The following is a 115343-nucleotide window of genomic DNA, read 5'->3' as shown; positions in this document are numbered from 1 at the left end:
CTTCATCCACTAAAACGTATCCAGAAGGATGTCCTGCATTTACATATTCAATCGTTCTCTTTTCTGTATCCACTACTAAGTATATTGTTGTAAAATAATATGGAATATTGTCATTCTCATTATGTAAAAGAGTCATATATTTATTTAAGTCTTTAATGACGAGTTCTGGATCAATTAAACATTTAATCGTTTCACGTAATACAGACGAAATAAACATACAAACTAATGAAGCAGATATACCATGTCCCATCACATCCAATAATATAATACCGTAGCGGTTTTCATCGATTTTATACCAATAATACATATCTCCAGCTAGTTTGAATGAAGGTAAATAGCTTGCTTCAATTTTTATATGATCTTCTTTTAATGGGCTACTTAATAAGTTTCTTTGTACTTGTGTAGCTAAATCCAATTCATTACGAAGGTTTTCTTCTTGTTCTTTATGCCAATTTAATTCCGATTTCAAGCGTAATGCTACACGCATACGCGCTAACAATTCAACTTTATTTATCGGTTTCGTAATATAATCCATTGCGCCTATATCAAGCGCTTCAGCTAATTTATTCGCATCTTCTAAAGCTGTTACAAAAATAATAGGAATATCTTTACACTTCTCCTCATTTTGTAATCGCCTACAAACTTCAAGTCCATCAATTTCAGGCATCATAATATCTAATAGTATTAAATCAATTTCATTATGCCTGGAAGAATCTTTTCCAAATTGAATGTATTCGAAAAGCTCTTGTGCAGAATTAAGCGATACAAGATCCTGATATCCGGCTTGTTTTAAAATTTTTTCAATTACAAAGATGTTAACCGGATTATCATCGACAATTAAAATGGACACAAGTTATTTCCCCTTTTCTTATTTAAAATGTAAATCGATTATCATTTTCTATTTTTCTAGTATTACATACTCAGTTACAAAATGAAAATTTCCTACTCAAACATATTTATACAGCAAAAGAACAAACCCCCTAGAAATGAGAGTTTGTTCTTTCACTCTATAAATTTCCACTTTTAATTTAACACCATTGCTTTATCACTTAAAAGACGATCTAACTCTTCCATATGATTTGTTTCATCTGCGATCATATCTTCTAACTTTACAACTAACTCTGTCATATTTAATTTCGCTGCCTGTTCTTTTCTCTTTTCATAACGCTTAATTGTTTCATATTCTGACTTCCTAGCTTCTTCTAACATTTCTCTAACATCTTCTACTTGTTTCACTGGTAAAGGAATCGTAGTAGGTGTACCACCTAACGTCTTAATTTTCTCCGCTAAATATAGGGCATGTCCTTGTTCATCACTAATTTCAGATTCAAAGAAAGGTTTTAACACTTGTCTATATATACCAGAAACTGTAGCAGCATTATGGTTATACATAATAATTGCCGAGTATTCTCCTGCTAAATCTTCATTCAATCCTTCGATTAGTTCTTTCACATCGTGTGACATTTTTATATCTCCTCCTATACTTAATAACTACCCCTTTTCTCATGTTTTAAACATAATTCTTTTAAATTTTTATGTATCTAAAAACGCCGCTTGCTTCAATTTACTTATCGCTTGTCTTTTAATACGAGAAACATGCATTTGTGAAATACCTAACCGTTCCCCTGTATCCTTTTGATTTAAATTCTCTTCAAATATATAATGAATAACACTCTTTTCCGTCTCATTTAATACGTTAAAAATATCCTTTAAAACGAGACGCCTTTCTGTCTCTTCATATCCTTGCTCTACTTCACCTACAGATTCAATTCTCGCTACCGAACTGCCATCAGATGAATTTTCAACTACATCGTCTAAGGAAGATACTCGATAATTATTTTTCGCATCCATAATTTCTAGCACTTCCTCTTCGGATAGTTCTAAATGATCCGCAATCTCTATAATCTTCGGTGAACGTTGCAGTTGATCTGTTAGCTCCTCTATCGCAAGTTTAATTTTCCCGCCTAAATCTTTAATTCGCCTTGGAACATGAATACCCCAAGTTTTATCACGTAAATACTTCTTTATTTCGCCTACTATCGTAGGTATTGCAAACGGCTCAAAAGCATTCCCTATCGAGTAATCATACCTTCTTATTGCGCCTAAGAGCCCTAACATTCCTACTTGTATAATATCCTCATGCATCGGCCCACCTTTTGAATAACGATATGCAATGGAATGTACGAGGTTTTTATAGTGATTCACTAATCTTTCCTGTGCTTCATCACATTGGTTTTGTTGGAAGTCTATAATTAGTTTAATAACGTCTTCTTTAGCAAGATTTGTAGGTTGAGATTGGATTTCCATCATTCTCCACCTGCTCTCTTTGTATATATTTTGTCATTAAAACTGTCATGCCCTCATCATGCATAATTTGTATATCATCCATTAACGTATTGATTAAATATAAACCTAAACCATTTTCTGGCAAATGTTCTACTGGTTTACTAATATCATACGGACCAACTTCCCTTTTTAAGGTGCTAAAATCAAAGCTAACCCCATTATCAGCAACCATAATTTCTAATCGATCTTCATATAGCCCAAAGACAATTGCAATTTCTCCAACGTCTTCTTTGTATGCATGTTGTACAATATTTGTACATGCTTCACTAATAGCAATTTTCATATCTTCTATATCGTCATAAGCAAAGCCCATTCGATTCGCAACACCAGCCATTGTTAAACGAATAATAGCCACATATTCTGCTTTTGCAGGAATTTTCATTTCTATCTTTTCAAATCTCTCCATCATCCCTAGTCACCTTCTTTCTACTTTTTCAAAATCGGAATTCAAATTTAATATTTCTGTTAACCCTGTAATATCAAATAATCTTTTTAACCTTTTAGATACACCAATAAACTCTAGCTTTCCATCATTTTTCTTAATTGCTTTTAATAGAGCTATAAATACGCCTAAGCCTGTACTATCCATATACTCTACCTCAGTAAAATCTACTACAATATGAACCTCTTTTTCGCTTGCAATAGGCATAATCTTATTTTTTAAATCTGATGCCGTATACGCATCAATCTCACCATTAAGTTGTACCGTATAACCTACATCATTTTGCAAAATATGAATTTCCAAATTCATCATTTCCGCCCCCTTATCTCAAACTACTACTATGTTAATTACCCATAAAAATTAGTTTTAAACATATTTTTTCATTTTCATTATAAATAAATTTTCTACACCTTTCTCAGCTTAACACTTAAATCGTACTAATAAATGTTTAAAACTTATAATTTTGTGTATGTATAATGTATAAACATTATTTTTAGGGGGATCTATCTATGGAAGAGCACAACTTTAAAAGGGGAGATTTTGTTCAATTTTCTTATCGACACGATCATGCTACAAAATTAGTTGGTTCCATTATTAACATACTGACGAATACAATTGTAGTTGATATAGGTAATAGCGATGACTTATCTCATATAGAACCAAGGCAGGTCGTAAAAATAAATAATTGTGAAAAGGTAACGATGGTTTAATACATAATAGAAAGTGTAATTTTAATGAGTGGGGGGTCTTCATCCTCCACTCATTCCTATGCAGATTACATTAAAAAAGCATCCAAACTTTTAATTGGATGCTTTTTTATGTATATTTATCAGTTTATTAACTTTATAGCTACATATAATAAACTTAAGATTACTATTCATTATAATACTTACGCTTTCCGTAGCATTCTAGAAAAGAATGTAACGATTAAAATAAAGACGATTGCACCTAATAAAGCTGGAAGAATAAAGATGCCTCCCCATTCAGGACCCCAATGACCAAATAACGCACTACCTACCCAAGATCCGATTAATCCGGCAATAATATTACCAACTATACCTAAAGGAAAGTCTTTTCCTGTAATCATTCCAGCTAACGCACCAATAAGTCCACCTACAATACACGTAATAATAAGTCCCACAATTAAACCTCCTATATTCGTTTTATATTGGATTTATCAAGCTTTGGTATGTAACCAAAGCTTGATAAACATGTATTATTCTTTATTATCCAACCCATCACTTATCTTTTGTTTCACTTTTCCGACTTTTTCTTTTATCGTTCCTTTCGTCTTCTCCCACTTTCCTTCATTTTTCAACTCTCTATCTTCTGTAACTTCACCAATTCCTTCTTTTACTTGGCCCTTTTTCTTTTCAACTTTACCTTTAACTTGTTCCTTTAGCCCGTTCTCACTCATATTTACAATCTCCTTTTCGTAATAGATTTATAGATTTACAGGATACAACTTTAAATAGAATACATGCATCTTCTTTCTTGTAACCATTCACCGACTCTTTCTAAATCCTTAACGAATAACAAGATTTTTCCTTCATCCAGCTTTTCTTCGTAGAAGTTCGCTTCTTCCTCATTAAGCCCTAACTCTTGCATCTTATTTCTTAACTGATCTCCCGTGTTTTGAAAGACGTTAATAATGCTTGTCCCAAGTCCTTCCTCTTTTATCCCAATTGTATTCACGTCTGCATTGTCTGCAATTCTATCTGTCCTCTCTTTCTCATGTGTTAATACGTAAATATCTTTTTGGTCTATCCCTTTCTTCACTAGATCATTCGCCGCATTCATGACCTCTTTCTCCGTAATAAATTCATATACAAAAGGTTTACTATACTTCGTTTCCATCTTTAACTTCCTCCTTTAAAATGAATTATTTGTTATATTATATGTAGTACACCCATTTTCGAAATGTTAAACATAAAATATGAAAAAAGTTATATGAATTTTTTCTATCCTAAAACTAGTAGAATAAATCTACTTACAATAACTACCTTAAATAACAGAAAATTTTTATAATTAATCATAAGGAGGGATACTATGAAAAAAATCATATCTATATGCGCTCTAACCGCTCTATCTTTCACTTTAATAGGCTGTGCAAGTACCTCAGCTACAGACAACGCTCCACAAGCTAAGCAAGAACATACACAAAATACCTTTCAATTAAACTCCGCAAATATTACAGATATCGAAATACTTCGGACAACCGATAACACTACTTCTAAATCTCAAACAGACAACGAAGAAATGATATACTCTATCGTTTCAGCAGTTCAAAGCGGAACTCCTAAAGCAATTACACTAGATCGAAAAAGCCAGAGTCTGCGCATTCTACTATAACCGTTACATATAAAGATGACGCAAAAGAAGAGTTTTTTGTGTGGGTTGATAATAAAGAGCAAATTACGATTGCTAAAGATAAGAAGAAAGATAAGGTTGAAGGTGTAGCAGTGAACATTAGAGATGCGAAAATGATGAAGGATTTCTTTTAAAATTCTAATATAATTGATGTTAAAAAGAGTAGGATTACATCCTACTCTTTTTAACATTGTCCAATAAATAAACTTTCATAAAATCTATTTAAGATCTAATTTTGCTAAATCATGTTGTAAAACATTATTTCCTTCTTGTGGGTTAAATACTATTGCACTAAGACCAAAAACATTCGTAACAACATCTCTATCTTTCGAACGAATGATTCTTACTTCATAAGCAAAAACTCCTGAAGGAAGAGCTGCTGAACGAAAAGTAACATATCGATTAGGTGCCAATGTTTGTGTTGAAGGGTCTACTAATGGTAACAATACCGGAGAACCCGATGACCAATCAAACATTTCAACAGTTACTGTATGAGTATCATCTGGATCAACATTCATAGCTTCCACAGTAAGAAACAACGTAGCGGAATGTCTACGTAATACACCCGTTGACAAAGTTTCATTGTGATGTTTATGACATTTTTCAGGAGGATGACCATAGCCATAACTCATATCAATCCCCCCCCTTTCATTTACAATTAAGGACAAGTATTCCTTATAATATATAATGCTAGTATTATTTTAATGAAAGGTATAAAAGCGGATTTCCATCTGTATTTTTGGATATTTTGTTTTTCATTTATTCCCTCTTAAAGAATAATATAGATTCTCCTATTTTGCCCTTGAACTCCTTCTAAGAATAAATCTATTTTGGAAAGGACCTGCTCCATTCATTTGTAAAAGCATAAAGTAAATTGAATCCGTTAAAACACATGAGTGAACTCTTGGTTTTCCTCTCCTATTAAAAGGAGGAACTATTATGGGCTTTGGTGGTAGTTGTGGCGGCTGTGGCTTCGCTGGAGGATTTGCTTTATTAGTTGTATTGTTTATTTTATTAATCATCGTTGGAGCTGCTTGCTTCTGCTAAAAAACTATCGGAAAGACACTCATGTGAGTGTCTTTTCTTCATATGTAAAAAAAGCCCGCCTATTTCCGTAGGCGGGCCTTATCTTTATTACACAATAAGAAAGTATACTCTCTTTTCCCTTGATTTTTTATGTAATTATACATATTCATGAAAATAGAAGAAGTAAAATTGTCATTACAACATATTTTCCACTTTCAACCTAGTTATCAGTAGAATGTTTCTCTATAAAATCAAGAATTCTAGCATTAACTTCGTTAGAGAACTCACCATTAATTGCGTGAGATGCATTTTTCCAGTTCACTATATCTATATCTTTAACGTATTTTTTTCCAGTTTCAACTGCTTTTACCGAATTGTGCATTGTACTTTTTTCAGCCATTAAGGCAAGCACTGGAACATTGATATTTTTTAAGCCTTCTTTACTAAATAAATCAGGCGCTGGTGTTTTCAATTTATAGTTACGCATGCCCGACTCGATTAACTTAGCGATCGGCTCATCATCATTTGTTTCTGCTCCTCCAGAAACATAGCTTAACATCTTTTCTCTTAAAAACTTAGGTACAATAGGAACGGAAGCTGGAATAGATGCCAGAATCATCTTTATGGATATTTGTGCAAATACAAAGACTGGGTCCAATAAACTAGCCGTCGCAATATGCTTAGGGTTATATCTGGCCAAATTCATGGCTGTCCAACCTCCAATAGAGACACCCACGATATGCACTTTTTTTAAACCTAATCCTTCAATTACTTCATCTAACCATTCTGCTTGTTGTTTTTGGTTTTCAATCACCTTCGTTTGCACGCTCATTCCAGGTTCACCAAGTAAATCGATTGTGTAAACAGGCCTTTTCTCCCTTAACCCTTCTAAATTCGGTACCCACATTGGAGTAGATGCACCACGTCCAGGGAGTAAGAGTATTGGTTCCTTATGTTTATTTTCCTCTTTAGTAAAGTAATACGTACGAATTGTGCCAAATGTAGTTTCTATATCTTTCATATCGTTAGGTGTTGGAAGAAGTGCCATTGATTCATCGTAGGCAATTTGAAAGTCTTCTTTTCCTTTTTCAGATATAAAGTGACCAACCTTATTATCCTCTCTCTTCATTTGAATCCCTCCTTTCTACAAATATATGGATAAACTTTATTTATATATTCATGGGAATCATCCATTGAAAATTTATCTTCTTTAAGCCAAAACTGTCATTTAGAAAAAAGAAAAAGACACCCTAAGGTGCCTTTCTCTGACTTGAACCATCTTAATTTTAATAATATGTATTGGACTCCCAAGCAAATACCATATTGCAGGGTAAAAGCATTGTACTTCTTATTGGTATGCAATTCAGTTTTATTTCTATAACCCTCCATGTTTCCACTCTTTATTATGAACATCTAACCCCTCTTGACCAAAGAAATGGAGAATAAATTCTTTTTCATCACTATTCGTTTTTTTAGCTAGTTTAGCTCCCTCCATACTTTGCTTTTTTCCAGAGCGTAAATAATGAATTTCACTATAGTCTTCAACTGCAGATTCGAAATCTCCACCGTACCATTTGTTCAAAATAGATTCATATCTTTTTCTTTCATCATTATTGATAACATTTAAGTTGTTTTTTAGGTACTGAATGTTTGCTTTCGTCATTTGAAATCGCCCTACATCACGGGTACCAGAAACATGAAGATTCTTCCCATTGAATGTGAGTTTTTGGAGAGACATATGTATCATCATGTCATTTATAGTTTGCTCGTTTTTAATTTCTCCAATCATCTGTGCCGCTTTAGATAATTGCTCTTCACTTACTACGTAACTATCTTTTTGTTGCTTTTGATTAGTTTGAACTTTTTCTTCTTGTTTAGGCTTTGCTTCAGTTGCAGTCTTCTCATTTGTGCTACAAGCAGCCATGCTCACAAGTAATGTACTGCATGCTAATGATGTAAGTAATTTTCGTTTCATATTGTATGCCTCCGGTATGTACTAGTTATTTCAGCAAAAATGTAAGATTTCTCACCTCATGGTAGCAAACAAGTCATTTATACATTGTCATATTTTGTCGGATGAAAATAAAAAAAGCCCCCTCAAAACGCCAGCTTTAAGGAGATACTTTCTATCATCTTCTCTCTTCATACAACCGATTTGCTTTATACGAGCAAACTAAATACATAACAATTGCAGCAGGGATAAACAAACATGCAAAGCCTCTCATCAGTGCAAGTGGTGTTTCAAATAAGAATGACCATAGAAATGATATACCTTGCTTATCCCATAGTCCTGGCGTAAAATATAGTTCTTTTGGATTTGCAAGTGCTCCTAAATGAATCGTGTCATTAAACATAAATAGAATTAATATCGGAATAGAGCATATAGCTAATTCTAAAAATGTTTTAGATAGACGTTTATATTTCCCTGCTCGTGACATTTGATCTGAAAAAATGTCATCTTCACTTTCTTCATTTATCTTTTTAAAATAGTACGTACCTGACCACCGATTACCGGCTATATGCTCCCAGCCACTATCTTCAAATAATGTGCAGTAATTAATAAATTCACTTTTTCTACTAAATACTCTATGGTCTATTTTAATTGTCGCATCTTCCGGCTCTGTATATCTAAATGTATAACCAAATGTATTGCTTTCTAGTTGATAGCCTTTCCAAGCCATCTCTTCTAACCATTTTTCCTCTTTCTCAAAGTCTAAAAAGAATTTCAATCTCCACATCATTGTTTCCCCCTAACTATACGTGTAATAAACTCTTTGTAACCTCAATAATGTGTTGCATTCTCATAAAGTCTAAGTGCAATACTTCTTTCCCACGTTCCGTAATGACATACACTTTTCTTCGTTTATCTTCACTTTTCACCGATTCTATTAACCCTTGTTTTAATAAATTTTCAACCGCACCATACAATGTACCCGCTGCGATTTTTACTTGATGATTACTCAGTTCCTCCACCTTTTGCATAATTAAATATCCATGAGCTGGCTCTAATAAAGCTAAAAGAACGTAATATGTTGTTTCCGTTAATGGTAAATTTTTATCTCTATTCATAAAGACCTCCAATGTAACGATAAATATATAGCTAAACTATATAGTTCAACTGTATAGTTTAATTTTATACAGTTGAACTGTATATGTCAAATTAAGTTAAAAAAAAGCAACCTAGATCCAACATGGAATCTAGGTTGCTTTTTTACATAAACGTAATCGTCACTAAAGAATATCCCTCTTTCGCATTATACGGCTCAGCTTTATAAGAAACACGGTTCGCCCCTTGCGGATAACCGATTTCTCCAATTACTTTTTTCACATCTTGCAATGCGCCATCCATTGATTGTTTATAAAGGATTTCAATCTTTGGTGACTTTTCGTTATAACGTTTCTGCATTTTATTTTTGAATTCATTATAGTTATTTGCAATGTATTCATTTCCTAAATAATTTAACTTTGTATCTTTTAATATTTGCTGATATGCAGGGTTTTTCGTACTACCTGCCGCAATTTTATTTGTTAATGTACTATAATAATTTGTTGTAGCTTGCGGATAGTCACTTCTGTTCCACTCATGATTTCTTGCGATTTGCTCATCTGATAAGTTGAAATAGGAATACGTAACGCGGCCTTGTTCATCTGGCACTGGATCATCGAATGTTGTATCAAGGTGATACCATTTGTTTTCGATTTTCACTAAATTCCAAGCATGAGGCTGACCGTCCCCAGTTCCTACTACAAAATGATTCTCAATTCCAGCTTCTTTTAATAATTGATAGGTTAATAGTGCATAACCTTGGCAAACTGCAGAACGATTTACGAGTGCTTCATATGCTGTGTAAGCTTTATAAGACGTATCGTAAGAAATATGCTTTACGACATAATCATGAATCGCCTTCACTTTTTCGTGATCATCCATTCCAACTTGCGTAATAGAAGAAACAATTGCCTTTGCTTGCTTCATTACATATTCCGTTTGTTCTTTCGTTTCACGATATGTAATCTTTAACGTAAACGTATAATTTCCAGGTGATCCAGAAATTCCATATGAAACATTCGATCTATTATAATTTGTATACTCATTTTTACTTGCGACTTCTTTATAGGCGTTGAAAAGTGTCTTCATTACTTCTTCCTGATTACCATTTTTCGTTTTATATGGAAGTGTAATATTCGTTTCGTACGCATTAATACGCTTTTGCACTTCATCTTTAAATGCTGCTAATAATGCCGCATCCCCTGTATCTCGCAACGCAACTTGTTCTCTCGTCACAACATCACCAAAACCAAACTTTCCATCTCCATAGCCAGAAATAATGTTTTTACTCGCTAAATCTTTAATCGCTGGATACGACCAATGCGATGTAGGCACATCAGAAAAAATACCCGCCTCAGCAGCCTTCACATCACTGCCGTTTGTATACAATAAAGCACCACCAATAAGTGATAATGATGTAATTGATTTTAATAGTTTTGTGTACATAATTCCTTCTCCCAATACGTTCTCTATTTTATATTTTGTCGAAAAATCTAAAAATATGACAAAATATATTATACAATTAAAAGGTTTTGAGGGATATATTGAATTTTAAAATATGCAAAAATTCATATTAATATATTTTTCCGTGTTAATATTATGTTGTTTTATTTATGAATATGGATAGGTAGTAACTCGTTATAACTCCCCTCATGGTAATCTCTAATTTTATATTGAAATTCTTTAAAATAATTCTTCTTTATTTCTCAATATAAGGATCGATGGATTTCTATTAACATTCCTGTACTATTATTATCAAAGAGTAAGGTAAGAGTTACTCTTTGCCATTTTAGAAGAGGTTCTGTTGGAGACAACAGAACCTTTTTTCATATAGAGGTAGTTTTATTAAATTTTTCACCACTAACTATAAAAAAACATCTTATAATCATAATGTAACAAATTGATGCATTTAGGGTAGATCAACTGCCAGTTACACTAGAACTTATTCTTTTCATTCTTATAGTAATCAGTGCTGTTGGCTACTTAATAAAAGAATACCGACTATCATAATCTAATTTATAAAACATGAATTCCTTCGAATAAAACTCAATATTATGTCCATAATGTTGATAGGCTGTATGCCAACATTCATTTAGTTTTCTCTGTATCTCCTTGTATTGAGCAGTTAGCCATTGCTAGCTGCTCTTTTATATGTAACCTTATTAGACAAGTTTTCATATAATGTAGTCATTCCTTTCTTATAAAGTGAAACTTTAATCATTGAGGGTTTTGTTCATCCCCCAATGATTATCAGTCCTCACCAATAGGGCTTTTACGGGCAGCCCGCCCCCTACCTAACTTCTTTGCTTCCGTTGAATGTTAAGGTGGAGGTCTTACTGCCCGCAAATAGCGGGATAAATTAAACCCGTCACTTGAATTATAAAAATTGAATTATATCCTATAACATTTTCAGGAATCATCCATATTTTATTTCTAAAAAATTGCTTTGTTTCACTGAAAGGTGGTTGCGGAAACAACCGCCTTTTTATTTATGGCAACATAAGATTTCTATTAAGCCTCATTACAAAGTATGTTATTACTGGTACAAGCTGGTATAATAAATACAGATCAAACATTGAAAGGAAATATGACAATGAAAAGATATTTTAACTTCATTTCACTTTTCTTAACTGTACTCGTAATAATTAATCTTACAAATATACATACGAAGTACCAATTCTTTATAGGTGCATCTATAGCATTATGTTTAACTATTATTTCTACAAATGAAATTATAAAATTCCTTGCTACTAGTAGCTTATTAGTTTACGCATTTGCCGCTTTTACTCTTTTAAGTATTGCTTGCTAACTTTCAATGTCGCTTTTATTAAAATAGCGTTTTTATGTAATTCTAATATTGAGGCACATACGACTTTTTTGTTTATGGGTTCTTACGTAATAGTAAGAACCCTTTTTTATTCCAATCACGATTTGTTCATTTTTTTGATACATTTATGGAACATTCATACGTTACGTGGGATAAATCCTTTTGACAGAATGAATAATGAGCTATATCTTTTTCTCAATGAATTTATGTATTTAACATGATAAAATAATAGTTGGATGGGAGTCCAATACATATTATTAAAATTAAGATGGTTCAAGTCGCAGGAAGGCACCTTTGGGTGTCTTTTTTGTACATATTAAAATCCTCACCACCTTATGAAAACGGTAAGCCCTTTACAACAAACAATAATTGCAACTACATTATTTTTACATTACATTAAGGTAAAGGAATATTTCTTTACAAATAAAGTGCTAGATAGTAGGTGGAAAAATGGAATTTAACGATTTGGGTATTATCATTAAAGAACTTAGAATAAAAAAAAATATATCACAATCCGAATTATGTCATGGAATATGTTCACAAAGTCAAATTAGCAAGATTGAAAAAGGTATGATTTATCCATCTAGTATATTGTTATATCAATTATCAGAAAGACTTGGTATTGATCCAAATAATATATTTGCACTAACTCAAAACAAAAGATTAAAATATGTAGAAAACGTAAAATACGTAATAAAAGACTGCTTAAAGCAAAAACAATATAAAGAACTTTATGAAATAGTAAAAAAAGAAAAAAACTTAAATAATTTTCAAACAAAAGAAGAGAAACAGTTTCTAATATGGCACGAAGCAATTGCTATATTTATGGTGGATAGATCAATAAAAACTGCTTTAGATCTTTTAAATAATGCATTAAAACTGACTTTAACTAATTCTGATTTTTTATCAGAAAGAGAAATAGATATTATGCAAACAATGGCTATATTTTATGCAGAAAATAAAAATTATGAAAAAGGTATTAATATATTAAAAAGATGTTTAACTAATTTTAATAAGTTAGATTTTCCTAGAGATAAAGAAATTAAATTAAAAATCATGTTAAATTTAGCAAAATGTTTAGACTCCATATATCAACATGAAGAGGCAATAAAATACCTTGATAAGGGTATAAAATTAGCAATTAATTTAAATACTTTATACCTATTAGGTGAACTATTCTATTTAAAAGGTCAATATTTATTAAAGATTAAACAACATAATGTAGAAGAGGTTGTTTATAACTGGAAAAAAGCATTATTTATATTTGAACTAACAGAAAAAGAATATTATACAAAAATGCTACCAGATGAACTGATTGAAATACAAAATAAAAAACAATCATAATTTCGTAAAAGTTACTTACAAAAGTCGAAGGAAGGCACCTTTAGGTGTCTTTTTTTGTGGAGAATCAGTTTAAAAACTAAAAGAACCTCAATAAATGAGGTTCAAAGAATCTACTATTTTAAATTACCTTCGTAAAAAGCAACTCCATTTTGAACATGTTTTAAATACCACGTAATCGTCCCGCCACAAACATTTTCAGTAAAACTATTAGCATATACTCCATTTGAGTAATAAAGAGTTCTTTTGAATTTACCATTAGAATACTCATAAGGAATTGAGCATGTTGCTTGCTTCGGAGAGCTCACAGCTTTTTGCGTATCAGCTGAAGCTGCCCCAATTCCTCCTGTTAATACAATACCAGTTGCCAATAGTCCTACTACTAATTTCTTGAACATAATAAATCCCCCTTTAATAGTTTTTATAACTTACAACTTAAATGTATCACTTTTGTAATTTATGTAAATATCTTGAATATGTAGAAATATTTATTTAATTTTTGGTAATATTAGGATTTTATTTTATCAAATGAAAAATAGAGGAGTTAGAAAATTATGTAACAATGCATAATAAATCAATCAGATATTATGATATACTCACAAAGAACTGATACAAAATTTCTTTAGATTGGAAAACTAAAGTCTTATCTACCTAACAGGAAGGCGCCTAATGGCGTCTTTTCTTTATTTTCAAAAGGACCTGCTCCATTCATTCTTTAAAACATAAAGTAAAGTGAACCCATTAAGATCCATGGAATGAACCCTAGTTTTACCCTCTTATCTAAAGGAGGCACTATTGTTATGGGATATGGTGGTAGTTGCGGCGAGGGCTGCGGTTTCGCTGGAGGATTTGCTTTATTAGTTGTATTATTTATTCTATTAATCATTATCGGATGCAGTTGTTTCTGCTAAAAAACTATTAGAAAAGGTACCTATACTATATATAGGTACCTTTTCTTTATGTGCCTTATTCATTATCTGGTTCCAAACTTTTATCACGATTGGATTTGTTTTTTTCATTTTTCGCATTCGTCATACCTCAAATATGAATCGATTTCAGACATGAGCTTTTAACTAAAAGAATTTTGGGCCACTTTTTCCCACAAAGGAAATATCTTTTTTGAAAAACTCTATTATTTTTAATAAAAAATAAGTTCATATAGATGCTATTTATAAAATCCAAGAATAGATAATAGTATAAAAAAACACCATTCCTCATAACCTATAAATGGAGTACCGCCACATCACCATCAAGTTAAGAAATTCATTGTACCCCCGAAATGAAAAAAGATGAAAAAATAATAAAAAGCTTATCATTAATTGCTAAAAGATAAGCTTCTTTGTCTATACTTATTAAATTTTATTGGATTTCTTCCATGCTAATACTGTAATAAGATATTGAACACCAAATAGGACGGCGAAAAGTATAATGAACCTCGCTATTACTGATAACCATCCAACGAAATCTTCAGGTAAGTTATATTTGTATGTGGTAGCACCTATTGCGACAAAACAAAAAATAAAGGTATTACTCATTTTTTCTTTTAATTTTCCATTTAATTGTTCTTTATTATTAATATCTGTTTCATAAACACCAGTCAGAATAGATTTAATAAAAAAGAATATCATATAAAAAATTATAATGGCTAATAAGGCAGCCCATTCTAGAAATGGACGGTGTAGATATGCTCCTCTTATTATAACATCAACAAAAGCTATAAGTAGGACAACAATTCCAGATTGAGCCCAAATTTTCATTTCGATTTGTTGAATTCTTTCATCTGAGTGCGTACTGAGTGAAAACCATTTTTTTAGTTTTTCCATTTTAAAGTTCCTCTCAAAATAATTTATCTAAGATTTTATTTAATATTTTAGCTATATGAATACAAAGTTTTAAAGAAGGGTTATGTTTATTACTTTCAATAAGACTAATGGTTTGTCGTGTAACGTTTACAATATCGGCTAGCTCTTGTTGGGTCAGACCTTTTTCTACTCTTGCAATTTTCATTTTACTTACAGACATTAAATACACCTCATTTGTAAAAATAAACTTTATACCATAAATCTTATATTCTATATATTATGTTATTTTCAGGTTAGATGCAATATATATTTTACATTAAGACGCATATATATTACTAATATCTTTTCTCATTTCTGTTATTTTTTGCATCTAAAACCATCCTACAAATAACATTAAAATTATTAATTCACTAGCTTATTAGAACAAACTGGTTAACTATATAATGTTTTAATAAAATATAGATATAATTTAAGAAGGTAAAGTTAATATAGATCAACTAAATAACGCAAAGAAAATGTTTTATTGCATAAAAAAAGGCTCCATTGCTGGAGCGCTCAAAAATAAAATAAGTAAATGAATTAAAACAAATAACAGACAATTTAACTATATAGATTAAATATAAATGAATCTATATATATGCAATATTTCATATAAAAACCTTATTTTTTGATGCTATAATAAGCTTACTCGATGATTGTTATATATTTTTATGGTTTTTAAGCAATATAATACCTTCTTAACACCAAGTGTACAAGTAAAAGAAGACATCTTAATCGGTGTCTTCTTTTCTTATATAATAACACAATAAAATTAAGAAGAGGCAAGTCCGAGGAAGGCACCTTTAGGTGTCTTTTCTTTTAGGGAAAGGAATAAATTTTACCAGGATATATATGAAAATAAATCATCTGATTATAAAATAAAAAACGCTCATTTGAGCGTTTCATCTATATACCTAATAATTACTTTTTCTTCACTGATAACTCTTCTTCAGTAATAATCCCTTAATCCAACAACTCTTTATACTTCAATATTCCATCAGCCCCACGGCTCTCCATGCGTATATTGTATAACGCTTGTTGTATTAACCTTTGATTGTTCCGTTGAAACATTTACTCCATTTAATAGTATGACTGTAATTATTAATCCAATTGAGCTGCTTATGATTCTTTTCATTTTAAAGCCCCTTTCTGAAAACCTTTTTCTTTTTCTTTATATCCTAAATAGAAGTATTCACTAGATTTTATTGAATTTCCTTCTTCATGATATTTAACCGCTAACTTTTCAGCATATTCCTGGACATATTGCCATAAACCTACTTCATTAAAGAAAGAAATTCCTTTAGAAATAGCTAACTCTAATTCTTCAGCAGAAACATTCTCATTCATTCCCTTTAGAATGGTAAAATGATGTTCATATTCTTTTTGTTCTAGTTCATTACAGATTACTAATCCTTTTTCAATTAAAGAGGCTGCAAGCTTTGTTTTTCCTAACTTTAAATTCTCTCTAGCTTCCAAAAAAATCGCTCTAAAGTGATTCGGGATTTTTTGTGATACTTCTGATAAATAACGAAGTGCTAAATCAGATAGGTTTTGCTCTGCATACATAACTCCTAAACTATGTCGAACTCGTAACATTAGCTCTTCTTCATTCTGCTTTTTCAAAATATCCAGAGACGACATAAAATAAACTTCTGCCTGCTCAAATTCATTTAGCTTTACACATGCTAACCCCAGAACATTGTCACATGCTGCGACCTTCCTACTATACCCGTACAGCCCTTCAAATATATTTCTTGCTCTAGTTGCATATTGAATAACTAAAATAGGCTGGCAAACATGATAATAGTAGCTAGATAGCTTAAAGTTAAATTCTGCTTTTTCGATTGGATCCTGAATATTTTCCAACAAAGATTCTGCTATTCCATAATGCTTTTCAGCCACTTTAAAATCACCGTTTACCGTAGCATGAGAAGCCTTAAAGAAATGGTAATAATATAATAAAGATTCATCTGATGGCGCTTCATCTAACTTCATTTTTCTTAGATCATTCTTAGATATGTCAGATTGATGGGGATAAAACTCTGCACTCAACATTTTAAATCTAAAATCTAAAAGTGAATAAAACTCTGTATTCTTTTGATCTTCTTCCATACTATTAACTTTTGTATCAATACTTTGTTTTAATTCCTTTGCCTTAACGAAATTCTGTGAACGAATTTCTCGATACCACTCATGTAAAAGTAAAGTGATTTCTTCCTTTTTTATTACGTGTACACTCATATAGCCCCTTCTCCTTTGTCTATAGATTACTAACATAATAACAAAAATCAGCTGATAAAACATTTAATTTTCTGAATATTATTGTTTCAAAAAATTTCTCAATACAATTTCACCGTTTCAGCTCTTTAAACTTAAAACTTTTTCTGTTTCTTATTCATTTCTATATAAAAAATAACACTTCATTATTGGTAATGATGAAATATGAAAGTCTATCCTCTCATAAAAAAGCCCCTTTTATTTTTTCTCGATGATCGATATTACTTAACATGTAAAAAAAGATTGGGATAGGAGTTCAATACATATTATTCTACTTTTTTTCTTCTTTGTAATTCCATGCTATTTCTACTACTTCTTCGGGATTCAATTCTTCATCATTCCAAAAAATTAAATCACTTGGAGCAGGATGAGGTACACCAGAGTTATTAAATTGATGAACATAGTTACTGTGTTCATCTTCAGGTAAATCAAGATCATAAATTTTTTTTACAAGCTCAAGCAGTTCTGTTTTCGTCATTTTACATGTCATATTTTTCATCCTTCCATTCCATTTATATGATAATGAATTATTATCTATTGTTCTACCAAGGATTACAAAAGAGCACCCAAGAATTATCAAAGATTTTCCTACGTCTGTTCAACCTTTTAGAGAAAAACGGACGGAAATCTCACCGTTACGAAAAGCAAACAGTCTTTGATATCCTCGGCGTTATGTATGAATGTACGTTGTTAAAGAGTTTCAAAGTCGCATAATATTTTTCAAAACACCTTTTTGGTAGTTTTATTTGTTATGCACATTTTTAGTGTAGTCGTAGAAATTTCAAAAAAATACACTCGCATATACCCTCTTGATACCCTTAGCTTGATGGTGATGGGGTACCGCCAGTATTTTGGAAAATAACCACGCTAAGAGTATGCAAGATTTTATAAATTTTTTCGACTCATTCAGTAGCAAACAAGAACCTTAAACCCATGCCAGGATAGGAGTTTATAAAAAGGTGAATCCCTTTTGAAAGTAGGAATTCGCCTTTTTCTTGCTCCTGATAATAGGACGTTACGTTAACCAACCATGAATAAGTATTCATCACAAAAAATCAAGATCTTTCCCGTTGGTTTTTACCCTTTACTAAGGCCTCGCCCTAAACTGTTTATTACACGGTTCACTTGACTACAATCTGCCTCTATCTCATCAAACTCAAGTAACTTTCTCCACATAAACACATGGACTCAACAAATTACTTCTAAAATTTATAAAAAGAAAAGACCTTTTATTTTAATTAAAAGGTCTTTCTTTAAATGTATTTATTAAGATTTATATTTTTTGACTGTACAAGGAATAGTTACAATGTATAAATCTATAGCATAGATTGTAACCCAAATACCTTTACCTTCAGCCGCTAGCTTTTCATTTAATTGTGATAAATGCTCTGAAACTTTTCTTTTACCCCATTTTCTAGGAAACCATTGAAAAACCTTAGGAACATTATGTTTTTTGTTATACCATACGTTCAATCTCCAAAAAATCAAGAAAAACGAGACAATCACTACAATACAAAAAATATCAAAATATGAAATCCCTAAAATCATATAATATATTCTCCATTTCCATTAAAGCTCAGATAATTTTTTTCTTATACAAAATCAGAGAAAGGATTGCACCCTCCCTCCCTCACAATATACAGTTATATATAGCTTATCATACAGTTCTATTAGAGGAAATATCATCGGAATACCCTCGAATTATATCTATCTAAAAACAAAATATAGGCTTTACTCACTTTTACGATACATTTATATGTTACGTTGGGTAAATCCTTTTATAAGCCGTTCTTTTGATGTAGATGCCATTATTCTTAATACAATAGAAATAATTATTGGAATATATATAGGAATAAGAAGATCCCCTCTAGCTTAAGCTAGAGGGGATCCTTCTTACTCCTATTTCAAACTATTCACAAACTCCGCAAAGATTACTTCAAACGCATGCACATCTGCATCTGGATATCCTAAACTTGGTCATACGCCAACGATTACTTTAACAAAGGCTTTCACTAGAAACTTATAGATTATTTAACTGACTCTACTTGTTTCTCTAATTCTCTTCCAAGGAATGTAGCAAGTTCAAGCATACCAAATTGATTCGCTACAGACTCTGCGTCAGAATTATAGTTTGTGTTTGTATTAATATCATACGTATAAATTGTTCCATCCGCACTGCGAATAAATTCAATACCAGCAACGGTAATTTCATTTTCTTTCAAGAACTCTTTGTATTGTTCAATAATTGGCTCGTGGAAGTCCGATATAATTTCAAATTTTGTTGACGTTTCTTTCTTATTCTCTTCTCCTACTGGGCAGAAAGCATCTTGAATCGAGCAAGCATCTGCTGGACAAAGCTCAAATCCCTCTGATGTATCTACTTTAACTGCATATACAAACTGACCGCCTACAAATTCACAACGTGTAATATATGGTTCTGGCGCTTCAATATATTGCTGGATTAAAGTAATTTCATCAATAGGCTCTTCAAACGCCGGACTATCCAAATATTGTTCTAAAGCATCTATGGAATGAAAGAGTTGAACACCAAGGCCTTTCCCTGCACGGTTATGCTTTGTAATGAACGGTACTTCCCCTAACTCCCTTGCTGCTTTTACTATATGATCACGGCCAACAGCACCAATTGTTTTCGGCACTTGTATCCCAAATTTTCTTAATGCTGCATATTGATTCAATTTACTTACTTCAAGGCGTAACGCACGAGACCCGTTAAATACTGTGCGCCCGTATCCCTCTAGCCAAGCAAGAACCCCTTCAGTCAGCTCAGGTGCATATCGATGCCCTCTCGTATGTGAAGAGGCACTCATGCGACTATAAAAAACACCTTTTGGAGGTTCTTGTTCTAACGAAAGTGTTCCTTCATTTAAAAGCCATTCCTCATACGGTAACTCCAGTTCTTCCAACCTTTTCACTAAATGATTCGTCCATTCCTTATTTTCATGTAATATGTAAACTTTACTCATTTGTAATCAATTCCTTTCTTTTTGCTTCAACTAATGGCATCACTTTTTCAGAAAATCGTTTCATCTCTTCAAGCTGTGGTGAAAATTGTAAAAGTAATAACGTAACACCCACTTTTTCAAAAGCAAGTATTCTTTCTGCAATTTGTTCTGGTGTTCCGATTAAATTAGGACGTAACCCGCGATTCGATACGGAATAATCATTGAGCTTCACTTGCTGTTCCAACTGCGATTTACTCACAAAATCTTGGTAACCCGCGTAACCTAACGCATCATCTTTCACATCCGTTATGCGTCTCCATTCCTCTAATGCCTCTTCTTCTGTATCACGACAAATAACGTAAGCCGCGAGCCCGAATGACTGCAATGGCTCCTCTGTAACTTTCTTTCTACGATTCTTCATATCTTCTATTTTCACAGATACTTCTTCCACTGTTCCACCATGCATTACATATGCATCCGCGTAATTTACAATGACCTCTTTTCCTCGCTCACTCTCACCACCTGCATAAAGCTTAATGCCTTGTTTCTGCACAGGTTTTGGACTTAAATGCGTATGATGCAGCTCATAAAAGTTCCCCTTATAAGAAAACTCTTCTTCTTTCCAAAGGCCCTTCAAAACTGTTACAAATTCTTCTGTGCGATCATACCTTTCATCATGTGCGGTAAATACTCCGCCGTACTGTCTCGCTTCTTCTTCCCACCATGCTGAAACTACATTCAATGTAAAACGGCCATTACTTAATTGATCGATATTTGCTGCCATTTTCGCTGTAACAGCTGGATTGTGGAATCCAGGTCTGACAGCTGTCATAATCTCTAATCTATCCGTCACTGCTGCAAGTGCTGCCGCAGTTGTCCACGCTTCTAAACTTGGTGCTGACACACCTTTTATATCATTTAAGTTTAATTCTGCAATAAGCGTTGTTGAAAAACCTAATTGTTCTGCCGCTTGCGCTGTTTGTTTTGCATACTCAAACGTAGGCGGCATAGATTCATCATCTACATTTCGAAGCCATCCCCCAAAAATCGGTAACCAAAAACCATACTCCACTACCTATTCCCCCTTTATCTTTTAGCCATAAAAAAAGCTACTCTTATCGAAATAAGAGTAGCCTTCTTGACTAAGTGAACCGCTCTTATCTTTCAGGTGTTTTTTCACCTGCAGGATTTGGCACCTTTCGTCTAAAACGAGGTTGCCGAAGTTTCATAGGGCCCGTCCCTCCACTTCTCAGCATAAGAATTGTTTGATTTCCATTTATTATAATCATCAGAATAATAAAAATCAATCCTTTAATACTTATTTTTCCGATAAACATTAAATGATATATGAAATCATATTGTTATAGAGAATTATAGGATTATTATGTTGTTTTACTTACGAATATATAAAGGGCTATGTTGTATCATGTCGAAAACATCATGTATAACCAAGTTGCTTTACTTCTATCTTAAAAACACAGCAAATGAGGTGTTAGTAGCATGAAAAATAAACGATGCGAGAATTGTGGTTCTACTACATTTAAAGAAGGCAGAGTTGGCTTTGCTTATCATGCATATGTTTGTGAAGATGATTCTAGTAGGCTCTTTTCAGCGGGGAAACGTTCCAAGCTATTAACTACATTTTGTTTAGAATGTGGTGAGGTGAAATCATTTAGAGTGGAGAAGCCGGAGATATTTGAAGAATAAAATAATACTAACTACATATTATGAAGATGGTTATTAATGATGGCAACATTCAAGCATTTCGCTTACCTTTACAATTGGAATATTGGGTACTTTCATCTATAGGTGCTGCTTCACTAGGAAAAATCCGTTCCTCTGTAAAGTTGTTTTCGGAATAACAGACACGAAATTGCATGTTAAATGCAAATAAACAAGGAACCTATTAGTCGGTTCCTTGTTTATTTAGCTAAAGCAGACTCCTTTGGAAAACCCAAATAAAAGTTAAATCAACTCCTATTTAACATTTCCCTTCAAATATATGACAGTAAAGAATACATCATCACGGTGTCAGCAAGCAAAAGTGTATTCTGCATTTCTAAAAACAGTAGATGGCAGATTGTGACCTGCTGAATCTGCTAAGAAAGAATATACAAGAACATCCTTAACATCATCTTTATTTCCACTAATAATAACATCAAGAAAATCTTCTATTTGGAATTCTGGAGTAAATAACACAATCTTAGTTGTTCTGTTTGGTTCTAAAGAAACAAAAGTACGAGAGATTTCAACTAATTCATTTTGAGTTGGGAAAGAAGTGTTTGGACTTCTCTTAACAGTTACCGTTACATTACTAGTATGGCAGCGTGAATCATTGTTTAACATAATGTTGAGAGCAGTTGGAATAATCCCATTTTCAGAAACTGGAACTCGAAACACTCCCGTAGATTTATGAGCCATATAATCACATCCTTTCAAAATAAAATATACTTACAATATATTAGATGCAAAAAACGTTCATTTTGATAGAGACAAATTACTGATATGTGGTACATATGTGAAGAAATCAAATTGGCAATGGAAATAGACTTTAAACTAGACAAATAAAAGTTGATCGATATTGTCAAAAAACAAAAAAACTCTAACTAATTCGTCATGGCGATTTAGTTAGAGTTTTTTTGTTTGAAGTATTCACGAGTATCTACCCTTATCTTTTCAGGTAAAACAATATCAAGTTCTTTATCTAACCATGCAAGAGTCTTTTTACGAAGAAACTCACGCATGTGTTCTTCTGCTTCAAGCATTACTAAGTTAATTGTACAAGAAGAATTGCTAGGGTCACAAGAATTACAAGCGTCGTCTCGATATAGTAGGCCATTCTGTACAATATTTTTACATTGAAAAATAGGTTTTGGGCCTTCGACGGCTTCTATTACATCCCAAAAAGAGATATCTTCTGGAGACTTAGCTAACCTATATCCTCCCTTTACACCTGGGACAGAATTCACAATGTCAGCTTTAGATAATTTACCGAAAACTTTTGAAAGAAATGTTTCAGAAAGTCCTTGAAACTCTGCCAAATCTTTTATTCCAACACTTTCCTTGGAAGGAGTATTAATTAAATAAACTAGGCAATGCAAGGCATATTCAACCCCAACACTATATTGCATATACAAATCACCTGCTTTTTATTTTAAGGGTTATCAAATTGTATCTTAGGACCATTTAGAATTTTAGTCAAATAAAAAAAGGCTCTTTTAGAATAGTATGTATTTCATTTGACAAAAATAATTTCAGAGCTTATATTAAAGACTAATTTAATCGACGATTAACTTAGTCGGCAATTAAAACGTAAAAACTTTTAAAAAGGGGAAATACAAATGAACAAAACACTTATCATAAACGCACATCCGAAAGTGGATGATACATCATCAGTCAGCATTAAGGTTCTTAACCACTTTTTAGTATCTTATAAAGAATTAATTCCTAATAATGAAACGATTGAACAGATTAATTTATACGATGATGTAGTACCAATGATAGATAAAACTGTTTTAAGCGCATGGGAAAAGCAAGGAAATGGACAGAAGTTAACTGATGAAGAACAAAAAGTAACAGAGCGTATGTCCGAAATTTTACAACAATTTAAAAGTGCAAATACGTATGTTATCGTATTACCTTTGCACAACTTTAATATTCCATCAAAGTTAAAAGATTACATGGACAATATTATGATTGCACGTGAAACATTTAAATATACTGAAACTGGATCAGTGGGATTACTTAAAGATGGAAGAAGAATGCTTGTTATACAAGCAAGTGGAGGAATCTATACAAATGATGATTGGTATACAGAAGTGGAATACTCTCATAAATATTTAAAAGCAATGTTTAATTTCCTAGGTATTGAAGATTATCAAATAGTTCGTGCACAAGGAACAGCAGTACTAGATCCAACTGAAGTATTACAAAATGCATATAAAGAAGTTGAAGAAGCAGCTTCCAGATTGGCTAACAAATAAATTTTTTCACTGGAAGAATGATGTTTATAATTAAAGATCCCCTCCACCACAAGGCAGAGGGGACTTTCCAATTCCTATTTCAAACTACCCGCAATCTCCGTAAAGATAACTCCAAGTGCATGTGCACCTGCATCTGGGTAGCCTAAACTTCTTTCACCAACTGTACCGGCGCGGCCCATGCGAGCTACGATTTCTTTCGTGTACTCTGCTCCTTTAACCGCTGCTTCTGCACCTTTTTCAAAGGCAGTTTTCATGTCTTCTTCGTTTGAAGCGCTAGCTAACCAAGAGTCTACACATGGAGCAAGTGCATCAACAAGTGTTTTATCACCAACTACTGCTCCTCTACCGAATGATCTTTCACCGATAGATTGTATACCTTGCAGTGCCGCTTGTAACATTTCACCGAATTCTTTCACTGTTAGCTCACGTTTTTCGCCAGCTGCTTTACTAGCTGCGCGGAATGCCCCGCCCCAAATTGGACCAGATGCGCCGCCGCAATGTTCCATAATAATCATGGAACAACCGTCAAGGAATGATCCGATTGTTACGTTCTCTTGGTCTACGATAGAATGCCACTCACGTTTTAATTGCTTAAATCCTTTTGCCACACTCATTCCGAAGTCGCCATCACCAGCGTGCGTGTCTAACTCACAGAACGGTACTTCATTTTTAATAATAACGTCGCTCATTTTATCAACGAGATAAATCATGTTGTTTAATGTAATAACATTATCCTTAATAACAGCGTGCTCTTCCGCCGTTTCTATTTCAAAGGAAACTTCCTTCTCTTCTGTCTCTTCAAGAACATTCACGTACTCTACACTTTCAACTGGTCCATCTACTTTAAACGCTGGTGTATTACATTCTTTAGATAGTAATGTTTTTAACTCATCGTCTAGTTTCATTACTGTTAAAGACATACCAGCCATATCGATACTCGTCATATAGTTTCCGACAAATACTCTATTAATTTTAATGTTTCTAGCAGCTAATTCTCTCGTAACTGCGTTGTTAAATAAGTAAAGTTCTTGCAGTGGTGTTCCGCCAAAACCGTTAACTAAAAGCGCAATTTCTTCACCATCTTTTACTCCTAAATCTTTTACAAGATCGTTTGCCATACGGTTCGCTAATTCATCTGCTGACAACATTTTTTCACGTTTAATTCCTGGTTCACCGTGAATACCTACGCCGTATTCCATTTCATCTTCCGCAAGTGTGAAAGTAGGTGATCCGCTCGCTGGAACTGTACAAGAAGTTAACGCTAAACCGATTGTGCGCACGTTAGCAGCTGCTTTTTCTGCGACAGCTTTCACCGCTCCTAAATCCATACCTGCTTCCGCTGCTGCACCGGCAATTTTATGGACTAAAATAACGCCCGCAACGCCGCGTCGTCCTACTGTATATAGACTATCTTCTACCGCAATATCATCGTCCACTTTTACGTAGTCGACTTCAATTCCATCTTCCGTTGCTAAATGCGCTCCGTTTTTGAAATTCATAATATCGCCGCTGTAATTTTTAATAATTAATAACGTTCCTTTTTTACTAGCTGTCTCTTTAATCGCTTGATACACCTGAATTTGTGAAGGCGAAGCAAACACATCTCCGCACACTGCCGCATCTAACATTCCTTTTCCAACTAGTCCTGCATGCGCTGGCTCATGACCACTACCGCCGCCACTAATTAATGTTACTTTATTTTCGTTCATTTCTTTCTTCTTAATGACTTTATATTTTTTCAAAAGCTCAAGCTCTGGATGAGCCATCACCATTCCGTTGCACATTTCCATTACTAATGTTTCTGGTTTGTTTATAATCTTTTTCATTGTGATTCTCCCTCAATTCCTTTAATATATTGTGATATATTTGAAATCTTCTTCTTACTATCCATGTTAAAATGAAAGCGTTTTATAGTAAACGGACAAAATGGACAATCTGTCTAAAGACACCGCTCTCATTTCTCGGTAGGATTTTCATATTAATAACATTCTAGGGATGATTCACATGACCTCTTCTATAATTTCTAAAAAGATAATCGCAAATTCATTGAAGTATTTAATGGAAACAGAGTCGTTTCATAAAATATCAGTGAGCGATATTATGTTACACTGTCAAATGCGTAGGCAAACTTTTTATTATCATTTTAAAGATAAATTTGAACTATTAAGCTGGATTTATAGAGAAGAAACGAAAGAGAACATTATCGACTTTCTCGACTATGAAACGTGGGAAAACATTTTCGATTTATTATTTGATTACTTTTATGAAAATCAAAAATTTTACCGAAATGCTTTTAAAGTCATTGAGCAAAACTCGTTTAATCACTATTTATTTGAGCATACGAAAAACTTATATATGAAGATTATTGATGAATTATCTGTGAGCTGTGGATTCAGCCTTTCTGATGAGACAAAAAATACGATTGCCTCCTTTTATAGTCACGGCTTCGTTGGAACGATAAAAGATTGGATTGAAAGCAAATGCGAAGTAGATCCTTCCATTATGTCTTCTCTCATGAAAAATATGATAAACAATCAATTACTACTATTACTGGAACAATCAGCAAAGTAATTAAAGGGTGGCAAAAGCAATGAAAAAGATTATGAATGATGTAGAAAATGTTGTTCAAGATATGATGCATGGCTTTTATTTTGAACATAACGAAAAAGTAAATTACGATGAAACAAATAACATCATTTATGTAAAAGATATAGAAAAACTGACGCAAAACGTTGTTATCATAAGCGGCGGTGGTAGCGGACATGAACCTGCTGATATAGGTTATGTAGGAAAAGGCATGCTTACAGCGGCCGTAAACGGCAGTATTTTCACTCCGCCTACAGTGGAACAAATTATTGCGGCAACTCGCCTCATGCCAAAAAATAAAAGTATTTTATTCATCATCAAAAACTTTAAAAATGACGTAGCAAACTTTCTTGCGGCTGAACAAGTTGCTAAAGAAGAAGGAAGACAAATTGACCACATTATCGTAAATGATGACGTTTCAATTGAAGATGATGCTTCTTTTAATAAAAGAAGACGAGGCGTCGCTGGTACTGTTTTCGTTCAAAAAATACTTGGTGCGGCTGCTCTTGAAGACCATTCTTTAGAAGAATTAACAATGCTTGGGCAATCTATCATCAAAAACTTACACACATTAGGAGTCGCACTTTCACCTGCAAACGATCCAGTGAAAGGAAAAGCTTCGTTCTCATTAAACGACGATGAAGTCTTTTACGGAGTCGGCATTCACGGCGAAAAAGGTTACCGTAAAGAAGCACTATCCTCTTCTGAAATATTAGCGATCGAACTAATGAATAAATTAAAAAGCATTTACCGCTGGAGAAAAGGCGACAACTTCGCTATTCTCATTAACGGATTAGGCGCAACTCCACTAATGGAACAATACATTTTCGCAAATGATATTCGCCGTTTATGTGAGCTGGAAGGTTTACAAATTACATTCGTAAAAGTTGGTACGCTGCTTACTTCTTTAGATATGAAAGGTGTTTCGCTCAGTTTGCTTAAGGTGGAGGATTCGGATTGGGTGCAGTGGTTGAAAGAAAGTACTGAAACTGCTAGTTGGTAATACAAATAGGTTGGCTTCAATGGGCCAACCTATTTTTGTACGTAATTCAGCTATTAAAAAAATTCTGCCCTCAATATTACAGCAAATTTACATTAAAAATGTAAATCCTCATTTCCTTCGTATTTTCCTTTATTAAGTCTTTTTCTTATGAATAATTCTGCAACAATTAAATTAGGTACCCACGCTAACCAAGCAATAATAGCGTAGCTAAGTTCAAACCGCTCTATTCCAAATAGAACGATAAACAACGGTAGCCAAATTCTTAATGTAACTGCTCCAAAGGTTAAAGAATAATTTCTAACCATCCAATTCCGATGGTCTTTAATTTTTTTATTCTTAACTCTATGTAACGCTTGATATGCTGATGTTAGCCAAAATACGGATAACAAACCGAAACCTAACTTCGCTACCAACCCTCCCGTAGCATAAAAAGATAGATATAGTCCAGAAACGCCTCCTAATAATATACCAACCATATAGATTCTCCCAACTATTCGATGACGGTTGATATTCCTTTCTCTAAATTTAGTCGATAATGTAAAAGGACCAATTACTAATGCTACTATACTAGTTGTAATATGTATAAATAACATCATATACCAGAATTCACTTAATTTAGATCCAAACATAAGCTTCGCTTGTACAAGTCCTGTTTGAAATCCATCCATAATAAAATATTGGACAACAACATAACCAGATACTAAAAGAGCAAAAAAAGTAAATACAAACCAAATTTTCCTGTTCAAATTTTACTGCCTCCTTATTACATTAAGGAATTAGATTATACATTACTGTTCATTCTAGAGAAAAATAGAAAAGCCTTCTTCATATATAAAAACCCTCAAGTATATCGCTCTATACTTGAGGGTTTGCTCATCTATTTCCTCTCATCTCTCATTTTCTTACATCAATAGTTAGCTCTTCTGTAATCTGCTCAAGATGGAAAAATCTTTTTATATAATGGATATGTGACCATTTCTCTTCTCCACCAATAATAAATAATTCTTGCGCATCATACATAAATGAAAAGCTTGGGTAAAAACTGTCAGCCTTTATTTCAATCTCATCATTACGATTACTGATAATCTTACAGTCTGCTGAATAGCTTAATAACGTATAGAGCGAATCTTGTGCTGATTGGAAGAAATACGAGAATCATTTTATAAACGAGATAGCACAAGAACATAATCACCTCACTAAAGGATGACAGGTCTTCCAAATAAAGCTGGATGATAAATTAACATCGCACCTACAAATGAACACACTAAACAAAAAACGGCCTCGTATTTTATGACTAAAGAAGAGTTCGTGTCAAGCTTTTTCCCCTCTCTTTTACATATCATTTTAAATAAAACTCTATATAATACATACCCAATAATCGCCCCGAGGGTATTCGTAAATAAATCATCAATATCTGTAATTCTATTATTTAGTAATTGATTTAACTCAATTGCCAATGAAAAAAAGAATCCCGCACATACGGTGTTTTTCATTTTTCTAAACTGTGGCCAAATAGTCGGTAATAAAAAACCGAACGGCATAAACAGTACAATGTTCAAAAGATACGTAGTACTACCTGCCGTATCAAATAGAGTCAAGTTAATTTGACTGACACGAATCCACTTTTCATATCTACTTATATCCCATACAGTCGCGATTTGAGTCACCTTATACACTAGCGAAAGGTAGAACAGAAAAACATATACCCATAAAAAATGCCGAATAGATATATTTCCTTTCGCTTTAAAATAACATCCAATTTGAAACACAATACAAAAAATAATAGTAAAAAAATAAGTATACAAATAACTAATCAAAACTTCTGTATGCATGTAGAATCCCCTAACTTTACATTTTCATCTATGACTTTGTCGTTTTTAGCCTTCTTCTTGATGTAACTCATTTATAGGATAGGAAAAACTTTTAAAATAAAAAGTGGGGTAAACATAAAATTTTTCTTAAATCTTCAGTTTGGTTTTATTATTACTCTTCTTAGGAATCCCCCATTGATAGCTAGGCAACAACATGCTTAAATCTAACAATATTATCATTTTTGCACGTAATCCTCGTAGTACTTTAACCGATGAAGCATATATAAAATCATGTGAATCGTTTGTTCAGTTAACACATGAAATTAAGAAATATATGACGTACTATAATCACTCTTACTATCAATAGAATTTAAAGAAGATAACTCCTGCTTGCATACAGAAATCATCTTTTTTAGGTTGCCTAACTTTTTTTAGAATGTCCTTTACAAAGGGTACAGATCAAGAGCACCTTATTCCTATTCAAGGGGATCAACTATACCTTCTTCCCTTAAAATTACTAAAACCCATTTACAAATCTATAAAAGTAGATATAATATCCTTATGGAACCTTTATTAATTTATAAAGCATTGTCAAATGAAACAAGATGTCAAATTTTATCATGGTTGAAAAATCCAGAAAACCATTTCGATGAAAAACCTTATCTAGAACAAGACCTTAACTTTCAAGTTGGAGTATGTGTAGGAGATATCCAGCTTAAAACTGGCTTAGCCCAATCGGTTATTTCTAGTTATTTATTAACTATGAAAAAAGCAGGCTTACTAGAGTCTGACCGAATTGGAAAATGGACCTACTATCGTCGAAATGAAAAAACAATACGAGAGTTTTCTGAATACGTCCAAAACGAATTATAAAATGAAAACTAATGATCAATCAGCATACTAATTGATCATTAGTTTTCACACATTCTGCTTTTTTACAGGTATCCAATTACTTTTTTTATAAATTGCACTGCCTATAAAAGCAAGAAACATCGAAAGGAGAATTTTTTTTAACATATCATATCTAGTTATTTAGATATCTGTTATTGTATTTAGAATTACATACTCCTGATAATATTGGCATCCAATCATGCTTATAATAATGCTTCTTTGTTAATGAATTTACTTTCAAAATACTGATACGAATGGAGAGTTTAATAAATGAAAAAAGTAAATCCTTTACTTATTCTGACACTCGCAATAGGTGTGTTCGGAATTATTACTACCGAGATGGGTATTGTCGGCGTATTACCACAAATCACTGAAAAATTCGGAATTTCAACTACACAAGCTGGATTTTTAGTAAGTATATTTGCACTAGTTGTTGCTATTTCTGGTCCATTTTTAATTCTGCTCGTCTCTAGTATTAATCGCAAAATAATTTTATTAACAGCAATTTTCATATTTGTTATTTCAAATTTAATCTACGCTTATACAACGCAATTTGAAATCATGCTTATTTTTCGTATTTTACCGGCAGCGCTTCATCCACTCTTCTTTTCGATCGCTCTTGTAACAGCTGCTAAACTTGTCCCTCCAGAAAAGAGCGGTCAAGCAGTTACAAAAGTTTTCATGGGAATTACTGTTGGTTTCGCTTTAGGTGTACCACTAACCTCTTACCTTGCAGACCAATTTTCACTCGAAATGGCTTTCTTATTCGGAGCATTCGTTAACACTGTTGCATTCATTGGAATACTACTCCTACTTCCTTCTATGCCTGTTAAAGAAAAAATGTCTTTCGGCAAACAAATTCGTATACTCGGCAAACCAGGATTATGGTTAAATATTTTAACCGTCACATTCCTTTTTGCAGCCATGTTTTCCGTATACAGCTACTTCGCTGAGTACCTTGCAAAAGTAACTTCCATGAATGGATCTCTCATCAGTATCATGCTATTCATATTTGGTATAGTTATGATTTTAGGTAATCATTTATTTGGTGGTCTCCTACAAAAAAGCATAATAAACACTGTAATAGCATTCCCTATTCTATATTCTATTGTTTACATATTGGTTTATTATTTAGGTTCCTACCTTGTTCCAATGATTTTTATAGTATTCGTTTGGGGAATCGTACATGCTGGTGGATTAATTGTTGGTCAAACATGGTTAATAAGTGAAGCTAAAGAAGCACCTGAATTTGGTAACAGTCTATTCGTTTCGTTCTCAAATCTCGGAATTACTTTAGGAACCACTATTGGAGGCTGGTTCATTTCAAACTTAGGTATTCACCAACTTATTTGGAGCGGATTTATATTCACACTACTCTCATTTCTATTAATTATAATAAAACTAAAATTTTTCAATTCTAATAGCCAGGCTGCATTATCAAGCTAGTACATTTTCAGTTCCAAATTCGATAAAAAACATTATAAATTCTTCTTATAAGATTTTATTAACTAAAAAGTATAATGCTCAAAGCCTTTAGCCATAATTACGACTAAAGGCTTTTTTGTATATAAAAATAATTCTAAAAGGAGCTAATTTTATGGAACATAATCAAAATGGAGTACTTGCTTTAATTGTTTTGTTTTTAGGATTAGTGTTTTTTGTTAGTGGAATGGTTTATCATTTATGGGGTTCTTTTTAATGGTATGATTGTAATCACTCATAAAGTGAAACTTTAATCAGTGGGGGTTTTCTTCATCCCCCACCTAAATTCTTTGCTTTCGCTAAATTTTGAGGTGGGGGTCTTACTGCCCATTAAAGCGGGATAAAAACCCTCAAGTATATCGTTCCTTTATTAATTTCAACGTTTAGACAGATACATAATTCCAAAACTAAAACGTGTACTGTAATTATCGATATGGAATATTTCCAAAAACAACTTAACATGGTAAAATAATATTCGGACGGGAGTCCAATATTATTAAAATTAAGATGGTTCAAGTCGGAGAAAGGCACCTTAGGGTGTCTTTTCTTTATTTTCAAAAGGACCTGCTCAATTATTGTGTGAAAAACATAAAGTAAGTTGAATCCATTAAAATACATGAGTGACCCCTTGTTTTCCCCTCTTATTAAAGGAGGAACTATTATGGGATTTGGTGGTAGTTGTAGTAGTAATTGTGGCGGCGGCTTTGCTTTACTAGTTGTATTGTTTATTTTATTAATCATTGTTGGAGCTTCTTGCTTCTGCTAAAAAACTATCGGAAAAGACACTCTTATATGGGTGTCTTTTCTTTGTAATAAAAAGCTCTCTATAAAGGAAAGTTTTTAGGCTTTTACATTCAAATCATCCAAATTAGTTATTTACACAGCACTTTATTCCTTCGCATCCCTCATACTGTAATAACCCAAATTAATAATAATTAAGAAATACCCACCCATAATTCCAGCTGCAAATGTCCACATGTACTCACGGTGTTCAATTTCATACATAATAATCGCACCGAGTATGGCGGCTGCAAACCGATTCATCATGCCAAGCATTGGTGCTTTTTCTTTTTTTACGATGCTATCTCCGAACTTTTCGATACGCCTTCCTAAAATCCAGGCGCAGTACATACTTACTAAAAGGCCAATGCTTATCCCTACAAACTGGGCTGAGAAAGGTGTCATCAACCATCCCAATAACATCACGCCTAGCAAACAATATATTTGTATGTTGAATGATCTTAATGCGATACGAATCATGTTATTCTCCTTATCTTTCCTATTAACCCCATCTTTCGGACTTCAAGCTTTCCGATATATCCTTTTTAAAATGGGGGAATTTGATTTTGCTCACCATTAAATAAGCGAGTACGCATGTGCCAAATGCCACGGAAACTGGGTTATTTAGGAGGCATAAAATAAGAAGACACATTGCCGCAAATGGAATAGGCATCCCTATAAATGTTGGGAGTTTGCTTTGTTGCGTGTTAAATCTAGCAAGCCGAAGCATTCCGCAAATACTATACGCGAGTGCACATAGCATCCCGATAGACTGCAAATCTTTTAACGAGGCACTATATGCAAGAATAGACGGTGCCACACCAAAGGTCACTAAATCCGCAAATGAATCTAGTTCTCCGCCCATTTCCGAAACAGCATCAAGTTTCCGAGCAACCATGCCATCAAATAGATCAAATACCATCCCTGTAATAATGAACATAACTGCACCATACATATCGTGAACGAAAACAGCGTGAATAGCCAAAAGCCCACACACAAAATTTGCTATCGTAATCATATTTGGTATGTAACTCATAACACGCTTCTCCTCCTTTCTACTCATTACAATCAAGAGCCTTCTGTTTCTCTTCCAATATCACTTTATTTATTTTCGTTAACGTATCAGTCATTTGCTCTAAAGCATTTATATCGATTTTAGAAAAGTATTTCTCAATTAATACATCATCTAACTCAGACAACCGCTCTATATACTTACTACCGTTTGGGCCAAGTGTAAGGAAATACTCCCGTTTATTGTTAGGATTAACTTGTTTCGAAATCATCTTCTGCTTTTCCAACTTCGATAAAACTTGGCTCACAGCACTTTTCGATATATTAAAAGTAGTCGCAATGTGATTTGCTGTCGTGTTTTCATTTAAATTAATATGAAATAGCATACTCTCTTGCTGCCCAGTAAGACCAAACTCATCCTTTAAATCTTGAAATAGTAAAATGTAAAATTCATTATAAGCTCGATTCATTTCATTAATTACTTCTTTATACGATCTAGTCATAGCGTTCTTCCTCCATGCTGTTATTTCATTTTTAATAGTTAAGTTCACTTAACTTAACTATATTATATCGTTATGTTTGTGTAAAGGGAAATCTATCTCTATACATTCCTATAACACGGAATAAAGTATGCCCTTTGCCTTTTCCACTGCTTTTAATAGATCAAATTCAGAATGATACATCTATCATTCTGAATAAATAAACATAATCATTACAAAAATTCCATATAGACCCATTACTGGTTAAAATGTTATAATGAAATTACCCTACATAGTTACTCATATTCCGATTGAGGAACTAGCGTCTTATTAAGCAATGCGCATAACTCAAATAAAAAAGACACTTTTTACAGTGTCTTTTTTATTTATATTCTATTCGTAAGGATTCTCTCTTTTACACACAAAATCTATTACATGACAAAGGAGACCATCAAATGGAACATCCTGTTGCAAAAGAACTACGTTTCATACGTATATGCCTCATCATCTTGATCATTGTCATCGCGTTTTGGGATCGTGAGAAAACTGTGGAAATCACTGACCACGGTAGCGATCCTAACGTAAACACGAGCAATATGACCCCAGTTGGCGATAATACATTTGCCTATAAAGACGAATCGAATCAAATTAAAATATTTAAGTTTGACCCGGATACAAATGAAATAAAATTAATAAAAGAATTTTATGCTAACGAATATTAATTACATAAAGTGAAACTTTAATCAGTGGGGGTTTTCTTCATCCCCCACTGATTATTAGTTGAACCAATCGGACTTTTATGGGCAGCCCGACCCCCACCTAAATTCTTTGCTTTCGCTGAATTTTGAGGTGGGGGTCTTACTGCCCATTAAAGCGGGATAAAGGCACCTTAAGATGTCTTTTTTATTTTCAAAAGGACCTGCTCACGTTTATGCGTCAAAACATAAAGTAAATAGAATCCGTTAAAAAACACGAGTGACCCTTTGTTTTCCCCTCTTATTAAAGGAGGAACTATTATGGGATTTGGTGGTAGTTGCGGCGGAAGCTGCGGTTTTTCTGGAGGATTTGCACTATTAGTTGTATTGTTTATTTTATTAATCATCGTTGGAGCTTCTTGCTTCTGCTAAACAAACTATCGGAAAAGACACTCTTATACGGGTGTCTTTTCTTTGTAAACTAAAAAAGTATGAGAATCCGATCCTTTAGCCATAATTACGACTAAAGGCTTTTTGTATATAACTCAAAAAGGAGCTGACTGTATGGAACATAATAAAAATGGAATGCTTGCTTTAATTGTTTTGTTTGTAGGACTAGCATTTTTTGTTTTCGGTATGGTTTATCATTTATGGGGAACGGTGTGAACTACCCACCACTTAGTATCTCTTACGAGCCTACTTGAAGTGGGGGCTTCTCGGTTCATCGCTACTTTTGACAGCTAACGAATTTGTCCTAGGACAGCCGAGCTAACTCCCTTGTTCCAAAGGTTATTTTGTTACTATTTATACCAACACTAATAAGCGGATGGCTTCCTTTTTGATATTGATCGCTGCATTATAATCACGGCCAATTATGAGTCCACACAAACACGCATACGTGCGTTCACATAATGGCATTTCTTTTTTATTTCCACAATTACTACACATCTTTGTAGAAGGAAACCATTTATCTATTTTTACAATCTGTTTTCCTTGTTCTTGTAGCTTATATGCTAAAAATGTCGTAAACATCCTCCAACCGTTGTCCGCTACACTTTTACCAAAGCGAAGTGCTCGTGACATACCTTTCATATGTAAGTCTTCGATTGCTACAACGTCAAAACTCGTAGCTAATTCTTTAGACTTATGATGAAGAAAATTTTTACGTTGATTGGTGACCTTTTCATGCAACTTCGCTACACGAATGCGTTGTTTATTCCAGCGTTCTGAACCTTTCACACATCTTGCTAACACTCGCTGTGCCTTTGCTAATCTATCTAACATCTGACGATAAAAGCGAGGATAATTGGCTTTCTCATCTTCGCTACTCACGTACAATTCAGCCATTGCGAAGTCTAATCCAACTACACGTTCTACTTCTTTTGGTGTGATTTCTTTTTCATATTCGGTCAAAATAGACACGTAATACTTACCAGTTGGTGTCCTCGAAATTGTGCACGATTTGATGATATGGTTTTGCGGTATCTCTCTATGTTGCTTCAGTTTCACCATTTTCAATTTCGGTAATTTGATATAACCATGAAATAACATAATATTTCCATTTACTCGATTCATTGTATAGGATTTTCTACTCTTTTTGCTTTTGAATGTTGGAAAATCATTTTGACCACTAAAAAAATTCTTATACGCAGTTTGCAAATTTAATTGCGCGTTGGCCAACGCTAAGGAATCGACTTCTTTCAACCATTCATACTCCATTTTGTATTTCGCAGGAGTAGGGAATTTTTGTTTCTTCAGTTCTTCCTTATTCGCTTTGTGTTTTTCATATGCTTCTTTTCGTTCAGCCAGCATTTTATTATATACAAATCGTACGCAGCCGAATGTTTTACGTATGAGATGTGCTTGTTCTTCTGTTGGATACAGACGAAATTTGTAAGCCTTATTCTGCTTTGCCATATCCATTCACCCCATTTTCCGCTTCATTTCCCATAAGCTATGACGGTGATCACACAACCTGAACACTACAAAATTATTATCTACTTTCATTGTTATACCAAACTTTACCTCTTATAAGAATAATTATATCAAAGGCGAAATAAATAGGAAAACCAAATGTTTGGCTACGCCAAACCGAAATTCATCTCCCACCTGCCGCTAGACTATCGTCTTTCACACGCCTGAGGAAGGAGACTTCTTTCGGATAATACGTTAAAAATAAATAGTAATCCATTTAGAAGAAATTCAGACGCAATATCCTGAACTTCTTCTCATTAAGCACCAATAATCATTTACCTAGTTATGAAACCCCTCATTATGCTTCAGGGGTTTCCGCTTTAAAACAATTATAAAAAAAGGCCCCATCAATGGGGCGCTCAAAAAATAATATAAGTAAATGAATGAAAACAAATAACAGACAACTAAAATATATAAGATTAACATCATAAAATCTGTATATATGCAAAGTTACATGAAATTATTTATTATTACATGCTATACTAAAACAGGAGTCGACAATCGTTATTTTCTTCTTATTTTTAAAGCAATATGGATATACCTTCTTAACTCATTTGGATTGTACAAGTAAAAGAAGACATCTTACTAGATGTCTTCTTTTCTTATATTTTTATGAATTCCTTTGAGCAGATGCTCTCCAAGCACGAAAAGATGTTGGGTGTCCAGAATGAGCTCTTTGCTTTGCAGCAGCAACAGCTGGTTTTTCTTCAATAGTCGTTGGTTTCTCTTCCACAATCGCTGATTTTTCTTCAAGAGTAGTCACAGCAGTTTGTATTTTTTCCAACTGCTCTTTTAAAGCTTGCTGTTCAATCTTTAAATCCGTAAGTAATCGTAAAATCATTTCAGAATTGGCCATAAAGATCCTCCTTCCCCCAATACACAGAATAAAATACAATATGTCATCAGCATACTACCGGTGACAAAAATAAGGTCGTCAACTCTTTTAAAATCTAAGCACTTTTTATTTTTCAAAAGGACCTGCTCAAGTTTATCCGTAAAAACATAAAGTAAATTAAATCCATTAATTAAATGGTCTTTATGGAAGGAGGAGTTAATATGGGATATGGCGGTAGTTGTGGTGGAGGCTGTGGTTTCGGCGGCGGATTCGCTTTACTTGTTGTGCTCTTTATCTTATTAATCATCGTAGGAGCTAGTTGTTGGGGCGGCGGATTCGGCTGCTAATAAGAGGCACTCTTGAGAGTGTCTTTTTTTTGTGTTTTTGGATGTACAACCCTTCTCATTGGTAGTTTATCAACGTTACTAGTTACTGTCATAAAGAAATCGTATCCTTGTAATTCCCCCTCGAAATTCGCACATTTTAAAATTGACATAGCACTTTATGCACCATATACTGTTAACAACAGTATACTGTCAATAACAGTATAAATTCTAATTCATTCAAGGAGGTATATCCATGAAACATACAGGAAGACATACAGGTGCATTTCTTTTGTTATTTTTGGCAGAAGGTGATAACTATGGCGGGCAATTATTGCAAAAGTGCGAGGAAGAACTTCCAGTCAATCCAATCGATAGCGCCATTTTATATCGTACGCTAAAGAAATTAGAAAACGAAGGTGCGATTGAATCTTACGTAAGTACAGATCATCAAGACAAACCGAGAAAGATGTACAAAATTACACCTGCTGGAGAGGAACAATTGACAGATTTCCAAATGGATATTGAAGAAAAAATGAAGAACTTATCCTTTTTCATAGACAAATATAAAGACTTAAAGGAATCCGATCATGATTAACGGCGTGATTCTTTACACTTTAGCCATTATTTTTACGGGGCTTTCTTTTATGAAGGATCGTACGAAAACGAAAAATGCTCTAATGAAATCATGGAAAATGTTTCGCAATCTTCTACCTGCAATGCTTTCCATCATGCTTTTCGTTGGCTTATCGCTTTCTATATTAACGCCGTCTTTCATCTCTTCCATCATTGGAGAACAGTCTGGATTGTTAGGTATTATGTATTCAGCAATACTCGGCTCTGTTGCACTTATTCCAAGCTTCGTCGTATTTCCACTCGGCAATACATTAGTCCAACACGGCGCAGGCCTTCCTCAAGTTGCGACACTTATGTCTACACTCATGTCAGTAGGGCTTACAACATTACCGATGGAACAAAAGATATTCGGGCGAAGCTTTGCTTACGCACGTAATGCATCTGCATTACTCATGTCCCTCTTATTCTCTTATATCATTTGGGTGGTGATGGTATGAAGGAACTAAAAAAATATCGCTTCTTTTTCATTTTATTACTGGGGCTCTTTGTATTAACTTTTATTAATCAATCTTTAGGATGGAACGCATTACAATTAACAGGGAATAGCATTTTAGATATGTTGTTTCTACTCCCCCCTGTCCTAATATTTGTAGGATTACTTGATCAATGGGTGAAGAAAGAAACGCTCATGAAATATATGGGCGAAAAATCCGGTATATACGGAATCTTATTCTCTCTATTATTAGGCGGCATTGCAGCTGGTCCTCTCTACGTTGCCTTCCCAATTGCAGCACTACTCTTACAAAAAGGCGCAAGCATTCGGTACATCGTATTTTTCTTAGGCGTTTGGACAACTGCGAAATTGCCAATTCTCGTGTATGAATTCTCTTCATTTGGAGCTACTTTTACACTCATTCATATTGGTTTCGGGCTAGTATTCTTCTATATTATGGGGCTTCTTTTTGAGAGGTTTTATAATCAGGGGCAGTTGCTTCGGTATGATGTTACGGAGGAAATGTAATCAAATTGACCATAAAATAGGAATATGATATATTTTCGGTAGAGTGCTATATAAGTATGACATCAAATAAAATGGCATATAATAAAAGAAGAGATGCGCTAACATCTCTTCCCTAACTGCTACCGTATAGGGTGGTAGTTATTATAAGTTATTTCTTTTTACGAAACCCACCCTTCTGCTTCCTACGGCGCGGAGTGGGTTTTTTGTTGTCCTTATCTAGAAGTTGCTTCCGCAAAAAATACGCTGAAACTTCGCGCACAGTCGCTTTGACAAACTCTTTTACAAGGTCAAACAAAAAGTCCATATTATCACCTCCTTTCCTTCCAAATAGAAAGAAGGGATAACCACCCACCCTCACAATACGCAGTTGAATTTATTTTATCAAATAATTGTAAAGATATTATGTAAACAAATGAAATTTCTTCGTTTGGAACTACTTTTACACTTATTCATATTTGTTTGGTTTAGTATTCTTCTATGTAATGGAGCTTACTTTTGAGAGGTTTTATAATCAGGGAGAGTTGCTTCAGTATGATGTTACGGAGGAAATGTAAGATTAACAAACATTTGATAACAGATGCAGAAGATCGAACTGTCATTGTAGAAAAAGATAAAACAACATGTTCCCCCTTTAACTACATCGGTGACGCCCCAGATCGCTATATTATTGAAGCGTCTTTAATTTCTACTAACTAAAAAGAAGATGTCACCTTATAACTATGTGACACCTCCTTTTTATTTTAGAAACATTACCATCACCTTACTTCGATACAGTATGATAAATGTACAATACAGAAAATTCCATATTTTGTATCATGCTATTTTTCGGAGGTGATTACCTTGAGTAAAAACGTGAATTTACTTCTTCAAATAGTAATTGGAATTATCATTATGATCGCACCTATTCTCATTACAGGGACTATGTATGATGTCACTAAAACGATGGGTGACTTATTAGTTGCAGAACTTATTATAAGAACACTTTCCCTCATTATTGGACTTTTAGTTATTAGTAAGGCTTTGCATCGTTATTCTCAATAGTTCTTCTTACTAAAAAACAGACAACACATACACCACATTTTCCTCGGCTGTTTAAACTATTATTACGAAAGAAATATAAAAAGACATCTTTAATCGTAAAGATGTCTTTTTATATAAACCTTAATTTTCGTTCTGTAAAACCCCCTTTACTTCTACTCCCTTTTTCTCTTCTTTTAAGAATAGCGATACGATAAAAGCAACAACAATAAAGATTAACCCTAGTGTAAATGCACTTTGGAATCCTGAAGTTAAACCGTTTAACTTCTCCACTGGATCCATTGGATTTGCGGAGCTTTCCATATACTGAGTTGTTCCTGAAGACATTTTTGAAATAAAGATAGCCGTACCAATTGCGCCAGCTACTTGTTGCAACGTACTAAATAGTGCTGTTCCGTGCGGATATAAATCTGTTGTTAATTGATTTAACCCATATGTTTGTGCTGTCATGACAAACATGAGTCCAACCATTAATACGCTATGCATAACAATAATTTGTACCATTGATGTATCAGGAGTAATGCCTTTAAATAAGAACATTGCTATCCCTACTAACACAATACCAGGAACGATAATAACTTTCGGACTAAATTTATCAAATAGTTTACCTGCGATTGGTCCCATTATGGCGCTAATAATACTTCCCGGAAGCATGATGATTCCTGATTTAAAAGCTGTAACGAGTAAAACTGTTTGCAGGAACATCGGTAATAAAGTCATCGTTGAAAATAGCGACATCATCACAATCACGATTAATCCAACCGATATTGTAAACATCGGAACTTTAAACGCGCGTAATTCTAAAATTGGATTCTCAATTTTCAATTGTCGAACGACAAAAATACATAATGAGATAAGCCCAACAATTAAAGTGCCATACACTTTCGCATCAGACCATCCTAAATCACCTGATGCACTAAAGCTATACACAAACCCGCCAAATCCTAATGTCGATAAAAGGATAGATGGATAATCTACTTTTGGCCTTGTTAACTCTGAAACATTTTGAATGTACTTCATCCCAATCATAATGGAAATGATCACGATAGGAATAACAATATAGAATAACCATCGCCAATTTAATGAATCCACAATTACTCCAGATAATGTAGGGCCAATTGCTGGAGCGGACATCATCACAAGTGCGATTAATCCCATTGTGGCACCACGTTTTTCTGGCGGACAAATAAGTAAAATCGTATTCATTAATAACGGTGAAATTAACCCCGTCGCTACAGCTTGGACGATACGGCCAACTAATAAAATAGAAAATGTCGGTGCAAATCCCGCAATTAATGTACCGACTAAAAACGTTACCATAGCGATCAAAAACATTTGTCTCGTTGTGAGCCATTGCTGAAGTAACGCTGTAATCGGGACTAAAACACCAACCACTAACATGTAAGCTGTAGAAAGCCATTGAATCGTTGAAGCCGTTACGCCAAATTCTTTCATTAATACAGTTAACGCATTACCAAGTAACGTTTCGTTTAATAATGCAACCATTGCCCCTAAAAGTAATGCAATTAAAATCGGGGTATGTTTCATATTAGAAGTATCAACTTTGCCACTTACAGGGCTCTTAGTTGTCATATCCATTTGCAAATTCTCCTCCTATTTCTTACTTAAAAAGCTTTAAATAAACCCAAACACATGTAATATAATATACATATGTAGATTAAAAAGGGAGAATCAATTTTCAGCCATTGTATATTTAATCTACAAAAAAGGAGAATTGTAGATGAATGATAATGAAAAACAACTTGATTTACGTATTAGACGTACACATAAATTATTGTGGGATTCCTTATTTGAATTAATGACGCAATCAAAACAGAAATATAGTTCCATCACGATTAACCAAATTTGTGACCTTGCGATGGTACACCGAACAACCTTTTATAAACATTTTGAAGATAAAGATGCTTTATTAGCATTTGGATTTAAACGATACAGCAAGATAATTGCTGAAATACCGGTTTCAGATCGATTAAGCAAACCATTTCAAGTAATGGAACAATTTCTACATCATGAAGAAATCGGTAAAATATTAGAGACGCAAATGTCTGATGAACAATTTATTAGCCGTACACAGTATTTAAGTCACGAAACGAGAAAACAAGAAATAGAAGCGTTAAATCAACTTTGCAAAGACCATACGATGCCAAATGATTTAATCATTGAATTTTATTCAGGGGCAATCACCTCATTAAGCACGTGGTGGTTTAAAAATGAAAGAAAAGTTTCTGCTGCTGAAATGGATAGGTATCTCCACCAACTTATTAACCGGGATATTTTTCAGTTTGAAGAGGAATAACTTCCCCATCAAAAAAAGGCTGTTTTATAACCAGCCTTTTTTTTGATGAAATAAAACGTCGATAAATTTAAGTTACAAATATTCAGAATTAATATTAAAATATAAAAATGGGGATAGGGGTATGGGATTATAAAGTGAAACTTTAATCAGTGGGGTTTTGTTCATCCCCCACTGATTATCAGCCCTCACCAATCGGGCTTTTACGGGCAGTTAATCTCCCACCTAACTTCTTTGCTCCAGCCGAATTTTGAGGTGGGAGTCTTACTGCCCGTTAATGCGGGGTAAAATTTATACATAACGAGGGAATAGAAATGAAACTACAATTAAAAGCGGATTTAGGGCTACTACTAGTTACATTCTTTTGGGGTGCATCCATCTTACTGACAAAGGTTGGACTCGAAGGCATAGAAGAATATAATTTAATCGCATTACGATTTATTATCGCCTTTCTTTTATCAGGTTTAATATTTTACAAACATTTATTCAAAATCGATTTTAAAACTGTAAAATATGCATTTATACTCGCTTCTGTTTTATTCATCGTTTACATTTTTGCGACTTTCGGCACAAAGTATACGAGTGTTTCTAACGCCGGTTTCTTACTATGTCTCACAGTCATTTTCATTCCGATCTTATCAGCTATATTTTTAAAACACATTCCAGAAAAGAAAGTTATAGTAGGAATCATTTTAACGATAATAGGAATCGGCTTATTAACATTAACGAGCGAATTCAAGATCAGTAACGGCGATATATTTTGCATACTGTCTGCCTTATTTTATGCCATTCACGTCATCATTACTGGCAGCGTAACAAAACATGTGAACTCCATTGCACTTGGAGTCATCCAGCTCGGTTTCGTCGGCCTATTTAGTCTTATTTTTTCATTCATTATCGAAACGCCAAAACTACCTAGCACAACCAACTCATGGCTAATCATCCTAGCCTTAAGCATATTTTGCACCGCAGTTGCATTCATCGTGCAAGTTATCGCCCAGCAGTACACAACGCCTACACATACAGGCCTTATCTTCTCATTAGAACCTGTCTTTTCCGCAGGCTTCGCCTTCGTCTTCACAGGTGAAACACTCACAGGAAAAGGATACTTAGGCGCGACACTTATATTAGTGAGTGTGTTGATTGCTGAGGTGGATTTTAAGGGGGCGTTGCGAGTTAATTATAAGAAGAATATGGAATAGTTATTTCACTAAAGTACATAAACATACCCCGAAAATATTCGTTTATATTATTTTCACCCTCTTACCTTAATTTTTTTAGATGCTACCTTCAAATAAAGTAGCATCTAAAATATTTATGTAGTCTGCATAGTTAACCTTTTCTACATTACTTACTGCACATAGTCATACAGATTTTTCGCTAACAATAAACAAGTTACTGTAATGAAAAGAGCACGAACATACCCGCTTCCTTTTTTTATAGCAAATTTGGAGCCAACAATCCCTCCAGCAATTTGAGCAATCCCCATTATAAAACCATACGCATAGTTTACTTGCCCTACACACATAAACATCAACAACGCACCAACATTACTTCCTAAATTAAGAAGCTTCGCATTACCTGCTGCTTTTAAAAAATCATACCCAATAAATAAAAGAGCAAACATTAAAAACGAACCTGTGCCAGGTCCTAGAAATCCATCATAAAAACCAATAGCAAAAATAAAAAAGGTAAAAATAATGACGTGTCGACCAGATAATTTCTTATGAGTAGAAATACTACCCCAATCCTTTTTGAATATCGTATAAATAGCAACCGCACCAAGCATAATCAGCATCAATGGCTTCAGTACTTCTGGGTTCATTAAATGAACGGTCCATGCCCCTATTATGGAACCTATGAAAGTGAGTGGAACTAATTTAAACGCCGATTTCAAATCAAGATTACCAGAACGATAAAACACAATATTACTAGTTGCACACCCCATTGTCGACGCTAGTTTATTCGTAGCTACCGCACTTGCTGGATTCAGCCCTGTAAATAATAAAGCGGGTAAGGCGATCAGTCCACCGCCACCTACAACTGAATCAATAAATGCAGCTAAAAATCCAAAAGCAATCAAAATAATTAATACTGATGGGTCTAAAGAAAACTCCATACTATTACCCCCCTTTTAGTCACTATCAGAATAGTAACTAATAATTTGCTAAATGTAAACAGTTATTGTAACGTTGAAATATAAAAGCAAACATCGGAGGACAAAAAAAGTGGACTACATAGTACAACAGCTTAAAAAAATTGGTTTTAATGAATATGAAGCTAAATCTTATGTATCTCTTGTTAAACAGGGGCCTGTCACAGCCTATCAAGTGAGTAAGGATTCAGGTATCCCAAGAGCACGAATTTATGAGATTTTAGGTAACCTTGTAGAAAAAGGCATTGTCATGAAGGAAGAAATAAATGACACCACTCGCTATTCACCTCTACCTGTTGAAATCTTTTTACAGAAGGCTCAATCAGAATGGCAGTCTACTTATGAAGGAATCAGTGACTCATTAAAAAAACTAGAAACTTCCGAGGAAAAAACGGATAATCGAGTGATTACTTTAAAAGACAACAAAACAATCATTAGCTATTGTCAGGCATTAATAAAAAAAGCAGAACAACGTATTGTCATTTCAATGTGGGATGAGATGTATGAAGCGTTAAAAGAGGAACTATCTGAGGTAGCTGATAAAGTTTCAGTACAAGGTATTACCTTACATGTTGAAAATCCAATTAAAAATCTAGAAGCCCATCGTATCACACCCTATACAGAAACTCTGTCTACAGAACATTGGTTTATTTTATCGATAGATTCTAAAGAGATGATTTATGGACCATCACTTGAAGAGCGTAATGTTGCTTTTTATACAGATGATCCGGTTCATATATACTTACTAGAGGATTATGTATGGCATGATGTTTTAGTAAATCGACTTGTCCGACGTAGCCAAGACGACTTGGAGCAATGGATTACTACAGAGAGACGATCCTTTTTTATGGGAAAATAATTTTCCAATCCCTACACCAGTATTTATCTAAACGATACTGGTGTTTTAATTTCGAAAAACTCCCCCCTCCAACTCTCTCACCATATTTTTTGTCTTGGATATTAGCCGGAGTGAATTTGACGAATACAATTATACGTTATATGGTAGAAAAGGAAATAACAGAGAAAAAGAGGGGTATTTATGAAAAAGATTAAAGTCATATTCACACTCGCCACATCACTACTACTTTTACAAGGTTATAATAACACTCCGAGTAAAGCAAATGAAAACACGAATTCTACTACTGAATTACAGACTGTACAAAAGGAAAAAGACTCTCTAGAAAAAGCAAATAAAGAATTAACAAAAAAAACTTGCTGATTTAGAATCGAAAGCAGATAAAGAGCAAAAGACATATGAGTTAGATAAAAAATTAGCACAAAAAATCTATAGCATTTACACAGGTTCTCCTTGGGACAATAGTCTTGAAGATGCAGGGTGGGAATTTAAGAAAAACTCCAACACAAAAGGTACAATCTCCACAAATCGCGGCGGCGGACAAGTCATACAAATACTTTCAAATTACGCCATTATGTTTGAAGTTGGCGGTTTAGATACACCAACTATAAGTAACCTTAAAATTATTGATTTGAATACTGAAAAAGTAATGAATGAATATCCGGTTCAAAATGCGAATGATAGTAAAGAAAATAATAAAGAAGAAACTACAAAATCATCCTCAAAGGTTGATAAAGAGAAATTGAAGAAGCAGTTGACTGATAAAACTTTTGTTGCTCCTTCAACAATGGAAGAAGGCGCTTTTAGATTTTCAGAAATCGAAGCTGGAATGAAAACTTACTTGATTTCAAGTAAAGAAAACCCACAGGATTTTGAATTAGAGCATCTGGATGATCCTACAGATGAAGGAATGAGTTTATTTCTTTTAAGAAAAGATAGCCATAATGGAAATATGTTTGTTGCTGGTTACTACGCTGTAGATAAAAATGGTTATGTTTATGAATATGATTTCGCTAAAGAAAAAGCGAAAGATACTCCTTTAACAAATTTATATATTGAAGCGCAATTAAGTTAAGAGGACTAGGAAACTAGTCTTTTTGGCTATTTCTAAGCATTATTCAGGATTAAATTGTTTTGATTTAATTCTAAATAATAAGAAAAATAACACCCACCCCCTTCAAAATCAATTATAATTATATAGATAAATAGATTGAAGTATGTATTAACGATAGAAGGAAAGTGGGTATCATATTGGTAAATAAAAAATTTTATCTTTTAGATCCAAAAGGTGTCGAGTTAAAAAAGAACTCCATAGATTTCCGCTATAATATTCAAACAACATTATCTTCTATCCATAACTTAAGAAAAGCAGAGAGAAAAATCTATAATAAAGGCAATGTTGCAGTAGCCCAATTTATTTTCAATGACTTTATCCAAACATTATACTCCCACAGTCAAATTGACTACCTTACAGATCCTTATTTACACTATGCAAAAGAAGATAATTTATTTGCCTCATCATGTGCTATTTTACGTAAAGACAAAATATTTACCACCTTGGAACTTAGCTCTAAGGACTCCTTACTTCCATATGATAGATATGTGGATACAGAAGCGAAACTTTTGGAACAAATACGTTTTCTTGCAGATACTTTTAAGCCAACTAAAGGAATTGTAAATTTATTTACTGAGCTACATCCTTGCACAAGCTGTAAAAATGTTATAGATCAATTCGAAAAGAGATATAATGGAAATATAACATTGAACTTATTCCACGAAAAATAACATAAAAGGTGGTGTTCCAAATAATGAATGAAAATGAAAATAAGTATACAGAGTTAGTTGAATTCACCAACATACTATTCCATAAATTCCATGAAGTTCAGGGCGCCAAACTACGAGATACTTTTGGCAGAATCCTTCAAGAATTACGCGAAGATACAAATGCAGATCCACTTGCGAAATTCGTTGTATATAACCGTTTATATGAACTAGCCATAGATAAAACAAACTTTGAATTAGTAAAAGTTTTAACAGAAGAATTAGCACTACTTCAAACCGAGCTTCAAAGAGTTCCACCAGTTAATAAACATTTACAAGAACAAATCAAAAAATTTGCGTATTTAACCTAATAAAAATAGCCGACTTTAGTCGGCTATTTTTATTACATGAATCTATGCAGACACTACCACTTTTTCTTTACGAAAGATTCCCATTAACCCACCGATTAATAGCAGAACTGAAGGTAAAATATAAATGAAAGAAATACAAATAAATCCTCCAATTGCAGCGATTGTCATCATAGCCCCGCCAACTTTTGCTTTGCTTTTTACCATAACTGATCCAACGATACCCACAACCGATAAAGCAACTGCTGCCCAGCCTAAACCTATAACATCACTTGCTCCTTCTGCCTCCATAGCAGAAGCGACTCCTCCAATAAATAAAGCAATAAATGCACATAAAATACCGAAAATACCACCAATAAGTCCTAATACAAATTCTGTTGTACGTTTCATTTTGAATCCCCTATCCTTCCTTTATTTCATTCCCATTTGTGCTTTACTCGTAGCAAGTTTTTGTCCATCTTTTTCAGTAAATGTAACATTAAAGTTCGCTCCAAGGTCACCATTAATATTTTTTGTCCAGCTAGCAATAATCATTTTAACATCCCCAGCTTGAGACTCCGCTTTATTATCCGGCTCTCCAAACTTTGCGACCACATCTTCATATTTCTCACCACCCGCACCAGTTAAAGAATCACCTACTTTAATAGCTTCTACGTCAGCTGCTGTAATTTTCTTTTTACTTTCTGTATTCTCTTTCTTTGCCTCTTGCTTCGGCACGTCTTTTTTCTCATTAGAAGCTTCCTTAGTAGAATCGTCACATGCCACTAAACTTAATGCTACAGCACTACCCAAAACCAATCCCCCGATTTTTTTTAACATTTTCATTGCCTCCTATTAAGTATGATGTAAGATTACCAAGCCCATCTTAGCAAAGGACTCATCCAGAATTTGTCATATTCTGTCGTAGATAATAAAAAAGAGCAATGCTGAGCATTACTCCATTAACTGCTTATCTTATCTATTCCACATCCGCATCATCCAAACGAATATGCGCTACCTCTCCCTCTCCACAAACCGCCCAAACTCCTTCAAAAACCTCAATTTTAAACTCCCCACAGGCCCATTCCGATGCTTCGCCACATGAATTTCCGTCATCTCTTTCTGCACCGTTTCCTTATCATAATAATCCTCTCGATACATAAGCATAATGACATCCGCATCTTGCTCAATTTGTCCTGTCTCTCTTAAATCAGATAAAAGAGGGCGCTTATCTTGCCTTGCTTCTACCGAACGAGACAATTGCGACAACGCTACTACACAAACATTTAATTCACGTGCTAATACTTTAAGCTTACGAGAAATTTCACTAATCTCTTGAAATCGATTGCCCTTATGCTTCGGATCACCCGTAATAAGCTGCAAGTAATCTACAATAACTAAAACCTTCTTATCACCGTGCTTCCTCTTTAACTTACGAGTTTGCATCCAAATATCTTGCACCGAAATGCCTGCGTTATCGTAAATCTCAAATGGTAATTCCCCGATCTCCGCAAACGCCTTACTCACCTTTTCCCAGTCCTCTATCGCAAAACGGTGCTTCGGATTTTTCAGCCTACCTCCTGATACTTCCCCTACGCAAGACGCCATCCTTTTCAACAATTGCTTACTACTCATCTCTAACGAAAACAATCCAACCGCCGCTCCAGACTTCGCCGCATGCAGTCCTACATTTAACGCAAACGCAGTCTTCCCCATAGAAGGACGCGCACCAAGAACGACAAAATCACCCTCCTGCAATCCGCACGTCATTTTATTTAACGATGTATAACCAGTCTCAATACCCGTAATCTCTTTCGCATCTTGATGCAGCTCTTCATATAAATCAACTAACGCATCCTTCAAATCAAACTCACATACACAGTCCTTCTCCTCTAACTCACAAAGTGCCGTAATCGTCTCACCAATAATTTTCTCACTCTTCTCCGCAATAAGACGCTCTCCCATCTTGTGCCCGAGAACACCCGCCTGATACATTTTCCAGGCACCTCGAACAAGCCCCTCATAATAAGAGAAATTGGCAGTTGTAGGCACCCCATCCATTAACCCTATAAAATACTCCATTCCCCCGATCCCCTCTAAAAACTTCGGATCTACCCTAGAAATGAACGTCACAAGATCAATCGGTTGCCCCTCTTCTTCCATTTTTCGCATTAACTGAAATATAGACTTATGCACTGACAGAGAAAAATACTGCTCCGTCAAACGGCACTCCTTAATAAGCTCTCCATCAAGTAATAGAGAACCTAACACCGTCTTTTCCGCCTCCACATTTTGAATACTCATGGACGCCACCCGCGCTCCGCTAAAAAGCGCTGCAACTCTTCCTCAGACGGCGCATTCTTCTCCCACTCCTCACACCTCGCCAAAAACTCCTCCGTCTCCCCCGTACTAACAGACGACTCCTTCTTCCTAAAGCTCGCCGTATCCGCCTCAACCTCAGAAACTTTCGTAAATCCTTTCCCGTGCCACCCTCTCAAAATGCCCTTCACATAAGCAACCGTCCGCTTATTATTCTCAAACGCAATTTGGAGAGCCTTCAGCACAAGCTCCTCTGACAAATCTTCCATCCACGCACTCAGTTCCTCTACAGTATGCGGGGACAAACTACCGAAATGTTGCTCATAAAAAGAAAACACGCGACTCCCCGTTTCTTCCTCTATAACCTCTTCTTCCTCTGTCTCCTCGCAAACTGGCTCAACATCATCCACAGCCAAATCACTCGGCATACCGAAATGCGCTAAAAGCATCGGAACATTCAGCTCCTCCTCTACGCACTTCTGAAGAAACATATGTACAAACTCCTTATTCTTCACACCCTTAAGCTCCCGAAGCACACACTTCTCCACATTTGTATTCGTCACCGGATTATAACGAAGCCAATTCAAAACGAATAACTCCCGTGTATCCGCATCATAAAGAATCTTCCCATAATCAATAAAGCGCTGCACAAGCTTATCAACAGTCTCCCGATTATAACCCGTCTCCATCTCAGCTAACCGCTTCGGAAAAGGAAAAATCCCACACTGCGTCGTCTTCGAACAAGTCAACAAATACACATAAAAATACCGCTCCTCCGGCGTCAAATCCAAAACAAAATCATCCTGCCAAAAATTTACCTGCACAGTACGATACACCGCCATCCTAATTCCTCCCGTCCTAATTCAAAAATGAAAATTTCCTCTTTGTACTATATATAGGAAGGAGGGCTGGGTTTTTGGCGTGTTATTTCAAATTTTTTTCGACTCCTACTACGGTGTTTGTTGGTGTTTTTGTTTTGTTATGTTTTTTCTTAGTGATTTATTACTTGGTAGGGGCTTGCAAGGGGCTTATGAGGGGCTAGTTGTCGGTTACTTCGATTAGGAAGACTCGATTTGAAAAGCCGCCTCGTTCTTCTGCTTTCTTTTTACGGATGTTGTTTATTTCTTCTAGTGTTGTGCCTTCGTGTTCGGCTAGGGCGTTGATTAGTTCTAGGAGGTCGGATAGTTCTTCGAGTTTATGTTCTTTTGTGTCTGCTTCTAGATATTCGGTTAGTTCTTCTTGTGTTTTTTTGCAGAGTTCTTTTATGTATTCTTCTTCGGGTAGGATTCTAGTTGTGGGTGTTTTTCCGTTGGATTTTATTATTTGTGGGATTTTGTTTCGGATTAGTTTGTTGTAGGTTGGCATGGAATTTCCCTCCGTTGGTTTTTCTTCTATTATAATGGAAAAGCAGTTTAACTAGTTGTTAAACTGCTGGATTGCTTCTTTTATATAGTTTTCTTCTTCGGTTGTGAAGAGGGTTGGGAATTCAGATAGTGGGAGGTTTGATTTTTGGATTATATCCTCTATATCACTTTGAGGTGTATCAAGATAGTTCATCACCTCTTCTATTAAATTGAAAAATTCCTTCAAGGTAACTTGAACGGCATGGTGACAAGGGGTCCTCTCTTCTTCCTTATACTTTTTCAACTTCCCTATCACATCCATAAATCGCCGATCAAACTCTTCTTTTAATTCCTTATTATTATAAAAACCTTGAACACTCTCTTTTGAAAAATGTTCCTCTAACCATTCCTTATTTTCTTTCTCCCATATGAAAGTTTGCAAAAAAGAAGAAAACAAAGCAACATCCACTCGTTCTTCCTTTTGAAACTTCTTCGTCATCTCATCCATATGCGTAAGCACCCTTCGCAATTCTTTCTTGCTCTGCCAAAAGCAATTCCCTTTGAAAATGCATTTGCCTTAAAAATTCTTCTGTCTCTATATCACGCTGCAATATAATATTTTGAATTTCCCCAAGCGAAAAACCGAGATGCTTAAACGATTGAATTTGCTGCAGCACATACAAATCATCTTTCGTATATAACCGATGTCTGCCTTCAGTATAATCACTCGGCTTTAATAAATTAATCTTGTCATAATAACGAAGCGTCCGCACCGTAACATCCCCAACACTTGCAAACTCACTAATCATCCAAGCCATATCATCACCTACCCCGCTAACTTCTCTTTCACATACTGAAGCATATGAGAAAAACTCATCTCATTCTGCCTACAATATTGAAACAAACCTACAACAAGTAACAAAAAAGGAACATTCCCTCTATAACGATTTTCATACTCGATAATACCATCATAGAAGTACTCATACTTTCTTTTTCGTAAAACGATATAAATCGCAATAAACAACACGGCAATCATAATAAAAATTCGCTTTCCCCTTATCTCCACTTCTTTTTTCACCACCTATTCTCCTTCCACAGCGTACTTATCCTCTTTAAATAACGGAATTCGAATGAAATAACGATATGGCGCGTCGCGTATTACTTTCCACGCAATAATGATCACTTGAACGACCTCAAAAGCAAACACAATCCAAAACAAAACATCACTAATACGCGAACTAATATTAAATAGAAGAAAAATTAACAAATGAAAATTGAACGCCTTTCGGCAATGATATTTGTACACCTCATTTTTACGTACCAGTGTGATGTACATGAGTAGTGGTGAAAAGATTCCTATTGTGGCTGAGAGTAATAGCATGATGATGGTGTTTCTTTTTTCTTTTATGGTGGTTTTCATGAGTTGTTTGGTCCCCCTTTTGATTTGTCTTCTTTAGGTTAGGGGATGACGTTGGGGGAGGTGCAAGGGGATTTTATAGAAAAAATTAGAGCTTTATCTTGACAGTTTTTTCATCGTAGGCTCTTAATCTGTCTAGTCTGCTATCTCAATGGTATCAATACTTGAGAGACTATTTCCAAAAGCTGAAACTGTGGGGGGCTATATAAACTCACAACTCGTAAAGAGGACTACTTAAAATTAGCCTATGAAGGTTAGCTAGGTAGTCCTCTTTTTTTGTATGCAACTACATAGAAAGGATTGGTGAGTTATGCTATTAAGTTTTGCTATGAAAGAGTTCCAGGAAGAGAAAGAATACAACAACCTATCGTTTTTTTTATGTAATCTTAGGATAGACTCACAGATTACTTCCCATTTCTTCTGATTAATTTGTAAAGTATTTACATAAATTTGCGACTCGGGTAATGTATTATCTATAGGGGGCATACAAAGTGATTAAGAAACTATTTAGAAAACTGGCAGATGACTTCAAGAGTGATTGGGGTGCCTTAAAGGAACACAAAGAAGCAATGGACCATTTGCCTACTAAAGCCGTTCTCGTGTATAGCGGTAATAGAGAGTTCGTCTTTACAGGCACAGACATGTCGCTGTTCCTAGGGAGTGGACGTAATAAGACGTTGTACTTGAAGAATCAGCTAACTGGGAGAAACGTGAACTTTTATAAGAACAGCAGAATATCTTACGAGACAGTAGGTTACATAAAAGCTACTAAGGAAATACTTTAGTATGTTAACAATGAATAAAACTAGTGAGGTAGGACTATAAAGGTTCTACCTCTTTTGTTTGTGTTGGTGAGGTGGAATAATACGAGTAGTACCTAACAGGGGAATTCTCCAAGGGGATTTTACCTTCTCAGGTAGAGCTCAATAGTTATATTTTTATACCCTTTATAGTTCCTATGTTGATGTACTGAAAAGTGACCACATCGAGGGAGAGGTTTTACCTCTCAGGGTAATTAAAAACGCGAGGAGAAAATCATGTAATAAGCAACTTACAAGTAAAAAGCCAACTAGAATAACTCCTAGTCCACTTTATAGGTGATCTAAAGGTATTCTAATTAGCTTTTCTTATTTAAGACATAGGTCTGATTCGGTTATACTCAAAGGTGAATCTATCGAGTAGGAAGTTAAACAACCTAAAGTCTCCTTGCTTATATGTATCCCACTCACTCCAACATCCTCAAAGTCTACATTTTTATTTAATGTACTCGTTATATTTAACTCACTTAAGATTTCTCATATATTTTTATCAACAATCAACCTATGTAGAAATTTATTTTAATCCAATATTGAAAACACCCTTACAATGCGGACATTGAATTCTTGAATAACTCTGTAGCTCAATTCGATCAGCTACAACTACTTTATTACACTTAGGATTAGGACAATTTCCCCTTACTTCATTTGGGTTACCAAAAATTAATGCAGAGCCATCCCCAAAGCCTACCGAGTTGCCTGTAACCTGTATATTTCCTTGTTGCGTAATTCCATCCATACCAACAGTACCTATAGAATCCTTAAAACTTGTCCCCTGCAAATAATTGGATGAATGATTTGTAGCCCTTAAATGAGTTCGTTTAGAGTTAATATCAACATTTTCCAAACGATTATGGCTATTATTAGTAGCTGAAACTGATGTAAAGTCTGCATTAATAATTTGATCAATTATAGTTTGCGTACTCCATTCGTCTGTTTCAACAACAAATTCAGAAGGTAATTCCTGCTGAGCTTGCTCCATAATTAAATTAACTTTATCATCTAAATCTGAGACAACCGAAACAATATTAGCCATTGATTGGATTTTTTCTACATCACTTTCGATTGTAGATATCCGTGTATTAGTTTGGTAAATACCCTCTCGTAATTCTGTGATTAATAGGTTTAAATTATGATTAGCAACTAATTTATTAACTAATAGAGCAGCTTGTTGGTATCCAGGAACAGGAATTAATGTAGCTAAGAAGGTATAGAAATCTAAATCCTCAGCAACTTGTTGATTCTTTGGTAACGCTTTTAAGCAAGTTTTAATTTTAGTAATTTTTTCTTTAATCACCTTTTAACCATCTCCTCATCGTCTACTTTCTAGCAATTTTTCTTAATACTATATTAAATAGATTAAACTAGCTCATTTACAATATCAAACAATACTCCCCTTAAATTGTTATTCTTAAAGATTACTTGAGAACGTTAACTCAAAAGCCAAATCTGTGGAGGTCGTTATAAAAAGTACTTGACCAATGAATATAACTCCTTTAGTATTTTCCGTAAGAAACTCTAACTGAAGTGGTTCTCAATGAGGATAATAACTTGAGGGCCTTGATACATATAAGTTTTACTGATCCCAAACCTCTACAGTTCACTGGGAAGTTCCCTTGACAGGGTGGAGGTCGCTGGTTCGAGGCCAGTCGGGATCATAATTGTAGAAACTGTGTCAAATTAACGTTTGATGCGGTTTTTATTTGTTTACTTTCATCCTCAAAAACACCAGTGGTCACAGAATTGGTCACATTCCCTACAAAATCTCTTCTATTTTGTTAACTGCATCTTCTTGCATCGTTGGCAATACATGCGAATAAGTGTCTAATTTAATTTTGATGTTACTATGTCCTAACCGTTCAGAAATTACCTTTATATTTACACCTTTAGCTAGTAGTAAAGTCGCATGTGTATGACGTAAATCATGGAATCGAATCTTTGGCACAGCTGCTTTCTGAATCAAAGCGTTTAAACTTCTTCTAACATTAGCAGGATTAATTGGTGTTCCAGAAGGCGTACACATCACCAAGTCATTTTCTTGGTATTCCTCACCTTGACTCAGCTTCTCTTTTATTACGACCGCTCTGTGTTTCTTTAGCTTCACTATTGTTGATGCAGGTAATAGTATCTTTCTTAAACTTGACTTTGTCTTGCCTCCAAGCAAAAACGTCTTTCCATCATGACTTAACGTTTGGCTAATGGTTAAATGTCTTTTTTCTAAATCAATATCTTTCCACCGCAAGCCTAACAATTCACCCTGTCTCATTCCAGTTACAAGAGCCATATGAAAGACAATAGAATATCTGCTATCCTGCGCAGCTTTTAAGAACCACTGTACTTCATGTTTATTCCACACAGTTAACCCTTCCTTATCAGCTTTAGGAAACTTGGTTTTAGCTACAACATTTTTGGTGATTAACTCCAAATCTATTGCATGTTCAAGAGAGTTCCGTATGAGTTTTATTATCTTCTCAATTGTTCCTCGCTTTAAACCTTCATCTCGCAGCGAATTGACGTAGTTTTGCATATGCAGTGTGTTAACTTGGCTAGTTTGATATTACCTAGAGAAGGAATGATGCGAGTGTTTAAATACCCTTTCAGCACCTTTGCTGTTTGAATACCGACACCATGCTTCTTTGTATTAAACCAGCTTTCCAGATATTCACCATAAGTAAGTTTACTAGGTTCTACATATATTCCAGTATGAACTTCTGCGAGTAGTGTTGTTAAAGCATTTTCTGCTTCTTGTTTACTAGCAAATCCCCTCTTCTTCTTTTGTTTTCTTCTACCCATTAAAGGGTCAATACCAATATCTACAATATAAAAATACTTTCCTGTTTTCTTATCTTTTTTGACGCTTCCTTTCATTGTTAAGAGCCTCCTTGGAGTCCTTAACTGTGCTGTATATGGTAATTTTATTATAGCGTATTATCTTGGGGTATTGATTAGAATTTCACCTTATACTAATGTAAAAGCTGCTGAACCTTATTTACACATATTCTCTCACAAATAAAAGTATCGCGAACCTTTAGCACTTTACAAGCTATGCTAAATATCAGCTGGTAACCACCCTTATATCTTAAAATATATATTAGTAATACTACACTTATCATAAATCTTAACTTTGGAAACTATTATCAAAAATATTCCATCAGCCCGTGAATGAAGTTTTCCTACGTTAACAAAGATACTATTAAATAAAAAATCCTATCTCGTATAAAAGAAATAGGATTTTTTAAGAGTCATATACTTATAAACCGCAGCCAATGTAGGACACCTTAAGCTCTAACAGCTCAAGGTGTTATAATTAAAAATTAAACCACAAGAAATAACCGCATCGCACTAATAAAAGTATGTAAATTCATCCTTAAATTCTTCTATTGAATAATTACAATTAATATTATTCAATCATTCATTGGTTTTAGTTTTAAACAAAAGAAATTTAATGGCGCTTTTTAATTTTCCCACAATATTATTTAATTTACCATCCTACACTTGATATCGGAATACTCTCATTCATAGTTTGTCCTGTTACGGAACAAGTTATAGATACATCAATTTTTTTACTTGATGCTTTAAATGTTTCCTCTTCACCGACTTTCAAGTGAATAGAACGAATTGCAATAAACTCACTATCCTTTCCTATAGGGATTTCAAAACTACAGGTATTATTAGTGTTTTCTATCTGTTTTATTAAATGATTCCGATAATAAAACTTCATGCGCAATTGTGAGGGGAATTGAATTTGCACTAATGCTACGGGTTTTTCAAGTAAAGTATCTGGTGTCAATGCAGACTGAATCACAAAAAATATATCGGCATTAGAAACATAGCTTCCCTCTTCATTCTCTTCCAATTCTACCTTTGATTCAAACACATTAAAATTAATAACGTCCATTTTCCCTAGAACCATACTTGAATGGTTTAGCATTTTATTATTAAGATTAATTAAATATAATAACTGTAGAAAAATAATGACAATCAAAGTAAATATTAGCCAATAAAAAATTTTATCATTATTATAAGAAATAATTAACCCGATAACAGAAGCTACGCCTGCTAAAAATGTAAAGAACGGACTATTTGAAATTGATTGATAAAACGACTTCATTAATAGTCCCCCCTTAATGATTGTGATTCAATCATTATTCTCCCCAACATTTGAATGAACTCATCTACTTGTCGTCTATGAGGCGTATTATAGAGCGCAACTCTTCCTGTATAATGCAGCTTTGCTCTTATACCAACAGCAGGTGCTTCAATTTGTAATTCTGTTATATATCCATCAGTTAATGAGTAATTACTCCTGTCTAAATAACCTGAGATTGAAAATTCCTGCTCCGTACTTTCTGATTTCATTGTTGTTTGTAAACTATAAATTTGATTACTAGAATTTAATAGCAAGTTAAAAAATCTATCTTTAAATATTACACGTGAAAGTTTACATTCAGGGAAATAGTCATTAAGTAAATGAATTACTTTATTAGCTGTAGTTCCCTTTATAAATACAATCCAAATTGGCAAATCCCTATAGATCCAAACAGAAATTTGTGCAACCTTATTTATATAATTCTTTTCATAGTAAATTTCCCCACTGTGCGCATCTAAAACTTCAGAAACTATCTCTCTTTTTGTTTCCCATAAAAACTCATAATCTAAAAAATCGTTCCCCTTATCTTCTGAATGGCTTTTAACAATTACTTTTTCACCTTCGAAATCCAGCGGTTCTTTTGGTACACAAAACTCATTTGACCATCCTGTATATGATAAGTTCTCCAATACCAGAAATGACCTAAACTCTCTCTCGTCCTTCATCCTAACCCTCCATTTTAAAAAACATGTATATACTTCTATAATACTCATTTTAACAGTTTTTGTGTATACAATTATTAATACTACAAGTGGTCAAGTAATCTCTTAAGCTACGTCCTGTCAATTCTTAAATATGGAAACTTCTTTTCAAAAACATGTGAACACCTTAAATGACAGATTAACAATTTATCACAACTAAAAAAAAGAATACTATTTCATCACCTCACCTATCCCTTATACTCGAATATCAATCATATACTTACTATCACTTATTAAATCCTTTATTATTCAATACACACTTACATTCTCAAATCGAATTTTTTAGCAAAACTTCTAATTTCCATTTCTAAGATGTTTATTTTTTCCATCTGCGAACGATATTTTTTAATTCGAACGTGCTATTTTCCATATGATATCTTTTAAAATCTATTTTTCGTCTACATATAACACTTTCTTTAATAATAAAACAGACATATATCTCCTATGCCTGTTTAGATATTTTTATAACCATTATTGAATTTAATCTACAGTAGGTGAAACTAAAATTTGCAAACCTCTTTCTTTTCCATAATCCCACATTTTCACCCAAGGATATGCCCCTTCTGGTAAAATAAGTAATCTTTCTTCCAATGGCTTAATTGGGGTTTCGTCTCCTTTACAACCATGAATAAATGTCGCAGGATGAATATATACTGTTCTTCCAGTGTCATTATAATATTTAAATTTCATTTAAATCCACCCTTTCTTCTTTACCTATTATTATCAGTATAAAAATTATAACACGGCAGAAGATGCTAATTGCGCATACGATTTCCAATTACTTATTTTCCTGTTTTCTTATCTTTATTGACGCTTCCTTTCATTATTAAGAGCACCCTTAGAATCCTTAACTGCCCTACATATTGTTTACATGCATTCCTAATGCATTGAAGGCAAATAATCATAATTACATTATTTTAATTAATTTATAAATAATTATAGAAACTATAACCCAACTATGCATATGGAACTTTACTGATTATGATACTTACGTAGTGTATCGCCAACAAAATATATCTAATCACACGTATCCAAATATAAAGGGAATTTGTTTCATATCATAAATGTGGTATCGCTTTATACCATTAACTTCTATTTTTTTATATTCTTCATTTTAGAAATTTACAATTAGAAGCCCTTTCTATAAACTATTTTGATATAATTATATAAGTTGTTATTTTCCATTTAATGATAATAATACCATGAAAGGTGATGATTTGAATGAGTCTAGAATGGATAATAAAAAATAGTATCTTAATACTGTTTCCACTATCAATAATTGTATTTTTAATCTCTCTTGTTTCTATTCTTTATCTAAAATTTATTAAAAAGAAAAAAGCTGGTAAAAAAATATTTATAACTATGGTAACTTCCAGTATCTTAGTTCTTATTGCAATCGTTTTAACTGTATATATGATTGATTGGGATAAAAAACAAGAAAAAAAGCAGTATGAAATGTGTCAAAAGGGAAATATATCGTATTGTAATAAATATAATACCAAAGTAGTCTTAGACAATCTGAAGAACGCAGAAGATATAATGTATATCACTAATTTTACAAAATAATACAATATGTACCGTGAAATATATACTCCTGATGAATCGAAAATTCAGCAGCTTGGAATAGAGCATTACTTTGAATATATACTTGGGGATATACTGTACACTGATGATAAAAAAATCGGTATAACATATAAACAGGACGGTACTGGTACTATGTACGCAAAAATTATTGATAAAAAAATATTAAATACTAAGCAAGATGTTAAGGATTTCAAAGAAAGTATAGATAAATTATCTTTTAAAGTTAATAAAGAAAAGGAAGATACTAGAAAAGAGGAAAAACGTCAACAACAAGAGCAAGCAATCGTAGAAAACGAAAGAAAGGCAGAAGAATTACGCCAAAGTTATGAGAGACTACAGAAACTCCAAGATGCTTATATTACATTAGATGAATTTCAACAACTACAATTGGGCATGACATATGAGGAATGTATAAAACTTATTGGTGGTGAGGGGAAATTAACCTCCCAAAGTTATAATTATAAAATATATGAATTTGAATCTTTATCTGGTAAAGGTATCGCACTACTAAGCTTTTATAACAATAAATTGGAATCTAAAATACAAAATGGTTTAAATTAAACAGTAATTCTCCTTAAGATTTAATGTCTTCCCACCTACAAATACAATTTCACAAAAAGTCCCTTCTTTATTATTAAGAGGGGACTTTTACACTTATATATCAATATCTAAGAGACTATCTTATCATTCAATTAGCTCACAGAATTTAAAATAAAAATACTGTTACATTAATAATTTTTCGTTACTCAATATAAAAATAGCACTACTCCACACCCCAAAACACAAAACTAATGTACATACGGTATCTTTTCGGCTACTATTTTCTATTTGATGTGTCATCAAATTTAAAAAATTCAGTTTGGAGTTCCATCCAATAGTTAATGTCTTTAACATCTTTAACAGTACTCACCAATTTCTTTTTAGTAAAATCTATTACATAAAAAGCATCTATCCATTCATTTACACCTTTCTTCCTCATATTATTAATCTTCTGTTCAATTAACACCCCATAATCTTTTTCTCTATATTTAGAAAAAGAATTTAGTTCCTGATAATTTATCTTGCACTTTTTATAAACCAGTTTTTTCCAGCTATATAAAAAGCCTCCTCGCCCATAACAGTATATTGTTTAAAAGCAAAATTATCTTTAAAAGGATTAGCTAGATAATTCAAAAAATCTTCTAAACTAGGTACCTTAGAAAAGTCCCACCAATGCTTTATTATAAAATTAACCCCTGTCTTGCTTAATCTATTTATATCCTGGATTAAAACAACAGGATAAGCAAAAAATCTCCAGAAATCTTCTCGAGTTAAAATGGGAACATTTTTATTTAAATGTACTCCAGAAAACTTCCCTTCATTTGTTAATAAAAATCCCTTTACCTCTTCAAAATCAGGTACATCAATATTCTTTTCTTTTTTTAATTTAGCAATAAATAAATCTTTATTTCTTTCAATAAATTTACAAATATAATCCACTTGTATAATGCCATCATATGTATAATTTAATTTTCTTAAATTACTTATACTTTCAAATTTCTTCATAGTGTGTTTGACATCAGCAATAAATAATGTTTTTTCATACATAAACATCAAATCAATCTCTATTGATAAATCTTTAAACTCTATATTCTTTGGATAGACTAAAAATTCGTTATTGTTCTTAAACAGTAACTCTTTTACTACCTTTAAATCATCTATAAGTTCAGCTTCATAAAACTTCTTATCTATGACTTTAGGAACAATATTATTTAGCAAATATGTAAATTCAATATCTGTGCCCCAATTTAAAATCAAATATTGAGATTTATACTTTTGAACAGGATACAAGTACAAATCAACTTTCTCTATATTCGATACAAAATAGTTCTCAAGAACTTTGTAAAACTGTTCCTTTGAAATAATTTTTTTAAAATCCTTTTTGATAATTCCCTCATAATTTATCCTTAACCAAGTTGATTTAGATGTATTAATATTATCAACAAATTCGCAAATACTATCCCAGACATTATAAATATCTTGAATAGTAATACCATTTTCTATTTCATCATCTACTTTATATCCAAAATCTTTATACAGAAATTCTAAACTTGTTCTTCTAAATAATGACCGGGTAAATCGCTCACCTCTTCTATCTAAAGATATCATTCTTCGCTGTTGTCTGTTAGCCTCATATAAAATCGACACTAAGTCGAGATTATTATCGGAGGATTCAAAAGTATAACAATTTTCATTTAATGAAAAATTGTATCTTCTACTTAATAAATCAAAAAAGTTATTCTTAAACTCTATTATCAAGCCGTATTCCATTATTAGCCTTTTTACAAACTCTTCATTATTATTTCCACACCTAATTTCCTGGTTTTTCTCTAATTCTATGCTATCAGCTAATAAATTAGTGTCATATAAAAATTGACTATATATTTCTAAACACTTTTCATTCGAATGCCTTTTATATTCTTGGAAAATCAATTGTTCAAAATAATATAGTACATTTTTTATGTCCTTTTTATTTTTACTAAGTAACTCATTTATCATTTGATTCTTATTTTCTCTTGACTTTTGATAAGCTGGTAAAAAATCCCCGTATATTTTTTTTATATTTTGACAGAAATTCAACGCTTCATTAGAAAAATTAGAACAAATATACTCATCCTTTTCTATTAACTCCAAAAATTCATAGACTCTTTTATAATCTTCTCCGAACATATCATATACGTTACTTTTTAGTACGACAAAAAAAGTTGAACCACTAATTTCGCATCCCTGTTTCAGATATGTACTTACCTTATCTATATCGGATTGTTTCAGGCCTTTTTTTAATTTTTTTAATAATTTTTCCATATTTCTAGTTAGCTGATTCTTTGACATATCTATACTCCTTCCATGTTCTTTTTTTAAATTTACTCCTTAATAATACACATTAAATTACTTTAATAAGATATAACAATTAATTTTATATTTGGTAATGTTTTACCAACCGTTTAGAATCTTATTATACCAAAAATCACATAACAAATTAGAATAATTTGGCTATCCTTGTATAGGAAGTTCCTATATTTATATCAATATTTTAATCTTATAAAACAATATATTATAATCGACATTTCAATAACTGTTACAAATAAACAAACTCATATACAGACAGCTAAGCACATAATTTTGTGGTCACAAATGGTCACAGAATTTACAATAACCATTGCTTTTTTAATAGAATTTCATTTATACAAACTTGTAAGAATGCCTTTAAATCAATGTTTCCCCCGTAGCTCAGCAGAGAGAGCGCCACCTTGACAGGATGGAGGTTATTATTTAAAGCTCTATAAATACTTTACTTGCAAATAAAAAGAAGAGCATATACCTCATATGCTCTTCTTCCATTACTAACTATACACTTTATCCAACTACTATTTATCTATTATATTTAAAAATTTCTCCACTTCCCCTAAACTAACTTGTTCCATGCGAAAATAAACTTGATTCCTTATCCAGAATCTAACTCCCTTTGTATCTAAACGTTATTCCCACTTAATCATATATGGCACAAAAAATCCCTTTAAACTCTTAGATTTCTCAGCCATTTAAGTTAATTTGGTGAGGCTTTCGGTGGGAAGTCAAATTTTTCATAATGGTTATGTGGCCAAAAGCCTCATACCTTATTTAATGAAGTTTGCAAAAGATTATGATAAGCCCCTGAAAATACGAGCTGAAAGTTGTAAAAAATTTGAGCTTGCAAAGTTTCAGGCACTTATTTAATCTCCAATATTTCCTTCATATACTTTTTAAATGCATCATTTTTCCAAAATCCCAACCGAATCCCGTCAATACCTCTAGTCATTAAAATATAGTAAATATTCAATACAAATAAGGTAAACTCTTTTGCATTTTCCGGGCTTTCATCGCCTTTGGAGAACTTGCCGTTTACATTATGGAAATTTTCTGGATTGCCGAATAATCGGCCCTTTTCGTCGACTTGAAGATCATTGCCGACTAAAACACCGACTTTATTCAAATCGATTCCTTGAACTGCAAAGACGGAGCCAATTTGATCTTCAGCATCGGCATCCCCTGAACAAACCCAATTTTCTTGAGTGGAATTCCATCTTCGTTTGATATTTCCTTCATGCCAATGAGTGATTGACGGGTCTTTGCCATCAGCCTGCTTCCAAGGTTCAACTAATCCACCTAGCACGCGGTTTATATGTTCAGGACTGTAATTTCTGTCTTCTTCTATCCAATCAATCAAATTCTTTAAAGGTTCTGTTTCGAAATACCTAAAGTAAGCATCAACATCACTATCTTGGAACACAGCTCTGTCAAATTTCGGATTAAAATTCGTTTGTTCTAATAGACCGGTATCCTTATACAAAAGATATTTTATACCATTCACAAAATCTTCTGATGTATAGTTCTTTCCCACTGGAGCTTGGATTCTAAATTGAGTTGTTAAGTATCTCTGTTTAAAACCTTTCGTTGCTTCATTGAATTGCGCACGTGTCATATTGGCAGGGCGAATAGCTTGTAATACGTCATACATTAACACCATTTGGTCCCCTAATTTTTTTAAAGCCTCCAAATGATTCTCGTCCTGAGCAAATCTTCCTTTATACACTTCGTTAAAAGATGCCATTTGCTTGGAAAATTTTCTAGAAAGCTTATGAGATTCGTCAACAATTACAATATCATAATTTTCATTGGCATTAATGAGCTGTGTCGAGGTAGCAATTGTCAAATTGCTGTTGTTCATTCCATATACTCTAAAGATCTCCTTTGCCGTTTTAATCCAATTAGGCTGCAAAACAACCGCTATTCGATGCTTAGGTTTTTCTTTCAACAGCTTAGCGACCAAATGAGTCAGCAATACGGTTTTTCCAGTCCCTGCATCTCCATTAATTACAAAGCTTTTATCAGGATTTGATTCAATCTCCTTAAGAAACTCTATTTGCTGATCTGTTAATTCTTTGATTGGGCTGTATTTGATCAGTGCTCCATTACGTAGCTCATCTAAAGTCGGTGTACTTACCCATCCTTTAGGGTATAACACTTCTTCCCAAAAAGGCAAAATGATTTCTAGAGCAATACTTTCTCGTTCTCTGTAGTCATTCACCCTGTTTCCATTGTTCCGATTAATAACCTCATCATTATCATATTGCACCAGCTGCTTTTTAGATTTTGGATTATCGGCCATAAAGTAGGTAATCAACTGGCTTTCGACATCATCTAAGGCTGAACCGTTAAAATAGGATGAAGTAAGAATAATTACTTGGTCGAAGTCTGCTATATTAAATTTTTCCTCTTTACCATTGTAGTGATCCTTATTTCTCTTAGTAAAGTGTATCGTTTGTCCAATGTAAATCTTTTTCGACTTCGTTCCTTTGTAGATATAAACGACATTGCGATTTCTAAGAATATTTTTTTCAGGCTGGCGAAGTTCATCAAAACCTTCCAGTTCTCCATTCTTCACTTTCAATGTTATATATTTGTACTTAACCATTGTTCAATCCACCTCATCCAATTCATTATATTTCTTTTTTTGACCAAAGCTTTTTGGAACTGGATATTTTTGGTCATTCTTAATTAGTTTTTCAGCGATGATTTCATCGATATCAAAGCCTAGATTATCAGCCATCATATAAGAGTATATCAGCACATCAGCCAGTTCTTCTTTGAGTCGCTCGGGATTTCCTTTGGCTTCCTCTGGTGTTTTCCATTGGAATAATTCTAATAATTCATTTGCTTCTAAAGAGATGGAAATGGCTAGATCTTTTTCATTATGAAATTGCCTCCAGTTACGTTCATCTCTAAATTGATTAATTCGCTTCATTGATTCGCTCATATTCATTTCCTTTCATAACTTCCAGAAAATGTTTCCTTATCTCTTAATTACTAAACAAGATATAGGTTTATTTTCTAGCTCGTGAGTGCATATTGCCAATTTAATAACATGGAAAATTTTTCTTGTAATCTTATTGTTATTTTACCATAAATATTATTTGGCTTGTTTAATAAAGGTATAATCCTTCATCTTTTCTAATTCAAATTATCAGCATTGATTTTTCTTTTCCCAAAATTCTTTTTGTTATATAAAACATTAATACTATCGCCATCAAACTAATCCTAATAAAAAAATATCCCCATCAGAATTTGACAGGAATATTTAATTTCACGAGGAATAGTACGTATGCTCCATAAACATTCCATTTTTCTCAATAGCGATCCGCGTATCTGGTTTTTGTATAACTATTAGTGTCCAACGTTTCTTTTCTGGAAATAAAGTTCTATTACTTCATCTGTCTCCGGAGGTTTAAACGCTATTTTTACCTAGCGTTATGTATAAGCCATCTTGCTTCACTTGAATAACACCTTAACTGAGAACAAACTACCCGCAACCCATCACTAGCAAACTGACTAATCATATGCACCTTATCATCACCTACTCTGATAACCTCTATTTACATACTGCAGCATATAAAAAAATCGCTCTCCACATTCTGCTTACACCACTGAAATGAACCCATAAATCTAAAACACACATTAAACACCAATAAATAAGGCCATATCAAAAGCATACTCCGATGTCATTCTGATACAGCCTCATCTATATTCTCTTAATGACTTTAGAAACATATAGTTATTAAAAATTAAACCTACCTACAAAGCATTACCTTCCTTTAAATAATCATAAAGCTTATTATCCACCGATTTCTCCATAATCATATTCATCGTAACAACCGGTAGTTCTTTTCCATTTTTATCTTGCATTTCGGTTTGTTCTACACTTGCTTTATCAGGTTTCGCTTTTCCTAAATAGTAAAAGTCGCTTCCCTCATCATCATCTTTTTTCACAAAAATATGAACATCAATATTATTTTCTTTAGCGTCAATAATTGTCTGAACTTCCTTTGACTTTAACGTTCTATTACTTCTTGTATACCATTTAAGAACATCTTGATTAAGGAATTCATCACCGTAGTCCACACTGGATTCTACTTCATCATTTTTATGGTATGTGATAAATATTGGACAAGTATAGTATTTTGTCTTATAACCATACATAGTTGAGCTCTCATCATTATGCCAATTTAAAAGTTTACAAACATCTTTTCTTGAGTATTTTTTATATGCAGTAAGGTTACTATCACACTCATAGTTTTTGCTCTTTTCCCTTGCACTTTTAATAATGTCCATAACCATACGCTTAAAGTATTCATTTTGTTCTAAGCTTTTTCGGATAGAATCATTAAACATATACGTCTTATCGTCTTGTAAAGAGAGAATCGGCTTTTCTCCATATTTCTTTTGGCTGTTTTGTAAGAAAAAGTCCAATTCAAAAATTCGTTGCACAGAAGTAATCGTGTCATCATCTGTTAAGCAATTAAATTTTTCAAGTTGCTTTATATACTCATCTTTATCAACTTTTTCTTGCTTTAGTAACAATTCTAATAAAACAATTTCGTTTTTACGTTTTCCATTCAATACTTCCAATGAAAACATCGTTAAAACTTTATTTTCGTACTCTGTTAATGCAGGGACATCTTCTTTCATTTTCAATAAGAACTGATAATAGTTCGAATATCCTTCTGCAAGTACAACTGGATCAATAGAATGGTTTACTATAAAGTCATATAGATATGGAGTTCTTCCTATTCTATTTTTCAACTCAGCAAAAGCTTCCTTCAATACTTTCATTGCTGTTAAATTACTATTATTAATCGCTTTAAAAATTTGCTTTTTCGCTATCTCTTCAAAGTTAACTGTTGAAATACCTTTAATATAACTCGTATCATTTGTATATCTACGTATATTATCTTTATTTTGTGATCTATCTCCTGAAAGAGCGATTGGAATTAAATAGTTATTTTTATAGTTTCCAATAAAATCAATAATCGTAACAAAATCTTTCGAATCGTGTTTTCGAAGTCCACGCCCCAGCTGCTGTATAAAGATAATACTTGATTGAGTTTGTCTTAACATGACAACTTGATTAACACTTGGAATATCAATTCCTTCATTAAAAATATCTACTGTTAAAATATAATCCAGTATGCCATTTTCTAATTGATTCACCCGCAGTTCTCTTTCCTCTTGGGAATGATCGCCGGTTAATGCAAATGTGCGAAAACCTCTATTATTTAAGGCATATGATAATTGTTCTGCCTCATCTTTTCGGCTGCAAAACATTAATCCTGTTACTTTCTCACCAGAATAACCATAGTATTTTACTTTTTCAACTACATGATCCACTCGCTCTTCCGTAACAAGTTTAGATAAAGCAGTAGTGTCATCTATCTTTTCACCATTATATTCAAAATCAGTAACTCCGAAATAATGAAAAGGACAAAGCATATCTTCTTCAAGTGCTTCTTGCAAACGAATTTCATAAGCAATATTGTAGTCAAATAGCTCATAAATATTAAAGTTGTCTGTACGTTCAGGTGTAGCGGTCATCCCCATTAAAAATTTCGGCTTAAAATAGTCAATAACCCTATGATAAGAACTAGCACCCGCTTTATGAACTTCATCTATTAAAATATAATCGAATAGCCCAGGATCAAATTGTTTTAAATTTTCTTCTTTTGAAATGGTTTGGATCGTCGCAAATAAGTATTTAGCATTTATTTGTTTATTTGATCCTGATAAAATTCCAAAGTCCTCATCTATTCCACCAAGAACTTTTTGAAAATCGGATTTCGCTTTATTTAATATTTGCTCTCTATGAACAATAAATAACATCCGTTTAGGTGCAAAATTTCTGACATCAAATGCTGAAAGATATGTCTTCCCCGTTCCTGTTGCAGAGATAACTAAGCCCTTTTCTTTTCCAGCGTCTCGAATAGCTTGTATTTCTTTTAGCGCAGCTTGTTGCATTTTATTTGGCGTAATTTTCAACGCTTCTTCAATTGCATTATGATATTGACCCGGTAATTCTATAACTCGATCTAGCAACTTATTTTCTGCAGCTTGTTCATATATTGTTTCGTAATTTGCAATCAACTCTTCAGTTAATACTTGAGAATGCTCCCAGACTTCTTCAAATTGATTTTTAAAATGTTGAACAATCTCTCCATCTTCATGCGATGTTAACTTGACGTTCCATTCATAGTTTACCTTCAAAGCATGTGCAGTCAGATTTGAACTACCAACTATTAATGAACAATGTGTTTTGTTATCAAATATGTATCCCTTTGAATGAAAACCAGATAAGTTTGTTAATCTTACTTCTACATTTTCAAGTTTCATTAATTCTCTAAACACTTTTGGTGTATTAAAATTTAAGAATGTAGATGTTAATATACGTCCTTTAACCCCTCTTTCTTTAAGATCAAGGAAATGCGATTTTAAAGTCGCCAGTCCACTTTCCGTAATAAAAGCCACTGAGAAAATAAAGGATGTACTATTTTCTAGCTCCTCCAACAATGAACTTAAAACATTTTCATTTTTCTTCGTATTGTTTACTAATAATTTAGGCTTATATATTCCAGGATGATTATGTTTTTGATTAATAAATCCTTTATATAAAGACCCTTCTAACTTTTGAATGAAATTCTCCATATGATCACCATTTATGACAAATTTTTATACTAATTGTATTACTCACTGATTTAAAGTGCAAATTTATTACAATAAAAAAACTATCCGCATAAAACGAATAGTTTTTAATCAAATTACTTTACAATCGATTCTTTTGATAATTTCTCAATAGTTGGGATATCCGCAGGTGCCCACTCTAAAGCTGCTAGTTCATCCGGATATAACCATTTAATTGCTACGTGCTCAGTTAGAACCGGACTTCCTTCAACAAGTTTACAATAGAAAGTTTTCAAATGAACAATACCAAAATCATACTCATAGGCTGTATAATCAATTTGCTCACCAATCTGCACGCTACAATGCATTTCTTCATCAATTTCACGCTTTAACGCCTCTTGAGATGTTTCTCCCTCTTCTATTTTTCCACCTGGAAATTCCCACATAAGAGGTAGCGATTTAGATGGCCCTCTTTGCGCACATAAAATTTTCTCATCTTGAACAATTACCGCTCCAACAACATAAATATTTTTTTTCATAATGTCCTCCTTAAATCTCACAGAAACTCTATAATATACGTTTCGAATCTTATAGAGTGAAAAATGCCTTCTATATATTTTTAATCGGCGAGATAGATTTTTACAGATTCCCTCTCATCCACCGTCTTTAATTTAGTTAGCCTGACATTTCCGTCTCTATCATATTAATAGAAGTAACTACAAAAGAAAAGAGTAGCTTGATACCTCACCAACTTATCACAACTAAAACCATGTATTCTACACACTACACCGCCATACAAAAAAGAGAGCGCCTATTTAAAGTGCATCCTAAAATCTAGACACGTATTTTTTGTATATCACTGAGTTGACAAAAGCAGCCAATATGTACCGTGAAATATATAGATCTGTTGAATCTGACATATTCGAACTTGGATTAGAGCTAGAGCATTATTTTGAATATACACTAGGCGATATAATATATACTGGAAATAAAAAATTGGTATGACATATACACAGACTGGTACTCTTCACACAAAAATTATTGATAAGAAATTTTTAAAAACTTAGCAAGATATTAAAAATTTTAAAGACAGTATAAACAATTTATCTTTTAAAATTAATACAGAAAAAAACGATATCAAAAAAGAGAAGGGGAAATACATAAAAGTGATGCAAGACTAAACAACTCCGAAATGCTTGTATTACATTAGAAAAATTTCACCAGTTACCATTGGGTATAACAGATGAGGAATGTTTAAAACTTATTGAAAGATTTGATAAAAGAGAACGAAGAGTTTGAAACGGATTACGTTTTTGTTAAGAACGATGGAGAGCAAATCGATCGTAATCATTTTCGGAAACGACTGAGGAAGTATGTAGAAGAAACAGGAATTATAAAGCGAGTACATCCCCACCTATTCCGGCATACTTGTACTACGATGTTTTTAGAGGCTGGTGGAGATATACGTCATTTGCAGATATTGCTTGGGTACACTGATTTGCGTATATTGTTGATACGATATACGCATTTATCGAAACAGGCGTTGCTTAATCAACACGATAAATTTTCACCATTGAATCCCTTGATAGATAAGCTAAATAAGGAACGAAAAATATTACGTTAAATTATACTATTTAGAGGGTTTAAAGAGCGAAATGTAGATTTACATTTTTCTTTTTCTTAATTAAAAACCTAAATTAAATTCACTACAATACATTTAAAACAAATTACTCTTCATTATTCAAATGTTTAGTAATTGATACTAATAAATTTTCTATTCCTTCTTTTCTAAGCTTATTCTCTTCTATATTTTTTCTGTGTTCTATAATAACCTGTTCAGATTTTTTAATTTTTTCATTTATTAATCCTAATTCTTTTTCTATAATTACTTTTATTTCATGTGAATAGGAATGCATATCCATCTGGATTCTATTTTCATCTGGCACTTTATATTCAATATTTAAACTTTCATTAACATTTATAGAAGGAAATAACATTTCCAATTCTTGTTTAGCATAACGTCTATGTCCCCTATCAGTTTTCTCAAACTTATGTCCTCTTTCTTCAGCCTCAATCGCTTTTTTTCTCAAAGTATTTACACTTACACTAAGTTTTTTTGCAATTTCACCTGGAGTATACATTCTTTCCATCCTAAACTTCACTCCTATATTACTTATTTTTTATAACATAGAGAGTATAAAACCTATCTTCACGAAAGTACATATGAAAAACATTCCATCTTCCCTTTGTACATGTATCTTTATATAAAATTATTATAGTGATAATTTTAATGTAGCCTTACCTCTAGCTCCAAGCTTATTATGCACATGGATACGTTTTACCCTTACACTAAGGATGATAGTCCTTGAATTTCACAAAATAAAAAACCTATTCTATTTAATTAGATTTTACGCATGCATATTCTTAATTATTCAATAAAACGTTACAACTTATTACTAACATTGTCCTACTCAACTATTTCCCTCTAATTTCGCCATCCCATTCACTCTACATACAGATTCTACAAATGCAGTCTCTTAACACCTAAATCATGACCCTCAACTATGTGTAGAAGTGTTTAATTAACTTTAGGCTTACGCACATAGTCTGCTTCATTTTCAACTATAAAATGGTTAAGATTCATCAAACATTTCTAAAAACAAAAAATATCAAGTTTGTGTTTTTGAAGACCCATCAACTTTAAGACCAGATATTGCACATCTCAAAGACCAAGAATACAGTGAAAATCAAGAACAAGAAAAGGTTAAAAACTATTCATAATATTAAAAAATTAAATTCTGAGCAAAATAAAAAATTACCATTATTTTTATGTATAATTAAAGTGAAAATTCCATACATAGGAAGGAGATTTTATGACTGATATAGTTAAAGATTCAATTAACCAGGTTATTGAACAACTTACAATTAATCAATTACACTCAATAGTTGAGGTGATAGATAACAAAGGTTTCATTACCGATGAATGTGCTACTGCTGATGATAAACTCCTATTAAGTAAAATGATGATTAAATATGGTTCTAAGAAGATTATCAATAGATTGCAACAAGAAGCTGGTTATCTTTACAAATTGGGCTCCGCTGGTTCATATGATAGTAACTACGGTGAAGTATTAGCTATATTTAGTTATGACTTTTTTAAAGATGCTCTTGATTTTGAAAGACAAGCACTTGTTCCTTTTATTGAAAAAGAAAAAAATAATATGTACTCCTAAGCACCTGAAACGGATTCCTTTAGATTTTACCGAAGATAGTCGCATTGTGACTATCCTTTACGATATGGCAAAAGGGGCCTCAAATTGGTCCTACTTTAAATTAAAAAGGGAGCTCACATTATGAGCCCTCTTTATTGGTGTTGAAAGGGTTGAATGTTTCGTTTCTCCCTTTTTGATAATAGGTGCCTTACAAAACACCAGATGCCTAATTCATAAGTAATCCTTGAAATGGGAGTACCTATTTTTTCATTACAAGGCTAATGGGCTGAAGTCTGGTTTAGTTGCTTCAGTAGTAGAAATCCACTCTCCCAGTTTGTCAAAATACCCCTTCACTTCTTCTTCACTTTTTGTTTGAGAAGCCTCCCAAATATCAGACAGGAAATATCCTAAGTCAGCTGGATATGAAATCCCTTCACCTGTAAAAGCTTTTTCTAAGCCAGGGCTTGCGTATGTGTCAGATTCAACTTTTCCTTTTGCTGTTCCAACTACCCAGCCCTTTTCAGTTTTCGTCAAATTGTAAGTGTCTTTATGTCCCCAACGTTTGCTATGTACTTTTAGTTTAAATTCCACGCCAATATTTTGCATGTTCATTCCTCCTTTGATAATACTTTTATTCTATATCAAAAAAGGTAAATTTAGCAATCTGTCATAATGATAAACTCCTACTTGTTAGTCACCCTCTCCATTATGACGAATTTCTACATTGTCTCATACTTCTAATAATTCTGGTTGTTCTGCTTTAATCTATTCAATTAAATCAAATTTATTTCCCAAACAAAAAATTTGTCTATATGATTGAACAGTCTGTAAGTAATTATAAAAACCAATATTCTCCACATTGTCTAATACAAAGAATTGATTTTCGATAGGTAACCAATACGAATAATAACTTCTTTCCGCCGTTGCAACAAATTACAATTAATACCATTTCACTAAACTATGTATAAAAGAAAAATCATACAATATGATGTATGATTTTCTACTCTATTATTTAAAATACTTCTGATAATCCTCTTCATTTTTAAATTCAATCGGTCCGACATCCATTCGAAACTTCCCGTTCTCGTACAACAGTGGTGAAGCCTCTGAATGGTCTTTTGAGTAACTTTCTACATGTGAAATTTTCAACTCATTTGAATTAGTGAAATCAATATGAGCAATACACACCCAATAAGCATGGTCATTTATTTCTAATAACGGTGCTGTCACAACGCTTCCCATATGATTATCGACAACAGCTTTAGCTTTCATAGAATAGAAACTACCTACCCCATTTCCGACAGCACTATACGCAGCAAATAAAACATATTTTAAAGCTTCTGGTCGGTAAATACGAATTGTTTCTTTTCCTGGCTCTTGCGAATCACCATCTAACACAATATATGGCGAGACTTTAGACGAACCTAGATTTTTATAATAAACCTTTCCTATTTCTCCATTAGTTGTTACGTAAAAACAGTATAAGTCTAAATCTTTATTTGTTTCCCATTCTAAAGTAGCTGTTACCATTTTAGATTTTTGTATATTTATAGATTGTTTTTTCTTCAATTCAACCTTCACTGCATTAATAGTTTTTTGTACTGGAGGTGGAGTAGGAACTATTTTCTTCTCTACAGGAGGAGCAAATTGTTTTTCATCTTCTGCGATTTCTATTCCAAAATTTGTACACAATGCAGCTAATCCACCAAAATATCCAGCTCCAATAGGATTGAACTTCCATCCTCCTCCATGTCGATATAGCTCTCCAACAATAATGGCACTTTCATCTGTAAATGGATACGTGATAGGAAAATGAATAATTTCTAATCCTGATTGTGCGTTGTTTATTTTCAATTGAATATGGGAAACATCTCGTAGCGCCTGTTTCTTCTCTTCAGCATTATGAATTGTAATCGAAAATACAATCTTTTGTACGTCATCTTTTATATGAGTAAAATCTACCGAAAATCTTTGTTTATTTCCATTTGTTTCATTTTGATCCAATTGAACAGATTGACAACTAGAATAAGGTTGTCCATAGAAAACGAAATCTTCTTCTTTAGTAATTTTCCCATTAAAACCTACTAAAAAAGCTGATGCATCTACATCCATATTCATCGGGGCATCCCAAGTTAAATCTACCCGTACTCCTCTAATCCCCGGATGATTCTTTGTAACATCTATCTTTTGTCCCCTTACTAAAGTATGTATCATCATAATTCCCCCGTCCTACACCTTTAATGTTTTAACATTCAGTTCAATTATACTCCTCTTTAGATTTTCAAGGATATCCTCAAGATATTTCGTTCCTTAATACTTGTCCAAAGGAAGGTTTATCATAACTTCCAGCATGAATGTATAAATGCTCAGATGATCTTGTCATGCCTACATATAATAGCTTACGTAGTTTAATATCATTTTGTTCAAGCTCCATTCTTTCAAACTTGTCCACATCAACTAAAAAGACAATTGGTGCCTCAAGACCTTTTGATGAATGATATGTTGTTATAATTAAATGTCCTTCAGTAATATTTTTTGTAACTTTTACTTTTTGACGTATCTCACAATTTAATTTCTTTTGTATATTCTCACAATCTTTTCCTTCTCTACACAAAATTAATATATCTTCTGGCTTATAGCCCTTGCGCTTAATAAGCTCGTAGACTTTATTACTAATATCTTCATACGATCCTTCAATAAAACTAACTCCATCTTTCATTTCATTCTCAAAAGATAGTTCGCTCATTGGACAATAAAATTTATTTACTTCCTCTTCCAATTTCTTTTCTTGTTTCAAGAAATTAAGGGCTAAATCTATATGTTGACTACCGGCACGATAAGATTTCTTTAATAAAGAACTTCTCCCGCGCATATCAATACCTAAGCTCTTCCAACTATGATCTGAGTTGTTATAGATGCTCTGTAGTCTATCTCCTGCTAAAAATAAATTTATCCCCGTAACAGTTTCCTTTTGATTATTAACATACGTATGTTCTTTACAAGACTTCACACATAATCGAATCCAATCATCTAGAAAGTCTTGGTATTCGTCCACTAAAACAGCATCATATGATGATTGAGCTCGCTGTATAGCTACTTCCGGCAATTCTTCATTCCACCACTTCACTGTATTTTTTTTGGGTACACATATACTTGCTGTATCTAGCGCAAATTTATGAAAAGTGCTAACATCTATATTCTCCAAGCGCACATTCATAAAGACAAGATCAGCTGCTAAAGAATTCAATTTGTTTTCAATTTTTGTTTTTAACGACCTATTATACGTTAATATTTTTATTTTCCATTCTGGATGTTCACGTACTAGATGAATTGCACGAGCTAGCAATAAAACCGTTTTCCCACTACCCGGAACTCCAGTTACCATATAGTGACCGTATGGTACACGCTTCGCGAAACGCTCTTGCTCTGCATCTAGTGCTGTAATTAATTCTTTTGTACTGATTTGATTATCGCTACAACTAACCTTAATTTCTGGAAATAATAGTGTTCGTATTGCAATAATTTCATCTTCTTCTACGAAACTAAATTCATTTTTAAATAATTGATTTATATTTACTGTGCTTAACATGTCAGATGAAATACATTGCGCTGGTGGCTGATTAAATACTTGATCTAATCCACTCTCTTCAATCTTATTAGAATGAAGATATGGAAATATAACATTAGTATGTAATTTAAACTTTAATTCGTTCCGTTCATTTTTTAAAATATCGTGCAACCTAAATAACCTCTGTGCTGCAGTATGGTATAAGTTAGCTTTACAAAATGGATTATCTACCTGTTTTCCATCTGCTAAATCTATTTTTCTTCTATCTGCTCTATTAATATAAGAAAGTTCCCAATCTTTCACTTCAAAGATTGTTACACCTCTTTGTGAATCAATTAAAATAAAATCAGGTTCTAAATGTCTAATTCTTGGCTGAATATATAAGTACACTTCTCGCTCCACGTCTTTATATAAAGAGCGAATCTTTTCAAGTACTCTTCTTTCACCTGGAGTCAAGCTTGGCAAATCATTCGGTATAATGTGTAAACCCACAAGAATCCCCTCTTTTTTCATATTATGCGTGTATTTCATTTATATAAATTAAATATAAATATATACAAATAAATGAGTTACAATAATAAAAAATGATCAAAAGTTCTCTTTTATTATTAAAAATATTATTACACGCCATTCTCATTTTAAATTATATACTCAAATATAAGTTTTCTGGATTATTTTTCTATATCCAAAACAAAAAGACACTTTTCATAGTGCCTTTTCCATAAGTCTATACCTGACCTTTTGTATCACTAATTTCTCTTTTCTCGTTTGCCCTGACTAATTAACTTAATAAGTTTCTCTCTATTAATTAATACAACTCAATTCACTTTAGCGAGTTTGTATGCTGCAGCTGTAAATTCACTATTTGTAACAACCCTTGTTTCATCAGCTTTATAAAATTCTTTTGCACCAACAATCTCCTGAACAGATTTAATTCCAACGTTATTCTTATAGCGTTTTGCCTGTACAATAATTCTTTTATCATTTTTTCTCAAAATTAAATCTGCACCAAAATCGTTAGATGCTTTAGTAATCTCTGTTTTATAACCCAAAGCAGGAAATAGACTTCCTAAATATTTTTCAAACTGGTGTCCGCTCATCTTATCAATATCATAAATTCCTGATTGTCGAAGTTCTCTTAGCTTTTTTACATTCACATACATATATAATAATATAATTGCTGCCGATACCATTACTATCGGTACTAAAAATTCCGGTTTCCACAGCACCCCGAAAAACGTAATAACTAGTAAAGATCCCAATATTGATTCATCTTGCTTTTTCTTTCGCTTAGCCATCTTAACTCCTTTTCACTCATAAACTATAATAATTATTTTAATAACCTAGATAAAATATCCCGCCTAAAATAACTAATGCTATAGCACCTTTAATGATAGGTAGCATATCATCTGGTATATAAGATCTAATAATTACAAGCAGAGTACATATAATAAATATGACACCAAGGAGTATCCACCCGTCCCAAAGTACTTCTTTTAGTGACTCTGGTAACTCTATATTATTAACATCCATTTTATTTCCCTTTCTATCTTAATTTATAAAATCATAATAACCCATTATTCTTATAAAAGGAAATATTTATATAAATGTATATACTAAGAATGATATCGATATTTTATAAGTACAAAGCACTAAAATTACTTATCTCCTCTATCTCCACCAACCATCTCTCCATACCACTCATAACTCTCCTCCAAAAACCCCCTACTCTCCTCACTATCCTTATAATAAGAATTCCACCCTCTCTCCCTCAAAATCCCCTTCCAACTATCACTCTCAACCATCTGCTTAATCACACCATCCCAATAAGCAACCTCTTCCTCCGTCATATCTTTTGGGCCCATAATTCCTTTCCAGTGCTGGAAGATGACGTTGATTCCTTGTTCTTTCCATGTTGGGATTTCTGGTAGTCGGTCTAGGCGTTTTGGTGCGGATACGGCTAGTATTTTTATTTTGCCGGCTTTGTATTGTTTTTCGGCTTCGGATAGGGTCATGGTTGCGGCACCTATTTGTTTGTTCGTTAGGGCGTTGATGATTTTTTCTTTGTTTTCGTAGACGAAGAATTGTAGTTCGGCTGGGTTTATGCCGAATGCTTTGCTTACTTGTACGAAGGATAGGTGATCATCGTTTCCTAGGCCAGGGGCAACACCTATTTTGAAGTTTTTCTTGTCTTGTTTTAGTTGTTTCATTAGTTCGTTTGCGTTATCTATGGTGCTGTCTTTTGATACAACAACGACTTCCCAGTCCGATGCGAGTGTTGCGAGCGGCGTGAAGTCTTTATATGTTAGTTTACTGTGGCCTAGTAGGTTGTTCGTTATGAGTAAGCTTGAGTTGATCGCCAGTACGTGACCGCCTTTTTGTTTCGTATATTTCCATCCGACGTCACCGCTGCCACCTACTTTGTTTGTGACAGTGATTGGTTTTGTGAAGATTTTTTCTTCTGTCAGTGTTTTTTGCATCGCTCGTGCCGTTAAGTCCCATCCTGCTCCTTGAACGTTTGGTGCAACGATTTCTACTTCTTCTATGTTCACTTTATTCGTGTGCGTTTTTTCTACGGAACAACCAGCTACTACTCCTATCATGATCCATATACATAGTAATAATCGTTTTTTCATAGTCCTTGTCCTATGCGATATTTTCGTTCTGGTCGTCCGATAATGCCGTATGTGTACTCTACTGTGCATTCGTTTGTCGCTACTAAGTATTCTAAATATCTTCTTGCGGTTGTTCGGGAGGCCCCCATTTGTTCTCCCATTTCTTCTATTGTAATGCCCTCTTCGAATCCTTTTATAATCCCTTTCACTTTTTGCAGTGTTAACGGATCTACACCTGTCGGTAAGTTTTTTATATCTTGTGTTTGCGAAATGCCGAAGAAGTTATCGATGAGTGCTTGATTTACTTCATTGTTACTATGTAATAGTTGTTTCTTTCTTTTATAGTCTTCAATTGTGCGAACGAATTTTTCTAACGTGACCGGTTTTATAAGATAATTGCTTACGCCGTTTCGAATTGCTTTTTCTAACATATGGTTTTCATTTGCCGCAGTAACCATAATGACGTCAACGTTTGGAAAGTCTACATGAATTTTCGGCAATAAGTCTGTTCCGATTCCGTCTGGTAAATAGTTATCTAATAGAAGTAAATCGATTTCTTCCCTTTGTAGTAGTTCCATCGTTTCTTTCGCGTTCAATGCTTTTCCAATCACTTTTACGTCTTTTATTTTTGATAAAAACTCTTCCTGAATTTGTGCGACGCGGAAATCATCTTCTGCAATTGCAACCTTCAACATATGACCATCCCCCTGTTTGTCATGTACTTTCTCTCAATGTTTTCGGAAGGTAAATTGTAAAAATCGCTCCCCCATTTTTCTCGTTTTGAATTTCAATTGTGCCCTCTAGGACATCTACCATTTCTTTCACGTTTGCTAGTCCGTAACCACGATTATTCCCTTTCGTTGAAAATCCTTTTTGAAAAATGGTCGTCATTTTTTCTGCCGGTATCCCTGTTCCACTATCTATTACTTCAAATACAATGTCATGTCCAATATCCGTAACAAAGAAAGAAACTCTCTTCTCCTCTTGCCCACTCACCGCATCAAACGCATTGTCGATTATGTTTCCAAGGATCGTAATAAGGTGTGAAACTTTTATATGGTCTGGTAACGGACGAAGCGTACTATCTCCTTCAATATGAAAATCAATTTTCTTTTCAGACGCTGTTCCGATTTTCCCTAATAAAATAGCTTGCACTTTCGCATCGTGAATTTGATGGAATAAAATATGGTTTTGGCTTTGATGAATGTTAGATTCTTGTTGGATAAATTCAATCGCTTCTTTGTAATGTCCTAACTGAAGTAATCCTGATAAGACGAACAGTTTATTTGTGAATTCATGTGTTTGAGCGCGTAAGTCCTCTGAATACTTTCTTACCTCAGATATCGTATTCACTAAGTTTTGCAGTTCTGTTTTATCTCTAAAACTACATACAACGCCTACCGTACTGTTATTTTCGAGTATCGGTGTCCTATTTAAAATAAACACTTTATTTTGAAACGCAATTTCTTGATCGTTTTCTAGCACTCTTTCCATATTAAATTCCGGTAAAACTTTTGAAATGTGCTGCTGCATATAATCATCATTTACATGTAGCATCTCTTCTGCCGACGTGTTCATCATCGTAATAAAACCGTTTTGATCAATAGCGATAATTCCTTCTTTTATAGATAGTAATATTGCACTTCGTTCCCGGTATAGCGCTGCGATTTCATTCGGCTCTAAACCGAGTGTATCTTTACGAATGCTACGTGCTAAAAGAATGCCACCAACAATTCCGGCTACTAATACAGCTAAAGAAAAGAGTATAATTTCTTTCGTTCTGCTCAGTATGTTAGATTCAATACCTTTTATTAAAAACTCTACTGTCACAACGCCTACGACTTGATCGTAGTCTCCGTTATGAACAATAATGGGTGCCTTTGCCATCAAAGCCGGACCACTTTCCCCATTTCCTTCGAGCGTATAGTATCCTCCAAAAGTGAGTGCTTCATAGTTATATGGATTGTTACTCTTTGTGCCAATCAACCCCGAATTAGAATGGGAATATATAACCCCAAATCGATCTTCTATAATGACATAATCTGCGCCAGCTTGCTCACGAACTTGTTCCGCAATGGATTGGATCATACTTTTATGCTCGTTATTTTGAAAAGCATCTTTTATAGCTGGCATAAAAGAAAGCGACTTCGCTGTTTGCAGTGCTAGCTGCTCCACTTGGCGCTTCGTATCAACGGACTGAATGTAAACAAATATTCCCGCTAATAGGAGAACGACAAATAAAATTAACGTAATAATTAAGCTTACTATTTTCGTTTGTAATGACACTTTGCGTGATTTCTTCATACTTCATATCCTTTGATAAAATATTCAAAACTATCAATCTCCTTTTTCTATTATTATGACAAAACTAATAATGAAGCAACTATTAAAACTCTCCGTGTACATAAAGTACAAAAAGAATAAAATTGTCATAATATTGAGATTTAATCCCGAAGACAGTACAATTCAACTACAATGAACACGCTTTCATAATTATCTTTTTATTTATAAGCAAGAGGAGGAATTAGTATGGCTCAAGCAAAACCTAACCGAGTCGCCGGCAATATTTTCAAAGGTTCCGTCGGCAATTTAATTGAATGGTACGACTGGTACGTTTACTCTGCTTTCGCTGTTTACTTCTCAGCAGAGTTCTTTCCTAAAGGAGATCCAACGAGTCAGTTACTGAACACTGCGGCTATTTTCGCAGTTGGATTTCTAATGCGCCCTATCGGCAGTTTATTAATGGGACGCTATGCAGATCGGCACGGACGCCGGGCAGCATTAACGCTTTCGATTACGGTTATGGCCGGTGGTTCTTTAATTATCGCCTGTACACCTAGTTACGAAAGTATCGGCATTATGGCGCCAATTATTTTAGTTCTTGCTCGTTTACTACAAGGATTATCACTTGGCGGAGAGTACGGAACTTCCGCAACATATTTATCTGAAATGGCTAGTAGTGGTCGCCGGGGCTTTTATTCAAGTTTCCAATATGTAACGCTCGTTGCTGGACAAATGGTTGCGTTAGGCGTTCAAATTGTTCTTCAGCAATTGCTAAGCGAACCAGATATGAAAGCTTGGGGCTGGCGCATTCCGTTCATCATTGGAGCGATGGGTGCAGTAGCTGTATTATGGCTTCGCCGCACGATGGATGAGTCGGAGCAATTCGCAAACATAAAATCACAAAAACGCGAAAGCGCAGGAACTGTTCGCGCTCTTATGAAACACCCGAAAGCAGTATTAACAGTAGTCGGCCTCACATTAGGGGGCACTGTCGCATTTTATACGTACACAACATATTTACAAAAATTCATGGTAAACACAGTCGGTCTTCCGAAAGAGGTTGTAAGCTGGATTAACTTTGCCGCACTACTTATTTTCGTCGTACTTCAGCCAATTGCGGGGCTACTATCCGATAAAATTGGACGCCGCCCACTATTAATGGCATTCGGTATTCTCGGAACATTACTAACAGCACCAATCTTCTTCTTCATGGAAAAAACGACAGAACCAATGGTAGCATTTTTACTCATGATGGTCGGACTCATTATCGTTACTGGCTACACTTCCATTAACGCGATTGTAAAAGCAGAACTCTTCCCAACTGAAATCCGTGCACTTGGCGTAGGTTTACCATATGCACTAACCGTTGCGATATTCGGTGGAACAGCTGAGTTCATCGCACTATGGCTAAAGAGCATCGGAATGGAGTCACTATTCTACTTCTACGTAGCTGGATGTATCGCGATAAGCTTCATTACGTATTGGCGTATGGATGAGTCATCGAAGACTTCGCAAATTGAGGCGGAGCTTGGTGGTGGGGATAAATTAGTTAATAATAAGTCTAGTTAAAATTATGTATTCTATGTTCTTCGTTTATCTGAAAAAGCATAATTCATTAATATGCAATTTAAAAACCTCTACTTATAAGTAGAGGTTTTTAAACTTTATAGCAGAAAAGAATAGCATCCTTGTACTAGAAGTATCTTTATAGCTTGGGATGATGTTTTCCTACTTTCTATTTTTAATAAATATAAAATAAAAACCATTTTAACAGTTCAAAGAAAAATTCCCTATACAAATCTTTAATTGATACAATAATCTATAAATAAAATTAACATTTTATTGATATTAAAACATCGAAAAGAGGTGGTACTTTGAACAAATGGGCTATATTATCTTTATCCTGTGTACCTTATGCTCTTTTAACTATAATAAATGGGCATACATTAGAAATAGGTGGATCAGCAAATATCTTTTGGAAAGTTGGTTTGTTTGCACCACTTATAGGCGTTTTATTTTCAGCTGGAGCCAGTAAAACTTACCAACGTGTTATGCTTGCAATATTTAATTTAGGCTACTATTTTGGACTTTACATCTATATGATATATACTTTTTAAAATACTCTTATATTCGTTTTATGAACATATATTTTTGGGAGAAAATCATGAAAAATAAAACCTACTATTTATCAATAATTTTCACAAGTCTTGTTTGTTTATTTTTATTTACAAAAGCTTTAGGATTTATCTTCTGGATAAATGGTGCACCAATAGACAAATGGGTAGCTTGGGCTGGTTTATTTGCTATTCCGATTTTCATCTACTACTCTTTTCCAGGACAAAATTTTAAAAAAGCACAAAAAACGGTAACCATAGTTATAATAATAGTTCAAATCATATGGCTAAAATGGGCCATTAATCAATCTAAATATTATGTATATGTTAACAGTAATAACATTCTCCCATCTCCATATATAATTCAGGAGACTCCAAATTCAGATACTCCTATTTCTCTTGGTCAAAGGCTTTTAACTAACTATACATTTTATAAATCAATTCATTCATATCTATATGTAAGAGAAAATGTCACAGAAAGTGATCGAGGCATTGTTGATTGGATAAAACATTTTGATAGCAAAATAAAAGAAGAAGACGACGGGCGCATATATATCGAAACTTATAAGGGGAAATTATTTTTCAAGTAAATTGTAAAAGGGAGAAGTCAATTTGAAATCTCCCTTTTACTATCTACTCTCCAAATATAAAAATATCAATAGAATAGATACAATAATTTTTGAAGCTTACAGCATAAGATACAATTCCATTAGGAATCTATACGCTTTATTACCTTTTATTCTATTTTTGTACTAGAATCTTCTTTTTTGCTTTGTTCTTTGAGATATGCTTTTTCTTCTTTTGGAGTAGCTAATCTTTTTGCTTTTCCAGTACTTTCTCCTCCTGCTTGCTCCCACATATAATTATGTTCTTCAACCGCTTGAGAAAAATCACCTTTTTCCCAACGATTTAAAATCTCAACATATTTTTCTTTTTCCATTATTTTATCGCTTTGATCTAACAAGTGACGAAGCTTTTTAATATTCTCAGGAGACATTACGATAAAACCAACCTTTTTATCAGCTATTACTTTTTGATGCAACATTTTGTGCATAGAGTCGATTATAACACCCTCAGAGTTGACCAAATCGTCAATTTCCTCACCTTTGGCATCAACTGTTCTCTCTTGTATTTGCTTATTGTCACTTCCGGGATTGAAAAACATTCCTACCATATATCCTATAAATATACCAAATACCACGATACTAACTACAATCATCGAAAACTTTTTCCATCTATCCATTTGTTGATCCCCCTCTTTTTTCAAGAACATTACAATAATTTCACATCTTTTTCTCTTCTACCGATAAACAACTTGTGTTTTAAACATTTAAACATTTTACTATACGATACCTTCATTTACTATTAGTGATTACATTTATATTAATCTCCTCATTCTCTTGCAAGAGGTTTCCCATACACATTAATCATACTGGATAATCAATTATTCCGCTTGATTGTGCAGCACTCAATTTTACAATAAAAGAGGGAGAGCCTCGTTTATTTTTATCGGTAAATCATGACGATATCTATACGATTTTTAGAGCTACTCCCACTGTATCCTATACTCGTAAACCCTCTTCTGCCCATGAATACCACCCCCCCAAAAATATATCAACGATTATCCAATTATATCTACCGTAACTCCGAATATATCGACGATTCGACACAACATATCGACTTACCGACAAATTTCGCGCGCACTACCACCGAAACCACCAATCAATCCCACACCAGCACCCACGCCCTCTACAAAACAAAAAAGCACCAGGTCCCCCCAGTGCTTTTCCCCCACTCTAAAACAAATGACAAGCCACCTGATGCCCCTTCGCAATCTCAACCATCTTCGGTACTTCCTGTGCGCATTTTTCAGTGGCGAATTTGCAGCGCGTTCTGAATTTGCAGCCGGATGGTGAGTTGAGTGGGCTTGGTACTTCTCCCTCTAGGATGATCCGTTCTTTGCCTATGTTTGTTGGATCTGGTTCTGGCATGGATGAGAGTAGTGCTTGTGTGTATGGATGTGCCGGTTTTGTGTATAGGTCTTCACTGTCGGCAATTTCTACTATGTTTCCTAAGTACATGACTCCGATTCGGTCTGATATGTGTCTTACCATGGATAAGTCATGTGCGATGAATAAGTATGTGACTCCTGTTTCTTCTTGGATGTCTTGCAGCATGTTTACGACTTGCGCTTGGACGGAGACATCTAGTGCTGAGATTGGTTCGTCACATAGGATGAAATCTGGTTTTACAGATAGTGCGCGCGCGATGCTGATGCGCTGTCTTTGTCCTCCGCTAAATTCGTGCGGATAGCGATATAAGTGTTCTTCTTTTAAACCTACCTTTTTTAGAAGATCTAATATGATTTCTTTTTGTTCTTCTTTTTCGTAAGAGCCGTGAATGTTCATTGGTTCGCTAATAATTTGGAATACATTCATTGCCGGGTTTAATGATGCGTATGGATCTTGGAAAATGATTTGCATTCGTTTTCTATATTCTTTTAGTTCACTTTCCTTTAAACTTGCGATGTCTGTTCCGTCGAATAAAACGTTACCTGAAGTGACATCGTGTAAACGAATGATGCTTCTTCCTGTCGTTGATTTTCCGCAGCCCGATTCTCCTACTAACCCGAATGTTTCACCCTTTTTAATAGTAAAGCTTAAGTCATCGACTGCTTTTAATTGTTCCGTTTTTCTGCCGAATAGTCCCTTTTTAATAGGAAAGTATTTTTTTAAGTTCCGAACTTCAATTAAGTTGTCTTCATGCATGTGATTCACCTACTGTCTTATCGTTTAACCAGCACATGGAACGTCTTTCGTTTCCGATTTCAAAATATGGTGGACGTTCTTTTTCACAAATGTCCATCGCATGCGGGCAACGCTCTGCGAATGGGCAACCTTGTGGTGGGTTTAATAAGTTTGGTGTTACACCTTGAATAGGAGCGAGTCTTTCTTTTACGCCGTTCGCTATTTTTGGCAGAGAGTTTAATAGGCCTTTCGTATATGGATGATTCGGCGATTGGAAAATATCAAGTACAGGTCCTTCTTCCATAATAAGCCCGCCGTACATAACGATGACACGCGTACAGTTTTGCGCGACAATTCCTAAGTCATGCGTAATAAGAAGTAACGCCATATTCGTTTCGTTCTTTAAGTTTTTCATTAAATCTAGTATTTGTGCTTGTATCGTTACATCAAGCGCTGTCGTCGGTTCATCCGCAATGAGAAGGTCTGGGTTACAAGACATCGCCATTGCGATCATAACTCGCTGCTTCATACCGCCGCTTAGTTCATGCGGATATTGTTTTACCCTTTCTTCTGGTGAAGAAAGACCGACTTGTTTTAACAAGTTGACTGCGATTTTCTCTGCTTCTTTCTTTTTCACTTTTTGATGCCGTATAATTACTTCCGTCATTTGCTTTCCAATTTTCACGACCGGATTTAGCGCAGACATTGGATCTTGGGAGATAAGTGAAATTTGATTTCCTCTAATAGAACGTAATTCTTTCTCGGATTTAGAAAGGATATTTTCATTATGAAAAAGGATCTCCCCTTCCTTCACTTTCCCTGGTGATGTAACGAGAGACATAACAGACTTCGCCATCACACTCTTTCCGCTTCCAGACTCCCCAACGATACCGACTACTTCTCCTTTATTTAAACGAAATGTAACGCCGCGAACCGCTTCTACTTCTCCGCTTTCTATGAAAAAAGAAGTCTTTAAATTATTCACTTCTAATAGTTTTTCAGACACGTTTCTCACTCCTTTCACGTAACACTTTAGTTTTCATTTCCAGCTCCTTTTGGCGCGAAAGCTTTCTTCAATGCTTCACCAATTACGTTAAAACTAAGTACCGTTAAAAGGATAAGGAATCCTGGGAAGAGCGTTAAATACCAAGCTTCGCCAATATATCCTTGCGCATTGTTTAGCATGCTGCCCCAAGAAGAATCTGGTTCTCTAATACCTAAACCTAAAAAGCTAAGTGATGATTCCATTAAAATCGATGTCGCAATTGTTAATGTCGCAGCGATAATAATGGTTGATAAAATGTTTGGAATGATATGTCTTACAATAATTGCGAGTGATTTTTGTCCTGATACTTTTGCATATAAAACGTACTCACGCTCTTTTACGGATAGCGTTTCTGCCCTTACAATACGAGCGGTGTCCATCCATGTCAGTAATCCAATAATAAGAACTAACGTCGTAATTCCTGGTTTTAAATAAGCATTTAATAACAGCATTAAGAAAAATGATGGAATTGACATAAGTACTTCCACAATTCGCATTAAGAAGTTGTCTAACTTTCCGCCAAAATATCCGCTAATTGTTCCAACTGCGGTTCCGATTGTAATAGATACAACCATCGCAAGGAAACCGACCGCAAGTGAAACTCGTCCGCCATATAACGCTCTCGTTAAGTAATCTCTTCCGTAATCATCCGTTCCGAAAGGATGACTCATACTTGGTTCTTGTAAACGATCTGGAATCGACATTTTGCTAGGATCGTATGGCGATACGAATGCAAAAATGGATGCGATCGTTAAAACCGCAAGTATAATAACTCCCATTAGTACAAACTTATTTTTCGTAAAACTACTTTTTATCGTTTGAAATCTCCTATTATTCATTCCAAATCACCCCCTCATTCGAATGCGCGGATCTACTACGCCATATAAAATATCAGCAATTAAGTTACCGAGAATTAACATGAATGATGATAATAATGTAATTGCCATGATAATCGGATAATCAAATCTAAAAATAGCATTTACCCCGAGCGAACCAAGTCCTGGCCATGAGAATACTGTTTCCGTAATAAACGCCCCGCCTACTAAACTTGGAATCGATAATCCGAAAATTGTAATGATCGGTATTAATACATTTCGAAGTACGTGATTAAATAAAACTGTTTTCTTCGAAGCACCGTACGCATATTGAATTTGCACATAGTCTTCTTCTAATTGCTGAATTGTGCTAGAACGAATATATCTCATATAAACAGAGATGTTTTGGAACGCAAGCACCATGCAAGGTAAAATACCATGTTGCACAATATCCCAGACGTAATCTTGACCGACTGTACGCATACCCATACTCGGAAGAAGGTTCAACTTTAAAGAGAATAAGTAGATTAATAGTAAAGCAAACCAAAAGACTGGCATTGAGATCCCCACATAAGAGATAAAGTTTACAATGCGATCAAAGATAGAATTCTTTTTCACACCTGTAAGTAGTCCTAGTGGTATTGCGATTACAAATGAGACGAGTAAAGACGATCCCATTAAGCCGATTGTCGCAGGTAACCTTTCTACAATAAGATCTAAAACAGGACGATGATTTTGAAGTGAGTAACCAAAGTTCCCTGTTAAAATATTTTTTAACCATAAAATATACTGCATATAAATTGGTTGATCGAGCCCTAAACTTGTGCGAATACGCTCAACATCAATTGGGCTCATATTCGGCGTGACAAAGTTTCGAACGGGATCCCCCGGTGCTAGTTTTATTAATAAAAAAGAAATAATGGAAATAACAAATAAAAGCGGAATTGCATTTAAAAGCCTCTTCGCAATTACTTTATACACAAACTTCCCCCCTCAAGATAAAGTGAAACTTTAATCAGTGGGGGTTTTCTTCATCCCCCACTGATTATTAGTTGAACCAATCGGACTTTTATGGGCAGTTGATCCCCCACCTAACTTCTTTGCTTTCGCTGAATTTTTAGGTGGGGGTCTTACTGCCCATTAAAGCGGGATAAAGAAGCTGATTTCCACCAGCTTCTTTACAGTTTCTTATTTCACTTCATAAATCTTAGATAAATCTTCAAACATTGTGACAGGAATTGCTTTTGCTTCTTTCAATCCATCAAACTTTTTATCTACTGCAATAACTGCTTTCGGATATGCGATTGGTAGATAAGGTAAGTCTTCTCTAGCTGTCTCTTGAATTTTATGGTATAGTTCTGCGCGTTTCGTTTTATCTGTTTCAACTGCAGCTTCTTCCCATAACTTATCGAAATCAGCGTTTTTATAACGTGCATAATTGTATTCAGCATTACTTAAGAATAAGCTCTTATATGAATCTGGCTCTGGTCCCATTATGTAACCACCGAATGTAATGTCATATTCTTTATTCTCTTTATCTAAACCTTTTTCACTTGCTGCACTAGCATCTAATGCATTTAGTTCAACTTGTAAGCCAACTTCTTGTAATTTTTGTTGTGTATAAAGCGCTAAGCTTTCCATAATTTTATTATTCGTTACATACATAACGCGTACTTTTTCTTTATCTTTCACGCCAGCTTTTGCTAATAACTCTTTCGCTTCTTTTTTATCATACTTATAATCTTTAATGTCTTTTGCATAATACATAGCGTCTGGCGTTAAGATTGAATTTGCTGGTTCTGCAAATTGACTCGAAACGAATGCAGAGTTAATCATTTCTTTCTTATCTAACGCATGCGCGATTGCTTGGCGCACTTCTTTTTTCTTCATTAGATCTGTATTTTGGTTATAAGATAAGTAGAATAATCTACCTTCAGGGAATGTCACCATTGAGAAGTTCCCAGTGCTATCTAATTTCTTAAAGTCTTGCGGCTCAATCATCTTCATGTTGATTTGACCATTTTGTAGTGAAACATTGGCTGTATTACGGTCTTTTACAACGCGATATACGATAGAGTCTAATTTAGCTTTACCTCCGACATAATCATCGAATCGATCTAATGCAACGTACTCATCTGATTTATACTCTTTAAACTTAAATGGACCTGATCCTACAGGCTCTAAGTTTTTCTTACTCTTCGCTAAATCTGCTTCCCCTTCAAATACATGTTTCGGAATTGGGAAGAAATCATTCATAACCCCTTCAAAAGATGCACTTACTTGTGGTAACACGAATTGAGTCGTTAGCTCATCCACTTTTTTCACCTCAAGCGGCTTTCCTTTAAAAATAAAGTTTTCACGACTTGAACTATTTTGCTTCTCATCTAAAATAGACTGGAATGTAAATGCAATATCGTCTGATGTAATCTTCTTGCCGTCATGCCATTTCAAATTATCCTTTAGTTTTAAAGTCCATGTTAATTGATCCTCTGAAGGCGTAAAACTTTCAGCAAGAACAAATTTTTTCTTACCGTCTTCCATATGATACAGCGGTGCATATAAAGCTTGCTGTATCGTTAATGACACACGATCATTCGCATAAAGCGGATTCATCGTATCCGGGTTATCGCTAACACCAATCGTTAACGTTCCTCCATCTTTCGGAGTCCCTGATTTACTAGTTCCTGCTTGCTTCGAATCTTTTTCCCCTGAACAAGCAGCTAATGCAATAAATAATAGTAGGACAAATGGTAATACAAACAACTTCTTCTTCATATTTCGACCCCTCTCGACTATTTACACCTATAAGAAAACTCGGAATTAATACCGAGTTTTCTTATGGGTTTTAAATTACCACTACCCATATGTATTGTCAAACTTTTTCCCAAAGATAGAAAGTTTTTAATCTATTCATGCATTCTTGCGATAAACTATATTTATGCGGAGGGGAAAATAAAAAGACCACGAATAAGTAGCCTCATAAAATGAGTTAAAAAACTATCAACTTATAGAAAATCCCTCTAAAATGATTGTTATATATGATCGAAAATGTAGAATGGGATTAAAGACAAAAAACACTTTTAGGAGGTTATCATGACATTTGATGAATTGAAAAAAAACAAACCAACAAACTCATGGGTTGAGTATGATGAAGATGGAGAATTTTTCACTGAAGAAAATATAAGTGCAACAAATAAGGCTCTTGACACTTACATTAACCATTTACAGAAATTAGGTGAGAATCCAACCGAAGTCGAAGTCATGCAAGTTGTTAAAGAGGTAGTTATTAAAATAAATGAACTAAATATCGAACATGACCATTTTATCGAAACAATGGAAAGAGAAGATCTCTATGAATTTATCGATGCAGCTGCACGAATAGCTGGCTTAGAATCTGAGGAAGATATAACAGAAGAATGGCGGGAATGGTAACAAAAGCTGCATTTACTCCTTCATAAAAATTCATCCCTTATTCTCCGATTGGAAAATAAGAGACGAACAAAGACAATCTACTCAGCTCCCTTAAGGTTTTAATAGTTTAATATTTGATTTTCAAGTTTGCCTTCACAAATTCCTGTTAACACTGATAATAAGAAAAACAGGCCGTAAAACGGGCGATCAATTTGATCATAAAGGTCATACGCTTCGCCAAGTAGAAAACGTTTGGATAAATAAGAAGCAAATAAATTATTAAAGGGTTGTAACCCCTACTATAAGAAATACTATTATTACCAAAGGAAGAATGATAATCATAAAGGACACTATTATTGTTAATAATGCTTTCCATGCTGAAAATTGGTGTGCTTCTCCTAAACATTTTAAGGAAATAATGATTGTCCAAATTCCAATAACTATATCAATTATGGCAAAAATAAGAAACAAAATCGTTAAAGTTATGCTACTATCCATTTCCGGTGTCTCACTCGTAAAGTTTTCTATCCCAAACAAGAAAAATGAAGGCACCCAAACTAATATAAGAGAGTAAACGTAAGGGATATAAGAATAGGCAACTGCGTAACGTGTTTTTTCAAAGGTACCTTGTCCACCAAGTTTTTTTGCCACCCAATTAAATAACGCTGGTAGCAAAAAATAATAAATTAAGAAAGCAACGAAGGTACCGAATATAACTATTGAGATTATTGAAAATGGACTACTTATTGAATCCGCTACATTTTTAGAAGATGCTCGATCTAAAGTCTGTACGAATGAGCCTAATAAAATGAGTAAAAACACATTCTTAGGTTTGGATATAAAAATTTCTTTCATTGTATCACGTGGTTTTGTCCAAATGGAGAACCAAGGATTAAGTGCACGTTTAAATTGATTTTCTGGAGTTTCCATAAAAAAACATTCCCCTTTCTTAAAACATATTAAATATAATTTCCTAATCATCCCAATTATGTACCTAGAAATATTAAAGCATAAATAGTCGGTTATTTAAATATAAATATTCAATCATTTAATTTCATCTGAAACTTAGGGGGAGTGATTCTTAGCAATTACCTCTATATTGTCTTGCATTTTTAACTATGGGCTGAGTAGTTACTTTCATTTTTGAGTACCTCACATTCTTTAATACATTGGATAAACAGTTATAATCTTATCATTAATAAGAACAAACCTAATTTCCATTCCTTCAGATGTTTTACCAGAATATACTCTTCCACTTATACATCTTTTATTACTATAAGCCTCGTGAATGGCTTCCATAAGAAGAATGCGATTATATACTTGAAATGCAACAAATCCTCTTTAAAATCCTATACGTATTTTCCCTCCATCTTCTATATGCTTCCGTAAATAATAGTACTTATGGAGTTCTATAATCATATAAAACAAAACAAACGAAATCACTGTGCATGCACACATAAACACAAGTGCCCCCATCTGTTGTGTTGCAATGCTAAGAATTATATTAGCAATTAACTGCCCCAATCCCGCTGCAATAGCTGCTACTTTTACACCACCAGTTCCTTTCGATGATTTTGATTTTTTTCTTGGTTCCTGAAGTTTTTCAATATGATTTTTATAAAAATAATACAAAGCAAAACCATACAAACCAAATGAAAGAATAAAATAGATGGGAGTTTGTAATTGTAACACTTCATAAGCATATTTTTGCGTTATAACCAATAATCCTACTGAACATATGGTGCCATATACTCCTCGAAATAGAGTGTATTGTAATTGTCGTTTCCGAGGATTGATAGCAATCCATATCGCCCACAAATTTAAAAAAATAACTGGAGGAGTTACTATATATACATAGAGTAATCGAAAAGGATTCGCAAAAGCAGGCAAAAGAACAAACACATCTGCCCCCAAAAGGACAAGACCAATTACGTGGACTCTTATTTCATTTACAGGATAAAGAGCCATATAATGTGCAAAAGCTTTCTTATTAAAATCTATACTTTTTTTCATGTTAATTAAACCACCCCGCTATTATTCCAATCGTCAAAAGTTTCATAGCTATTTATTCTCTTTCCCCTTAAATTTATCTATAATATTATGAGCAACTATATTCCATAGTAAAGAAAGTGCGGTAACAAAAAGTACAGCTAAGGAAAAATAAATCCTATCCTTCCATGCATCATGTACAATCATTATTAACGCACCAACACATATAACTATTTTTGAAAATTTTTGCATTCTATTATCTCGCTTCCTTCTCAAACTCAAATGAAAATCCCCCGCCATAACCGTTAGGTAAGGTTGCGGAACACCTGATTCTTCACCTGCATGGAATCTATAGCCATGCCCGCCTATTATAATCTCACCTTTAATACATAATGAGCAAAATAAATATTGGTTAATTTCACCAAATGTATTATATTTCATTATTCCGAACTTTTAAATGTTTTATCTTTCTATTGAATATTAGAATATGAATATTCAATTCCAATCATTAAATATTCTACTTTTTCTTGCTTTACAAGATTTTATGCAAAAAAAGACCACCAAAAGGCAGTCTCAAAACTCAATCCTATTCCCCATCCCGCACTTCACCGCTTTCTCATACAAATACTTCGCAACGATAATATCTACTACTGCCAAACCAACTGATTTGAAAATAGTAATCTCTTCATCATTCTCGCGTCCGGTTTTTTCCCCGCTTATGATTTGTCCAAGTTCGGCGTGGAGATTGCTAGTTTTATCGGAATTTGAAGGTCACCTGTTTCTAAATCACATTCAATTAAGCAATCCTACAAATGCCTCTTCTTCCTCATCTATAAAACCTACAAATATAATTTCTTCGATATCCTCATGATTAAATACAAATGTATACTCAGGATTAATGTATCCTTCTGGATAAAAACAGCCAATATAGTCATACATCACAGGTTCTTTAACCATAAGTTTTTGTTTTCTTCCATAAATCACAATTTTCTTCGTCCCACCTTTTAATAGAACAATAGAACCATTTGGTAAAAACTTTCCTTTAGAAAATGGCATAATTCCCCATCCTTTCTTTATCTAAATGTAATTCTATATTCATGATGTTGCTTCTCCCTTTTCTTTTCCATAGTCTTTACTGACTATAGGAGAACCGCGATTATATACTTAATATTCAATACAGACTCTTTAAAAGGTTTCATGTGTTCTACCTCCATCTTCTATATGCTTCCTTAAATAATAATACCTATGGAGTTCCATAATGAAATGAAACAGAATAAATGAAAGCATGGAGTATACACACATTAATACAATTGCTACCATCTTTTGTGTTGCAAAACCAAGACTGATATTAGCAACGAGTTGACCCAATCCTACAAAAGCCACTACTCCGAAACCAGAGTTTTTTTTCGATGATTTTGATTTTTTGATTGGTTCCTGAAGTTTTTTAATATGATTTTTATAATAATGATTCAAAGCAAAAATATACAAACCAACTGAAAAAACAAAATAGATGGGAGTTTGTAATCCTAACATTTCATATGCAAACTTTTGGGTTATAACTAATAATCCTACTGAACATACGATGCCAAATACCCCACGAAATAGAGTGTATTGTAATTGCCGCTTCCTAGGATTTATAACAATCCATATTGCCCATACATTTAAAAAAGCAATTGGTGGAACTATTATGTACATATATATCGGTTGAACAGGATTCGCAAAAGCAGGCAAAAGCACAAATATATCTGCTATCCCAATCACAAGAGTAATTATAGTCGATCTTATATCATTTACAGCATAAAGAGCCATATAATATTCAAAAACTTTTTTATTAAAATCTGTATTTTTTTTCATGTTAATTAAACCACCCTGCTACTGTTGACCAAGTTTTTTTCGCACCCGTTTTCACCATATCCTTAATACTATCATCTTCACCATCACCATCTAAATCAACATCCCATTTTACACCTTCTGTTAAGTATGTTAATCCTACTGAAATACCGAATCCTGCTGCTGCAACTGCCAAAACTGGCGCAGCAGCAGGAAGAACTGCAACAGTCAGAACCGCAGCCCCTACAGTTGTTGCTCCTCCCACTACAACATTACCAATAATATCTCCTGCAATTTTATCATTCGAGGCATTATTTTTGATATTCTCACTCGTATCCGTATATGAATCTATAGCTACACTAGCCCATCCAAGCTTATCCTTTAAGGCCATTTTGGCTGCGCTTCCTTTTTTTATCATAGCTTCTATTTCTTTTATCTTAGGAGTAGCTGTTCCATTTTCGATTTTCTTTTCGATATCATTTACATAGTAAATCTTATGATCTCTATGCCGTCCATTAACTTTTTTATTATCTTTAACAGAATCATAACTCTCTCTTATAAGAACTCGTTTGTTTTTTCTATCAAATTCTTTTTTTACCTCATAACCATTCCTTACTTTATAAACTGTATTCCCTACTGCAGCTGCACCTGTAAGTGTTCCGAATGTATTCCCCACTCCATCCAATGGTACCATCGGATCAAAGCCAGTCATACCTAAAAATGAATCTTTTTTATCTACTTCACCAGATTCAGAATCCTTATTTAACCTTTCAACTTCACGAGCTCTATCTTCTGTAATTTTTTGAATAGACCCCGTCCAATCCATATTCAATCCTTGTGTACTAAATGTACCGCTGACAACACTAAACCCTTTCCCACTTTGAACTTCCGCAAGACCTGCAGCAATACTAGCTGCTAATTGAAGTGCTGTACTATAATTATTACTAGAGTTCTGATTGAATTGATACAAATGATCCAGCTTTTCTTGCAGTTTTTGCCTCATAACAATAAAAAGATTTACCATAGCATCCATACCCGGCATTGGCATAGCTTGATTGACAGCTTCCATACTTGTTTTCATTCGGTCAATTTCTCGAATTTGTTCTAATATCTCGTGTTCAATTACATCTGTCGAAGCTACTTGTGATTGAAATTGACTTGGAAAAGCATCATTCTGACGAATCAATTCTTCACATAAATAAATGATCCCTTGCGCTAAAGGCCGAAAGGTTTGAACAAAAAATGCTTTTGCACTACTATATGTTTGCCCTTGTAACACAGTATCAATTGCAAAAGCGTCAATCGACTGAATGGCTTGTTCCATACCTTGAATGGTGGCCGTACATACAGCATTCATACTTTGAGTTTGGTTCTGTACTTCTCCCAAATACATATTTAAACTCATGAATTAGCCTCCTTTACTAATTGTTGTTGCTGATATGAAAGGGCGTTTTCTAAATCACTAAGATCTCGTTTCTCTTTAAACAATGTTTCTTTTTTGTTTTCCAATTCAAATGTGACTTTGCGTTCAATATGTTGTGCATCTTGATACGTATTCATAAAAAACTGGGACATTTCTCTATCACCATGCCAAGTTCCTAAAATTCGATCGAACAAACGACGATTTCGACTTCTACATTCATAAAAATCTGCTTCCGCTTGTTCCTGAGCTCGAATCGCGAACTGATTTCGTTCCTGTTCTTCAAATACATTTCGTAACTTTAGATTTAACTCTTTAATTTGTTTTTCAATATCTTGACTCATCATATTCCTCCTACTATTTTACTTTACGTAGGTTGTCACATTAGCGAAAAGTATTGTGAAGTTCGTTATCCATTCTCTCAAATTCATTAGATACCAAATGAATATTATCAACCGCTTGTTGAAAGGCAGCGGAAAATTGTTTCGTCAAGTCTAAAACTTGCTGATTCGCTTCTTGTACTTTGAAGTTAACAGACAACGTTGTACGCGTCGCCTTTGTTATAGAACGACTGGTTGCACTTTGAATTCTATCAGAGGCTGTTCCCATTTTCGTAGCAATTTGCGTTGCTGTTTGTAAATTACTTTGAAATTGTCCCATTCTTTCAAACCCTTTCTATAAGTTTTCCAAATGCATTAAAGAAATCTCATTAAATATATATCCCTATCAATATCACTCGCTCTAGGCATGCAATCAAATGAGCCATACAATATAAGCTGTATGGCTCAATTAAAATGCTTGTTATATAGAGTATGACACTTTTTATTTCAAACCGAAATTACGTGATAATTCTTCATCATGAGAAGCAACAGCCTCTGCAGTTTTATTCAGCTGCATATTGATTTCTTGTAATAGCTGTGCGAAGTTTTGTACTTTTGGCTTTAATTCATTGAACTGTTGATCAAAACCTTCGAAAGCACGACCTTCCCATTCTCCTCTTAATTCATTTTGTAAGTTTTGTAGTTGACTTAAAATATCCTCAATTTGATTTGCACCTTGTCCATATCGAGTCGCTTTCGATTTAAGCTCCTCTGGTGACATACGAATTTGTCCAGCCATTTTCATTTCCCCTTTAATACATAATGAGCAAAATATATATTGGTTAATTTTACTAAACATATTATAATCTATTATTCTGAACTTTTAAACGTTTTATCTTTCTATTGAATATTAGAATATGAATCTTCTATTTTTCTTACTTTACAAAATTTCATGCAAAAAAAGAGGAGCCATCTCCTCTTAATAAATAAACACTATTTAATTTGTTCCTTATACTCACGGTTAACAACTACATACCATTTTCCTGTATCAAATTTTTCTTTATTAATCACGTAAACTTTATTTTCTCTCCTTACCTCCCCTGGTTTTAATTCCTTAGTAATACTAGAGGTCTCGCCTTTTTCAACCTCATAACTACTAGCTGCCCACACATCATTTTGGTAAGCATTATCATTTTCATCCACTAAATCCACTGATGGTAAAACGGCTAATTTCATCGATTCGTTTGTGATATTTTTCCCTTCTGCTTCTACAACAATAAAGACATGTCCATCTTCAGGTTTTTGGAATCCTATACTTTCTTTACCAACCTTATCTCTTTCTACAACTCTTTTTACAGTTACATCAAATTTAGGTGTATGAAAATCCTTGTTTACAGCATACTCTTTTTCTTTTATTTTTGATTTCTCTTTTGTTTGTTCTGTATTTTTCTGCTTTGTATTCTCTTTCGTTTTCGCCTCATCAGTTGTTTGCACTTTCTTTTCTTCTTGTTTAGAATTGGTTTCTTTAGATTCTGAAGAAGTTTTGTCAGATGTATTGCCGCAACCAGATAAATTGAATACTAAAGCGCCACCTAAAATACATGTAGTAAATTTTTTCAACATCTCTTTTTATCCCCCAATAACACAATATGTAAATTTCTTACTTATCATAGCAAAAAACACGATCTTAAATTGTTGCATTGTGTCGAATGATTAAGAATAATCAATTGTTTTTACATGAAATGAGTTAAAAAACTAGCAACCAAACCCCAAACAAAAAAAGACCACCAAAAGGCAGTCTCTCAAAACTCAATCCTATTCCCCACTCCGCACTCCACCGCTTTCTCATACAAATACTTCGCAACGATAATATCCACTACTGCCAAACCAACCGATTTAAAAACAGTAATCTCTTCATCGTTCTCTCTACCAGCTCTTTCACCACTTATAATTTGACCAAGCTCGGCGTAAATGTTGCTTGCCTCAAATAAACCTTCTTTTATCGGAACTAGAAGATCCCCTGTCTCTTCTAATGCTGCTTCTTTTGATTCGACTACTACTTTGTTTGCGCCCGTGATAGCGTGGGATGGTAGTTCTTGCATGTTTGGCCGGAATGAACCGACGGCGTTTATGTGGACGCCTTTTTGTAGTTTTTCTGAGAAGACTGGTGTGGATGCGTTCGTAGTTGTGACGATGATGTCTGCTTCGTTTATTGCTTCATTTGCATTTGTGTAAACATAAGCAGGTTTACCAAATTTCTCTTGTATATATTGCGCAAATGCATACGCTTTTTCTTCTGTTCGATTGTATAAAATGACTTTTTCGATATCTCTTACCGCAAATACTGCTTCGGCAATTCCCTTCGCCTGTTCACCGGTCCCGATTATACATAACGATTTCGCGTTATGACGAGCTAAATGTTTTGTCGCTACTCCTGATAGAGCCCCCGTTCGAATCATCGTTAAGTAGGATCCTTCTAAAAGTGCGAGCGGTTCTCCCGTTTGAAAGTCTGATAGCATCACAATTCCGTTTATCGTTTTCTTTCCTATCTTTTTGTTCTCGGGGACTACTGTTACTACTTTTAAGCCAAGTGCCTCAAGTCCCTCCGCTACTGAAGGCATAATTAATGCCGTATTTTTCTCGTTCGCAAACGGTAATGAGCCGCGAATTGGTGTGATCGTTCTTTCTGCGGAAAATTCTTTTAAAGCAAGCGCCGCGTATTCAATGACTTCGTTCATATTTACTAAGTTTCGTTGTTCATTCGCGCTTATGACTAGCATATCTTTCCACCTCCTCCTTCTATCCTAACAAAAATCCCCGATTCAAATCATCTCTCGGGTCTACAACGAACTGATGAAATCCTGTAATAAATGCATGACCCGTTACTTTCGGAACGACAGCTTCATATGTATCTACTGCGGTTACCGACAATACTTCCCCCTCGAATTTCCCGTCAGTAATGCATTCGTGGACGAAAATTTCTCCCTTTTGTAAAGCATCTTTTTCAAAAAGAGTTGCGATTCTTGCGGAAGTTCCTGTGCCGCAAGGAGAACGATCTACTTGCCCATCAGCAAAGATCGTTACATTTCGTAAAGTTGCATCTTTTTCTTTCGGTTCATCTGAGAAAATAACGCCATATATTCCTTTTAACCCTTCTTCAAGTGGATGCTTTACTTCCATTTTGCTCTCGATGTAGTGCTTAATTTTACCGCCCCACGTTTGAATAGCAGCTAAGTCTTTGAAATCAACCTTCAAACCAAGTTCTTTACTATCTACTACCGCGTAGAATGCTCCACCAAATGCGATATCTACTTGAAATTCATAGTTATCTATTTTAATAGGAACATCTTTTTTGTATACAAATGAAGGGACATTTTCAAATGATACAGACTCTACTTCGCTCCCATTATATTTTGCGTACGCAATCACTTCCCCAGCAGGGCTATCAATAATGAACTTTTGTTCCTCACCTGTCACTTCAAACATACCTGTTTCAATTCCGACTGTAATAACAGCGATAATGCCGTGCCCACACATCGTACTCCAGCCTTCATTGTGCATAAATAATACACCAAAATCAGCGTGAGCACTTGCAGGTGGAGTAATGATACAACCGTACATACCGTGATGTCCTCTCGGTTCATACATAAGAACCTCGCGAAGATGGTCCAAATTCTCCATACAGTATGCGCGTCTTTCTAGCTGCGTTTCTCCTTTTATTTCTGGCACGCCGCCTGTAATAATTCGAAGCGGCTCCCCAGCTACGTGAGCATCAATTGTCGTGTACACTTTACTAACCTTCATTTCTATCTCTCCCCTATATGTTGATACTCTTTTTATTGCAAATATCATGCCAACGCATAGGGTATAAATTTGTATACATTGTGTAAAAAAGCATACACTACTGTCTATTTTTTTATACAGTAGACAGTGAATGATTATTAGCCCGCACAAAACAAAAAAGCCATAACGTCACTACTTGAGCAACATTATGGTTCCTTTTTTAATTATTTCGCGGGATTTGTGCCAAAATCAAATTTATATGTCACTCGGCAATTTTTCCCACTCACTTAAATGCATGACATCTTGTTTTACGTTTTTCTTTTCAGGAAGTAAACATAGAAATTCTAAAGAATTACCGTCCGGATCATAAAAATAAAGATTTGCAGTAGGTGTCCACGTATGGACCATAGGCTCAGACGGTTCAAGACCGAAAGCGGCCCTTGGGTTTATTCCTTTATTCAGCAGCCATTCCCTTGCATAAATGATTTCTTCATAGTTAACCTTGAATGCAAAGTGACTTGTATGGAATGCTTCTTCTGATACCTCCCAAATGCCCAGCATTTGTTCCTTCTTATTATCTTTATCAAACCAAAAGAATGCTACACGGCGTTCTTCAATTGTGAGAGCATGAAATAATCCAAGTTTCGTATAAAACTCCTTTGCTACTTCTAAATTTTTTGTTTTAACATGCGTTTCATATAAAGTACCTGGAAACAAAACATATTCCCCCTTTATATTTTTAGAAATTCTTACTATAAAGCCTATTTTTATAAACTAAAAATAGAAGTGATATCATATTCTTCTTACATTTTTTTCAAATTTGTAGCACTAATGCTGAATAAAATAGAAAATTCTCTCCCCCCGCCACATATACTGTTCAAAAGCAAAAAGGAAGTGATCCCATGTATTACGGAACAAAAGGCTGGTACGTAGCTGAATTAAAAAAATTAGGTGTGCGCTATCATGAAGGACGAAAACTAGAAAGTTACCGCGGACACGTTTTACGCAATTTATTACTTGCACAGCAAGAGAAATTAAAAGAACAGTAATATGCTAATGTAGCGATATCGGCGATTCTCGGAATATATCAACGATTTTTCAAATATATCAGCGATTCAGCACAATATATCAACGATTTTTTAAATATATCGACGATTCGATATGGAATATCGACTTACCGACAAATTCCGTCAAATCACTCCTCCATTCTACCAACCAATCACACATCAATACAAACAAAAAAGGTCACCCAAACGGGTGACCTTCTTTTCTTATTCACAAACAAGAATTTGTCTAGTAAATGATCCTTTTCTTGTAATACAGCGATCTGTAATTTCAAATCCTGCTTCATGGATCATGTCGTCCATTGTTTCCATCGTGACAACGACTACCTTTTTAGCGATGCGGCGCGCACTTGAAAGAATAGAGAACTGGTCTTCTGGTGTTGCATGCGTAAATAAGTCGTACGGCATATCGATAATTGCAACATCGTAGTTCTCAGTAATTTCCTCGATTGGACCTTTTGTTACTGTTCCTTCAAACCCGAAATGTGCAATGTTTTTTCTCGTTCCAAGCACCACAAGTGGATTTATATCTCTACCAACGATGTTAATTCCCATAGAAAGTGCTTCTACTACTACTGTTCCAATACCACAGCACGGGTCAATTGCTCGTACTCCCTCTGGATTTGGTACAGCGATATTGGCAACTGATCTCGCAACACGTGTACTAAGAGATGTCGAATAACTATGCGGTTTTTTTATGTGATGATACCAAACTGGCTCACTTTCTACATAGTGTCCGAAGTACCAACGTCCTCCAAGAGGAACAATTCCGAATACACGCTCTGGATTACGAACATCCGCTTCTCCTTCAATATGCATGCCCAGGTCTCGTTCAATGAGACGTCTTTCCCCATATTCAATTTTATTTTCTCCAACCAGGTCATTGATTTTAACGAAGATAACTTTAAACGACGCTCCCGCCAAATCAATTTGTTCCACTTGTTTTAAAATACTTTCTAAGTCGTCTCCTTCATACATAACCTCAACGCGCTCTTTAATAAATGCACTTCTACTCGGGTCAATTTTGACATCACTTTTCAAAATATTAACGTGAGACTCCATTCCAAAGAACGAGCGCATTTCCAAATAACATAAAGCACGCTCCTCCTCACGAAATGCATACGTATATATACATGCAGGTGTTGTACTATGATTACTCAATCTATTATCATCCTTTATCGTTTAAAATTATTATGATTACAATTATTCGAATATCTTTTTTACGTAAAATTAAATGATATCACATGCCGGAAATAAAGAGAAACGTTAATAAATAAAAGAGACTGCCTATTGGCAATCTCTTTTGATTTATTAACGGAAAGAAGATACGTTATTCCCCTTTGCTTCATAGTAATCTAAAATACCTTGATAAATTGCTTCTGCTGCAGCTTGTCTCTGTTTTGGTGTAGCAATTTTATCTGCATCACTTTTATTATCTACAAATGCTAATTCTGTTAATACAGCTGGCATTGTATTGTATTTTACTACGTACCAAATATCCTTTTTCACACCACGGTCAAATGTCCCAAGTGCTGCTACAAGGCGTTTTTGAATTTTGTCTGCTAATAAGCGACTGTCTTCCGTATACGGGTTCGTTGATTTTGTCGGTGCTGCTGCATAATAGAATGTTTCTGTACCGTGTCCATCTTTACCTGTAGAACCGTTACCGTGAATACTTACGAAGATATCACCCTTATTTTCATTAGCAAATTCTACTCTTTTTCTTAAAGAATCGCCAGAATCTACTCCTGGGCGTGTATCGTTCGTACGTGTTAACTTAACAGTAAATGGTGTCTTTTTCTCAAATATTTTTTGTAATCGTAAAGATGTGTCTAATACAATTTTACTTTCTTCCTCATAATAACCAACATTACCCGAGTCAATTCCACCGTGACCTGGATCAATAATAATTGCTTTACCTTCTAAGAAGTTTTCTTGTTTTACTGGGTTTAATTGATTTTTATCCACCCATTGGAAGCCACTATTTGTACGGATACGAATCCAGCTATCTTTTTCTTCAATAACTACTACTTTTGGCGCAAACGTATCACTTGTCATACCGCTAATTACATCTCGATCTACTAAATAGTAAATTGCGTCTTTTGCAAATGAGTCGTCTCGAACATCTGAAAACTTCTTCGTTTCTGCTAAACTACTAACTGGATAAGCTAGTAAACTTGCTGCTAACATACCAGCAGCTATTGCCTTGTACTTCATAAAAATAATATTAAAAATATTAACTGGTAAATAACTCCTATAATAGTTTATAACATTCAATCACTGTAGTAAATACGTTTCCTATCTATATTATTAAAATAAATATATAAGGAATAATAAATATAAATACATTTCAAAAAGCGATTAATTACCCACCAAATGAAAAGCTGATTAAAAATAATATTTTTAATCAGCCCTCTCTATTTTCTATGAAATTATTCTTCAATTAAATGAGACATTACATATGCATATACTAACGCTTCTGTATGTGCAATCGAACTTTCATGTGTACGCTCAAATGCATGAGAAGAATCAATACCCGCTCCAATTAATGCATGTTTCACATCAAATCCAGCGTGAATCGCAGCTGATGCATCCGATCCATAGTATGGATAAATATCTACTTTATATTCAATATTGTTCGTTTTCGCAAGCTCTACTAAATGTTTACGCAGTGCATAATGATACGGACCGCTAGAGTCTTTTGCACAAATAGATACTGTATATTCGTCAGATGCTTGACCATCACCTAACGCTCCCATATCAACCGCTAAATACTCAACCGTTTCTTCTGGAATGTTAGAGTTACCACCGTATCCAATCTCTTCATTATTAGAAATTAAGAAATGCGTTGTATATGGTAATGTTACGTTTTCGTCTTGTAATCTCTTAATTAATTTTAATAAAATCGCAACACTTACTTTGTCATCTAAATGACGTGATTTTATGTATCCACTCTCTGTAATTTGAACGCGCGGATCGAATGAAACGAAGTCTCCTACTTCAATTCCTAATTCACGTACTTCATCAGCTGAAAAGACACGCTCATCAATACGAACCTCAATATTTTTCTCGTCGCGTTTCGCTTCACCTGCATCTTTATATACATGCACAGATGTTTGATGCATTAAAATCGTTCCTGTATAAGTCTTACCGCTTGATGTTTCAATTTCGCAATATTCCCCCTCTACAGAGTTCCAGCGAAATCCGCCAATCATAGAAAGACTTAGACGACCGTCAGGCTTAATTTCTTTCACCATCGCCCCTAACGTATCAACGTGTGCCGTTAATAAACGGTGCTGTGCATCATTTTTCCCTTTTACCGTTAAAATAAGAGCGCCTTTATTGTTACGCTTCGTTTCTACGTTCCACTCACTTACATAGTTTTCAATAAAACGAATGATTTTCTCTGTATTTCCAGACGGACTCGGAATAGAGACAAGCTCCTTAATAAGTTCCATCGTTTCTTTCGTATGATGTGCCATTGTCGTTTCCTCCTCATTTTCTCTACTATTCAGTATACCGAATTTACTATAAATCCTCTACTCATATAGCTTAATTTTCTAAATTGTATTAAAATTCGCTTTAACAAAAAAACATAGCGTTATTCATAAACACTATGCTTTCTATCAAACTATTCTTCTGAAACATCCAACAAATAAATGCCTCTTTCAAATCCACCGCGCTCTATTTCTTTTTGCTTACGAAGACGTTCTACATCTTCAATTGTTGCACCTTCTGCACGCGCTAATGAAATGATCACTTCCAGTGCATCCGCAAGAGAATCTAGCGCATGTTCACGTTCTTTCATAGAAGCAAATTCACGAATTTCTTCCGTTCCAATTTTCGCTAAAGCTTGTATGTATGCTTGTCCTGTTAATTTTTGTGCTGTATATGTTTTTCCAGACACTAAAATCTTCTCTGGAACACGATCTCTTACTAACTTGTTATATGCTGACATCATTCAACCTCCTATATTTAATAACATCCGAGCTCTGCTTTATAGAAAAACCATTTTTTCTTCACGCACACACTAAGCATATCAATTCCTGATCCATGTGCCCTTACGTGCGGAAAGAAATAGTGCTCTGATTCTTCTTCCTTACTATATAAAGTTTGGTACTCAGCTGGAATTGCTTCTTTTTTCACATCTTTTTCTTTCGTCACCTCGCCAGAAAACGCAACGCTTGGATGTCCTTCAAAAAACAAAGCAGTTCGCACCGCCATAGATGGTGTACTATGTAAAGCATAATATGCTATTACAATCATGCCGATCACACCGATAATTTTCTTCATACATTACTCCTAAAAAAAAGTGCTAACACAATTATACTAAAATGTGTTAGCACTTTCTCCCCTTTACCTTAAATTAACCGGCAGTAAAACTACCATTAATTCAAATTTCACTTTATTCCCCTTTAAATGCAGGCAAACGTTTTTCTAAAAATGCAGCAATGCCTTCTTTATGATCCGCTGTTTGTCTCATCGCATATTGGCCGCGCTTTTCAAGTTGCAATGTTTGTTCTAAATTAGAACGATTTACTTCACATAAAATTTGCTTCGTTTGAATCATCGCTTTAATCGGCTTTTGTGACCATTCGCTAATTTTTTGCTTCACAGCCGTTTGGAAATCCTCACCGATTACTTCATCAATTAAACCGATATCAAGCGCTTCTGTTGCTGATAATTTCTTTCCTTCCCAAATAATTTGCTTCGTCATATTTTCACCGACGCGCTTTTGAAGGAAGAAATGGCCGCCACCATCTGGAATTAAAGCGATTCCAATAAAGTTCATCGCAATAACGGATGATATATCTGCCATCACATAGTCAGCTGTTAACGCAATACTTAACCCAAGACCAGCAGTAGGTCCATGAATCGCACTAATCACAAGCTTCGGCATCGTATATAAAGTTACAACAACTTCAGAAATAGTATTCATAATACCATCAAACTTGCTTTCATCATTACTTGAAAGCATCGATTTAATATCTCCACCCGCAGAAAAACCGCGGCCGTTCCCGCATAGCACCACAATATGCGCTGAACTCTCCGCAACTTCTTTCAGTTTTTGTAATAGCTCTTTTAACGTTGGTTCATCTAATGCATTTAACACCTCTGGGCGATTGACCATAACCGTTGCAACGTGCCCTTCATATTTCACAATGACAGATTCTGTTTTACTTGTTACTTCCATTATATATACCCCTCTTTTCTACATAAAGATTATACTTATATAATTATAGAAAGCAGGTGAAAAACCCTTCTTTTTTCTTAATTTTCTGTCTAATAATCTCATAATTTGTATATAGCCTCGTATAAAACATACCATTCCGTTAAAAAATATAGCAATTAAAGTCGGTTTATCCATACTTTCCATCTATTTACCATTACAATGAAATGGTGTATTCTTAAGTTTGATATAAAAAATCAAATATAGAAATTCATTTTTCTTCCTTCTGAAAAAAGGAATTCTCAAAATTCATATACATTTTTATAATATCACGTTCCTAATCTAGAATGTTACTATAATGCTAAGATTAACAAACTTCAATGACCACAAAACATTGTGATATAAAGATGTTGAATACAATAAAAAAACACTCTCATACGAGGGTGTTTTTTTATATAGCCTCAGCTTTTACAAACTGTAATTTATCTTTCTGCTCATTACTCGCCATCGTTACTAACGTATTTTCAATATGAGCAGGCACTTGTTCTAGCGTCACACTCGCACCTACTTTATCCGATTGCTCAACAAAGTTTAACAATGCCATCGCTCCTGATACATCCATATAGCGCACATCTTTCATACGTAAAACAACTGGAGACTTTACGTCTTGTAAAGTATGAAAAACACGATCCACTGTTAGGAAAGAAAGTGGACCTTTAATTTTATACGTCGCTTCCTTTTCTTTTACAATAGAAGCTTTACGTTCTTTACATTTCACCATGTATATCATGAACGAAAGAATAATACCGAATGCAACAGCGATCATTAAATCAAACTTCACTGTGACAACCATCGTTACAAGCATAACAATGACATCACCTTTTGGTGCTACATGCATTTTCTTCATGCTTTCCCAATCAAACATGCCAATACCAGTTAAAATTAAAATACCTGATAATACAGCAAGCGGAATGTATTGTACGACCGATCCAAGTCCCATAATGAAAATAAATAATATAACACTATGCATACATGCCGAAAGCGCTGTTTTACCACCGCTTCTTATATTAACGATAGATCGTACAGTCGCCCCTGCCCCTGCTAATCCGCCAAACAATCCGCTCATCATATTACCGATACCTTGTCCGACCAGTTCTTTATTACTTTTATGACGTGTACCCGTCACATTATCCATTACAACCGATGTTAACAACGAGTCAATCGATCCTAATAAAGCAATACTAAGCGCTGGTAAAATAAGTTCTGCGATGCCTGTTCCACTTAAAGATGGAATATGAAGCGTCGGCATTGCTTCTGGAATCGTTCCAATCTTCTCAATCACCTTATTTAATGACAAGTTTCCGATAAACGGTAACTTCACTGTAAGCCCTTCTAACGCCGAAGAAATGAAAGGAAGCATAACTGTCACACCTACTAATGCAACTAAACTAGATGGAATCGCTTTAATCCATTTTCCAGAAACAATCATTACAATAATCGTTAATACTACGAGTAGAAAACTATTTTGCACATGCTTTATTTCACCTAAAATAATAATTAATGCGATACCGTTCATAAATCCTGAAACGACAGGATACGGAATATATCGCACGTAAGAGCCAAGCTTACATACACCGAATAAAATTTGAAACAGTCCCGCCATCATAAATGCTATAAAACTCGCCTCTAACCCGTGCGTCGCAATTACCCCTGTCGCAATTACCGTAATCGGTCCAGTTGGCCCGGTAACCTGCCCCGGTGTCCCGCCAAATAAAGCCGCAAATAAACCTGCAAAAATCGCACCATACAATCCGACTAGTGCTCCTTCAGACGTTCCCGTTGCAGCAATACCAAATGCAATGGCAAGTGGCAACGCAACAATCGCAACAGTAAAACCTGCTAAACATTCCTTTGCTATTCTTTGAAACATATAATAACCACCTTCATATAAAGTGAAACTTTAATCAGTGGGTGTGTTCCTCCCCCACTGATTATTAGTTGAACCAATCGGGCTTTTACGGGCAGTTGATCTCCCACCTAACTTTCTCGCATTCGTCGAAATTTGAGGTGGGGATCTTACTGCCCGTTAATGCGGGATTAAGTCCACGTTCCATTGTACACCTAAAAGAATATATTCGTTAGTCCACTTTTTACAGTCTCGTGACGTAAACGTATTCAATTGCAAGCTCACACCGCATCTTTGGAAACTATTATAACTATGCTATAATAGATAAATTAAATCTTTTATTATATATTTGGAGGCACTATGCTAACTTTTGAAGAAAAATTATCGATTATTGAATCTTTCCCTGAATTAGAAAGAAAGAACGTATCATTAAAACGCGTGAACTTTCACTTTGAAGAAAGTCGTTTAGATAAAAAGAACGTTGTATATCATTTACATCCAAATGGAAACGGCTTTGTATATGCAAACTTCATTAAAGGTTATAAAACAGATGATAAAGGCATGATTAACATCCGTGAGTTTTCAGAAGAAGAACTGCGTTCATTAATTGAAAAAGTAATTGAACGTCTATCACAGGAGCCAGAAGAAATTGTTACACCAATGGAACCTGCTGCAGAAGAAGAATGGAAGAACGAAGACGGCCACATCCTAACTCTTATTCAAGAGGATGATATGTGGAACGTGTACGCTGGTGTAAACTTAGACGGTACATTCAACTCTTACCCAGAAGCTGCGGAATACCTTGATGAAGAAGGATTTTCACGTAAATAAAAGTAGAAAATGGGCATCCCAACATGACCATCAAACAATGTTGCGAACCCCATTTAATTCAACGATTTTTATAACAGTAAAAACCCCTCAAGCATTCATATGCTTGAGGGGTTTTCAATTAAAAGGTAGAACAGCTAAAATTCCTTATATTAAGAACAAAGTGGAATTATTCCTAGACCAATTAATAGAGCTGCAGCAGCCGCTGGAATTGGTACAGGAATCTGGATACCTTCTACAAATAAGAAATATTGACCACTTACTATTTTAAAACAAACTAATTGTATGGCTATTCCTCCCTTCTGTTAGATTAATACATTATATTAATTAACCTTATTATTAATATAATTAAATTATTTGTTTTTAAAAAAAGTTACTATGTTACAATCTCTCCAATCAAAGAAAGCATCTTAAAGTTTCTTTTTTGGCTATATAAACTCCTTCCTCACACTATCTCTAGTAATTTTCATAAAATGATTTAGAGGAGGATTAAAAATGAATACAACTGCTAGATTAGTAAATTGGAAAGAACATGGGGATATGATTATTTTGGAATGTGAATCCAATGGAAAACGCTTCGAGATATCAACATATAAACAACGAATATATAATGCCCACCTTTTGTCAGATGACGTATATGTTCGTTTAGATTCATCTGATAATATAATTGGAATAGATATCTATAAGAAGTAAGAAAAGCCCTCTATTTTTTGTAGGCGGGCTTTATCTTTATTACAAAACACCAAAGTATACTCTCTTTTTCTCATGAAGTTTATGTAATTATACATATTCACAAAAAATAAACTAAATGAATATTACATGTAGTAAAATATAACTTGTGGACACGTTCTATAAAGCAGATTCTTTTAAAAGGCGTAACATATCAATCATTATAGGGGATGTGGCGTTACTCCGATACTGATCTCAGATCTCTTATATTTTGTGAACTAACAATCTAGTGTATATAGACGATTCTGTTTTATAGTATGTGTTTACACTTATAACAAAGGGGTAATACGGATAGATTCGTATGAAATGAAAATGGTTCAAGTCGGAGAGAGGCACCTTAGGGTGTCTTTTCTTTTATACATTACATCCCTTTTGTTCTTTCACCTTACTTCAAATACACGAATCACTCTTCATTAAGAAAAAACGAGAATTAAGTGAAGATCAATTGACCTTCACTTAATTCCCCCCTCTACAAAAGAGCAAAGATATTGCTTCGTCTATTTAATCGCTTACAGACAAACAGGCGAAAATCACGTAGGCATCCCACACTTTCTATTTTTTCGCACCTTTCAAAGACTCTCTAAGCACAAACTTCTGTAATTTCCCACTCGCATTACGAGGCAGTTCATCCACAAATAAGTAATGACGTGGACGTTTATAATCTGCTAATTCATCACTTTCTTTACAATATACTTCTAAATCTTCTTCTGTAATCGCTTCATCTTTCTTTACAACAACAGCCACAACACGTTCTCCCCATAATTCATCTGGCTCACCAAGCACCGCAACATCTAATACACCAGGATGACTATGAAGGAAATCTTCAATCTCACGTGGATAAATATTAACGCCTCCGCTAATTACCATATCATCCACACGATCTGCGACGAATAAATAGCCATCTTTATCGAAATAACCTAAATCACCAGAGTGATACCATCCTTTATACATCGATTTTGCATTTGCTTCTTCTCGGTTATGATAACCAGCCATCATAGTTGGGCCGCGCAAAATAATCTCCCCAACTTCATAAGGAGGCAATACATCATCTGGCTCTGCTGGTGCATCATCGCTTGGTTTTACAATGCGAATTTCATGACTAAAGCATGGTGTTCCCGCTGAACCTGCTTTCGTAATTTGATCTTCTTCTACGAGAAACGCAACAACTGGTCCCATTTCTGTCATTCCGTAAATTTGTACAAGATCAATATAAAGACGTTCTTTACATTCCTTCACTAATGCTGGCGCCATCGCCGCTCCACCATATATACCAATCTTCATCGACGTTAAATCGTACTGTGTTAAATCTTTTTGCAGTAACATATTCCACATCGTCGGTGCTGCAAAAAACGTCGTAATCTTCTCTTCTTGAATCGTATGTAATACTCTATCCGTATCAAAATGATGTAAAATGACATTCTTTCCGCCAACTTGAATGCGTGGAATGATTCCAGCATTTAACTCACCACAATGATATAAAGGTGCTACAACAAGTCCGGCACTATCTCTATTATATTTTAAGAAATACGTACAAATCATGCTATGCTCAGTCATTTCACGATGACGATGCAATACGCCTTTCGGATGACCTGTCGTACCGCTCGTATACAGCATCGAACAATAATCCATTTCATCAATTTCGATATGTACTTTGTCAGAAGATGCCGCATTAACTTTTTCATGGTAGGAACTAGCAAAGGAAGGTGTATCGTCTTCTACATACCAAAAAGACGAATTTGGAAAATCTCGTTCAATGATAGCGACAGTTGATTCAACTGCTTTTTCAAAGACAACGACTTTGGAGGATGCGTCCTGGAGAATATAAGATACTTCTTTTGCTTTTAAACGGAAGTTAATCGGGTTAAAGATCGCCCCAATTTTCGCACAAGCTAAGTAAACGTTTACAAATTCACGGCAATTATATAAGTAAACAGATACAGTATCTCCCTTTCTTACCCCTTCTTTCAACAGAGCTTGCGCCGTTTTATTTATTTGCTCATCCCACTGTTTATATGTCCAGCGAATATTTTTTTCCGGCTCTACTAACGCCTCTTTATTCGGATACTTACCAACCGCTAGATCAAATATTCTCCCTATCGTCATGTACATGCCAACAATTTCCCCCTTTTCTCTTTCATAAATCTATCATTTCGTCCATAAGTAGACATTGTCCTCTAATGATTTGACTAATTTTTCTGATTATTATCGACATAGTTTTACAAACAGTGTAGTTTTTTGGTAAATGAAATTATAGCAACTTACTCACAACAATATAAAAAAGAGGCTGTTCCAAATGGAACAACCTCTTTCTTCTTATACAAATAGCTCTTCTAAAATTTTCAGTTTGTCTTCTGTATACTTTACGAAGCCATCGTTATATGATTTTGGATCTTTCGGATTTGCGAAGTGCGTAATTGCACCTGTCTTCGGATGAACAAATTTACTTGATGCACCACAACCAAGTCCGATAATCGATTGAACTTCTTCCATAATAACAATGTTATAAATACTTTCTTGCGTCGGCATTGCATAACCAACGTTCTCTAAGTTACCTAAAATATTTTTTTGACGATATAGGTAATATGGTACGTAATTATGCTTTTGCGTCCACTCTTCTGCTTCATGCATCATCGCTGTAATTTCTTCGCGACCTGCTACTTTATATTTACGTTTGTTTTGCGTCATTTCAGAAGCACGTTTGAATGATAACGTATGAACTGTTAACGATTCTGGCATTAACTTTTCTGTCTCATCTAACGTGTGCTTGAAAATATCTAACCCTTCACCAGGAAGACCAATAATTAAGTCCATATTAATATTGTTCATTCCCATTTCACGAGCTAAGTGATACTTCTCAATTGTTTCTTCTACAGTATGATGACGCCCAATTGCTTTTAATGTCTCTTGATGGTATGACTGCGGATTAATACTAATACGGTCAATGTTCCATTTATTTAACACTTCTAGTTTTGCTGGCGTAATTGTATCTGGGCGACCTGCCTCAACTGTTACTTCACGCACATTTTTCACATCTGGGAACGCTTCATACATTTCTTCATACAGCATATCCATCTCTTCTGCTGTAATACTTGTCGGTGTACCGCCGCCGTAATAAATCGTCGTAACTGTTACACCTTTTTCTTTTAAAAACTTACCAATTTCACGAACTTCATAATGTAAACCACCTAAGAATGAATCAACAGAGCCTTGGCGTCCGTTAATTGCATACGCCGGGAATGTACAATATGCACATTTTGTTGGGCAGAATGGAATACCGATATAAATACTTACTTCCTCTTTCAAACGGTATAAATCCGGAACTACCGCTAATTGGCAATCAACAATACGCTGAAGAAGTTCAATTTTCTCTTCATGAATTAAATAGCTTTCACGAAGTTCTTGGTGTGCTTCTTCTTTTGACATACCACTTTGAAGCATTTTATGAAGGAGTTTCGTCGGACGAACTCCTGTTAAAATGCCCCAACTTTGTTCAAGACCAGTTAACTGCTGAAGAACAGAAAGATATACATAAGAAACAACGTGCTTCACTTGCTTCATACGCTCTTTTTCATCTGTGAAAGCAGATAAATCTTTTGCGAAAGTTTCTTCATACACATTTCCAGTAGCAACATCTGTTAAACGAGCAGATGCTTTCACATTCTCTTCAATGTGTATATCAACAATAAGATTTGCTTCCTCTTGTTCAAATCCAATCGTACTATCTTCAAAAAATAAGCCGCCAATATTTTGCAGCGGACGTAAAAAACGATCATCTTGTAGCGTTTTAATTGAAATTAACAACATTATCACCTTTTCATTTGCAAACTCTCTTTAGTTTACTTGAAGGGCGTTTGCAGGTCAATACAGAAGGTTTTACCTTATTTCTTCTATTTAAAAACTTAAAGGCAGAAGAGATGACATTTCTCTTCTGCCTTTTATAAATCTATTAGCTATTTTTAGTCATAAATCTTAAACGCATTCCTAATAACACAAGAATTACACCTATAAATGGCAGGTAATTTGTATTATGCCCTGTAGCTGGAAGTTTTTGATCATTGGAACTGCCTTGCTCTTTTTCTGGTCAGTTAGGCTTTCCTGTTTCTTCACCTGGCTTCTCTGTTTCTTCACCTGGTTTTTCTGTTTCTTCACCTGGCTTCTCTGTTTCTTCACCTGGTTTCTCTGTTTCTTCACCTGGCTTTTCTGTTTCTTCACCTGGTTTTTCTGTTTCTTCACCTGG

At 34.3% G+C, this 115343-nt stretch carries 124 protein-coding genes, 15 pseudogenes and 1 riboswitch (1 of these 140 running past the window's edge); of the genes and pseudogenes, 43 read left to right on the top strand and 96 right to left on the bottom strand.

Translation table 11 applies throughout. From position 1 onward, the window contains the following. From DN389_RS21750 to DN389_RS21730, 5 genes are all read right to left on the bottom strand, one after another. Positions 1 to 850 carry the 5' portion of a fused response regulator/phosphatase gene (locus tag DN389_RS21750; RefSeq protein ID WP_098802187.1) on the bottom strand. 293 nt of this gene lie to the left of the window's left edge, so only the first 850 of its 1143 coding nucleotides appear in the window; the start codon lies at positions 848 to 850; the stop codon falls past the left edge of the window. A gap of 173 nt (positions 851 to 1023) precedes the next feature. Then, positions 1024 to 1464: a ferritin-like domain-containing protein gene (locus tag DN389_RS21745; RefSeq protein WP_000017748.1), complete on the bottom strand. Its 441-nt coding sequence runs from the start codon at positions 1462 to 1464 to the stop codon at positions 1024 to 1026. Between the two features lie 69 nt (positions 1465 to 1533). Further along, the gene (gene sigB / locus DN389_RS21740) at positions 1534 to 2310 is read right to left on the bottom strand and encodes an RNA polymerase sigma factor SigB (protein WP_098802186.1); all 777 of its coding nucleotides are present in this window, start codon (positions 2308 to 2310) and stop codon (positions 1534 to 1536) included. Further along, on the bottom strand, positions 2273 to 2755 hold the full coding sequence (rsbW, locus tag DN389_RS21735) for an anti-sigma B factor RsbW (protein ID WP_098802185.1): 483 nt from the start codon (positions 2753 to 2755) through the stop codon (positions 2273 to 2275). Before rsbW ends, sigB begins: the two co-directional genes overlap by 38 nt. A gap of 6 nt (positions 2756 to 2761) precedes the next feature. Then, positions 2762 to 3100, bottom strand: coding sequence for an STAS domain-containing protein (locus tag DN389_RS21730; protein ID WP_140160348.1), 339 nt, complete (start codon positions 3098 to 3100; stop codon positions 2762 to 2764). Between the two features lie 197 nt (positions 3101 to 3297). On the opposite strand from DN389_RS21730, the gene DN389_RS21725 reads away from it, so the two are divergent. After that, the gene (locus tag DN389_RS21725) at positions 3298 to 3498 is read left to right on the top strand and encodes a methyltransferase (protein ID WP_098802184.1); all 201 of its coding nucleotides are present in this window, start codon (positions 3298 to 3300) and stop codon (positions 3496 to 3498) included. Between the two features lie 179 nt (positions 3499 to 3677). Here the strand turns inward: DN389_RS21725 and DN389_RS21720 are convergent, their stop codons facing one another. The 3 genes from DN389_RS21720 to DN389_RS21710 all read right to left on the bottom strand — a co-directional run bounded on the left by DN389_RS21720 (position 3678) and on the right by DN389_RS21710 (position 4645). Then, a complete protein-coding gene (locus tag DN389_RS21720; RefSeq protein ID WP_000522901.1) occupies positions 3678 to 3929 on the bottom strand; it encodes a GlsB/YeaQ/YmgE family stress response membrane protein in 252 nt (83 codons plus the stop codon). Positions 3930 to 4004: 75 nt separating this feature from the next. Beyond that, positions 4005 to 4205, bottom strand: a complete 201-nt coding sequence (locus tag DN389_RS21715) for a CsbD family protein (protein WP_001293469.1) — start codon at positions 4203 to 4205, stop codon at positions 4005 to 4007. A gap of 50 nt (positions 4206 to 4255) precedes the next feature. Then, positions 4256 to 4645, bottom strand: coding sequence for a YflT domain-containing protein (locus DN389_RS21710; protein WP_000448812.1), 390 nt, complete (start codon positions 4643 to 4645; stop codon positions 4256 to 4258). A 192-nt stretch (positions 4646 to 4837) separates the two neighbouring features. Here DN389_RS21710 and DN389_RS21705 point away from each other — a divergent pair. Continuing rightward, positions 4838 to 5292 (top strand): annotated as a pseudogene (locus DN389_RS21705) (hypothetical protein). A gap of 84 nt (positions 5293 to 5376) precedes the next feature. On the opposite strand, the gene DN389_RS21700 reads toward DN389_RS21705, so the two are convergent. Then, positions 5377 to 5790 (bottom strand): hypothetical protein, encoded by a 414-nt coding sequence (locus DN389_RS21700; protein ID WP_088610001.1) that lies wholly within the window; start codon positions 5788 to 5790, stop codon positions 5377 to 5379. 307 nt (positions 5791 to 6097) lie between these two features. Between DN389_RS21700 and DN389_RS21695 the strand changes: the two genes are divergently transcribed. Further along, positions 6098 to 6205, top strand: a complete 108-nt coding sequence (locus DN389_RS21695) for a YjcZ family sporulation protein (RefSeq protein ID WP_000505670.1) — start codon at positions 6098 to 6100, stop codon at positions 6203 to 6205. A gap of 199 nt (positions 6206 to 6404) precedes the next feature. Here DN389_RS21695 and DN389_RS21690 read toward each other — a convergent pair whose 3' ends face one another. The 5 genes from DN389_RS21690 to DN389_RS21670 all read right to left on the bottom strand — a co-directional run bounded on the left by DN389_RS21690 (position 6405) and on the right by DN389_RS21670 (position 10676). Beyond that, positions 6405 to 7313 carry an alpha/beta fold hydrolase gene (locus tag DN389_RS21690; protein WP_149237613.1) on the bottom strand — a complete coding sequence of 303 codons (909 nt, stop codon included), beginning with the start codon at positions 7311 to 7313 and terminating at the stop codon, positions 6405 to 6407. 246 nt (positions 7314 to 7559) lie between these two features. Further along, on the bottom strand, positions 7560 to 8159 hold the full coding sequence (locus tag DN389_RS21685; RefSeq protein WP_149237612.1) for a DUF6241 domain-containing protein: 600 nt from the start codon (positions 8157 to 8159) through the stop codon (positions 7560 to 7562). Positions 8160 to 8313: 154 nt separating this feature from the next. Next, positions 8314 to 8925: a DUF2812 domain-containing protein gene (locus DN389_RS21680; RefSeq protein WP_088121478.1), complete on the bottom strand. Its 612-nt coding sequence runs from the start codon at positions 8923 to 8925 to the stop codon at positions 8314 to 8316. 13 nt (positions 8926 to 8938) lie between these two features. Next, positions 8939 to 9253, bottom strand: coding sequence for a PadR family transcriptional regulator (locus tag DN389_RS21675; protein ID WP_001078066.1), 315 nt, complete (start codon positions 9251 to 9253; stop codon positions 8939 to 8941). A gap of 142 nt (positions 9254 to 9395) precedes the next feature. After that, the gene (locus DN389_RS21670; protein ID WP_149237611.1) at positions 9396 to 10676 is read right to left on the bottom strand and encodes a transglutaminase domain-containing protein; all 1281 of its coding nucleotides are present in this window, start codon (positions 10674 to 10676) and stop codon (positions 9396 to 9398) included. A 1147-nt stretch (positions 10677 to 11823) separates the two neighbouring features. On the opposite strand from DN389_RS21670, the gene DN389_RS29225 reads away from it, so the two are divergent. Further along, on the top strand, positions 11824 to 12039 hold the full coding sequence (locus tag DN389_RS29225; protein WP_137014997.1) for a hypothetical protein: 216 nt from the start codon (positions 11824 to 11826) through the stop codon (positions 12037 to 12039). 468 nt (positions 12040 to 12507) lie between these two features. Beyond that, the gene (locus DN389_RS21660; protein WP_098802183.1) at positions 12508 to 13401 is read left to right on the top strand and encodes a helix-turn-helix domain-containing protein; all 894 of its coding nucleotides are present in this window, start codon (positions 12508 to 12510) and stop codon (positions 13399 to 13401) included. Positions 13402 to 13514: 113 nt separating this feature from the next. Here DN389_RS21660 and DN389_RS21655 read toward each other — a convergent pair whose 3' ends face one another. Beyond that, a complete protein-coding gene (locus tag DN389_RS21655; RefSeq protein ID WP_098802182.1) occupies positions 13515 to 13796 on the bottom strand; it encodes an LCI fold-containing protein in 282 nt (93 codons plus the stop codon). Between the two features lie 402 nt (positions 13797 to 14198). Here DN389_RS21655 and DN389_RS21650 point away from each other — a divergent pair, with 402 nt between their 5' ends. Next, positions 14199 to 14309 carry a YjcZ family sporulation protein gene (locus DN389_RS21650; RefSeq protein ID WP_000540371.1) on the top strand — a complete coding sequence of 37 codons (111 nt, stop codon included), beginning with the start codon at positions 14199 to 14201 and terminating at the stop codon, positions 14307 to 14309. Positions 14310 to 14750: 441 nt separating this feature from the next. Here DN389_RS21650 and DN389_RS21645 read toward each other — a convergent pair whose 3' ends face one another. The 5 genes from DN389_RS21645 to DN389_RS21630 all read right to left on the bottom strand — a co-directional run bounded on the left by DN389_RS21645 (position 14751) and on the right by DN389_RS21630 (position 18006). After that, entirely contained in the window at positions 14751 to 15221 is a 471-nt protein-coding gene (locus tag DN389_RS21645) for a DUF6773 family protein (RefSeq protein ID WP_254981433.1), read from the bottom strand. A gap of 13 nt (positions 15222 to 15234) precedes the next feature. After that, the gene (locus DN389_RS28920) at positions 15235 to 15420 is read right to left on the bottom strand and encodes a helix-turn-helix transcriptional regulator (RefSeq protein ID WP_254981434.1); all 186 of its coding nucleotides are present in this window, start codon (positions 15418 to 15420) and stop codon (positions 15235 to 15237) included. Positions 15421 to 16236: 816 nt separating this feature from the next. Beyond that, positions 16237 to 16374 (bottom strand): Phr family secreted Rap phosphatase inhibitor, encoded by a 138-nt coding sequence (locus tag DN389_RS21640; protein ID WP_088121473.1) that lies wholly within the window; start codon positions 16372 to 16374, stop codon positions 16237 to 16239. Beyond that, the gene (locus tag DN389_RS21635; RefSeq protein WP_098189583.1) at positions 16371 to 17480 is read right to left on the bottom strand and encodes a response regulator aspartate phosphatase; all 1110 of its coding nucleotides are present in this window, start codon (positions 17478 to 17480) and stop codon (positions 16371 to 16373) included. Before DN389_RS21635 ends, DN389_RS21640 begins: the two co-directional genes overlap by 4 nt. Before the next feature lie 307 nt (positions 17481 to 17787). Then, complete coding sequence (locus DN389_RS21630) at positions 17788 to 18006, bottom strand: bacteriocin immunity protein (protein ID WP_098189582.1); 219 nt, start codon at positions 18004 to 18006, stop codon at positions 17788 to 17790. A 5-nt stretch (positions 18007 to 18011) separates the two neighbouring features. On the opposite strand from DN389_RS21630, the pseudogene DN389_RS21625 reads away from it, so the two are divergent. Beyond that, positions 18012 to 18230: pseudogene (locus DN389_RS21625) on the top strand (IS4 family transposase); the annotation flags it as partial. A gap of 552 nt (positions 18231 to 18782) precedes the next feature. On the opposite strand, the gene DN389_RS21620 reads toward DN389_RS21625, so the two are convergent. The 3 genes from DN389_RS21620 to DN389_RS21610 form a co-directional block, all read right to left on the bottom strand. Then, the gene (locus DN389_RS21620; RefSeq protein ID WP_048551443.1) at positions 18783 to 19064 is read right to left on the bottom strand and encodes a hypothetical protein; all 282 of its coding nucleotides are present in this window, start codon (positions 19062 to 19064) and stop codon (positions 18783 to 18785) included. A gap of 479 nt (positions 19065 to 19543) precedes the next feature. Beyond that, entirely contained in the window at positions 19544 to 20500 is a 957-nt protein-coding gene (locus tag DN389_RS21615) for an ATP-grasp domain-containing protein (RefSeq protein ID WP_149237610.1), read from the bottom strand. Next, positions 20493 to 21551, bottom strand: a complete 1059-nt coding sequence (locus tag DN389_RS21610; protein ID WP_098189580.1) for an LLM class flavin-dependent oxidoreductase — start codon at positions 21549 to 21551, stop codon at positions 20493 to 20495. The genes DN389_RS21615 and DN389_RS21610 overlap by 8 nt, the downstream gene beginning before the upstream one ends. A gap of 82 nt (positions 21552 to 21633) precedes the next feature. Continuing rightward, positions 21634 to 21740: riboswitch (SAM riboswitch) on the bottom strand. A gap of 239 nt (positions 21741 to 21979) precedes the next feature. Here DN389_RS21610 and DN389_RS21605 point away from each other — a divergent pair. Next, on the top strand, positions 21980 to 22186 hold the full coding sequence (locus DN389_RS21605) for a hypothetical protein (protein WP_088121469.1): 207 nt from the start codon (positions 21980 to 21982) through the stop codon (positions 22184 to 22186). Positions 22187 to 22510: 324 nt separating this feature from the next. Here the strand turns inward: DN389_RS21605 and DN389_RS21600 are convergent, their stop codons facing one another. Then, positions 22511 to 22900, bottom strand: coding sequence for a hypothetical protein (locus DN389_RS21600; protein ID WP_029437700.1), 390 nt, complete (start codon positions 22898 to 22900; stop codon positions 22511 to 22513). Positions 22901 to 23103: 203 nt separating this feature from the next. Next, the gene (locus DN389_RS21595; RefSeq protein ID WP_063222022.1) at positions 23104 to 23610 is read right to left on the bottom strand and encodes an RrF2 family transcriptional regulator; all 507 of its coding nucleotides are present in this window, start codon (positions 23608 to 23610) and stop codon (positions 23104 to 23106) included. Positions 23611 to 23820: 210 nt separating this feature from the next. On the opposite strand from DN389_RS21595, the gene DN389_RS21590 reads away from it, so the two are divergent. After that, positions 23821 to 24462 carry an FMN-dependent NADH-azoreductase gene (locus DN389_RS21590; protein ID WP_060489122.1) on the top strand — a complete coding sequence of 214 codons (642 nt, stop codon included), beginning with the start codon at positions 23821 to 23823 and terminating at the stop codon, positions 24460 to 24462. Between the two features lie 74 nt (positions 24463 to 24536). Here DN389_RS21590 and dhaK read toward each other — a convergent pair whose 3' ends face one another. Further along, positions 24537 to 26288, bottom strand: coding sequence for a dihydroxyacetone kinase subunit DhaK (gene dhaK, locus DN389_RS21585; RefSeq protein WP_098189578.1), 1752 nt, complete (start codon positions 26286 to 26288; stop codon positions 24537 to 24539). 178 nt (positions 26289 to 26466) lie between these two features. Here dhaK and dhaS point away from each other — a divergent pair, with 178 nt between their 5' ends. Together dhaS and dhaQ are read left to right on the top strand one after the other, a co-directional pair. After that, positions 26467 to 27033, top strand: coding sequence for a dihydroxyacetone kinase transcriptional activator DhaS (gene dhaS, locus DN389_RS21575; RefSeq protein ID WP_000204220.1), 567 nt, complete (start codon positions 26467 to 26469; stop codon positions 27031 to 27033). Positions 27034 to 27052: 19 nt separating this feature from the next. Further along, complete coding sequence (dhaQ, locus tag DN389_RS21570) at positions 27053 to 28051, top strand: DhaKLM operon coactivator DhaQ (protein ID WP_098189577.1); 999 nt, start codon at positions 27053 to 27055, stop codon at positions 28049 to 28051. A gap of 92 nt (positions 28052 to 28143) precedes the next feature. On the opposite strand, the gene DN389_RS21565 is transcribed toward dhaQ, so the two are convergent. The 3 genes and pseudogenes from DN389_RS21565 to DN389_RS21555 form a co-directional block, all read right to left on the bottom strand. Beyond that, positions 28144 to 28797, bottom strand: coding sequence for a DUF2306 domain-containing protein (locus tag DN389_RS21565; protein WP_149237609.1), 654 nt, complete (start codon positions 28795 to 28797; stop codon positions 28144 to 28146). A 148-nt stretch (positions 28798 to 28945) separates the two neighbouring features. Continuing rightward, positions 28946 to 29200, bottom strand: a pseudogene (locus DN389_RS21560) (hypothetical protein); the annotation flags it as partial. Between the two features lie 47 nt (positions 29201 to 29247). Then, complete coding sequence (locus tag DN389_RS21555; RefSeq protein WP_149237608.1) at positions 29248 to 29883, bottom strand: VanZ family protein; 636 nt, start codon at positions 29881 to 29883, stop codon at positions 29248 to 29250. A 244-nt stretch (positions 29884 to 30127) separates the two neighbouring features. On the opposite strand from DN389_RS21555, the pseudogene DN389_RS28915 reads away from it, so the two are divergent. The 4 genes and pseudogenes from DN389_RS28915 to DN389_RS21535 form a co-directional block, all read left to right on the top strand. Next, positions 30128 to 30229 (top strand): annotated as a pseudogene (locus tag DN389_RS28915) (TetR family transcriptional regulator); the annotation flags it as partial. Positions 30230 to 30423: 194 nt separating this feature from the next. After that, positions 30424 to 30735, top strand: a complete 312-nt coding sequence (locus DN389_RS21545; protein WP_000433539.1) for an ArsR/SmtB family transcription factor — start codon at positions 30424 to 30426, stop codon at positions 30733 to 30735. 288 nt (positions 30736 to 31023) lie between these two features. Then, the gene (locus DN389_RS21540) at positions 31024 to 32199 is read left to right on the top strand and encodes an MFS transporter (protein ID WP_149237606.1); all 1176 of its coding nucleotides are present in this window, start codon (positions 31024 to 31026) and stop codon (positions 32197 to 32199) included. A 697-nt stretch (positions 32200 to 32896) separates the two neighbouring features. Then, positions 32897 to 33001, top strand: coding sequence for a YjcZ family sporulation protein (locus tag DN389_RS21535; RefSeq protein WP_075310385.1), 105 nt, complete (start codon positions 32897 to 32899; stop codon positions 32999 to 33001). Positions 33002 to 33123: 122 nt separating this feature from the next. Here DN389_RS21535 and DN389_RS21530 read toward each other — a convergent pair whose 3' ends face one another. Genes DN389_RS21530 through DN389_RS21520 form a run of 3 tightly spaced genes read right to left on the bottom strand, consistent with a single transcriptional unit; the run spans position 33124 to position 34529 of the window. Further along, positions 33124 to 33495 carry an ATP synthase subunit I gene (locus DN389_RS21530; protein WP_149237605.1) on the bottom strand — a complete coding sequence of 124 codons (372 nt, stop codon included), beginning with the start codon at positions 33493 to 33495 and terminating at the stop codon, positions 33124 to 33126. A 22-nt stretch (positions 33496 to 33517) separates the two neighbouring features. Further along, complete coding sequence (gene pssA, locus DN389_RS21525; protein ID WP_149237604.1) at positions 33518 to 34051, bottom strand: CDP-diacylglycerol--serine O-phosphatidyltransferase; 534 nt, start codon at positions 34049 to 34051, stop codon at positions 33518 to 33520. Positions 34052 to 34070: 19 nt separating this feature from the next. Continuing rightward, positions 34071 to 34529 (bottom strand): MarR family winged helix-turn-helix transcriptional regulator, encoded by a 459-nt coding sequence (locus DN389_RS21520; RefSeq protein ID WP_097858062.1) that lies wholly within the window; start codon positions 34527 to 34529, stop codon positions 34071 to 34073. 431 nt (positions 34530 to 34960) lie between these two features. Here DN389_RS21520 and DN389_RS21515 point away from each other — a divergent pair, with 431 nt between their 5' ends. Both DN389_RS21515 and DN389_RS21510 read left to right on the top strand, forming a co-directional pair. Further along, positions 34961 to 35227 (top strand): YmzC family protein, encoded by a 267-nt coding sequence (locus DN389_RS21515; protein WP_097858061.1) that lies wholly within the window; start codon positions 34961 to 34963, stop codon positions 35225 to 35227. 294 nt (positions 35228 to 35521) lie between these two features. Further along, positions 35522 to 35632, top strand: coding sequence for a YjcZ family sporulation protein (locus DN389_RS21510; protein ID WP_000505686.1), 111 nt, complete (start codon positions 35522 to 35524; stop codon positions 35630 to 35632). Positions 35633 to 36004: 372 nt separating this feature from the next. Here the strand turns inward: DN389_RS21510 and DN389_RS21505 are convergent, their stop codons facing one another. Then, complete coding sequence (locus DN389_RS21505) at positions 36005 to 37117, bottom strand: RNA-guided endonuclease TnpB family protein (protein WP_149237603.1); 1113 nt, start codon at positions 37115 to 37117, stop codon at positions 36005 to 36007. A 667-nt stretch (positions 37118 to 37784) separates the two neighbouring features. Continuing rightward, positions 37785 to 38030, bottom strand: coding sequence for a hypothetical protein (locus DN389_RS21500; RefSeq protein ID WP_046957167.1), 246 nt, complete (start codon positions 38028 to 38030; stop codon positions 37785 to 37787). A 200-nt stretch (positions 38031 to 38230) separates the two neighbouring features. Here DN389_RS21500 and DN389_RS21495 point away from each other — a divergent pair, with 200 nt between their 5' ends. The 4 genes from DN389_RS21495 to DN389_RS21480 all read left to right on the top strand — a co-directional run bounded on the left by DN389_RS21495 (position 38231) and on the right by DN389_RS21480 (position 39929). Then, positions 38231 to 38356, top strand: a complete 126-nt coding sequence (locus DN389_RS21495; protein WP_000540377.1) for a YjcZ family sporulation protein — start codon at positions 38231 to 38233, stop codon at positions 38354 to 38356. A 232-nt stretch (positions 38357 to 38588) separates the two neighbouring features. After that, complete coding sequence (locus DN389_RS21490) at positions 38589 to 38930, top strand: PadR family transcriptional regulator (protein ID WP_149237602.1); 342 nt, start codon at positions 38589 to 38591, stop codon at positions 38928 to 38930. Beyond that, positions 38923 to 39405: a hypothetical protein gene (locus DN389_RS21485; RefSeq protein WP_088080499.1), complete on the top strand. Its 483-nt coding sequence runs from the start codon at positions 38923 to 38925 to the stop codon at positions 39403 to 39405. Before DN389_RS21490 ends, DN389_RS21485 begins: the two co-directional genes overlap by 8 nt. Then, entirely contained in the window at positions 39402 to 39929 is a 528-nt protein-coding gene (locus DN389_RS21480; protein ID WP_142343645.1) for a permease, read from the top strand. The genes DN389_RS21485 and DN389_RS21480 overlap by 4 nt, the downstream gene beginning before the upstream one ends. A 148-nt stretch (positions 39930 to 40077) precedes the next feature. Here DN389_RS21480 and DN389_RS28515 read toward each other — a convergent pair whose 3' ends face one another. Next, a complete protein-coding gene (locus DN389_RS28515; protein ID WP_000346676.1) occupies positions 40078 to 40233 on the bottom strand; it encodes a hypothetical protein in 156 nt (51 codons plus the stop codon). A gap of 110 nt (positions 40234 to 40343) precedes the next feature. On the opposite strand from DN389_RS28515, the pseudogene DN389_RS29350 reads away from it, so the two are divergent. The 3 genes and pseudogenes from DN389_RS29350 to DN389_RS21470 all read left to right on the top strand — a co-directional run. Then, positions 40344 to 40483: pseudogene (locus tag DN389_RS29350) on the top strand (permease); the annotation flags it as partial. After that, positions 40482 to 40625 (top strand): annotated as a pseudogene (locus DN389_RS21475) (class D sortase); the annotation flags it as partial. The pseudogenes DN389_RS29350 and DN389_RS21475, both read left to right, overlap by 2 nt. A gap of 144 nt (positions 40626 to 40769) precedes the next feature. Beyond that, the gene (locus DN389_RS21470) at positions 40770 to 40970 is read left to right on the top strand and encodes a hypothetical protein (protein WP_000042278.1); all 201 of its coding nucleotides are present in this window, start codon (positions 40770 to 40772) and stop codon (positions 40968 to 40970) included. Between the two features lie 120 nt (positions 40971 to 41090). Here the strand turns inward: DN389_RS21470 and DN389_RS21465 are convergent, their stop codons facing one another. Further along, positions 41091 to 42566, bottom strand: coding sequence for an MDR family MFS transporter (locus tag DN389_RS21465; RefSeq protein ID WP_149237601.1), 1476 nt, complete (start codon positions 42564 to 42566; stop codon positions 41091 to 41093). Between the two features lie 142 nt (positions 42567 to 42708). Between DN389_RS21465 and DN389_RS21460 the strand changes: the two genes are divergently transcribed. After that, positions 42709 to 43284, top strand: a complete 576-nt coding sequence (locus DN389_RS21460; RefSeq protein WP_149237600.1) for a TetR/AcrR family transcriptional regulator — start codon at positions 42709 to 42711, stop codon at positions 43282 to 43284. 311 nt (positions 43285 to 43595) lie between these two features. Then, on the top strand, positions 43596 to 44483 hold the full coding sequence (locus DN389_RS21450) for a DMT family transporter (protein WP_098189566.1): 888 nt from the start codon (positions 43596 to 43598) through the stop codon (positions 44481 to 44483). A gap of 149 nt (positions 44484 to 44632) precedes the next feature. Here DN389_RS21450 and DN389_RS21445 read toward each other — a convergent pair whose 3' ends face one another. After that, positions 44633 to 45400 carry a TSUP family transporter gene (locus DN389_RS21445; RefSeq protein ID WP_088080504.1) on the bottom strand — a complete coding sequence of 256 codons (768 nt, stop codon included), beginning with the start codon at positions 45398 to 45400 and terminating at the stop codon, positions 44633 to 44635. A 109-nt stretch (positions 45401 to 45509) separates the two neighbouring features. Between DN389_RS21445 and DN389_RS21440 the strand changes: the two genes are divergently transcribed. The 5 genes from DN389_RS21440 to DN389_RS21425 all read left to right on the top strand — a co-directional run bounded on the left by DN389_RS21440 (position 45510) and on the right by DN389_RS21425 (position 48424). Continuing rightward, positions 45510 to 46295 (top strand): TrmB family transcriptional regulator, encoded by a 786-nt coding sequence (locus DN389_RS21440; protein WP_098189565.1) that lies wholly within the window; start codon positions 45510 to 45512, stop codon positions 46293 to 46295. Between the two features lie 180 nt (positions 46296 to 46475). Further along, positions 46476 to 46655, top strand: a complete 180-nt coding sequence (locus DN389_RS28910) for a hypothetical protein (protein ID WP_255450828.1) — start codon at positions 46476 to 46478, stop codon at positions 46653 to 46655. Positions 46656 to 46866: 211 nt separating this feature from the next. Then, positions 46867 to 47367, top strand: a complete 501-nt coding sequence (locus DN389_RS28905) for a hypothetical protein (RefSeq protein ID WP_255450827.1) — start codon at positions 46867 to 46869, stop codon at positions 47365 to 47367. Positions 47368 to 47543: 176 nt separating this feature from the next. After that, a complete protein-coding gene (locus DN389_RS21430) occupies positions 47544 to 48077 on the top strand; it encodes a deaminase domain-containing protein (protein WP_223261345.1) in 534 nt (177 codons plus the stop codon). Between the two features lie 23 nt (positions 48078 to 48100). Beyond that, positions 48101 to 48424, top strand: a complete 324-nt coding sequence (locus DN389_RS21425) for a hypothetical protein (protein WP_001004763.1) — start codon at positions 48101 to 48103, stop codon at positions 48422 to 48424. Between the two features lie 42 nt (positions 48425 to 48466). Here the strand turns inward: DN389_RS21425 and DN389_RS21420 are convergent, their stop codons facing one another. From DN389_RS21420 to DN389_RS21385, 8 genes and pseudogenes are all read right to left on the bottom strand, one after another. After that, positions 48467 to 48811: a DUF4064 domain-containing protein gene (locus DN389_RS21420; protein WP_149237599.1), complete on the bottom strand. Its 345-nt coding sequence runs from the start codon at positions 48809 to 48811 to the stop codon at positions 48467 to 48469. 21 nt (positions 48812 to 48832) lie between these two features. After that, positions 48833 to 49240 carry a DUF3862 domain-containing protein gene (locus DN389_RS21415; RefSeq protein ID WP_097858049.1) on the bottom strand — a complete coding sequence of 136 codons (408 nt, stop codon included), beginning with the start codon at positions 49238 to 49240 and terminating at the stop codon, positions 48833 to 48835. Between the two features lie 174 nt (positions 49241 to 49414). Further along, positions 49415 to 50704: a replicative DNA helicase gene (gene dnaB, locus DN389_RS21410; RefSeq protein ID WP_149237598.1), complete on the bottom strand. Its 1290-nt coding sequence runs from the start codon at positions 50702 to 50704 to the stop codon at positions 49415 to 49417. Further along, positions 50701 to 51561, bottom strand: coding sequence for a DnaD domain-containing protein (locus DN389_RS21405; RefSeq protein WP_149237597.1), 861 nt, complete (start codon positions 51559 to 51561; stop codon positions 50701 to 50703). The genes dnaB and DN389_RS21405 overlap by 4 nt, the downstream gene beginning before the upstream one ends. A 196-nt stretch (positions 51562 to 51757) precedes the next feature. Next, a complete protein-coding gene (locus tag DN389_RS21400; RefSeq protein ID WP_149237596.1) occupies positions 51758 to 52084 on the bottom strand; it encodes a nucleoside triphosphate pyrophosphohydrolase in 327 nt (108 codons plus the stop codon). Between the two features lie 51 nt (positions 52085 to 52135). Then, positions 52136 to 52880, bottom strand: a pseudogene (locus DN389_RS21395) (MerR family transcriptional regulator). 8 nt (positions 52881 to 52888) lie between these two features. Further along, complete coding sequence (locus tag DN389_RS21390) at positions 52889 to 53140, bottom strand: hypothetical protein (protein ID WP_149237595.1); 252 nt, start codon at positions 53138 to 53140, stop codon at positions 52889 to 52891. A 3-nt stretch (positions 53141 to 53143) separates the two neighbouring features. Then, a complete protein-coding gene (locus DN389_RS21385; protein WP_149237594.1) occupies positions 53144 to 53482 on the bottom strand; it encodes a magnetosome magnetite crystal formation protein family in 339 nt (112 codons plus the stop codon). Between the two features lie 488 nt (positions 53483 to 53970). Here DN389_RS21385 and DN389_RS28900 point away from each other — a divergent pair, with 488 nt between their 5' ends. Continuing rightward, positions 53971 to 54264, top strand: a complete 294-nt coding sequence (locus DN389_RS28900; RefSeq protein WP_255450825.1) for a hypothetical protein — start codon at positions 53971 to 53973, stop codon at positions 54262 to 54264. A 547-nt stretch (positions 54265 to 54811) separates the two neighbouring features. Here the strand turns inward: DN389_RS28900 and DN389_RS21375 are convergent. The 5 genes and pseudogenes from DN389_RS21375 to DN389_RS21350 form a co-directional block, all read right to left on the bottom strand. Continuing rightward, a complete protein-coding gene (locus DN389_RS21375) occupies positions 54812 to 55591 on the bottom strand; it encodes a BRcat domain-containing protein (RefSeq protein ID WP_149237593.1) in 780 nt (259 codons plus the stop codon). 459 nt (positions 55592 to 56050) lie between these two features. Then, positions 56051 to 57162: pseudogene (locus DN389_RS29085) on the bottom strand (site-specific integrase). A 613-nt stretch (positions 57163 to 57775) separates the two neighbouring features. After that, positions 57776 to 58405: a hypothetical protein gene (locus tag DN389_RS21360; RefSeq protein WP_149237590.1), complete on the bottom strand. Its 630-nt coding sequence runs from the start codon at positions 58403 to 58405 to the stop codon at positions 57776 to 57778. Next, complete coding sequence (locus DN389_RS21355) at positions 58405 to 59109, bottom strand: hypothetical protein (RefSeq protein ID WP_149237589.1); 705 nt, start codon at positions 59107 to 59109, stop codon at positions 58405 to 58407. Before DN389_RS21355 ends, DN389_RS21360 begins: the two co-directional genes overlap by 1 nt. 516 nt (positions 59110 to 59625) lie before the next feature. Continuing rightward, positions 59626 to 59835, bottom strand: coding sequence for a hypothetical protein (locus tag DN389_RS21350; protein ID WP_149237588.1), 210 nt, complete (start codon positions 59833 to 59835; stop codon positions 59626 to 59628). Positions 59836 to 60366: 531 nt separating this feature from the next. On the opposite strand from DN389_RS21350, the gene DN389_RS21345 reads away from it, so the two are divergent. Both DN389_RS21345 and DN389_RS21340 read left to right on the top strand, forming a co-directional pair. After that, positions 60367 to 60711 carry a hypothetical protein gene (locus DN389_RS21345; protein ID WP_149237587.1) on the top strand — a complete coding sequence of 115 codons (345 nt, stop codon included), beginning with the start codon at positions 60367 to 60369 and terminating at the stop codon, positions 60709 to 60711. 6 nt (positions 60712 to 60717) lie between these two features. Beyond that, complete coding sequence (locus tag DN389_RS21340) at positions 60718 to 61290, top strand: hypothetical protein (protein ID WP_149237586.1); 573 nt, start codon at positions 60718 to 60720, stop codon at positions 61288 to 61290. Between the two features lie 256 nt (positions 61291 to 61546). Here DN389_RS21340 and DN389_RS28510 read toward each other — a convergent pair whose 3' ends face one another. The 7 genes and pseudogenes from DN389_RS28510 to DN389_RS21310 form a co-directional block, all read right to left on the bottom strand. After that, entirely contained in the window at positions 61547 to 61708 is a 162-nt protein-coding gene (locus DN389_RS28510; RefSeq protein WP_179955903.1) for a hypothetical protein, read from the bottom strand. Between the two features lie 77 nt (positions 61709 to 61785). Then, complete coding sequence (locus tag DN389_RS21335; protein WP_149237585.1) at positions 61786 to 63600, bottom strand: hypothetical protein; 1815 nt, start codon at positions 63598 to 63600, stop codon at positions 61786 to 61788. A gap of 877 nt (positions 63601 to 64477) precedes the next feature. Further along, positions 64478 to 66223, bottom strand: coding sequence for a DUF2075 domain-containing protein (locus DN389_RS21330; protein WP_149237584.1), 1746 nt, complete (start codon positions 66221 to 66223; stop codon positions 64478 to 64480). A 3-nt stretch (positions 66224 to 66226) separates the two neighbouring features. Next, positions 66227 to 66565, bottom strand: coding sequence for a nucleotide pyrophosphohydrolase (locus DN389_RS21325; RefSeq protein ID WP_046198893.1), 339 nt, complete (start codon positions 66563 to 66565; stop codon positions 66227 to 66229). Between the two features lie 339 nt (positions 66566 to 66904). Then, a pseudogene (locus DN389_RS29220) lies at positions 66905 to 67090 on the bottom strand (nuclease domain-containing protein); the annotation flags it as partial. 290 nt (positions 67091 to 67380) lie between these two features. After that, a complete protein-coding gene (locus tag DN389_RS21315) occupies positions 67381 to 70281 on the bottom strand; it encodes a DEAD/DEAH box helicase (RefSeq protein ID WP_149237583.1) in 2901 nt (966 codons plus the stop codon). A 113-nt stretch (positions 70282 to 70394) separates the two neighbouring features. After that, positions 70395 to 70796 (bottom strand): (deoxy)nucleoside triphosphate pyrophosphohydrolase, encoded by a 402-nt coding sequence (locus tag DN389_RS21310; RefSeq protein WP_149237582.1) that lies wholly within the window; start codon positions 70794 to 70796, stop codon positions 70395 to 70397. Positions 70797 to 71521: 725 nt separating this feature from the next. On the opposite strand from DN389_RS21310, the gene DN389_RS21305 reads away from it, so the two are divergent. Further along, positions 71522 to 71881, top strand: coding sequence for a tyrosine-type recombinase/integrase (locus DN389_RS21305; protein ID WP_149237581.1), 360 nt, complete (start codon positions 71522 to 71524; stop codon positions 71879 to 71881). Between the two features lie 103 nt (positions 71882 to 71984). Here the strand turns inward: DN389_RS21305 and DN389_RS21300 are convergent, their stop codons facing one another. Next, on the bottom strand, positions 71985 to 72407 hold the full coding sequence (locus tag DN389_RS21300; RefSeq protein WP_087985720.1) for a MerR family transcriptional regulator: 423 nt from the start codon (positions 72405 to 72407) through the stop codon (positions 71985 to 71987). Positions 72408 to 73130: 723 nt separating this feature from the next. Between DN389_RS21300 and DN389_RS21295 the strand changes: the two genes are divergently transcribed. Then, positions 73131 to 73490 carry a hypothetical protein gene (locus DN389_RS21295; RefSeq protein ID WP_087985721.1) on the top strand — a complete coding sequence of 120 codons (360 nt, stop codon included), beginning with the start codon at positions 73131 to 73133 and terminating at the stop codon, positions 73488 to 73490. A 249-nt stretch (positions 73491 to 73739) separates the two neighbouring features. On the opposite strand, the gene DN389_RS21290 is transcribed toward DN389_RS21295, so the two are convergent. From DN389_RS21290 to DN389_RS21255, 7 genes and pseudogenes are all read right to left on the bottom strand, one after another. Then, positions 73740 to 74075, bottom strand: coding sequence for a hypothetical protein (locus DN389_RS21290; RefSeq protein ID WP_087985722.1), 336 nt, complete (start codon positions 74073 to 74075; stop codon positions 73740 to 73742). A 402-nt stretch (positions 74076 to 74477) separates the two neighbouring features. After that, on the bottom strand, positions 74478 to 75683 hold the full coding sequence (locus DN389_RS21285) for a TerD family protein (RefSeq protein WP_149237580.1): 1206 nt from the start codon (positions 75681 to 75683) through the stop codon (positions 74478 to 74480). 79 nt (positions 75684 to 75762) lie between these two features. Then, positions 75763 to 77529, bottom strand: a complete 1767-nt coding sequence (locus tag DN389_RS21280) for a UvrD-helicase domain-containing protein (RefSeq protein WP_149237579.1) — start codon at positions 77527 to 77529, stop codon at positions 75763 to 75765. A gap of 257 nt (positions 77530 to 77786) precedes the next feature. After that, positions 77787 to 78335, bottom strand: a pseudogene (locus tag DN389_RS21275) (restriction endonuclease). Positions 78336 to 78695: 360 nt separating this feature from the next. Next, positions 78696 to 79673 (bottom strand): tripartite tricarboxylate transporter substrate binding protein, encoded by a 978-nt coding sequence (locus DN389_RS21265; protein WP_149237578.1) that lies wholly within the window; start codon positions 79671 to 79673, stop codon positions 78696 to 78698. Next, positions 79670 to 80347, bottom strand: a complete 678-nt coding sequence (locus DN389_RS21260; protein WP_149237577.1) for a response regulator — start codon at positions 80345 to 80347, stop codon at positions 79670 to 79672. Before DN389_RS21260 ends, DN389_RS21265 begins: the two co-directional genes overlap by 4 nt. A 19-nt stretch (positions 80348 to 80366) precedes the next feature. Then, positions 80367 to 81956 (bottom strand): ATP-binding protein, encoded by a 1590-nt coding sequence (locus DN389_RS21255; protein ID WP_149237576.1) that lies wholly within the window; start codon positions 81954 to 81956, stop codon positions 80367 to 80369. Between the two features lie 225 nt (positions 81957 to 82181). Between DN389_RS21255 and DN389_RS21250 the strand changes: the two genes are divergently transcribed. From DN389_RS21250 to DN389_RS21240, 3 genes are all read left to right on the top strand, one after another. Next, complete coding sequence (locus tag DN389_RS21250) at positions 82182 to 83504, top strand: MFS transporter (RefSeq protein WP_106074424.1); 1323 nt, start codon at positions 82182 to 82184, stop codon at positions 83502 to 83504. 305 nt (positions 83505 to 83809) lie between these two features. Next, on the top strand, positions 83810 to 84052 hold the full coding sequence (locus DN389_RS21245) for a hypothetical protein (RefSeq protein ID WP_098204399.1): 243 nt from the start codon (positions 83810 to 83812) through the stop codon (positions 84050 to 84052). 47 nt (positions 84053 to 84099) lie between these two features. Then, entirely contained in the window at positions 84100 to 84639 is a 540-nt protein-coding gene (locus DN389_RS21240; protein ID WP_149237575.1) for a hypothetical protein, read from the top strand. Positions 84640 to 84785: 146 nt separating this feature from the next. On the opposite strand, the gene DN389_RS21235 is transcribed toward DN389_RS21240, so the two are convergent. The 6 genes from DN389_RS21235 to DN389_RS21210 form a co-directional block, all read right to left on the bottom strand. Continuing rightward, positions 84786 to 85292, bottom strand: a complete 507-nt coding sequence (locus DN389_RS21235; RefSeq protein ID WP_098204397.1) for a PRK06770 family protein — start codon at positions 85290 to 85292, stop codon at positions 84786 to 84788. Positions 85293 to 85845: 553 nt separating this feature from the next. Beyond that, a complete protein-coding gene (locus DN389_RS21230; RefSeq protein WP_149237574.1) occupies positions 85846 to 86817 on the bottom strand; it encodes an ABC transporter ATP-binding protein in 972 nt (323 codons plus the stop codon). After that, positions 86810 to 87802, bottom strand: coding sequence for an ABC transporter ATP-binding protein (locus DN389_RS21225; RefSeq protein WP_048566941.1), 993 nt, complete (start codon positions 87800 to 87802; stop codon positions 86810 to 86812). The genes DN389_RS21230 and DN389_RS21225 overlap by 8 nt, the downstream gene beginning before the upstream one ends. Before the next feature lie 26 nt (positions 87803 to 87828). Continuing rightward, positions 87829 to 88680: an ABC transporter permease gene (locus tag DN389_RS21220; protein WP_001065304.1), complete on the bottom strand. Its 852-nt coding sequence runs from the start codon at positions 88678 to 88680 to the stop codon at positions 87829 to 87831. 6 nt (positions 88681 to 88686) lie between these two features. Next, a complete protein-coding gene (locus tag DN389_RS21215; protein ID WP_149237573.1) occupies positions 88687 to 89637 on the bottom strand; it encodes an ABC transporter permease in 951 nt (316 codons plus the stop codon). A 207-nt stretch (positions 89638 to 89844) separates the two neighbouring features. Beyond that, the gene (locus tag DN389_RS21210; RefSeq protein ID WP_149237572.1) at positions 89845 to 91431 is read right to left on the bottom strand and encodes an ABC transporter substrate-binding protein; all 1587 of its coding nucleotides are present in this window, start codon (positions 91429 to 91431) and stop codon (positions 89845 to 89847) included. Positions 91432 to 91749: 318 nt separating this feature from the next. Between DN389_RS21210 and DN389_RS21205 the strand changes: the two genes are divergently transcribed. Beyond that, positions 91750 to 92088, top strand: coding sequence for a hypothetical protein (locus DN389_RS21205; protein ID WP_149237571.1), 339 nt, complete (start codon positions 91750 to 91752; stop codon positions 92086 to 92088). Between the two features lie 258 nt (positions 92089 to 92346). On the opposite strand, the gene DN389_RS21200 is transcribed toward DN389_RS21205, so the two are convergent. The 14 genes and pseudogenes from DN389_RS21200 to DN389_RS21125 all read right to left on the bottom strand — a co-directional run bounded on the left by DN389_RS21200 (position 92347) and on the right by DN389_RS21125 (position 102126). Further along, positions 92347 to 92997 (bottom strand): Yip1 family protein, encoded by a 651-nt coding sequence (locus DN389_RS21200; protein ID WP_098209282.1) that lies wholly within the window; start codon positions 92995 to 92997, stop codon positions 92347 to 92349. Positions 92998 to 93408: 411 nt separating this feature from the next. Next, positions 93409 to 94080, bottom strand: coding sequence for a hypothetical protein (locus DN389_RS21190; protein WP_149237570.1), 672 nt, complete (start codon positions 94078 to 94080; stop codon positions 93409 to 93411). 48 nt (positions 94081 to 94128) lie between these two features. Continuing rightward, positions 94129 to 94497: a hypothetical protein gene (locus tag DN389_RS28895; RefSeq protein WP_254981501.1), complete on the bottom strand. Its 369-nt coding sequence runs from the start codon at positions 94495 to 94497 to the stop codon at positions 94129 to 94131. A 132-nt stretch (positions 94498 to 94629) separates the two neighbouring features. Then, positions 94630 to 94838 (bottom strand): annotated as a pseudogene (locus DN389_RS21175) (ornithine cyclodeaminase family protein); the annotation flags it as partial. A gap of 10 nt (positions 94839 to 94848) precedes the next feature. Next, positions 94849 to 95112: a DUF4176 domain-containing protein gene (locus DN389_RS21170; protein WP_149237569.1), complete on the bottom strand. Its 264-nt coding sequence runs from the start codon at positions 95110 to 95112 to the stop codon at positions 94849 to 94851. Between the two features lie 129 nt (positions 95113 to 95241). Next, positions 95242 to 95910 carry a hypothetical protein gene (locus tag DN389_RS21165; RefSeq protein ID WP_048545574.1) on the bottom strand — a complete coding sequence of 223 codons (669 nt, stop codon included), beginning with the start codon at positions 95908 to 95910 and terminating at the stop codon, positions 95242 to 95244. Position 95911: 1 nt separating this feature from the next. After that, the gene (locus DN389_RS21160; protein ID WP_149237568.1) at positions 95912 to 97291 is read right to left on the bottom strand and encodes a T7SS effector LXG polymorphic toxin; all 1380 of its coding nucleotides are present in this window, start codon (positions 97289 to 97291) and stop codon (positions 95912 to 95914) included. Then, positions 97288 to 97650 (bottom strand): DUF3958 family protein, encoded by a 363-nt coding sequence (locus DN389_RS21155; protein WP_149237567.1) that lies wholly within the window; start codon positions 97648 to 97650, stop codon positions 97288 to 97290. Before DN389_RS21155 ends, DN389_RS21160 begins: the two co-directional genes overlap by 4 nt. A gap of 40 nt (positions 97651 to 97690) precedes the next feature. Continuing rightward, positions 97691 to 97966, bottom strand: a complete 276-nt coding sequence (locus DN389_RS21150) for a TIGR04197 family type VII secretion effector (protein WP_149237566.1) — start codon at positions 97964 to 97966, stop codon at positions 97691 to 97693. Between the two features lie 162 nt (positions 97967 to 98128). Continuing rightward, on the bottom strand, positions 98129 to 98425 hold the full coding sequence (locus tag DN389_RS21145) for a WXG100 family type VII secretion target (protein WP_000918602.1): 297 nt from the start codon (positions 98423 to 98425) through the stop codon (positions 98129 to 98131). A gap of 194 nt (positions 98426 to 98619) precedes the next feature. After that, positions 98620 to 99249, bottom strand: coding sequence for a hypothetical protein (locus DN389_RS21140; protein WP_060487653.1), 630 nt, complete (start codon positions 99247 to 99249; stop codon positions 98620 to 98622). A 179-nt stretch (positions 99250 to 99428) separates the two neighbouring features. Further along, the gene (locus DN389_RS21135; protein ID WP_149237565.1) at positions 99429 to 100406 is read right to left on the bottom strand and encodes an ornithine cyclodeaminase family protein; all 978 of its coding nucleotides are present in this window, start codon (positions 100404 to 100406) and stop codon (positions 99429 to 99431) included. A gap of 19 nt (positions 100407 to 100425) precedes the next feature. Continuing rightward, positions 100426 to 101478 (bottom strand): proline racemase family protein, encoded by a 1053-nt coding sequence (locus tag DN389_RS21130; RefSeq protein WP_149237564.1) that lies wholly within the window; start codon positions 101476 to 101478, stop codon positions 100426 to 100428. A gap of 186 nt (positions 101479 to 101664) precedes the next feature. Continuing rightward, positions 101665 to 102126 carry a VOC family protein gene (locus DN389_RS21125; protein ID WP_097858009.1) on the bottom strand — a complete coding sequence of 154 codons (462 nt, stop codon included), beginning with the start codon at positions 102124 to 102126 and terminating at the stop codon, positions 101665 to 101667. A 131-nt stretch (positions 102127 to 102257) separates the two neighbouring features. Between DN389_RS21125 and DN389_RS21120 the strand changes: the two are divergent. After that, positions 102258 to 102458 (top strand): annotated as a pseudogene (locus DN389_RS21120) (YflJ family protein); the annotation flags it as partial. Between the two features lie 222 nt (positions 102459 to 102680). On the opposite strand, the gene DN389_RS21115 reads toward DN389_RS21120, so the two are convergent. The 8 genes and pseudogenes from DN389_RS21115 to DN389_RS21085 form a co-directional block, all read right to left on the bottom strand. After that, positions 102681 to 103634, bottom strand: coding sequence for a TRM11 family SAM-dependent methyltransferase (locus DN389_RS21115; RefSeq protein WP_048566935.1), 954 nt, complete (start codon positions 103632 to 103634; stop codon positions 102681 to 102683). 150 nt (positions 103635 to 103784) lie between these two features. After that, positions 103785 to 104492 (bottom strand): annotated as a pseudogene (locus tag DN389_RS21110) (N-acetylmuramoyl-L-alanine amidase family protein); the annotation flags it as partial. 24 nt (positions 104493 to 104516) lie between these two features. Continuing rightward, positions 104517 to 104663, bottom strand: a pseudogene (locus DN389_RS29210) (hypothetical protein); the annotation flags it as partial. Between the two features lie 242 nt (positions 104664 to 104905). Continuing rightward, a complete protein-coding gene (locus DN389_RS21105; RefSeq protein WP_048545609.1) occupies positions 104906 to 105955 on the bottom strand; it encodes a M42 family metallopeptidase in 1050 nt (349 codons plus the stop codon). Between the two features lie 149 nt (positions 105956 to 106104). Beyond that, positions 106105 to 106431 carry a nucleoside triphosphate pyrophosphohydrolase gene (locus DN389_RS21100; RefSeq protein ID WP_064470977.1) on the bottom strand — a complete coding sequence of 109 codons (327 nt, stop codon included), beginning with the start codon at positions 106429 to 106431 and terminating at the stop codon, positions 106105 to 106107. 17 nt (positions 106432 to 106448) lie between these two features. Further along, positions 106449 to 106766, bottom strand: a complete 318-nt coding sequence (locus tag DN389_RS21095) for a hypothetical protein (protein WP_088091196.1) — start codon at positions 106764 to 106766, stop codon at positions 106449 to 106451. A 112-nt stretch (positions 106767 to 106878) separates the two neighbouring features. After that, positions 106879 to 107667, bottom strand: coding sequence for an enoyl-CoA hydratase (locus DN389_RS21090; RefSeq protein WP_000454176.1), 789 nt, complete (start codon positions 107665 to 107667; stop codon positions 106879 to 106881). 427 nt (positions 107668 to 108094) lie between these two features. Continuing rightward, a complete protein-coding gene (locus DN389_RS21085; RefSeq protein ID WP_149237562.1) occupies positions 108095 to 109573 on the bottom strand; it encodes a SulP family inorganic anion transporter in 1479 nt (492 codons plus the stop codon). 336 nt (positions 109574 to 109909) lie between these two features. Between DN389_RS21085 and DN389_RS21080 the strand changes: the two genes are divergently transcribed. Both DN389_RS21080 and DN389_RS21075 read left to right on the top strand, forming a co-directional pair. Next, positions 109910 to 110380, top strand: a complete 471-nt coding sequence (locus DN389_RS21080) for a hypothetical protein (RefSeq protein WP_000955002.1) — start codon at positions 109910 to 109912, stop codon at positions 110378 to 110380. Between the two features lie 492 nt (positions 110381 to 110872). Continuing rightward, on the top strand, positions 110873 to 111070 hold the full coding sequence (locus DN389_RS21075) for a hypothetical protein (RefSeq protein ID WP_001098286.1): 198 nt from the start codon (positions 110873 to 110875) through the stop codon (positions 111068 to 111070). Positions 111071 to 111658: 588 nt separating this feature from the next. Here DN389_RS21075 and DN389_RS21070 read toward each other — a convergent pair. The 3 genes and pseudogenes from DN389_RS21070 to DN389_RS21060 form a co-directional block, all read right to left on the bottom strand. Next, positions 111659 to 113215, bottom strand: a complete 1557-nt coding sequence (locus tag DN389_RS21070; protein ID WP_149237561.1) for a fatty acid--CoA ligase — start codon at positions 113213 to 113215, stop codon at positions 111659 to 111661. Between the two features lie 204 nt (positions 113216 to 113419). Further along, positions 113420 to 114910 (bottom strand): coproporphyrinogen III oxidase, encoded by a 1491-nt coding sequence (locus tag DN389_RS21065; protein ID WP_002007015.1) that lies wholly within the window; start codon positions 114908 to 114910, stop codon positions 113420 to 113422. A 142-nt stretch (positions 114911 to 115052) separates the two neighbouring features. Further along, positions 115053 to 115343: pseudogene (locus DN389_RS21060) on the bottom strand (LPXTG cell wall anchor domain-containing protein); the annotation flags it as partial.

It is taken from the genome of Bacillus sp. AY3-1 (assembly GCF_008368785.1).
In the GTDB taxonomy this organism is placed as follows: Bacteria; Bacillota; Bacilli; order Bacillales; family Bacillaceae_G; genus Bacillus_A; species Bacillus_A wiedmannii.
The sequence above is the reverse complement of the archived record's forward strand: the minus strand, read 5'-3'. Positions and strand labels throughout refer to the sequence as shown.

What these genes read in the sequence shown, in the direction of transcription:
- dhaS (WP_000204220.1), top strand. Translation starts at nt 26,467, where the DNA reads ATGACCTCTTCTATAATTTCTAAAAAGATAATCGCAAATTCATTGAAG.
- DN389_RS21620 (WP_048551443.1), bottom strand. Translation starts at nt 19,064, where the DNA reads ATGATTTTAGGGATTTCATATTTTGATATTTTTTGTATTGTAGTGATT.
- DN389_RS21140 (WP_060487653.1), bottom strand. Translation starts at nt 99,249, where the DNA reads ATGTTGAAAAAATTTACTACATGTATTTTAGGTGGCGCTTTAGTATTC.
- DN389_RS21350 (WP_149237588.1), bottom strand. Translation starts at nt 59,835, where the DNA reads ATGAAATTTAAATATTATAATGACACTGGAAGAACAGTATATATTCAT.
- DN389_RS21490 (WP_149237602.1), top strand. Translation starts at nt 38,589, where the DNA reads ATGAAACATACAGGAAGACATACAGGTGCATTTCTTTTGTTATTTTTG.
- DN389_RS21545 (WP_000433539.1), top strand. Translation starts at nt 30,424, where the DNA reads ATGGAACCTTTATTAATTTATAAAGCATTGTCAAATGAAACAAGATGT.
- DN389_RS21695 (WP_000505670.1), top strand. Translation starts at nt 6,098, where the DNA reads ATGGGCTTTGGTGGTAGTTGTGGCGGCTGTGGCTTCGCTGGAGGATTT.
- DN389_RS21330 (WP_149237584.1), bottom strand. Translation starts at nt 66,223, where the DNA reads ATGGTTAAGTACAAATATATAACATTGAAAGTGAAGAATGGAGAACTG.
- DN389_RS21220 (WP_001065304.1), bottom strand. Translation starts at nt 88,680, where the DNA reads ATGAATAATAGGAGATTTCAAACGATAAAAAGTAGTTTTACGAAAAAT.
- DN389_RS21165 (WP_048545574.1), bottom strand. Translation starts at nt 95,910, where the DNA reads ATGAAAAAAAATACAGATTTTAATAAAAAAGTTTTTGAATATTATATG.
- DN389_RS21700 (WP_088610001.1), bottom strand. Translation starts at nt 5,790, where the DNA reads ATGAGTTATGGCTATGGTCATCCTCCTGAAAAATGTCATAAACATCAC.
- DN389_RS21505 (WP_149237603.1), bottom strand. Translation starts at nt 37,117, where the DNA reads ATGGCAAAGCAGAATAAGGCTTACAAATTTCGTCTGTATCCAACAGAA.
- DN389_RS21600 (WP_029437700.1), bottom strand. Translation starts at nt 22,900, where the DNA reads ATGGCTCATAAATCTACGGGAGTGTTTCGAGTTCCAGTTTCTGAAAAT.
- DN389_RS28510 (WP_179955903.1), bottom strand. Translation starts at nt 61,708, where the DNA reads ATGAGGAAGAAAGGTGTAAATGAATGGATAGATGCTTTTTATGTAATA.
- DN389_RS21540 (WP_149237606.1), top strand. Translation starts at nt 31,024, where the DNA reads ATGAAAAAAGTAAATCCTTTACTTATTCTGACACTCGCAATAGGTGTG.
- DN389_RS21255 (WP_149237576.1), bottom strand. Translation starts at nt 81,956, where the DNA reads ATGAAGAAATCACGCAAAGTGTCATTACAAACGAAAATAGTAAGCTTA.
- DN389_RS21480 (WP_142343645.1), top strand. Translation starts at nt 39,402, where the DNA reads ATGAAGGAACTAAAAAAATATCGCTTCTTTTTCATTTTATTACTGGGG.
- DN389_RS21295 (WP_087985721.1), top strand. Translation starts at nt 73,131, where the DNA reads ATGACTGATATAGTTAAAGATTCAATTAACCAGGTTATTGAACAACTT.
- DN389_RS21495 (WP_000540377.1), top strand. Translation starts at nt 38,231, where the DNA reads ATGGGATATGGCGGTAGTTGTGGTGGAGGCTGTGGTTTCGGCGGCGGA.
- DN389_RS21315 (WP_149237583.1), bottom strand. Translation starts at nt 70,281, where the DNA reads ATGGAGAATTTCATTCAAAAGTTAGAAGGGTCTTTATATAAAGGATTT.
- DN389_RS21405 (WP_149237597.1), bottom strand. Translation starts at nt 51,561, where the DNA reads ATGGCGGTGTATCGTACTGTGCAGGTAAATTTTTGGCAGGATGATTTT.
- DN389_RS21690 (WP_149237613.1), bottom strand. Translation starts at nt 7,313, where the DNA reads ATGAAGAGAGAGGATAATAAGGTTGGTCACTTTATATCTGAAAAAGGA.
- DN389_RS21635 (WP_098189583.1), bottom strand. Translation starts at nt 17,480, where the DNA reads ATGAGTGTACACGTAATAAAAAAGGAAGAAATCACTTTACTTTTACAT.
- DN389_RS21660 (WP_098802183.1), top strand. Translation starts at nt 12,508, where the DNA reads ATGGAATTTAACGATTTGGGTATTATCATTAAAGAACTTAGAATAAAA.
- DN389_RS21230 (WP_149237574.1), bottom strand. Translation starts at nt 86,817, where the DNA reads ATGCATGAAGACAACTTAATTGAAGTTCGGAACTTAAAAAAATACTTT.
- DN389_RS21240 (WP_149237575.1), top strand. Translation starts at nt 84,100, where the DNA reads ATGAAAAATAAAACCTACTATTTATCAATAATTTTCACAAGTCTTGTT.
- DN389_RS21485 (WP_088080499.1), top strand. Translation starts at nt 38,923, where the DNA reads ATGATTAACGGCGTGATTCTTTACACTTTAGCCATTATTTTTACGGGG.
- DN389_RS21685 (WP_149237612.1), bottom strand. Translation starts at nt 8,159, where the DNA reads ATGAAACGAAAATTACTTACATCATTAGCATGCAGTACATTACTTGTG.
- DN389_RS21100 (WP_064470977.1), bottom strand. Translation starts at nt 106,431, where the DNA reads ATGTCAGCATATAACAAGTTAGTAAGAGATCGTGTTCCAGAGAAGATT.
- DN389_RS21070 (WP_149237561.1), bottom strand. Translation starts at nt 113,215, where the DNA reads ATGTACATGACGATAGGGAGAATATTTGATCTAGCGGTTGGTAAGTAT.
- DN389_RS21300 (WP_087985720.1), bottom strand. Translation starts at nt 72,407, where the DNA reads ATGGAAAGAATGTATACTCCAGGTGAAATTGCAAAAAAACTTAGTGTA.
- DN389_RS21135 (WP_149237565.1), bottom strand. Translation starts at nt 100,406, where the DNA reads ATGCTAGTCATAAGCGCGAATGAACAACGAAACTTAGTAAATATGAAC.
- sigB (WP_098802186.1), bottom strand. Translation starts at nt 2,310, where the DNA reads ATGATGGAAATCCAATCTCAACCTACAAATCTTGCTAAAGAAGACGTT.
- DN389_RS21730 (WP_140160348.1), bottom strand. Translation starts at nt 3,100, where the DNA reads ATGATGAATTTGGAAATTCATATTTTGCAAAATGATGTAGGTTATACG.
- DN389_RS21460 (WP_149237600.1), top strand. Translation starts at nt 42,709, where the DNA reads ATGAATGATAATGAAAAACAACTTGATTTACGTATTAGACGTACACAT.
- DN389_RS21745 (WP_000017748.1), bottom strand. Translation starts at nt 1,464, where the DNA reads ATGTCACACGATGTGAAAGAACTAATCGAAGGATTGAATGAAGATTTA.
- DN389_RS21095 (WP_088091196.1), bottom strand. Translation starts at nt 106,766, where the DNA reads ATGAAGAAAATTATCGGTGTGATCGGCATGATTGTAATAGCATATTAT.
- DN389_RS21400 (WP_149237596.1), bottom strand. Translation starts at nt 52,084, where the DNA reads ATGCCAACCTACAACAAACTAATCCGAAACAAAATCCCACAAATAATA.
- DN389_RS21310 (WP_149237582.1), bottom strand. Translation starts at nt 70,796, where the DNA reads ATGAAAAAAAATATTTATGTTGTTGGAGCGGTAATTGTTCAAGATGAG.
- DN389_RS21155 (WP_149237567.1), bottom strand. Translation starts at nt 97,650, where the DNA reads ATGAGTCAAGATATTGAAAAACAAATTAAAGAGTTAAATCTAAAGTTA.
- DN389_RS21080 (WP_000955002.1), top strand. Translation starts at nt 109,910, where the DNA reads ATGCTAACTTTTGAAGAAAAATTATCGATTATTGAATCTTTCCCTGAA.
- DN389_RS21510 (WP_000505686.1), top strand. Translation starts at nt 35,522, where the DNA reads ATGGGATTTGGTGGTAGTTGCGGCGGAAGCTGCGGTTTTTCTGGAGGA.
- rsbW (WP_098802185.1), bottom strand. Translation starts at nt 2,755, where the DNA reads ATGATGGAGAGATTTGAAAAGATAGAAATGAAAATTCCTGCAAAAGCA.
- DN389_RS21105 (WP_048545609.1), bottom strand. Translation starts at nt 105,955, where the DNA reads ATGGCACATCATACGAAAGAAACGATGGAACTTATTAAGGAGCTTGTC.
- DN389_RS21670 (WP_149237611.1), bottom strand. Translation starts at nt 10,676, where the DNA reads ATGTACACAAAACTATTAAAATCAATTACATCATTATCACTTATTGGT.
- DN389_RS21425 (WP_001004763.1), top strand. Translation starts at nt 48,101, where the DNA reads ATGAATGAAAATGAAAATAAGTATACAGAGTTAGTTGAATTCACCAAC.
- DN389_RS21150 (WP_149237566.1), bottom strand. Translation starts at nt 97,966, where the DNA reads ATGGGACAATTTCAAAGTAATTTACAAACAGCAACGCAAATTGCTACG.
- DN389_RS21265 (WP_149237578.1), bottom strand. Translation starts at nt 79,673, where the DNA reads ATGAAAAAACGATTATTACTATGTATATGGATCATGATAGGAGTAGTA.
- DN389_RS21205 (WP_149237571.1), top strand. Translation starts at nt 91,750, where the DNA reads ATGACATTTGATGAATTGAAAAAAAACAAACCAACAAACTCATGGGTT.
- DN389_RS28515 (WP_000346676.1), bottom strand. Translation starts at nt 40,233, where the DNA reads ATGGACTTTTTGTTTGACCTTGTAAAAGAGTTTGTCAAAGCGACTGTG.
- dhaK (WP_098189578.1), bottom strand. Translation starts at nt 26,288, where the DNA reads ATGAAAAAGATTATAAACAAACCAGAAACATTAGTAATGGAAATGTGC.
- DN389_RS21710 (WP_000448812.1), bottom strand. Translation starts at nt 4,645, where the DNA reads ATGGAAACGAAGTATAGTAAACCTTTTGTATATGAATTTATTACGGAG.
- DN389_RS21715 (WP_001293469.1), bottom strand. Translation starts at nt 4,205, where the DNA reads ATGAGTGAGAACGGGCTAAAGGAACAAGTTAAAGGTAAAGTTGAAAAG.
- DN389_RS21675 (WP_001078066.1), bottom strand. Translation starts at nt 9,253, where the DNA reads ATGAATAGAGATAAAAATTTACCATTAACGGAAACAACATATTACGTT.
- DN389_RS21285 (WP_149237580.1), bottom strand. Translation starts at nt 75,683, where the DNA reads ATGATACATACTTTAGTAAGGGGACAAAAGATAGATGTTACAAAGAAT.
- DN389_RS29225 (WP_137014997.1), top strand. Translation starts at nt 11,824, where the DNA reads ATGAAAAGATATTTTAACTTCATTTCACTTTTCTTAACTGTACTCGTA.
- DN389_RS28905 (WP_255450827.1), top strand. Translation starts at nt 46,867, where the DNA reads ATGTTTGAAGTTGGCGGTTTAGATACACCAACTATAAGTAACCTTAAA.
- DN389_RS21520 (WP_097858062.1), bottom strand. Translation starts at nt 34,529, where the DNA reads ATGACTAGATCGTATAAAGAAGTAATTAATGAAATGAATCGAGCTTAT.
- DN389_RS21210 (WP_149237572.1), bottom strand. Translation starts at nt 91,431, where the DNA reads ATGAAGAAGAAGTTGTTTGTATTACCATTTGTCCTACTATTATTTATT.
- DN389_RS21360 (WP_149237590.1), bottom strand. Translation starts at nt 58,405, where the DNA reads ATGAAGTCGTTTTATCAATCAATTTCAAATAGTCCGTTCTTTACATTT.
- DN389_RS28910 (WP_255450828.1), top strand. Translation starts at nt 46,476, where the DNA reads ATGAAAAAGATTAAAGTCATATTCACACTCGCCACATCACTACTACTT.
- DN389_RS21680 (WP_088121478.1), bottom strand. Translation starts at nt 8,925, where the DNA reads ATGATGTGGAGATTGAAATTCTTTTTAGACTTTGAGAAAGAGGAAAAA.
- DN389_RS21325 (WP_046198893.1), bottom strand. Translation starts at nt 66,565, where the DNA reads ATGAGCGAATCAATGAAGCGAATTAATCAATTTAGAGATGAACGTAAC.
- DN389_RS21290 (WP_087985722.1), bottom strand. Translation starts at nt 74,075, where the DNA reads ATGCAAAATATTGGCGTGGAATTTAAACTAAAAGTACATAGCAAACGT.
- DN389_RS21595 (WP_063222022.1), bottom strand. Translation starts at nt 23,610, where the DNA reads ATGCAATATAGTGTTGGGGTTGAATATGCCTTGCATTGCCTAGTTTAT.
- DN389_RS21535 (WP_075310385.1), top strand. Translation starts at nt 32,897, where the DNA reads ATGGGATTTGGTGGTAGTTGTAGTAGTAATTGTGGCGGCGGCTTTGCT.
- DN389_RS21415 (WP_097858049.1), bottom strand. Translation starts at nt 49,240, where the DNA reads ATGTTAAAAAAAATCGGGGGATTGGTTTTGGGTAGTGCTGTAGCATTA.
- DN389_RS21090 (WP_000454176.1), bottom strand. Translation starts at nt 107,667, where the DNA reads ATGGAAGTAACAAGTAAAACAGAATCTGTCATTGTGAAATATGAAGGG.
- DN389_RS21170 (WP_149237569.1), bottom strand. Translation starts at nt 95,112, where the DNA reads ATGCCATTTTCTAAAGGAAAGTTTTTACCAAATGGTTCTATTGTTCTA.
- DN389_RS21590 (WP_060489122.1), top strand. Translation starts at nt 23,821, where the DNA reads ATGAACAAAACACTTATCATAAACGCACATCCGAAAGTGGATGATACA.
- DN389_RS21500 (WP_046957167.1), bottom strand. Translation starts at nt 38,030, where the DNA reads ATGGCCAATTCTGAAATGATTTTACGATTACTTACGGATTTAAAGATT.
- DN389_RS21235 (WP_098204397.1), bottom strand. Translation starts at nt 85,292, where the DNA reads ATGGATAGATGGAAAAAGTTTTCGATGATTGTAGTTAGTATCGTGGTA.
- pssA (WP_149237604.1), bottom strand. Translation starts at nt 34,051, where the DNA reads ATGAGTTACATACCAAATATGATTACGATAGCAAATTTTGTGTGTGGG.
- DN389_RS21075 (WP_001098286.1), top strand. Translation starts at nt 110,873, where the DNA reads ATGAATACAACTGCTAGATTAGTAAATTGGAAAGAACATGGGGATATG.
- DN389_RS21190 (WP_149237570.1), bottom strand. Translation starts at nt 94,080, where the DNA reads ATGAAAAAAAGTATAGATTTTAATAAGAAAGCTTTTGCACATTATATG.
- dhaQ (WP_098189577.1), top strand. Translation starts at nt 27,053, where the DNA reads ATGAAAAAGATTATGAATGATGTAGAAAATGTTGTTCAAGATATGATG.
- DN389_RS21340 (WP_149237586.1), top strand. Translation starts at nt 60,718, where the DNA reads ATGTACCGTGAAATATATACTCCTGATGAATCGAAAATTCAGCAGCTT.
- dnaB (WP_149237598.1), bottom strand. Translation starts at nt 50,704, where the DNA reads ATGAGTATTCAAAATGTGGAGGCGGAAAAGACGGTGTTAGGTTCTCTA.
- DN389_RS21645 (WP_254981433.1), bottom strand. Translation starts at nt 15,221, where the DNA reads ATGGAAAAACTAAAAAAATGGTTTTCACTCAGTACGCACTCAGATGAA.
- DN389_RS21615 (WP_149237610.1), bottom strand. Translation starts at nt 20,500, where the DNA reads ATGAGTAAAGTTTACATATTACATGAAAATAAGGAATGGACGAATCAT.
- DN389_RS21630 (WP_098189582.1), bottom strand. Translation starts at nt 18,006, where the DNA reads ATGACATGTAAAATGACGAAAACAGAACTGCTTGAGCTTGTAAAAAAA.
- DN389_RS21160 (WP_149237568.1), bottom strand. Translation starts at nt 97,291, where the DNA reads ATGAGTTTAAATATGTATTTGGGAGAAGTACAGAACCAAACTCAAAGT.
- DN389_RS21260 (WP_149237577.1), bottom strand. Translation starts at nt 80,347, where the DNA reads ATGTTGAAGGTTGCAATTGCAGAAGATGATTTCCGCGTCGCACAAATT.
- DN389_RS21640 (WP_088121473.1), bottom strand. Translation starts at nt 16,374, where the DNA reads ATGAAAAGAATCATAAGCAGCTCAATTGGATTAATAATTACAGTCATA.
- DN389_RS21605 (WP_088121469.1), top strand. Translation starts at nt 21,980, where the DNA reads ATGAAAAATAAACGATGCGAGAATTGTGGTTCTACTACATTTAAAGAA.
- DN389_RS21450 (WP_098189566.1), top strand. Translation starts at nt 43,596, where the DNA reads ATGAAACTACAATTAAAAGCGGATTTAGGGCTACTACTAGTTACATTC.
- DN389_RS21530 (WP_149237605.1), bottom strand. Translation starts at nt 33,495, where the DNA reads ATGATTCGTATCGCATTAAGATCATTCAACATACAAATATATTGTTTG.
- DN389_RS21445 (WP_088080504.1), bottom strand. Translation starts at nt 45,400, where the DNA reads ATGGAGTTTTCTTTAGACCCATCAGTATTAATTATTTTGATTGCTTTT.
- DN389_RS28920 (WP_254981434.1), bottom strand. Translation starts at nt 15,420, where the DNA reads ATGTCTGTAAGTAAAATGAAAATTGCAAGAGTAGAAAAAGGTCTGACC.
- DN389_RS21085 (WP_149237562.1), bottom strand. Translation starts at nt 109,573, where the DNA reads ATGTTTCAAAGAATAGCAAAGGAATGTTTAGCAGGTTTTACTGTTGCG.
- DN389_RS21515 (WP_097858061.1), top strand. Translation starts at nt 34,961, where the DNA reads ATGGAACATCCTGTTGCAAAAGAACTACGTTTCATACGTATATGCCTC.
- DN389_RS21065 (WP_002007015.1), bottom strand. Translation starts at nt 114,910, where the DNA reads ATGTTGTTAATTTCAATTAAAACGCTACAAGATGATCGTTTTTTACGT.
- DN389_RS21200 (WP_098209282.1), bottom strand. Translation starts at nt 92,997, where the DNA reads ATGGAAACTCCAGAAAATCAATTTAAACGTGCACTTAATCCTTGGTTC.
- DN389_RS21655 (WP_098802182.1), bottom strand. Translation starts at nt 13,796, where the DNA reads ATGTTCAAGAAATTAGTAGTAGGACTATTGGCAACTGGTATTGTATTA.
- DN389_RS21345 (WP_149237587.1), top strand. Translation starts at nt 60,367, where the DNA reads ATGAGTCTAGAATGGATAATAAAAAATAGTATCTTAATACTGTTTCCA.
- DN389_RS21130 (WP_149237564.1), bottom strand. Translation starts at nt 101,478, where the DNA reads ATGATATTTGCAATAAAAAGAGTATCAACATATAGGGGAGAGATAGAA.
- DN389_RS21650 (WP_000540371.1), top strand. Translation starts at nt 14,199, where the DNA reads ATGGGATATGGTGGTAGTTGCGGCGAGGGCTGCGGTTTCGCTGGAGGA.
- DN389_RS28895 (WP_254981501.1), bottom strand. Translation starts at nt 94,497, where the DNA reads ATGAAATATAATACATTTGGTGAAATTAACCAATATTTATTTTGCTCA.
- DN389_RS21335 (WP_149237585.1), bottom strand. Translation starts at nt 63,600, where the DNA reads ATGTCAAAGAATCAGCTAACTAGAAATATGGAAAAATTATTAAAAAAA.
- DN389_RS21145 (WP_000918602.1), bottom strand. Translation starts at nt 98,425, where the DNA reads ATGGCTGGACAAATTCGTATGTCACCAGAGGAGCTTAAATCGAAAGCG.
- DN389_RS21725 (WP_098802184.1), top strand. Translation starts at nt 3,298, where the DNA reads ATGGAAGAGCACAACTTTAAAAGGGGAGATTTTGTTCAATTTTCTTAT.
- DN389_RS21355 (WP_149237589.1), bottom strand. Translation starts at nt 59,109, where the DNA reads ATGAAGGACGAGAGAGAGTTTAGGTCATTTCTGGTATTGGAGAACTTA.
- DN389_RS21250 (WP_106074424.1), top strand. Translation starts at nt 82,182, where the DNA reads ATGGCTCAAGCAAAACCTAACCGAGTCGCCGGCAATATTTTCAAAGGT.
- DN389_RS21465 (WP_149237601.1), bottom strand. Translation starts at nt 42,566, where the DNA reads ATGGATATGACAACTAAGAGCCCTGTAAGTGGCAAAGTTGATACTTCT.
- DN389_RS21420 (WP_149237599.1), bottom strand. Translation starts at nt 48,811, where the DNA reads ATGAAACGTACAACAGAATTTGTATTAGGACTTATTGGTGGTATTTTC.
- DN389_RS21555 (WP_149237608.1), bottom strand. Translation starts at nt 29,883, where the DNA reads ATGCATACAGAAGTTTTGATTAGTTATTTGTATACTTATTTTTTTACT.
- DN389_RS21385 (WP_149237594.1), bottom strand. Translation starts at nt 53,482, where the DNA reads ATGAAAACCACCATAAAAGAAAAAAGAAACACCATCATCATGCTATTA.